This window comes from Rhizobacter fulvus, from assembly GCF_964020785.1.
In genome coordinates this window covers 3,773,511-3,885,475 of record NZ_OZ224516.1, presented here as the reverse complement: position 1 = coordinate 3,885,475, position 111,965 = coordinate 3,773,511, and the positions used below count along the sequence as shown (strand labels likewise).

The 111,965-nt window shown below is 67.6% G+C and carries 108 protein-coding genes and 2 tRNA genes (2 of these 110 cut by a window edge); 54 read left to right on the top strand and 56 right to left on the bottom strand.

Annotated features, from left to right (window positions below; translation table 11 throughout):
• Positions 1 to 1,197 carry the 3' portion of a DNA cytosine methyltransferase gene (locus ACWH49_RS18455; RefSeq protein WP_448172790.1) on the top strand. It extends 18 nt beyond the left edge of the window, so only the last 1,197 of its 1,215 coding nucleotides appear in the window; its start codon lies off the left edge, out of view; it ends in the stop codon at positions 1,195 to 1,197.
• Position 1,198: 1 nt separating this feature from the next.
• On the opposite strand, the gene ACWH49_RS18450 is transcribed toward ACWH49_RS18455, so the two are convergent.
• Together ACWH49_RS18450 and ACWH49_RS18445 are read right to left on the bottom strand one after the other, a co-directional pair.
• Positions 1,199 to 2,092, bottom strand: coding sequence for a hypothetical protein (locus ACWH49_RS18450; RefSeq protein WP_448172789.1), 894 nt, complete (start codon positions 2,090 to 2,092; stop codon positions 1,199 to 1,201).
• Positions 2,092 to 2,349 (bottom strand): ribbon-helix-helix domain-containing protein, encoded by a 258-nt coding sequence (locus tag ACWH49_RS18445; RefSeq protein ID WP_448172788.1) that lies wholly within the window; start codon positions 2,347 to 2,349, stop codon positions 2,092 to 2,094. The genes ACWH49_RS18450 and ACWH49_RS18445 overlap by 1 nt, the downstream gene beginning before the upstream one ends.
• Positions 2,350 to 2,354: 5 nt before the next feature.
• Here ACWH49_RS18445 and ACWH49_RS18440 point away from each other — a divergent pair, with 5 nt between their 5' ends.
• The 3 genes from ACWH49_RS18440 to ACWH49_RS18430 all read left to right on the top strand — a co-directional run bounded on the left by ACWH49_RS18440 (position 2,355) and on the right by ACWH49_RS18430 (position 4,921).
• Positions 2,355 to 2,807 (top strand): very short patch repair endonuclease, encoded by a 453-nt coding sequence (locus ACWH49_RS18440; protein WP_448172787.1) that lies wholly within the window; start codon positions 2,355 to 2,357, stop codon positions 2,805 to 2,807.
• A 408-nt stretch (positions 2,808 to 3,215) separates the two neighbouring features.
• Positions 3,216 to 4,301 carry a DUF262 domain-containing protein gene (locus ACWH49_RS18435; RefSeq protein WP_448172786.1) on the top strand — a complete coding sequence of 362 codons (1,086 nt, stop codon included), beginning with the start codon at positions 3,216 to 3,218 and terminating at the stop codon, positions 4,299 to 4,301.
• Positions 4,302 to 4,303: 2 nt separating this feature from the next.
• Positions 4,304 to 4,921 carry an MAE_28990/MAE_18760 family HEPN-like nuclease gene (locus ACWH49_RS18430; RefSeq protein ID WP_448172785.1) on the top strand — a complete coding sequence of 206 codons (618 nt, stop codon included), beginning with the start codon at positions 4,304 to 4,306 and terminating at the stop codon, positions 4,919 to 4,921.
• 176 nt (positions 4,922 to 5,097) lie between these two features.
• Here ACWH49_RS18430 and ACWH49_RS18425 read toward each other — a convergent pair whose 3' ends face one another.
• Together ACWH49_RS18425 and xsc are read right to left on the bottom strand one after the other, a co-directional pair.
• Positions 5,098 to 6,042: a bifunctional enoyl-CoA hydratase/phosphate acetyltransferase gene (locus tag ACWH49_RS18425; protein WP_448172784.1), complete on the bottom strand. Its 945-nt coding sequence runs from the start codon at positions 6,040 to 6,042 to the stop codon at positions 5,098 to 5,100.
• A gap of 5 nt (positions 6,043 to 6,047) precedes the next feature.
• Positions 6,048 to 7,856 (bottom strand): sulfoacetaldehyde acetyltransferase, encoded by a 1,809-nt coding sequence (xsc, locus tag ACWH49_RS18420; protein ID WP_448172783.1) that lies wholly within the window; start codon positions 7,854 to 7,856, stop codon positions 6,048 to 6,050.
• Between the two features lie 156 nt (positions 7,857 to 8,012).
• Between xsc and ACWH49_RS18415 the strand changes: the two genes are divergently transcribed.
• From ACWH49_RS18415 to ACWH49_RS18405, 3 genes are read left to right on the top strand one after another with little or no spacing between them, the layout of a single operon-like run.
• Positions 8,013 to 8,807, top strand: a complete 795-nt coding sequence (locus ACWH49_RS18415) for an IclR family transcriptional regulator (RefSeq protein ID WP_448172782.1) — start codon at positions 8,013 to 8,015, stop codon at positions 8,805 to 8,807.
• Between the two features lie 5 nt (positions 8,808 to 8,812).
• Positions 8,813 to 9,793 (top strand): AAA family ATPase, encoded by a 981-nt coding sequence (locus ACWH49_RS18410; RefSeq protein WP_448172781.1) that lies wholly within the window; start codon positions 8,813 to 8,815, stop codon positions 9,791 to 9,793.
• Positions 9,790 to 11,505, top strand: a complete 1,716-nt coding sequence (locus ACWH49_RS18405; RefSeq protein WP_448172780.1) for a cobaltochelatase CobT-related protein — start codon at positions 9,790 to 9,792, stop codon at positions 11,503 to 11,505. Before ACWH49_RS18410 ends, ACWH49_RS18405 begins: the two co-directional genes overlap by 4 nt.
• Before the next feature lie 31 nt (positions 11,506 to 11,536).
• Here the strand turns inward: ACWH49_RS18405 and ACWH49_RS18400 are convergent, their stop codons facing one another.
• Positions 11,537 to 12,577 (bottom strand): pirin family protein, encoded by a 1,041-nt coding sequence (locus ACWH49_RS18400; protein ID WP_448172779.1) that lies wholly within the window; start codon positions 12,575 to 12,577, stop codon positions 11,537 to 11,539.
• A gap of 107 nt (positions 12,578 to 12,684) precedes the next feature.
• Here ACWH49_RS18400 and ACWH49_RS18395 point away from each other — a divergent pair, with 107 nt between their 5' ends.
• The gene (locus tag ACWH49_RS18395) at positions 12,685 to 13,332 is read left to right on the top strand and encodes an RraA family protein (RefSeq protein WP_448172778.1); all 648 of its coding nucleotides are present in this window, start codon (positions 12,685 to 12,687) and stop codon (positions 13,330 to 13,332) included.
• A 41-nt stretch (positions 13,333 to 13,373) separates the two neighbouring features.
• On the opposite strand, the gene ACWH49_RS18390 is transcribed toward ACWH49_RS18395, so the two are convergent.
• Positions 13,374 to 13,829, bottom strand: a complete 456-nt coding sequence (locus ACWH49_RS18390; protein ID WP_448172777.1) for a GAF domain-containing protein — start codon at positions 13,827 to 13,829, stop codon at positions 13,374 to 13,376.
• Between the two features lie 162 nt (positions 13,830 to 13,991).
• On the opposite strand from ACWH49_RS18390, the gene ACWH49_RS18385 reads away from it, so the two are divergent.
• The 5 genes from ACWH49_RS18385 to ACWH49_RS18365 all read left to right on the top strand — a co-directional run bounded on the left by ACWH49_RS18385 (position 13,992) and on the right by ACWH49_RS18365 (position 19,400).
• Positions 13,992 to 14,792 (top strand): IclR family transcriptional regulator, encoded by an 801-nt coding sequence (locus tag ACWH49_RS18385; protein ID WP_448172776.1) that lies wholly within the window; start codon positions 13,992 to 13,994, stop codon positions 14,790 to 14,792.
• Positions 14,789 to 15,778 carry a tripartite tricarboxylate transporter substrate binding protein gene (locus tag ACWH49_RS18380; RefSeq protein WP_448172775.1) on the top strand — a complete coding sequence of 330 codons (990 nt, stop codon included), beginning with the start codon at positions 14,789 to 14,791 and terminating at the stop codon, positions 15,776 to 15,778. The genes ACWH49_RS18385 and ACWH49_RS18380 overlap by 4 nt, the downstream gene beginning before the upstream one ends.
• Before the next feature lie 10 nt (positions 15,779 to 15,788).
• Positions 15,789 to 17,207 carry an acylating sulfoacetaldehyde dehydrogenase gene (gene sauS, locus ACWH49_RS18375; RefSeq protein WP_448172774.1) on the top strand — a complete coding sequence of 473 codons (1,419 nt, stop codon included), beginning with the start codon at positions 15,789 to 15,791 and terminating at the stop codon, positions 17,205 to 17,207.
• Complete coding sequence (locus ACWH49_RS18370) at positions 17,204 to 18,706, top strand: AMP-binding protein (protein WP_448172773.1); 1,503 nt, start codon at positions 17,204 to 17,206, stop codon at positions 18,704 to 18,706. Before sauS ends, ACWH49_RS18370 begins: the two co-directional genes overlap by 4 nt.
• Before the next feature lie 121 nt (positions 18,707 to 18,827).
• The gene (locus ACWH49_RS18365) at positions 18,828 to 19,400 is read left to right on the top strand and encodes a hypothetical protein (RefSeq protein WP_448172772.1); all 573 of its coding nucleotides are present in this window, start codon (positions 18,828 to 18,830) and stop codon (positions 19,398 to 19,400) included.
• Between the two features lie 18 nt (positions 19,401 to 19,418).
• On the opposite strand, the gene ACWH49_RS18360 is transcribed toward ACWH49_RS18365, so the two are convergent.
• Both ACWH49_RS18360 and ACWH49_RS18355 read right to left on the bottom strand, forming a co-directional pair.
• On the bottom strand, positions 19,419 to 21,083 hold the full coding sequence (locus ACWH49_RS18360) for an acyl-CoA synthetase (protein WP_448172771.1): 1,665 nt from the start codon (positions 21,081 to 21,083) through the stop codon (positions 19,419 to 19,421).
• Positions 21,080 to 21,574 (bottom strand): N-acetyltransferase family protein, encoded by a 495-nt coding sequence (locus tag ACWH49_RS18355; protein WP_448172770.1) that lies wholly within the window; start codon positions 21,572 to 21,574, stop codon positions 21,080 to 21,082. The genes ACWH49_RS18360 and ACWH49_RS18355 overlap by 4 nt, the downstream gene beginning before the upstream one ends.
• A 70-nt stretch (positions 21,575 to 21,644) precedes the next feature.
• On the opposite strand from ACWH49_RS18355, the gene ACWH49_RS18350 reads away from it, so the two are divergent.
• The 6 genes from ACWH49_RS18350 to ACWH49_RS18325 all read left to right on the top strand — a co-directional run bounded on the left by ACWH49_RS18350 (position 21,645) and on the right by ACWH49_RS18325 (position 28,524).
• Positions 21,645 to 22,583, top strand: a complete 939-nt coding sequence (locus ACWH49_RS18350; RefSeq protein WP_448172769.1) for an alpha/beta fold hydrolase — start codon at positions 21,645 to 21,647, stop codon at positions 22,581 to 22,583.
• A gap of 72 nt (positions 22,584 to 22,655) precedes the next feature.
• A protein-coding gene (prfB, locus tag ACWH49_RS18345) for a peptide chain release factor 2 (RefSeq protein WP_448172768.1) occupies positions 22,656 to 23,760 on the top strand; the annotation gives its coding sequence in 2 pieces (ribosomal slippage) (positions 22,656 to 22,736 and positions 22,738 to 23,760; 1,104 coding nt in all).
• Entirely contained in the window at positions 23,757 to 24,446 is a 690-nt protein-coding gene (locus ACWH49_RS18340; protein ID WP_448172767.1) for an HAD family hydrolase, read from the top strand. Before prfB ends, ACWH49_RS18340 begins: the two co-directional genes overlap by 4 nt.
• Complete coding sequence (gene pepN, locus ACWH49_RS18335) at positions 24,439 to 27,126, top strand: aminopeptidase N (protein WP_448172766.1); 2,688 nt, start codon at positions 24,439 to 24,441, stop codon at positions 27,124 to 27,126. Before ACWH49_RS18340 ends, pepN begins: the two co-directional genes overlap by 8 nt.
• An 18-nt stretch (positions 27,127 to 27,144) precedes the next feature.
• A complete protein-coding gene (locus tag ACWH49_RS18330) occupies positions 27,145 to 28,416 on the top strand; it encodes a 6-phosphofructokinase (protein ID WP_448172765.1) in 1,272 nt (423 codons plus the stop codon).
• Between the two features lie 32 nt (positions 28,417 to 28,448).
• Positions 28,449 to 28,524: transfer RNA gene (locus ACWH49_RS18325), tRNA-Thr, on the top strand.
• Between the two features lie 217 nt (positions 28,525 to 28,741).
• On the opposite strand, the gene ACWH49_RS18320 is transcribed toward ACWH49_RS18325, so the two are convergent.
• Positions 28,742 to 29,347 carry a hypothetical protein gene (locus ACWH49_RS18320; RefSeq protein ID WP_448172764.1) on the bottom strand — a complete coding sequence of 202 codons (606 nt, stop codon included), beginning with the start codon at positions 29,345 to 29,347 and terminating at the stop codon, positions 28,742 to 28,744.
• A 1,225-nt stretch (positions 29,348 to 30,572) separates the two neighbouring features.
• Between ACWH49_RS18320 and ACWH49_RS18315 the strand changes: the two genes are divergently transcribed.
• The 7 genes from ACWH49_RS18315 to ACWH49_RS18285 all read left to right on the top strand — a co-directional run bounded on the left by ACWH49_RS18315 (position 30,573) and on the right by ACWH49_RS18285 (position 37,932).
• Positions 30,573 to 30,875 carry a helix-turn-helix transcriptional regulator gene (locus tag ACWH49_RS18315; RefSeq protein ID WP_448172763.1) on the top strand — a complete coding sequence of 101 codons (303 nt, stop codon included), beginning with the start codon at positions 30,573 to 30,575 and terminating at the stop codon, positions 30,873 to 30,875.
• Positions 30,872 to 31,501: a hypothetical protein gene (locus ACWH49_RS18310; RefSeq protein WP_448172762.1), complete on the top strand. Its 630-nt coding sequence runs from the start codon at positions 30,872 to 30,874 to the stop codon at positions 31,499 to 31,501. Before ACWH49_RS18315 ends, ACWH49_RS18310 begins: the two co-directional genes overlap by 4 nt.
• Positions 31,502 to 31,513: 12 nt before the next feature.
• Positions 31,514 to 31,891, top strand: a complete 378-nt coding sequence (locus tag ACWH49_RS18305) for a hypothetical protein (protein ID WP_448172761.1) — start codon at positions 31,514 to 31,516, stop codon at positions 31,889 to 31,891.
• Positions 31,892 to 31,979: 88 nt separating this feature from the next.
• Entirely contained in the window at positions 31,980 to 33,467 is a 1,488-nt protein-coding gene (locus tag ACWH49_RS18300) for an FG-GAP-like repeat-containing protein (protein WP_448172760.1), read from the top strand.
• A gap of 274 nt (positions 33,468 to 33,741) precedes the next feature.
• Entirely contained in the window at positions 33,742 to 34,674 is a 933-nt protein-coding gene (locus tag ACWH49_RS18295) for a hypothetical protein (RefSeq protein ID WP_448172759.1), read from the top strand.
• A gap of 1,855 nt (positions 34,675 to 36,529) precedes the next feature.
• Complete coding sequence (locus ACWH49_RS18290; RefSeq protein WP_448172758.1) at positions 36,530 to 37,162, top strand: PEP-CTERM sorting domain-containing protein; 633 nt, start codon at positions 36,530 to 36,532, stop codon at positions 37,160 to 37,162.
• Between the two features lie 206 nt (positions 37,163 to 37,368).
• Positions 37,369 to 37,932, top strand: coding sequence for a PEP-CTERM sorting domain-containing protein (locus tag ACWH49_RS18285; RefSeq protein ID WP_448172757.1), 564 nt, complete (start codon positions 37,369 to 37,371; stop codon positions 37,930 to 37,932).
• Between the two features lie 172 nt (positions 37,933 to 38,104).
• Here the strand turns inward: ACWH49_RS18285 and ACWH49_RS18280 are convergent, their stop codons facing one another.
• From ACWH49_RS18280 to ACWH49_RS18265, 4 genes are all read right to left on the bottom strand, one after another.
• The gene (locus ACWH49_RS18280; protein ID WP_448172756.1) at positions 38,105 to 38,242 is read right to left on the bottom strand and encodes a hypothetical protein; all 138 of its coding nucleotides are present in this window, start codon (positions 38,240 to 38,242) and stop codon (positions 38,105 to 38,107) included.
• Positions 38,243 to 39,942: 1,700 nt separating this feature from the next.
• Positions 39,943 to 40,329, bottom strand: a complete 387-nt coding sequence (locus ACWH49_RS18275; RefSeq protein WP_448172755.1) for a TIGR04438 family Trp-rich protein — start codon at positions 40,327 to 40,329, stop codon at positions 39,943 to 39,945.
• 224 nt (positions 40,330 to 40,553) lie between these two features.
• On the bottom strand, positions 40,554 to 40,760 hold the full coding sequence (locus ACWH49_RS18270) for a hypothetical protein (RefSeq protein ID WP_448172754.1): 207 nt from the start codon (positions 40,758 to 40,760) through the stop codon (positions 40,554 to 40,556).
• Positions 40,761 to 40,958: 198 nt separating this feature from the next.
• On the bottom strand, positions 40,959 to 41,141 hold the full coding sequence (locus ACWH49_RS18265; RefSeq protein WP_448172277.1) for a DUF3606 domain-containing protein: 183 nt from the start codon (positions 41,139 to 41,141) through the stop codon (positions 40,959 to 40,961).
• Between the two features lie 208 nt (positions 41,142 to 41,349).
• On the opposite strand from ACWH49_RS18265, the gene ACWH49_RS18260 reads away from it, so the two are divergent.
• Both ACWH49_RS18260 and ACWH49_RS18255 read left to right on the top strand, forming a co-directional pair.
• A complete protein-coding gene (locus ACWH49_RS18260; protein ID WP_448172753.1) occupies positions 41,350 to 41,550 on the top strand; it encodes a hypothetical protein in 201 nt (66 codons plus the stop codon).
• 130 nt (positions 41,551 to 41,680) lie between these two features.
• Positions 41,681 to 41,845, top strand: a complete 165-nt coding sequence (locus tag ACWH49_RS18255) for a hypothetical protein (protein ID WP_448172752.1) — start codon at positions 41,681 to 41,683, stop codon at positions 41,843 to 41,845.
• Between the two features lie 715 nt (positions 41,846 to 42,560).
• Here the strand turns inward: ACWH49_RS18255 and ACWH49_RS18250 are convergent.
• The 10 genes from ACWH49_RS18250 to ACWH49_RS18205 all read right to left on the bottom strand — a co-directional run bounded on the left by ACWH49_RS18250 (position 42,561) and on the right by ACWH49_RS18205 (position 49,867).
• A complete protein-coding gene (locus tag ACWH49_RS18250) occupies positions 42,561 to 42,908 on the bottom strand; it encodes a hypothetical protein (protein WP_448172751.1) in 348 nt (115 codons plus the stop codon).
• A gap of 71 nt (positions 42,909 to 42,979) precedes the next feature.
• Positions 42,980 to 43,225, bottom strand: a complete 246-nt coding sequence (locus ACWH49_RS18245; RefSeq protein WP_448172750.1) for a hypothetical protein — start codon at positions 43,223 to 43,225, stop codon at positions 42,980 to 42,982.
• 424 nt (positions 43,226 to 43,649) lie between these two features.
• The gene (locus ACWH49_RS18240) at positions 43,650 to 44,597 is read right to left on the bottom strand and encodes a DnaB-like helicase C-terminal domain-containing protein (RefSeq protein ID WP_448172749.1); all 948 of its coding nucleotides are present in this window, start codon (positions 44,595 to 44,597) and stop codon (positions 43,650 to 43,652) included.
• A 19-nt stretch (positions 44,598 to 44,616) separates the two neighbouring features.
• Positions 44,617 to 45,009 (bottom strand): hypothetical protein, encoded by a 393-nt coding sequence (locus ACWH49_RS18235; protein WP_448172748.1) that lies wholly within the window; start codon positions 45,007 to 45,009, stop codon positions 44,617 to 44,619.
• Positions 45,009 to 45,647 carry a hypothetical protein gene (locus ACWH49_RS18230; RefSeq protein ID WP_448172747.1) on the bottom strand — a complete coding sequence of 213 codons (639 nt, stop codon included), beginning with the start codon at positions 45,645 to 45,647 and terminating at the stop codon, positions 45,009 to 45,011. The genes ACWH49_RS18235 and ACWH49_RS18230 overlap by 1 nt, the downstream gene beginning before the upstream one ends.
• Entirely contained in the window at positions 45,648 to 45,914 is a 267-nt protein-coding gene (locus tag ACWH49_RS18225; protein WP_448172746.1) for a hypothetical protein, read from the bottom strand.
• 8 nt (positions 45,915 to 45,922) lie between these two features.
• Positions 45,923 to 46,207: a hypothetical protein gene (locus tag ACWH49_RS18220; protein WP_448172745.1), complete on the bottom strand. Its 285-nt coding sequence runs from the start codon at positions 46,205 to 46,207 to the stop codon at positions 45,923 to 45,925.
• Positions 46,208 to 46,322: 115 nt separating this feature from the next.
• The gene (locus tag ACWH49_RS18215; RefSeq protein ID WP_448172744.1) at positions 46,323 to 47,081 is read right to left on the bottom strand and encodes a hypothetical protein; all 759 of its coding nucleotides are present in this window, start codon (positions 47,079 to 47,081) and stop codon (positions 46,323 to 46,325) included.
• 80 nt (positions 47,082 to 47,161) lie between these two features.
• Positions 47,162 to 48,514 carry a tyrosine-type recombinase/integrase gene (locus ACWH49_RS18210; RefSeq protein ID WP_448172743.1) on the bottom strand — a complete coding sequence of 451 codons (1,353 nt, stop codon included), beginning with the start codon at positions 48,512 to 48,514 and terminating at the stop codon, positions 47,162 to 47,164.
• A 249-nt stretch (positions 48,515 to 48,763) separates the two neighbouring features.
• Positions 48,764 to 49,867 carry a GNAT family N-acetyltransferase gene (locus ACWH49_RS18205; RefSeq protein ID WP_448172742.1) on the bottom strand — a complete coding sequence of 368 codons (1,104 nt, stop codon included), beginning with the start codon at positions 49,865 to 49,867 and terminating at the stop codon, positions 48,764 to 48,766.
• A 254-nt stretch (positions 49,868 to 50,121) separates the two neighbouring features.
• On the opposite strand from ACWH49_RS18205, the gene ACWH49_RS18200 reads away from it, so the two are divergent.
• The gene (locus ACWH49_RS18200; protein ID WP_448172741.1) at positions 50,122 to 50,367 is read left to right on the top strand and encodes a hypothetical protein; all 246 of its coding nucleotides are present in this window, start codon (positions 50,122 to 50,124) and stop codon (positions 50,365 to 50,367) included.
• Between the two features lie 9 nt (positions 50,368 to 50,376).
• Here ACWH49_RS18200 and ACWH49_RS18195 read toward each other — a convergent pair whose 3' ends face one another.
• Positions 50,377 to 50,820, bottom strand: a complete 444-nt coding sequence (locus ACWH49_RS18195; RefSeq protein WP_448172740.1) for a hypothetical protein — start codon at positions 50,818 to 50,820, stop codon at positions 50,377 to 50,379.
• A gap of 245 nt (positions 50,821 to 51,065) precedes the next feature.
• Between ACWH49_RS18195 and ACWH49_RS18190 the strand changes: the two genes are divergently transcribed.
• From ACWH49_RS18190 to ACWH49_RS18155, 8 genes are all read left to right on the top strand, one after another.
• Positions 51,066 to 51,461: a hypothetical protein gene (locus ACWH49_RS18190; RefSeq protein WP_448172739.1), complete on the top strand. Its 396-nt coding sequence runs from the start codon at positions 51,066 to 51,068 to the stop codon at positions 51,459 to 51,461.
• A gap of 163 nt (positions 51,462 to 51,624) precedes the next feature.
• Positions 51,625 to 52,761, top strand: a complete 1,137-nt coding sequence (locus ACWH49_RS18185; protein WP_448172738.1) for a sensor histidine kinase — start codon at positions 51,625 to 51,627, stop codon at positions 52,759 to 52,761.
• A 14-nt stretch (positions 52,762 to 52,775) separates the two neighbouring features.
• The gene (locus tag ACWH49_RS18180) at positions 52,776 to 53,447 is read left to right on the top strand and encodes a response regulator transcription factor (RefSeq protein ID WP_448172737.1); all 672 of its coding nucleotides are present in this window, start codon (positions 52,776 to 52,778) and stop codon (positions 53,445 to 53,447) included.
• A gap of 166 nt (positions 53,448 to 53,613) precedes the next feature.
• Positions 53,614 to 54,717 carry an ABC transporter substrate-binding protein gene (locus ACWH49_RS18175; protein WP_371262082.1) on the top strand — a complete coding sequence of 368 codons (1,104 nt, stop codon included), beginning with the start codon at positions 53,614 to 53,616 and terminating at the stop codon, positions 54,715 to 54,717.
• A 15-nt stretch (positions 54,718 to 54,732) separates the two neighbouring features.
• The gene (locus ACWH49_RS18170) at positions 54,733 to 55,614 is read left to right on the top strand and encodes a branched-chain amino acid ABC transporter permease (protein ID WP_448172736.1); all 882 of its coding nucleotides are present in this window, start codon (positions 54,733 to 54,735) and stop codon (positions 55,612 to 55,614) included.
• Positions 55,615 to 55,699: 85 nt separating this feature from the next.
• Complete coding sequence (locus ACWH49_RS18165) at positions 55,700 to 56,560, top strand: branched-chain amino acid ABC transporter permease (protein WP_448172735.1); 861 nt, start codon at positions 55,700 to 55,702, stop codon at positions 56,558 to 56,560.
• On the top strand, positions 56,560 to 57,333 hold the full coding sequence (locus tag ACWH49_RS18160; RefSeq protein ID WP_448172734.1) for an ABC transporter ATP-binding protein: 774 nt from the start codon (positions 56,560 to 56,562) through the stop codon (positions 57,331 to 57,333). The genes ACWH49_RS18165 and ACWH49_RS18160 overlap by 1 nt, the downstream gene beginning before the upstream one ends.
• Positions 57,330 to 58,043, top strand: coding sequence for an ABC transporter ATP-binding protein (locus ACWH49_RS18155; protein WP_448172733.1), 714 nt, complete (start codon positions 57,330 to 57,332; stop codon positions 58,041 to 58,043). Before ACWH49_RS18160 ends, ACWH49_RS18155 begins: the two co-directional genes overlap by 4 nt.
• A 6-nt stretch (positions 58,044 to 58,049) precedes the next feature.
• Here the strand turns inward: ACWH49_RS18155 and ACWH49_RS18150 are convergent, their stop codons facing one another.
• From ACWH49_RS18150 to ACWH49_RS18135, 4 genes are read right to left on the bottom strand one after another with little or no spacing between them, the layout of a single operon-like run.
• Positions 58,050 to 59,654 carry a GMC family oxidoreductase gene (locus ACWH49_RS18150; RefSeq protein WP_448172732.1) on the bottom strand — a complete coding sequence of 535 codons (1,605 nt, stop codon included), beginning with the start codon at positions 59,652 to 59,654 and terminating at the stop codon, positions 58,050 to 58,052.
• A 4-nt stretch (positions 59,655 to 59,658) separates the two neighbouring features.
• A complete protein-coding gene (locus tag ACWH49_RS18145; RefSeq protein WP_448172731.1) occupies positions 59,659 to 60,657 on the bottom strand; it encodes an ABC transporter substrate-binding protein in 999 nt (332 codons plus the stop codon).
• A 26-nt stretch (positions 60,658 to 60,683) separates the two neighbouring features.
• The gene (locus ACWH49_RS18140; RefSeq protein WP_056462782.1) at positions 60,684 to 61,505 is read right to left on the bottom strand and encodes an ABC transporter ATP-binding protein; all 822 of its coding nucleotides are present in this window, start codon (positions 61,503 to 61,505) and stop codon (positions 60,684 to 60,686) included.
• Positions 61,502 to 62,269, bottom strand: coding sequence for an ABC transporter permease (locus ACWH49_RS18135; protein WP_448172730.1), 768 nt, complete (start codon positions 62,267 to 62,269; stop codon positions 61,502 to 61,504). Before ACWH49_RS18135 ends, ACWH49_RS18140 begins: the two co-directional genes overlap by 4 nt.
• A 127-nt stretch (positions 62,270 to 62,396) precedes the next feature.
• Between ACWH49_RS18135 and ACWH49_RS18130 the strand changes: the two genes are divergently transcribed.
• Positions 62,397 to 63,125: a GntR family transcriptional regulator gene (locus tag ACWH49_RS18130; RefSeq protein ID WP_448172729.1), complete on the top strand. Its 729-nt coding sequence runs from the start codon at positions 62,397 to 62,399 to the stop codon at positions 63,123 to 63,125.
• Entirely contained in the window at positions 63,122 to 64,270 is a 1,149-nt protein-coding gene (locus tag ACWH49_RS18125) for a mandelate racemase/muconate lactonizing enzyme family protein (RefSeq protein WP_448172728.1), read from the top strand. The genes ACWH49_RS18130 and ACWH49_RS18125 overlap by 4 nt, the downstream gene beginning before the upstream one ends.
• 27 nt (positions 64,271 to 64,297) lie before the next feature.
• Here the strand turns inward: ACWH49_RS18125 and ggt are convergent, their stop codons facing one another.
• Complete coding sequence (gene ggt / locus ACWH49_RS18120) at positions 64,298 to 66,268, bottom strand: gamma-glutamyltransferase (protein ID WP_448172727.1); 1,971 nt, start codon at positions 66,266 to 66,268, stop codon at positions 64,298 to 64,300.
• A gap of 149 nt (positions 66,269 to 66,417) precedes the next feature.
• Here ggt and ACWH49_RS18115 point away from each other — a divergent pair, with 149 nt between their 5' ends.
• Positions 66,418 to 68,742, top strand: a complete 2,325-nt coding sequence (locus ACWH49_RS18115) for an NADP-dependent malic enzyme (protein ID WP_448172726.1) — start codon at positions 66,418 to 66,420, stop codon at positions 68,740 to 68,742.
• Between the two features lie 21 nt (positions 68,743 to 68,763).
• On the opposite strand, the gene ACWH49_RS18110 is transcribed toward ACWH49_RS18115, so the two are convergent.
• The 10 genes from ACWH49_RS18110 to ACWH49_RS18065 all read right to left on the bottom strand — a co-directional run bounded on the left by ACWH49_RS18110 (position 68,764) and on the right by ACWH49_RS18065 (position 80,626).
• Positions 68,764 to 69,777 carry a PrsW family glutamic-type intramembrane protease gene (locus tag ACWH49_RS18110; RefSeq protein ID WP_448172725.1) on the bottom strand — a complete coding sequence of 338 codons (1,014 nt, stop codon included), beginning with the start codon at positions 69,775 to 69,777 and terminating at the stop codon, positions 68,764 to 68,766.
• A gap of 17 nt (positions 69,778 to 69,794) precedes the next feature.
• Positions 69,795 to 72,746, bottom strand: coding sequence for a hypothetical protein (locus tag ACWH49_RS18105; protein ID WP_448172724.1), 2,952 nt, complete (start codon positions 72,744 to 72,746; stop codon positions 69,795 to 69,797).
• Positions 72,747 to 72,851: 105 nt separating this feature from the next.
• Complete coding sequence (locus ACWH49_RS18100; protein ID WP_448172723.1) at positions 72,852 to 74,045, bottom strand: hypothetical protein; 1,194 nt, start codon at positions 74,043 to 74,045, stop codon at positions 72,852 to 72,854.
• Entirely contained in the window at positions 74,042 to 74,584 is a 543-nt protein-coding gene (locus tag ACWH49_RS18095) for an RNA polymerase sigma factor (RefSeq protein WP_448172722.1), read from the bottom strand. Before ACWH49_RS18095 ends, ACWH49_RS18100 begins: the two co-directional genes overlap by 4 nt.
• Before the next feature lie 48 nt (positions 74,585 to 74,632).
• Positions 74,633 to 74,926, bottom strand: coding sequence for an STAS domain-containing protein (locus tag ACWH49_RS18090; RefSeq protein WP_448172721.1), 294 nt, complete (start codon positions 74,924 to 74,926; stop codon positions 74,633 to 74,635).
• 20 nt (positions 74,927 to 74,946) lie between these two features.
• Positions 74,947 to 75,369: an ATP-binding protein gene (locus ACWH49_RS18085; RefSeq protein ID WP_448172720.1), complete on the bottom strand. Its 423-nt coding sequence runs from the start codon at positions 75,367 to 75,369 to the stop codon at positions 74,947 to 74,949.
• Positions 75,366 to 76,634 carry a PP2C family protein-serine/threonine phosphatase gene (locus ACWH49_RS18080; RefSeq protein WP_448172719.1) on the bottom strand — a complete coding sequence of 423 codons (1,269 nt, stop codon included), beginning with the start codon at positions 76,632 to 76,634 and terminating at the stop codon, positions 75,366 to 75,368. The genes ACWH49_RS18085 and ACWH49_RS18080 overlap by 4 nt, the downstream gene beginning before the upstream one ends.
• A 35-nt stretch (positions 76,635 to 76,669) precedes the next feature.
• The gene (gene pcaCD / locus ACWH49_RS18075; RefSeq protein ID WP_448172718.1) at positions 76,670 to 77,905 is read right to left on the bottom strand and encodes a bifunctional 4-carboxymuconolactone decarboxylase/3-oxoadipate enol-lactonase PcaCD; all 1,236 of its coding nucleotides are present in this window, start codon (positions 77,903 to 77,905) and stop codon (positions 76,670 to 76,672) included.
• A gap of 10 nt (positions 77,906 to 77,915) precedes the next feature.
• Entirely contained in the window at positions 77,916 to 79,316 is a 1,401-nt protein-coding gene (gene pcaB / locus ACWH49_RS18070; protein ID WP_448172717.1) for a 3-carboxy-cis,cis-muconate cycloisomerase, read from the bottom strand.
• Positions 79,313 to 80,626 carry a hemolysin family protein gene (locus ACWH49_RS18065; RefSeq protein ID WP_448172716.1) on the bottom strand — a complete coding sequence of 438 codons (1,314 nt, stop codon included), beginning with the start codon at positions 80,624 to 80,626 and terminating at the stop codon, positions 79,313 to 79,315. Before ACWH49_RS18065 ends, pcaB begins: the two co-directional genes overlap by 4 nt.
• A gap of 94 nt (positions 80,627 to 80,720) precedes the next feature.
• On the opposite strand from ACWH49_RS18065, the gene ACWH49_RS18060 reads away from it, so the two are divergent.
• Positions 80,721 to 81,524 carry a symmetrical bis(5'-nucleosyl)-tetraphosphatase gene (locus tag ACWH49_RS18060; RefSeq protein WP_448172715.1) on the top strand — a complete coding sequence of 268 codons (804 nt, stop codon included), beginning with the start codon at positions 80,721 to 80,723 and terminating at the stop codon, positions 81,522 to 81,524.
• 5 nt (positions 81,525 to 81,529) lie between these two features.
• Here ACWH49_RS18060 and ACWH49_RS18055 read toward each other — a convergent pair whose 3' ends face one another.
• The 5 genes from ACWH49_RS18055 to ACWH49_RS18035 all read right to left on the bottom strand — a co-directional run bounded on the left by ACWH49_RS18055 (position 81,530) and on the right by ACWH49_RS18035 (position 86,843).
• Complete coding sequence (locus tag ACWH49_RS18055) at positions 81,530 to 82,165, bottom strand: putative 2OG-Fe(II) oxygenase (RefSeq protein ID WP_448172714.1); 636 nt, start codon at positions 82,163 to 82,165, stop codon at positions 81,530 to 81,532.
• On the bottom strand, positions 82,162 to 83,112 hold the full coding sequence (locus ACWH49_RS18050; RefSeq protein ID WP_448172713.1) for a HupE/UreJ family protein: 951 nt from the start codon (positions 83,110 to 83,112) through the stop codon (positions 82,162 to 82,164). The genes ACWH49_RS18055 and ACWH49_RS18050 overlap by 4 nt, the downstream gene beginning before the upstream one ends.
• Positions 83,109 to 83,948 (bottom strand): peptidylprolyl isomerase, encoded by an 840-nt coding sequence (locus ACWH49_RS18045; protein WP_448172712.1) that lies wholly within the window; start codon positions 83,946 to 83,948, stop codon positions 83,109 to 83,111. The genes ACWH49_RS18050 and ACWH49_RS18045 overlap by 4 nt, the downstream gene beginning before the upstream one ends.
• 63 nt (positions 83,949 to 84,011) lie before the next feature.
• The gene (locus ACWH49_RS18040) at positions 84,012 to 86,261 is read right to left on the bottom strand and encodes a hypothetical protein (protein WP_448172711.1); all 2,250 of its coding nucleotides are present in this window, start codon (positions 86,259 to 86,261) and stop codon (positions 84,012 to 84,014) included.
• 78 nt (positions 86,262 to 86,339) lie between these two features.
• Positions 86,340 to 86,843 (bottom strand): copper chaperone PCu(A)C, encoded by a 504-nt coding sequence (locus ACWH49_RS18035; RefSeq protein WP_448172710.1) that lies wholly within the window; start codon positions 86,841 to 86,843, stop codon positions 86,340 to 86,342.
• Positions 86,844 to 87,003: 160 nt separating this feature from the next.
• Between ACWH49_RS18035 and ACWH49_RS18030 the strand changes: the two genes are divergently transcribed.
• From ACWH49_RS18030 to ACWH49_RS17985, 10 genes are all read left to right on the top strand, one after another.
• Positions 87,004 to 87,483, top strand: a complete 480-nt coding sequence (locus tag ACWH49_RS18030) for a hypothetical protein (protein WP_448172709.1) — start codon at positions 87,004 to 87,006, stop codon at positions 87,481 to 87,483.
• Between the two features lie 126 nt (positions 87,484 to 87,609).
• Entirely contained in the window at positions 87,610 to 89,751 is a 2,142-nt protein-coding gene (locus ACWH49_RS18025; RefSeq protein WP_448172708.1) for a TonB-dependent receptor, read from the top strand.
• Positions 89,752 to 89,795: 44 nt separating this feature from the next.
• Positions 89,796 to 89,885, top strand: a tRNA-Ser gene (locus ACWH49_RS18020).
• Positions 89,886 to 89,924: 39 nt separating this feature from the next.
• Positions 89,925 to 92,528, top strand: coding sequence for a 7TM diverse intracellular signaling domain-containing protein (locus ACWH49_RS18015; protein ID WP_448172707.1), 2,604 nt, complete (start codon positions 89,925 to 89,927; stop codon positions 92,526 to 92,528).
• Positions 92,529 to 92,638: 110 nt separating this feature from the next.
• Entirely contained in the window at positions 92,639 to 92,779 is a 141-nt protein-coding gene (locus ACWH49_RS18010; RefSeq protein ID WP_157615267.1) for a hypothetical protein, read from the top strand.
• 8 nt (positions 92,780 to 92,787) lie between these two features.
• A complete protein-coding gene (locus ACWH49_RS18005) occupies positions 92,788 to 93,033 on the top strand; it encodes a hypothetical protein (RefSeq protein ID WP_448172706.1) in 246 nt (81 codons plus the stop codon).
• Between the two features lie 128 nt (positions 93,034 to 93,161).
• Positions 93,162 to 93,419, top strand: a complete 258-nt coding sequence (locus ACWH49_RS18000) for a hypothetical protein (RefSeq protein ID WP_448172705.1) — start codon at positions 93,162 to 93,164, stop codon at positions 93,417 to 93,419.
• A complete protein-coding gene (locus tag ACWH49_RS17995; RefSeq protein ID WP_448172704.1) occupies positions 93,416 to 93,655 on the top strand; it encodes a hypothetical protein in 240 nt (79 codons plus the stop codon). Before ACWH49_RS18000 ends, ACWH49_RS17995 begins: the two co-directional genes overlap by 4 nt.
• A gap of 162 nt (positions 93,656 to 93,817) precedes the next feature.
• Positions 93,818 to 94,333: a hypothetical protein gene (locus ACWH49_RS17990; protein ID WP_448172703.1), complete on the top strand. Its 516-nt coding sequence runs from the start codon at positions 93,818 to 93,820 to the stop codon at positions 94,331 to 94,333.
• Between the two features lie 113 nt (positions 94,334 to 94,446).
• Positions 94,447 to 95,664 (top strand): CaiB/BaiF CoA transferase family protein, encoded by a 1,218-nt coding sequence (locus ACWH49_RS17985; RefSeq protein WP_448172702.1) that lies wholly within the window; start codon positions 94,447 to 94,449, stop codon positions 95,662 to 95,664.
• A gap of 19 nt (positions 95,665 to 95,683) precedes the next feature.
• Here the strand turns inward: ACWH49_RS17985 and ACWH49_RS17980 are convergent, their stop codons facing one another.
• Complete coding sequence (locus tag ACWH49_RS17980) at positions 95,684 to 96,610, bottom strand: J domain-containing protein (RefSeq protein ID WP_448172701.1); 927 nt, start codon at positions 96,608 to 96,610, stop codon at positions 95,684 to 95,686.
• Positions 96,611 to 96,711: 101 nt separating this feature from the next.
• Between ACWH49_RS17980 and ACWH49_RS17975 the strand changes: the two genes are divergently transcribed.
• A complete protein-coding gene (locus ACWH49_RS17975) occupies positions 96,712 to 96,993 on the top strand; it encodes a hypothetical protein (protein ID WP_056462691.1) in 282 nt (93 codons plus the stop codon).
• A gap of 30 nt (positions 96,994 to 97,023) precedes the next feature.
• Here ACWH49_RS17975 and ACWH49_RS17970 read toward each other — a convergent pair whose 3' ends face one another.
• Positions 97,024 to 97,416, bottom strand: coding sequence for a hypothetical protein (locus ACWH49_RS17970; RefSeq protein WP_448172700.1), 393 nt, complete (start codon positions 97,414 to 97,416; stop codon positions 97,024 to 97,026).
• A gap of 105 nt (positions 97,417 to 97,521) precedes the next feature.
• Positions 97,522 to 97,962 carry a type II 3-dehydroquinate dehydratase gene (gene aroQ, locus ACWH49_RS17965; RefSeq protein ID WP_448172699.1) on the bottom strand — a complete coding sequence of 147 codons (441 nt, stop codon included), beginning with the start codon at positions 97,960 to 97,962 and terminating at the stop codon, positions 97,522 to 97,524.
• 96 nt (positions 97,963 to 98,058) lie between these two features.
• Between aroQ and ACWH49_RS17960 the strand changes: the two genes are divergently transcribed.
• Positions 98,059 to 98,427: a hypothetical protein gene (locus tag ACWH49_RS17960; RefSeq protein ID WP_056462674.1), complete on the top strand. Its 369-nt coding sequence runs from the start codon at positions 98,059 to 98,061 to the stop codon at positions 98,425 to 98,427.
• Positions 98,428 to 98,431: 4 nt separating this feature from the next.
• Here the strand turns inward: ACWH49_RS17960 and ACWH49_RS17955 are convergent, their stop codons facing one another.
• From ACWH49_RS17955 to ACWH49_RS17945, 3 genes are read right to left on the bottom strand one after another with little or no spacing between them, the layout of a single operon-like run.
• Positions 98,432 to 100,060 carry a diguanylate cyclase gene (locus ACWH49_RS17955; RefSeq protein WP_448172698.1) on the bottom strand — a complete coding sequence of 543 codons (1,629 nt, stop codon included), beginning with the start codon at positions 100,058 to 100,060 and terminating at the stop codon, positions 98,432 to 98,434.
• 16 nt (positions 100,061 to 100,076) lie between these two features.
• Positions 100,077 to 102,335 (bottom strand): putative bifunctional diguanylate cyclase/phosphodiesterase, encoded by a 2,259-nt coding sequence (locus ACWH49_RS17950; protein WP_056462670.1) that lies wholly within the window; start codon positions 102,333 to 102,335, stop codon positions 100,077 to 100,079.
• Positions 102,332 to 102,763, bottom strand: coding sequence for an Hpt domain-containing protein (locus tag ACWH49_RS17945; protein WP_448172697.1), 432 nt, complete (start codon positions 102,761 to 102,763; stop codon positions 102,332 to 102,334). Before ACWH49_RS17945 ends, ACWH49_RS17950 begins: the two co-directional genes overlap by 4 nt.
• A gap of 452 nt (positions 102,764 to 103,215) precedes the next feature.
• Here ACWH49_RS17945 and ACWH49_RS17940 point away from each other — a divergent pair, with 452 nt between their 5' ends.
• Entirely contained in the window at positions 103,216 to 104,271 is a 1,056-nt protein-coding gene (locus ACWH49_RS17940) for a sensor histidine kinase (protein WP_448172696.1), read from the top strand.
• 9 nt (positions 104,272 to 104,280) lie between these two features.
• Here ACWH49_RS17940 and ACWH49_RS17935 read toward each other — a convergent pair whose 3' ends face one another.
• The 6 genes from ACWH49_RS17935 to flgJ form a co-directional block, all read right to left on the bottom strand.
• The gene (locus ACWH49_RS17935) at positions 104,281 to 104,877 is read right to left on the bottom strand and encodes an ANTAR domain-containing response regulator (protein ID WP_448172695.1); all 597 of its coding nucleotides are present in this window, start codon (positions 104,875 to 104,877) and stop codon (positions 104,281 to 104,283) included.
• Positions 104,878 to 105,007: 130 nt separating this feature from the next.
• Positions 105,008 to 106,831 carry a PAS domain-containing protein gene (locus tag ACWH49_RS17930; protein ID WP_448172694.1) on the bottom strand — a complete coding sequence of 608 codons (1,824 nt, stop codon included), beginning with the start codon at positions 106,829 to 106,831 and terminating at the stop codon, positions 105,008 to 105,010.
• A gap of 12 nt (positions 106,832 to 106,843) precedes the next feature.
• Positions 106,844 to 108,049: an EAL and HDOD domain-containing protein gene (locus tag ACWH49_RS17925; RefSeq protein WP_448172693.1), complete on the bottom strand. Its 1,206-nt coding sequence runs from the start codon at positions 108,047 to 108,049 to the stop codon at positions 106,844 to 106,846.
• 24 nt (positions 108,050 to 108,073) lie between these two features.
• Positions 108,074 to 109,270, bottom strand: coding sequence for a flagellar hook-associated protein FlgL (flgL, locus tag ACWH49_RS17920; protein WP_448172692.1), 1,197 nt, complete (start codon positions 109,268 to 109,270; stop codon positions 108,074 to 108,076).
• A 17-nt stretch (positions 109,271 to 109,287) separates the two neighbouring features.
• Positions 109,288 to 111,228 (bottom strand): flagellar hook-associated protein FlgK, encoded by a 1,941-nt coding sequence (gene flgK, locus ACWH49_RS17915; protein ID WP_448172691.1) that lies wholly within the window; start codon positions 111,226 to 111,228, stop codon positions 109,288 to 109,290.
• A 10-nt stretch (positions 111,229 to 111,238) separates the two neighbouring features.
• A protein-coding gene (gene flgJ, locus ACWH49_RS17910; RefSeq protein ID WP_448172690.1) for a flagellar assembly peptidoglycan hydrolase FlgJ crosses the window boundary here: on the bottom strand, positions 111,239 to 111,965 show its 3' portion. 161 nt of this gene lie beyond the right edge of the window; the window shows 727 of its 888 coding nt (coding positions 162-888); its start codon lies off the right edge, out of view; the stop codon is at positions 111,239 to 111,241.

The window sequence follows — 111,965 nt, the reverse complement described above, 5'->3', positions numbered from 1 at the left end:
TTCGCGGGAATCGGGGGCTTCGAGTTGGGCTTTCAAGAGTCCGGCCACAACACCGAACTGCTTTGCGACATCCTGCCAACGGCCCAGGCGGTACTGCGCCATCGCTTCCCGGGCACCGAGGTCATATCGGACATCGGCGACATCCAGGGGCTCTCAAACGACATCGAGGTCGTCACGGCCGGCTTTCCTTGTCAGGACCTGTCCCAAGCCGGTAGAACTCAAGGCCTCGACGGACACAGAAGCGGACTGATCGGCGAAGTCTTCAGACTGCTCGCCAAGCGCAAGCGCGCGCGACGGCCAGTTCCATGGGTCGTCGTGGAAAACGTTCCCTTCATGCTGCAGTTGAACGGTGGTGCGGCGATGAGGGCCATCATCGAAGAGTTCGAACGACTCAAATATCGTTGGGCATATCGAGTCGTTGACACGAACAGTTTCGGCTTGCCGCAGCGCCGCGAGCGTGTCTATCTAGTGGCCTCTACTGTCGGCGATCCAGCAGAGGTCTTGCTGGCAGACGACAGACCTCTAGCTCGACCAGCGACCGACCTCGTCAACCTTGCCCACGGCTTCTATTGGACCGAGGGCCTGGGAGGACTCGGATGGGCGGTAGACGCCGTCCCGACGTTAAAGAACGGGAGCACGATCGGCATCGCTAGTCCTCCCGCGATCCTCCTTCCGGACGGTCGCATCGTGAAGCCTGGCATACGCGCCGCCGAAGCGATGCAAGGTTTCGCTCCGGATTGGACAATCGCGGCCGAAAGCGTGGCCAAGGCGTCTCTGCGCTGGGCGCTTGTGGGCAACGCGGTTAGTGTTCCGGTCCCGCGTTGGATCGGCCGACGCATCGTGTCTCCCGGGACGTACGCGGTCGAATGCGATCGCGAGTTCCCTTCGTTCGGCAAGGCGCCCCGGGCCGCTCGATTCGATGGCACCAAGAGGCATGCCGTGAATGTCAGCCCGGACCCCTTGGGCCTTCGAGGTACATCCTTGCCCAGCCTCCTCGGTAACGACTTTACTTTGCTCTCGCAACGAGCGACCGCAGGGTTTCTGAGCAGAACGCGGCGCGCGAAGCTGCGCTTCGCACCCGGCTTTATTCAAGCTGTAGAGCGGCATCTCGAAGAGGTGACAAAGCTGGAGAGCGTCGGTGCAGCGCGAGTCACCGAACAAGCCTCCGGCCGCGTGACGGCGTTGCTCGCGGCTTGACTTAGATCCTCGCGAAACGAGTTCCGTACAGCTGGGACAGCCGCCGAACGAACCGTCCGTAGTCGAAATCGGAAGTAGGTTCGGGTGCGGGCGGAGAGTCGACCGGCAGTGTCATCGGACTCCCGTCATTACGACAGAAGACCACCAATGCGCCCACGGCGTCGAAGCCGTCGTCACCCACCTTTGATCGGAACTGCAGTTTGCTCAAACCTTCGAGGACAAGCGTCGCCACGTTAGGCTTGTGAATCGATACGCGCGGAGCCGTCGTTTCGAGCGGAAACTCGTTCTTGTCCGGAGAAACGAACGTGTCGGACGCGTTGATGAGAACGACACCCGCCGCGATGGCTTCGTTATTGTCGCCGTGGATCGTCTGATGCGAGCTGGTTAGCTCGTCGTGCAATCGAGGACGGGCCTTTTGATGCGCTGTCATGGCCGCCTTGGCTTCCGTCGCGACGAGGACCGACGACACACCCGATAGCGCGAGCGTTGGCAACGCGTCCAGCTCCAGCCGTTCTGCCGCGTTCAATTCAATTCCGTACACACCAGCGAGCTCGGCGAAATCTGAGGCCTTCTTGGCTCCGCCTTTCGAACCACCCGAGGACGCGATCGGGGCGGGTATGCAGACAACAAGATCAAGGTTCTTCTTTTTCTTATTTCTGAAGTCGTGCATCTCATGGTTGATGCCAAGCCCAATCCGCCCGATCCGAGCGTGTTCTCTGAGCAATGCGCAATGCCGCATAAAGTCGAAAACCAACGTCCAGCAGGCGATCTTCGAGTGCCGATCGCTGCGCGAGTGGTACTGCCAGGAATTGCCGTGCGCGAATTTGCTTGTGCCGGTCCCAAATGTCGGCTTGCTCAATGTCCGAACCAGAATCCCGGGCCCGAGCATTTCCACTACGCTTCGCCTTCCAGGAAGGTGTCGATTCCTTGCCGAACGACCTCACTTATCGTGACGCCACGAGTGGCCGCCAGGACCTTAAGCTTATGTCGTTGATCTTTGGAGATCAGCACGGAAATCCGCACCGTGTCGTCACTCTGCTCGTCGTAAACGGGCACATCAGATTTGGCGCGCTTGCGCAAAGCCGACTTCGCGGCCGATCCGGAAGGATTGCGTACATGCATATGTGCATACAGTTTAACCGTAGGATTCATCTCCGATGACAGACACGCTCGACCGCAAAGCCCGAAGCGAGCTGATGTCCCGGGTGCGGCAAAAGCACACCGAGCCTGAAATGGCTGTTCGCCGATCGCTGCACGCCGAGGGGTTGCGCTATGTCCTTCACCCCGCCGACCTACCCGGAAAACCGGATCTGCTCTTCCCCAAATACGGCGCGGCCGTGTTCGTGCACGGTTGCTTCTGGCACGGGCACGATTGCCGGGCGGGGCGGACCCCGTCGACCAACTCGGCATTCTGGCAGTTGAAGATCGATCGGAACCGTGAACGCGATGCTCGAAAGACCGGGGAGTTGGAAGCTCGCGGCTGGCGCGTGTTTACCGTCTGGGAGTGCGAAACGAAGCGATGTGATTTCGACCGACGCATGTCTCTGATTGCCTCGTCCATCAAGACCACGGTCGATCCGATACGGAAGGGCCCGAAACGCAGTCGTTGAGCAGTCCGCCTTGCGCCGGCTCAGTCACATAACCCAATGTCGACGAGCCCGATACGACAGGCGTGTCGCTACGGAGTTGCCCGCGGCGAACTCAGCGTGACCCCGACCTATGGCTTGCGGTCTACCGGCCTCGTCGGACGACGCAAAGAACACTCGTCGGTCGGTTCGGATTCGTCCGGAACGGAATGACACAGAACAGTTACGGGCCTGCAGAGACTGCACCGGCCCTGAGTCCCCCAAAAAACGGCGCTGCCCATGCGCGAGTGACCGCCGGAGGCCTTGGATGGCCCCTAACCTGCCAGATGTCGAGATTTCAGTCTCGTCCATTAGCATCACCCGTGAGACTCAACAACTACCGCCGGACTAAACAGTTCGCGGAGAATGTCTCCCATATGGAGGAAAAGAGATATGGCCATCAAGAAGACACTTCCGGCAACCGAGGAGCAAAAGGCAAACGCTGAAGCGCAGGTTCGCGAACAGAAGCAGCAAGTGGACTACCAGACCAAGGACTTCACGATCGAAGTCATGGTGCAGAAGTTCTTGGAAGGCGAGGAAGATGATGAGAACGAAATCTATATTCCTGCCTACCAGCGCGCGTTCGTCTGGTCCGATGAACGAAAGAGCAAATTTGTCGAGTCAGTGCTGCTTGAACTGCCGATCCCATATCTGTTCATTGCATCACTGCCTAAGAGCATTGAAGAGGACGAAGGTCGTGCGGAGGTCGTGGATGGCTCTCAGCGCCTGCGAACACTCGCCGCGTTCTTGAACAACGAACTGCGTCTGGAGGGCTTGCAGAGACTCCCTAAGCTCAACGGCTTCACTTTCTCTGATTTGGAGATGTCGCGCCAACGAAAGCTCAAGCGCCAAGGCATTCGTGTAATAGAACTGTCAGACAAGGCAAACGAACAGATCCGCAGGGACATTTTCGAACGCATCAACACTGGCAGCGACGAGCTTCGCGACATGGAGAAGCGGAAAGGAATTTATGAGGGTCCGTTCTATGACTTCATTCGGGAGTGCGCCGCCCAAGAAGAGTTCAAGCGCGTTTGTCCAATCTCTCACGTTAAGCAGCGCCGAGAAGAGGCTGAGGAGCTGGTCCTGCGCTACTTCACCTACTGCGAAAGATATCGTCTGTTTAAGCATGACGTTCAGAAGTTCCTCGACCAGTTCCTAAAAGAACATCAGAACCAGTTTCCCCGAGCGCAGATGCAGGCGGAGTTCGACCGCATGGTTAAGTTTGCCAAAGCGGCCCTTCCTTCCGGATTCCGCAAAGGGCCAAAATCTTCATCTGTCCCACGTGTCCGATTCGAGGCATTGGCGTGCGGCATAACGCTTGCGCTGCGCGAAGAGCCAGATCTTGAACCGGATCGAAAATATATTCGTGAGTGGCTCGAATCCCCCGAGTTCAGGGAGCATGTAGTTTCGGACGCGAGCAACTCGGGACCTCGCCTTCGTGGGCGCATTGAATTCGTGCGCGACAAACTGCTCGCTTAGCTATGGGCACCGCCGACACTGAGTTCAAGCGCCGCAATACGGAAATCGTTGAGTTCCTTGCGCACTTGCAGACTATTGAAATTCAAACCGGACTTCCGCCGTCGCTTCTGAATACGATGAAGGCGTCAGCAGTTTTGATGCTCTACAACCAAGTCGAATCAACGATGACGAACATTCTCCAAGAGGTGTTCGATCACTTTGAGGCGCACGCAGTTGATTTTGATGATCTCAACGACAAGATGAAGAGCGTCGTTTTGAGCTACGCCAAGAGTCACAAGCCATCCACGTTGGTAGGAGCGATGTCTAGCTTAACAAAGACCCTTGTTGTCGCCAGCTTCGACCGGACGACCTTGTTCTCGGGCAATGTCGACGCTCGGAGGATCCGGGATACGCTGGCGGACTATGGCGTGATTTTTGGGGCCAAGAAGTACTCGGGGGACGCTTTACTTCGCATAAAGGCTGAGCGCAACAACCTCGCCCATGGAAACGTGTCGTTTGCCGACAGTGGGAAGACGTTTAGCATGAAAGACATCCAAGACCTTCATGAAAAGACCAGTAAGGTTCTGGCTAACGCGCTAACCGACTTCTCTCTGTTCATATCGAATAGAAACTACGCGTAGACCCGGGGCGACAGCTCGTCGGGACGAGGATAGTTCGCCTCTTCGAGAATTTGAAGTTTGACCCAGTGCCGCTTCTGAAAGGTACCGGAATCGAGCCGGCAAGTCCGGATGGCGTAAATGGTGTTGCGCGGAACGTTATCTCCTCGCATACGGCCTAGCCAATTGCGACCAATCAATCAACGCCGCCCCGCCAACACCGCCAACGCCACCGACGCAATCCGCGACTGCAGCGAATCCGCCCGCGAGGTCAGCACCACCGGCACCGTCGCCCCCAGCACCAGCCCGGCGCAATCCCCGCCGCCGATGTAGTTGAAGCTCTTGTAGAGCATGTTGCCGGCGTTCAGGTCGGGCATCAGCAGCAGGTCGGCGTCGCCGGGCACCGGCGAGTCGATCTTCTTGATGCGCGCCGCCTCGGCCGAGATCGCGTTGTCGAAGCCGAACGGGCCGTCGACGATCGCGCCCGGCCAGGTGCCCTCCTGCCCCAGCTTGACAAGCGCCTGCGCATCGAGCGTGGCCGGGATCGCGGGGTTCACCGTCTCCACGGCCGCGACGATGCCGACCTTCGGGTGCGCGATGCCCAGCGTCTGCAGCAGGCCGATCGCGTTGGTCAGGATGTCGCGCTTGGCGGGCAGGTGCGGCGCGATGTTGACGACGCAGTCGGCCAGCGCCAGCAGCTTGGGGTAGCGCGGCAGGTCGAACAGGAAGACGTGGCTGATGCGCGTGTGGCCGCGCAGGCCGGTGCCCTTGTGAACGATCGCGGCCATCAGCTCGTCGGTGTGCAGCGAGCCCTTCATCAGCGCGTGCACCTCGCCGCTGCGCGCGAGCGCGGTGGCGCGCAGCGCGGCCTCGGCCGGCGCGTCGGGCGTCTCGATCAGCTCGAAGCGCCGCAGGTCGACCTGCGCCGCCTCGGCGGCCTGCGCGATGAGCGCGCGCGGGCCGATCAGCACCGGCGTCGCGATGCCGGCGTCGAGGACGCGCGCCGCCGCGTCGAGCGCCAGCGCATCGCCTGGCCAGACGATGCCGATGCGCGATGTCGCGCCGCCGGCCGCGGCCTGCGCACGCGCGCGGTCGACGAGCGCCGCGAGCCGTGCGTGCGTGAACACCAAGGCGGGCTCGCCCATCGCGCTTAGACGTAGTCCTTGTACTTCTCGAGGAAGCGCACCGGCTTGGCCAGCGCATCGCGGCGGAACGGGTCGCCCAGCTCGCGGGTGCACATGATCTCGATCACGGTGGTCTTGCCTTCCTTCATCTGCGCGTCGATGGCCTTCTTGAGCGCCGGGCCCACGTCCTCGAGCTTGTCGACGACCACGCCCTCGGCGCCCATCGCGATCGCGATGCCGGCGAAGCTGGTGTTGTCGAGCTCGCCCGCGACGAAGCGGCGGTTGTAGAAGTCGACCTGGTTCTTCTTCTCCGCGCCCCACTGGCGGTTGTGGAACACGATCGAGGTGACCGGGATGTTGTGGCGCACGCAGGTCATCAGCTCGCTCATGCTCATGCCCCAGGCGCCGTCACCGGCGTACGAGATCGCGGGCCGGTCCATCGCCGCGCACTTGGCGCCGATGATGGTGGGCAGTGCGTAGCCGCAGTTGCCGAAGCTCATCGGCGCGAAGAACGAGCGCGGCTCCTCGAAGCGCAGGTAGCTGTTGGCCACCGAGTTGATGTTGCCGATGTCGGTCGAGACCATCGCGCGCGGCGGCATCGCCTTCTCGAGCTCGCGCAGCACCTGGCGCGGGTGCAGCCAGTTACCCGGCTCCTTGGCCTGCTCCTCGATCATGTCCAGGCTGAACGCGTCGCGCTCGTGGGTCCACTCGTCGAGTTCCTTCTCCCACGCGGCCTTCTCGCTCTTGATCGTCTCGGCGCGGGCGGCCTTGGTGGCGTCGCAGGCCAGCGTCTTGCCTTCGAGGCGCGCGGTGATCGCCTTCGCGGCGGCCTTGGCGTCGCCGTGGATGCCGACGGTGATCTTCTTCACCAGCCCGAGGTTGGTGTGGTCGGCCTCGACCTGGATGATCTTCGCGTCCTTCGGCCAGTAGTCCATGCCGTGCTGCGGCAGCGTGCCGAACGGGCCCATGCGCGAGCCGAGCGCGATCACCACGTCGGCCTGCGCGATCAGCTTCATCGCGGCCTTGCTGCCCTGGTAGCCGAGCGGGCCCGCCCACAGCGGGTGGCTGGCCGGGAACGCGTCGTTGCGCAGGTAGCCGGTGACGACCGGCGCGCCCAGGCGCTCAGCCAGCGCCTTGCATTCGGCGACCGCATCGCCCATCACCACGCCGCCGCCCGCCAGCACGACCGGGAACTTGGCGTTCGCGAGCAGCTCGGCCGCGGCGTTCAGGCTGTTCTCGCCGCCGGCGCCACGCTCCACGCGCATCGGCTTCGGGATCTCGACCGTGATCTCGCCGTAGAAGTAGTCGCGCGGGATGTTCAGCTGCGTCGGGCCCATCTCGCTGATCGCGCGGTCGAAGCAGCGCGCGGTGTACTCGGCCATGCGCTTCGGGTTGTTGACGTGGCCCTGGTACTTGGTGAACTCCTGGAACATCGGCAGCTGGTTGGCCTCCTGGAAGCCGCCCAGGCCCATGCCCATCGTGCCGGTCTCGGGCGTGATGATCACGACCGGGCTGTGGGCCCAGTAGGCGGCCGCGATCGCGGTCACGCAGTTGCTGATGCCGGGGCCGTTCTGGCCGATCACGACACCGTGGCGGCCGCTGACGCGGGCGTAGCCGTCGGCCATGTGGCCGGCGCCCTGCTCGTGCACGACCGGGATCAGGCGGATGCCGGCCGGAGCGAAGATGTCCATCGCGTCCATGAACGCGGAGCCCATGATGCCGAACATGTCGGTCACGCCGTTGGCGACCATCGTCTCGACGAAGGCCTCGGACGGGGTCATCTTCTGCACGCCCTGGACGGCAGTGCGGGCGGCGGGGGTGGGTTGCTTGCTCATGGTTGTCTCCGGTCGGGGTCTGAACGATCCGGAACGCTCTGTTCCGGAAATTGAAACTGGAGCGGACTATAGATGCGGCGTTCCGGCGCGTCAACGAATTTTATAAATCGAGACGCTGTGTACTATTTTCCGGAACGTGACTATCATCCCGCCACAATGAATGCCGTCCACGCCCTGCGCCCCGAACCCGCCGAACTGGGCGGCGACACGCCGACGATGCGCCTGATCGCGCTGCTCGAGGTGATCGCCGCGAAGGACCAGCGCTACTCGCTTCAGGGGCTGGTCGAGGAGACCGGCCTGCCCAAGCCGACGCTGCACCGCATGCTGCAGCAGCTGGAATCCGCGGGCCTGCTGCAACGCGAGGGCGACGGCCGCCACTACGGCACCGGCACGCGGCTTCGGCGCCTGGCCGAGAACCTGCTGCTGAACGACACCCACCACGGCGCGCGCCACGTGGTGCTGCGGCACCTGGTGGAAGAAGTGGGCGAGAGCTGCAACATCACCGCGCTGTCGGGCAGCGAGGTGATCTACCTCGACCGGGTCGAGACCGCCGCGCCGCTGCGCTTCTACCTGCACCCCGGCTCGCGGGTGCCGGCGCACTGCTCGGCCAGCGGCAAGGTGCTGCTCGCGCAGATGACGGCCGCGCAGCGACAGCGCCTGCTCGCGCACGCGCCGCTCGAGAAGTACACCGCCAAGACGCTGACCGACCTCGGCAAGTTCGAGAAGGAGATCAAGCGCGTGCAGGCCGACGGCTACGCGCTCGACGACGAGGAGTTCCTGCCCGGCCTGCTGTGCCTGGCGGTGCTGGTGCCGTCGCCGGCCGGCCTGTCCAACCTGTGTGTGGCCGTGCAGGCGCCGATCATGCGGCTGACCGCCGCGAAGGCGAAGCAGCTGCTGCCGGCGTTGCAGCGTGCCGCGCTGGCGCTGAGCCGCATCGACAACAAGGTGTGAATGCGATGACTGACCTGTCCGTCCTGCGCCCTGACCGGCTCGTCTCCGCCCGCGAGGTGTTCGGCATCGACAGCGACCTGAAGGTGCCTGCGTTCGCCGAGCGCGACGAGCACGTGCCGGAGATCGACAGCGTCTACCGCTTCAACCCGGCGGTGACGCTGGCGATCCTCGCCGGCTTCACCAGGGACCGGCGCGTGATGGTGCAGGGGCTGCACGGCACGGGCAAGTCCACCCACATCGAGCAGGTGGCGGCGCGGCTGAACTGGCCGTGCGTGCGCGTGAACCTCGACGGCCACATCAGCCGCCTCGATCTGGTCGGCAAGGATGCTGTCGTGCTGCGCGACGGCCAGCAGGTCACCGAGTTCCAGGAAGGCATCGTGCCGTGGGCGCTGCAGCGGCCGGTCGCGCTGATCTTCGACGAGTACGACGCGGGCCGGCCCGACGTGATGTTCGTGATCCAGCGCATCCTGGAGCGCGACGGCCAGTTCACGCTGATGGACCAGAACAAGGTGCTGCGCCCGCACCCGTTCTTCCGCCTGTTCGCCACGGCCAACACCGTCGGCCTGGGCAACCTGAACGGGCTGTACCACGGCGCGCAGCGGCTGAACCATGCGCAGATCGACCGCTGGAACATCGTCGCGTCGCTGAACTACCTGCCGCGCGACGAGGAGGTCGCGATCGTGCAGGCGCGCGTGCCGTCGCTGGCGAACGAGGCCGGCACCGCGCTCGCGCGGCAGATGGTCGCGGTGGCCGACCTGACGCGCAAGGGCTTCGCGGCGGGCGACCTGTCGACGCTGATGTCGCCGCGCACCGTGATCACCTGGGCCGAAAACCTCGAGATCTTCGGCGACGCGGCGCTGGCGTTCCGGCTGTCGTTCGTCAACAAGTGCGATGAAGCCGAGCGACCGACGGTGGCCGAGTATTTCCAGCGCTGCTTCGATCGCGAACTCGACGAGTCGTACCAGCTCACCGGCGATCCGAAGTGAGTGAAGCCCAGCTCCGGGCGCGGCATCAGGAGCGCATCGAGGAACTCTGCGCCGCAGCGATACGCGCGCTCAGCGGCGAGCGCGATCTGCATTTCCGCGGTCGTCGGCTGCACCGCGGGCGGCGCGCGTTGCCGCTGTACGCGCCGCACCTGAACCCGTCGCTCGACACGGACGATTTCGCGTCGTTCCGCGGCGCCGCCGACGGCTTCGGGCTGCGGCTCGCTCACAGTGACGCCAAGCTGCACGCGCGGCTGTGCCCCGCCGATCCGGTCGAGCGCATGGTGTTCGAGCTGCTCGAGCAGTTCCGCTGCGAAGCGCAGGCCGATGACGCACTGCCCGGCGTGCGCCGCAACCTGCGGCACCGCTTCGAGGCCTGGTCGCTCGCGTTCCACCATGGCGGCGGGACCGACAGCGCGCGCGGCCTGCTGCTGTACACGGTCGCGCAGATGTGCCGCGCCCGCGTCACCGGCGAGCCGGTCGTCGAGGAGACCGAAGACCTGCTCGAAGCGACCCGCGCCGGCATCGGCCCGCTGATCGGCACGCCGCTCGCCGGGCTGAAGCGCGAGCGCGCGAACCAGGCCGCGTACGCCGTGCATGCGCTGGCGATCGCCCAGACGATCGCCGCGATGCTGCGCTCGGCCGATGAAGAATCGGCGCCCGACGACGAAGCGCTCGACGAGGACGCCTGGGCCGCGTTCGCGCTGCTGCTCGACAGCGGCGAGGAGATCGACGACGGCGTCGCGACCGCGGTGTCCGGCCGCAGCCTGGTGCTGGACGGCGCGGACGGCGGCTACCGCGTCTTCACGACCGCCTACGACCGCGAGGTCGCCGCCGCCACGCTGGTGCGCGCCGAGGTGCTGAAGGCGAACCGCGCGCAGCTCGACGAGCGCATCGCCGGCCTCGGCGTCAACGTGGCGCACCTCGCGCGCGATCTCAAGGCGCTGCTCGCGGTGCCCCAGCGCGACGGCTGGGACGGCGGCCAGGAGGAAGGCCACATCGACGGCCGGCGCCTCGCGCAGCTGGTCGCTTCACCCACCGAGCGCCGTCTGTTCCGCACCGAGAGCGAGGAGCCGAGGGCCGATTGCCTCGTGACGATCCTGATCGACTGCTCGGGCTCGATGAAGGAGCACATCGAATCGCTCGCGGTGCTGGTCGACGTGCTGGTGCGCGCGCTCGAGCAGGCCGGCGTCGCCAGCGAGGTGCTCGGCTTCACGACCAACGCCTGGAACGGCGGCCGCGCGAAGCGCGACTGGGTGCGCGCCGGCCGCCCCGCCCACCCGGGCCGGCTGAACGAGACCTGCCACCTGGTGATCAAGGACGCGGCGACGAGCTGGCGCCGCGCGCGTCTGGCGATGGGCGCGCTGCTGAAGGCCGACCTGTTCCGCGAAGGCATCGACGGCGAGGCCGTGACCTGGGCGCTGCGCCGCGCCGCGGCGCGCGACGAGCAGCGGCGGCTGCTGCTGGTCGTCTCCGACGGCTCGCCGATGGACAGCGCCACCAACCTCGCGAACGACGCCCACTACCTCGACCACCACCTGAAGGACGTGGTCGCGCTGCACGAGGCGCGCGACGCGGAGATCTACGGCGTCGGCGTCGGGCTCGACCTGAGCCCGTACTACAGCCGCAGCCACGTGCTCGACCTGTCGGGCTCGGTCGGCAGCGTGATCTTCCGCGAGCTGATCGCGATGATCGCGCGCGGGGCGCGGCGCTGATCCCCGCAGGCCGGTCCCCGACAACTGCGCGTCAGGCGTCCTGCGCGGGCCAGGTCTCGACCCGCCCGTCCGCATGCCGGGCGAAGCGCTCGCGTGTGGCGCCGTGGACGGGCGCGTCGTCGGGCCACGGCCAGCCGCCGAACCGGGTGCGCTGGTAGTCGGCGAAGGCCTGCTTCAGTTCCTGTTCGGTGTTCATCACGAACGGGCCGTACTGCGCCACCGGCTCGCCGATCGGCCGGCCTTGCAGCATCAGCAGTTCGCTCGTCGTCGGGCCGCTCACCAGTTCGACCTCGGCATCCGCGCGCAACTCGATCGCGGCGGCCGACTCGACCGCACGGCCGCCGAGGGTCATGCGCTCGCCCTTGAAGAAGTAGAGCTTGCGGCGCGTCCCCGCGCCGCGCGCGGCGGGCAGCGTCCAGCGCGCACCGGGCTGCATCTTGAGCGTCCAGATGGCCAGGTCCGCATCGGCCTGCGAGGCATACGAATCGGGCGGCGGCGCCAGCGGCGTCAGCGCCGCCGTCGCATCGGCATAGCGGCCGGCGATACAGCTGAGCTGCGTGCCGCCATCGGCGCCGACCGCGTGCGGAATCTGCTCCGACCAGAACATCGTGAAGTGCGGTGGCACGAACTTGCTGCGCGCCGGCAGGTTGAGCCAGATCTGGAACAGCTCGAGCGGATTGGCTGCCTCGCGATCGAGCAGCGGGAACATCTCGGCATGCACGATGCCGCGGCCGGCGGTGAGCCACTGCACATCGCCGCCGCCGAAGCGGGCCGCGGCACCCAGCGAGTCGGAATGATCGATCAGCCCCCGGCGCACGATCGTCACGGTCTCGAACCCGCGGTGCGGGTGCGACGGGAAGCCCGGCACCTGCAGGCCGTGGTACATGCGCCAGCCATCCTTGCCGGCGAAGTCCTGGCCGAGCTGCCGCCCGGCCAGCGAGGCGTCGGGGCCGAAGTGCGCGTTGCCGCGCGGGTAGGCATCGTCGTGGTACACACAGAAGAGGAACGGATCGAGCGTCTCCCACGGGAAGCCGAGGGGCGCGATCTGCAGAACGGGGTCGGGCGTCGTCATGCGCGCCATCTTCGCCGAAGCCGCAAGACCTCGCCGACGGGCCGGTCGGCACGGGCCCGTCGCACCGAGAATGTGACGCTGTTGCCCCATTCAAGAGAGGACATCCGATGACGAACCTTGCCGACCGCCTGCACGCCTGCCACAGCGCCGTGGTGCACGACGTGATGAAGGACCTGGGCCTGCCCCTGCGGGTGCTGCCGCGGACCATCGTCGGGCTGGAGCCGACGATGCGAGCCGCGGGCCCGGTGTTCACCATCCGGGGCCGGCCGGACCCGACGCTCGACAAGCACACCTCGCTGTACGAATGGGCCGGCTTGCTGTCGCGCGTGCCGTCCGGCCACGTCGTGGTGTGCCAGCCGCAGGACGACACGCGCGCGCTGTTCGGCGGGCTGTCCGCCGAAGCCCTGAAGCTCAAGGGCGTGCGCGGCTACATCGTCGACGGAGGCTGCCGCGACATCCAGGCGGTGATCGACCAGGGCTTCCCGGTCTTCGCCCGATTCGCCACGCCGATCGACATCGTCTGCGCGTGGCGTGCCGAGGCGTTCGAGCAGCCGGTGGCGATCGGCGGCCTGCAGGTCCTGCCGGACGACCACGTGCTGGCCGACCGCGACGGCGCCATTCTCATCGGCGCGGGCGAGGTGGAGGCGGTGGTGGCGGCGGCCGAACACAAGATGGCGACTGAGGGCGACATGGTGCGCGCCATCCGCGCCGGCGAGGACCCGCAGGCGGCCTACCTTCGGTACCGCGTGTTCTAGCGCCGACCCGACCCGATCGGCAGGACCGACCGTGCGTGCGGTCAGCCCGGGACCGCGAACCCGGGGGTGACGGCGGCGGCCTCGCGAAGCAGCTGGAATTCCGGATCGGTGAGCGGCTGGGCCGCGACATCGAAGTGGCACAGCGTGCCCCAGAGCTCGCCGTTCGCGACGATCGGCACGCCGTGGTAGCTGACCATCACGCCCTGGTACGGGTGGCCGTCCAGGCGCCGGTCGGCCGCGGAATCGCTGGTCTTGAAGTGCCCGTCGCGCAGCACGAACTGGCAGAAGCTGGTCTCGAACGGGACCTCGGCGAGGTAGGCCGGGCGCACCTCTCCGGCCTTGTCGTGCAACAGGATGTTCCTGAGCACGTCGCCCTCCAGGCGGTACACCGCGGAATAGCGGTGCGGCACGCCCGCGTTCAGGAACTCCAGGGCGCTGTCCGCGCCCGATGAGGCCAGGGCCGACTTGAAGGCGTCGATGCTGCGGGTCGCGGTCATGGCGCAGTGTACGTGGGTTGACTTGCTGGACACCTTTCCCTGGGGATCACTTTGCAGGGTCAGCCGCCTTGACGAGTCGGGCCGCAACACCTAAGCTGTTCCACATAAAGGCACACCGTCCCAATATTTGGAACACGGCCACACGATCAGGTCACCATCCTCTTGGACTCCACCCTCGCCAAAGGCCTCGCGGTACTCGACTGGCTCGCCCGCCAGCAACGCGACTGCCGCGCCACCGAAGTCGCGCAGGCGTTCGGCCTGGCGCGCAGCAATGCGCACCGCACGCTGCAGACGCTGGTCGAGTGCGGCTGGGCCACGCAGGACGACGCCACCAGCTCGTACCGCGCCGGCCTGCGCCTGTTCGAGCTCGGCGCGCTGGTCAGCCAGGCGACCGACATCACCGCGCTGGTTCGCCCGCAGCTGGCCGCGCTGGCACGCACGACCGGCGAGACCATCCACCTGGCCGCGCTCGACGGCACCGAGATCATCTACCTGGACAAGTTCGACAGCCCGCTGCCGGTGGCCGCGTACTCGCGCATCGGCGGGCGCGCGCCGGCGTACTGCGTCGCGTCGGGCAAGGCCCTCCTCGCCGCCGCCGAGCTCGACGCCGCGGGCCTGCGCGAGCGGCTCGGCAAGCTGGTGGCGCACACGCCGAACACGATCACCGACTTCAAGCGCCTCGACGCCGAGATGCAGCGCGTGCGCGCCGCCGGCGTCGCCGAGAACCGCGAGGAGTGGCGCCTCGGCGTCTGCGGCCTCGGCGCGGTGCTGCGCGACGCGCGGGGCGACGCGGTGGCCGCCGTCGGCATGAGCGTGCCGTCGATCCGTTTCGCGCGCGTCCAGGCGCGCCAGTTCGCTGCCGCGCTGCTCGGCTGCGCGGCCGAGGCGAGCGCGGCCCTGGGATATCGATCGAGAACCGCGCCGGCGCCCCTGCCGGCGCCCCACAAAAGGAGACCGGAATGAGCATTCTGAATCGCTGGGCCCATTCGGCCGTGATGGCCGCCCTGGTCGCCGCGGCCGCCTGCGTCGCGCCCGCCGTGCAGGCGCAGCAGCACTGGCCGGACAAGCCGATCCGCTTCGTCGTGCCCTACCCGCCCGGCGGCGGCACCGACGTGATCGCGCGCATCGTGCAGGAGCGCTTCCAGAACACGCTGGGCCAGCCGATCATCATCGAGAACCGCGGCGGTGCGGCCGGCTCGCTCGGCACCGACGTGGTCGCGAAGGCGCCGTCGGACGGCTACACCGTGCTGTTCACGCTGTCGTCGCACACGATCAACCCGTCGATCTACCCGAAGCTGCCGTTCAACACGGTGAAGGACTTCGAGCCGGTCGGCACGGTCGCGTCGCTGCCGCAGATCCTGGTCGCGAACAATCAGCTGCCGGTCAACAACGTCGCCGAACTGATCGCGCTGGCGAAGGCCAAGCCCGACAGCCTGTCGTTCGCGTCGGTTGGCAACGGCTCGCCCGGCCACCTCGCCGGCGAGCTGTTCAAGCTGCGCACCGGCACCAAGATGACCCACGTGCCCTACCGCGGCGGCGGCCCGGCCGTCACCGACGTGATGGGCGGCCAGGTGCCGCTGCTGTGGGTCTCGATCCCGGCCGCGGCGCAGTTCGTCAAGACCGGCAAGCTCAAGGCGCTGGCGGTGTCGACCGTCAAGCGCAGCGCGGCCTTCCCCGACGTGCCGACGATGCAGGAAGCCGGCGTCGCCGACTTCGAGGTCGACTCCTGGTACGCGATGTTCGTGCCGGCGAAGACGCCGAAGGCGATCATCGACAAGCTCAACGCGGCGCTGAACACCATCGTGCGCGAGCCGGACATCCGCGAGAAGCTGCTGGCCCAGGGCAGCGAGGGCGTGGGCGGCACGCCGCAGGCGCTCGGCAAGATCGTCGACGCCGAACTGGTCAAGTGGGCGAAACTGGCGAAGGACGCCAACATCCGGGCCGATTGAGTACAAGCACATGAACCGCGTTGAATCCGTCGTTTCCGACTCCCCCGTCGCCGCGCTCGTCGCGCGTGCCCGCGTCGCACAGCGCGTCTACGAGACCTGGTCGCAGGAGCAGGTGGACATGGCCGTCACCGCGGCCGGCTGGGCCATCATCGAACCCGGCCGCAACCGGGAACTCGCCGAGCTGGCCGTCGCCGACACCGGCATCGGCAACGTCGACGACAAGATCCGCAAGAACCACCGCAAGACCTTCGGCCTGCTGCGCGACCTGCAGCACGCGCGCTCGGTCGGCGTGATCGCCGAGGACGCGGCGCGCGGCATCGTCGAGATCGCGCGGCCGGTCGGCGTGGTGTGCGCGATCACGCCATCGACCAATCCGGGCGCGACGCCGGCGAACAAGATCCTCAACGCGCTGAAGGGCCGCAACGCGGTGATCGTCGCGCCCTCGCCGAAGGGCTGGAGCACGGCGGCGCGGCTGGTCGAGTTCATCCACGCGCAGCTGGATCGCGTCGGCGCGCCGCGCGACCTGGTGCAGCTGCTGCCGTCGCCGATCACCAAGCAGTCGACCGCCGAGCTGATGAAACTGTGCGACCTGGTCGTCGCGACCGGCTCGCAGGCCAACGTGCGCGCGGCGTATGCGAGCGGCACGCCGGCATTCGGCGTCGGCGCCGGCAACGTGGCGGGCATCGTCGACGAGACCGCGGATGTCGCGCTCGCGGCCGACCGCATCGTGCAATCCAAGACCTTCGACAACGCGACCAGCTGCTCGTCCGAGAACAGCCTGGTGTTGATCGACGCGGTGCGCGGCGCGACGATCGCCGCGCTCGAGGCGCGCGGCGCGGTGCTGCTCGACGCCGCGCAGAAGACCACGCTGCAGGCGCTGATGTGGCCGGAGGGCAAGCTCTCGCCGGCGGTGATCGGCCAGTCGGCCACCGAGATCGCGCGCAAGGCCGGCTGGGCCGACATCGCCGCGCGCCAGCCGCGCATCCTGATGGTCGAGGAAGACGGCATCGGCCACGACCATCCGTTCTCGGGCGAGAAGCTGAGCCCGGTGCTGGCGCTCTTCGGCGCGGCGGATTTCGACGCGGCGGCCCGCATCGTCGCGGAAATCTATGCGTTCGAGGGCGCCGGCCACTCGGTCGGCCTGCACAGCCGCGTGCCCGAACGCGCGCTGCAGCTCGGGCTGACGCTGCCGGTGTCGCGCGTGATCGTCGACCAGGCGCACTGCATCGCCACCGGCGGCAGCTTCGACAACGGGCTGCCGTTCTCGCTGTCGATGGGCTGCGGCACCTGGGGCCGCAACACCTTCTCCGACAACATGAACTACCGGCACTACCTGAACATCACGCGCATCTCGCGGCCGATCCCGGAACGAGTGCCGACCGAGCAGGACATCTTCGGCGCGTTCTTCGCGCGCCACGGCGCGCAGTGAGCGTCGACCACACCGTGCATGCGCTGATCGAGGCGCGTGCCGCGCTGGCGCCCGACGCGGTCTACGCACTGGGCCTGGCGAACGGCGCCACGCTGAGCTACGGCGAGCTCGCGCGCTCGTGCCGGCGCATCGGCGCGCTGTTGCAGGCGCACGGGCTGCGCGCGGGCGACACGGTCTCGCTGGTGATGCCGAACGGCCTGCAGACGCTGCGCGTGCTGCTCGGCGCGATGCATGCCGGGCTGACCGTGAACCCGGTCAACCTGCTGTCGCAGCCGGAGCAGATGCGCTACGTGCTCGGCCACTCGGATTGCAGGCTGGTCGTCGTGGCGCCCGAGTGGGCCGAACGGGTCCAGGCGCTGCTCGCCGGGCTCGACCGCGCGGTCGTGGTGATCGTTGCCGATCCCGACGGCGCGCAACTGCCCGGTGAAGCGGGCGAGGCGGCGCTGCCCGCCCCGGCACCCGACGCCATCGCGCTGCTGATGTACACGTCCGGCACGACCGGCGTGCCCAAGGGCGTGATGCTGACCCAGGCCAACCTGGCCGCGAACGCGCAGGCGATCAGCGCCGAGCACGGCCTGACCGCTGCGGACCGCGTGCTCGCGGTGCTGCCGCTGTACCACATCAACGCGTTCGCGGTGACGATGCTGGCGCCGCTCGCGCACGGCGGCAGCCTCGCGATGCCGCCGAAGTTCTCGGCCGCGCGCTTCTGGGAGCAGGCGGCCGGATGCACCTGGATCAACCTGGTGCCGACCATGATCTCGTACCTGCTCGAAGGCGAGACGCCGCCGCGCGCGCAGACCGAATCGATCCGCTTCTGCCGCAGCGCGTCGGCAGCGCTGCCGCCCGAGCACCACCGTGCGTTCGAGGCGAAGTTCGGCATCGGCATCATCGAGACGATGGGGCTGACCGAGACGGTCGCGCCGTCGTTCTCGAACCCGGTCGACCCGGCGCAGCGCAAGCTCGGCTCGGTCGGCCGCGCCTCGGGTTGCGAAGCCCGCATCGTCGACGCCGCGCTGCAGCCGGTGCCGGACGGCACGACCGGCGAGCTCGCGATCCGCGGCCCGAACGTGATGCGCGGCTACTACAAGAACGAGCCCGCGACCCACGCCAGCTTCACGCCCGATGGCTGGCTGCGCACCGGCGACCTCGGCCACCGCGATGCCGACGGCTTCTTCTTCGTCACCGGCCGCATCAAGGAGCTGATCATCAAGGGCGGCGAGAACATCGCGCCGCGCGAGATCGACGAAGCGTTGCTCGCGCACCCCGCCGTGCTCGACGCCGCCGCGGTCGGCATCCCCGATCCGCACTACGGGCAGGAGATCATGGCCTGCGTGGTGCTGCGTGAAGGCGCCGCCTGCAGCGAGGACGAGCTCCGTGCGTTCTGCCTCGAGCACCTGGGCCGCTACAAGACGCCGAAGCGGCTGCGCTTCGTCACCGAACTGCCGCGCGGGCCGTCGGGCAAGGTGCAGCGGCTGAAGCTGCTCGATTTGCCGGACTGACACTTCGCCGACAAGGCGCAGCGTCGCGCCGCGGGCTCCACACGCTATCGTCGGTGTCGACGGACTGGCCCGACGACATCTTGCACCCTACGACGGTAGCCGACCCCGAACGCAGCGGCTCGTGATCGGCGCCGTGCTGGTGCTGCACTTCGCGTTGCTGTGCGTGGTCGATCTGGCATCGAGAACCAGCGCGGCACGGTCCGGTGCTGTCCTCGTCGCTCCATCGCGGGTCACGCTGCGCCTGTTCGCCGAACGGCATGACACCGCGGTGGCGCCCGTCGTCGCCGCAGCGCCCGCGACGGCCCGGACGGCGGCGACATCGAGCGGTACGCCGACGTTGCCGCGCCGTCCTGCGATGCCGAGCGCGCCGACTGCGATCACCGAGCCGACCCTCGATGCCGCGTTGCACGCGGAGCTGCCCGCCAGCGCACCCGAGCCCACAGAGGGGCTGCTCGATACCGAGGCCAGCCGCCGGGCGATCCGCGCCAGTGCACGCCTGCCCTCGCTGAACCAACAGCTCGCGCGTGCGCGGGAGGAGCCCGATCGCCTCGGCGCGCAGCAGCGCCTGGTGAACGGCATGATGTCCGCCGGCAAGGGCGACTGCCTGAAGGGCGAATTCGCCGGCGCCGGCATGGGCTTGCTCAGCCTGCCGTTCCTCGGGCTCGCCGCGGTCAGCGGCAACTGCGCGAAGTGAATGGTCCCTGCACCGGCCTCAGCGCTGCGCCGCGGCCCGTGCCTCTTCCTGCAACCGCAGCAACCGCCGCTGTACCTTGCCGGTCGTCGTCATCGGCAGCGCGTCGATGAATTCGATCTCCTTCGGGTACTCGTAGGGCGCGAGTTGGCCGCGCACGTGGCGCTGCAGTTCCTCGATCAGCGCCGGCGTCCCCATGAAGCCAGAGGCGAGCACGACGAAAGCCTTGACGACCGCGCCGCGCTCGGCGTCGGGCTTGGGCACGACCGCGGCGTTCGCGACCGCGGCGTGCTTGACCAGGCAGTTCTCGATCTCGCTCGGGCCGATGCGGTAGCCGGCGGCCTTGAACACGTCGTCGCTGCGGCCGTGGTACCAGAGGAAGCCGTCGGCATCCATCACCGCCATGTCGCCGGTGCGGCACCAGCTGTCGGCCGGATCGCCGGTGAACTTGGCGCGTGTGGCGGCCTCGTTCTTCCAATAGCCGAGGAAGAAGATCGGATCGGGGTCGCCGTGGATGTCCAGGCGGTGCAGCGCCACATCGCCGGGCGTGCCGCGCGGGCACTCCTGGCCGGCGTCGTCGATCACCGCGACGCGGTGGCCAGGGTACGGCCGGCCCATGCTGCCCGGGCGCGCCGGCCACTTCGCGTGCGAGTTGCCGACGATGTAGTTCATCTCGGTCTGGCCGAACATCTCGTTGACCGGGACGCCGAGCGCGTCGCGGCACCACGCGAACACCGCGTCGCCGACGGCCTCGCCGGCGCTCATGATCGCGCGCAGCCGCAGGTCGTAGCGCTCGCGCGGCGCGGGCACCGCCTTCATCATCGCCTTCAGCGCGGTCGGGAACAGGAAGGTGTGGGTGACCCGATGACGTTCCATCAGGCCGAACGCAGTTTCGGGAGAGAAGCGGCCCTGGTAGCCGACGATCGTGCGGCCGAAGTACAGCGTCGGCAGCAGTCCGTCCATCAGGCCGCCGGTCCACGCCCAGTCGGCGGGGCTCCAGAACACGGCGTCGTCCTGCGGAAACCAGTTCTGGCTGGCGACGAAGCCGCTCAGGTTGCCGATCAGCGCCCGGTGGGGGATCAGCGCGCCCTTCGGCGGGCCGGTGGTGCCGCTGGTGTAGATCAGCACCGCGGCGTCGTCGCAGGCGGTCCTGACGGCCGCGAAGGTGGCGCGTTCCGGGTCGCACGCGGCGGTCCAGTCCAGGTCGCCCTGCCCCTGCGCACCGCCCACCGCGATCACGGTGCGCAACGCCGGGCATGCCGGCCGCGCCTCGCGCAGGTTGGCGATGCCGCTCTCGTCGACGAGCGCGATGCGCGCGTCGCTGTCGTTGAGCCGGTACTCCAGCGCCTCGGGGCCGAACAGCATCGACAGCGGCATCGCGACCGCGCCGAGCTGGTACAGGGCGATGTGCGCGACGGCCGTCTCGAAGCGCTGCGGCATCACGATCGCGACCCGGTCGCCGCGCGCGACGCCGAGGCGCTTCAACGCATTCGACAGCCGATTCGCTTCGCGTTGAAGCTGGCCGTAGGTGTGGTTCGCCTGCCGGCCATCCTCGTGCTCGTGGCGGATCGCGATCGCCTCGGGCGTGTCGCGCGCCCAGCGGGCACAGCAGACCTCGGCGATGTTGAAGGCGGCCGGGACGTGCCAGCGGAATTCGCGGTGCAGTTCGGCGTAGCGGTCGATCATGCGGTTTCGCCCATCGCCTGCAGCGCGTCGCCGGTGACGCGGCAGATGCGCCACTCGGGCATCACGGTCGCCCCCATGCCCTGGTAGAAGCGGATCGCGTTCTCGTTCCAGTCGAGCACGCTCCACTCGAAGCGGCCGTACTGGCGCTCCTTGGCGAGCCAGGCCAGACGCTTCAGCAGCGCGCGGCCGATGCCGGCGCCACGGTGCGCGGGCTTCACGTACAGGTCTTCCAGGTACAGCCCCGGCTGCGCCAGGAAGGTCGAGAAGTTGGTGAAGAACAGCGCGAACGCGACGACTTCGCCGCCCCGCTCCGCCACCAGCGCCTCGGCCGCGGGGCGCTCGCCGAACAGCTGCGGGCGCAGCTTCTCGGGCGTGACCTGCAGCAGGTGGGTCAGCTGCTCGAATTCGGCCAGGTCGCGGATCAGCTGCACGATGGCGCCGACGTCGCGAAGTTCGGCGTTGCGCAGGGTGAATGGCAGGGCTGGAGTCATCGGCGCATTCTCGCATCGGCTGTCGCCGCGCCGACAGCGCGCTTGCGCTGCGCCGCGTACAGTGCCGCGCATGACGACGACCGATCCCTACACCGTGCGGCGCCCCAGCCGTAGCCGCTTCATCACCGTGCGCGGCCTGCGCCACCACGTGCTCGAATGGGGCGACGACTCGATGGTCACGCCCGATCGCCCGCCGCTGCTGATGCAGCACGGCTGGATGGACGTGGCGGCGTCGTTCCAGTTCGTCGTCGACGCGCTGCCGACCGACCGCCACGTGCTCGCGTTCGACTGGCGCGGCTTCGGGCTCACGGACTCACCCACGACCGACACCTACTGGCTGCCCGACTACCTCGGCGACCTCGACGCGGCCCTCGATCTGCTGTTCTTCGACGCCGCGCTCTTTCCCCGATCCAACCCGATCGACCTGCTCGGCCACAGCATGGGCGGCAACGCGGTGATGCTCTACGCCGGGCTGCGCCCGCAGCGCATCCGCCGGCTGGTGAACCTGGAGGGCTTCGGCATGCCCGCGACCAAGCCGGCGCAGTCGCCGAAGCGGATCGTGCAGTGGCTCGACGAGCTGAAGCAGCCCGTCGCGCTGCGCGACTACGCGACGCTGGCCGAGGTGGCCGAGCGCCTGCGCAAGACCAACCCGCTGCTGCCGCCGCAGCGCGCCGCGTGGCTGGCCCAGCACTGGTCGCGTCAGCGGGCGGATGGTCGCTTCGAGATCCTCGGCGACCCGGCGCACAAGCGGGGCACGCCGACGCTGTACCAGCGCGACGAGGTGCTCGAGACCTGGAAGCTGATCGAGGCCCCGGTGCTGTGGGTCGAGGGCGACCAGACCGACATCTCGCGCTGGTGGGGCACGCGCTACACCAAGGCCGAGTTCCACGAGCGGCTTTCGGTCGTGAAGCAGGTCGAGCGCCACACCCTTTCGCCTGCCGGCCACATGCTGCATCACGACCAGCCGGAGGCGCTGGCGCAGCGGCTCGAGGCCTTCCTGGACGCCTGACGAGGGGCATCGGCGCGCAACGTAAAATCGCGCGCTTCGAGCCTTACAGGCTCCGCCTCACGAAAGCGATTCATGGACGTCGAACACATCAATGCCATCGGCAACACCCTGGCCGACCTGACGAAGCGCACGGTCGACCTCCGGGGGTATCTTTGACTACGATCGCAAAGCACTGCGACTGAACGAGGTCAACGCCGCGCTCGAGAACCCCAAGGTCTGGGACGATCCGAAGCGCGCCCAGGAGCTGGGCCGCGAGAAGCGCATGCTGGAGACGGTGGTCCAGACCATCGACCACCTGACCAGCAACCTGGCGGACAACACCGAGCTGTTCGAGATGTCCAAGGAGGAAGGCGACGACGCCGGCCTGCTGGCGATCCGCGACGACGCCGCCAAGCTCGAGGAAACCGTGGCGCAGCTCGAGTTCCGCCGGATGTTCAACAACCCGGCCGACCCCAGCAACTGCTTCATCGACATCCAGGCCGGCGCCGGCGGCACCGAGGCCTGCGACTGGGCCGGCATGCTGCTGCGCCAGTACCTGAAGTACGCCGAGCGCAAGGGCTTCAAGACGACGATGGAGGACGAGACGCCGGGTGACATCGCCGGCATCAAGAGCGCAACCATCAAGGTCGAGGGCGACTACGCATTCGGCCTGCTGCGCACCGAGACCGGCGTGCACCGTCTGGTCCGCAAGAGCCCGTTCGATTCGGCCGGCGGGCGCCACACCAGCTTCGCGAGCCTGTTCGTCTACCCGGAGGTGGACGACACGGTCGAGATCGAGATCAACCCGAGCGACGTGCGCACCGACACCTTCCGCGCCAGCGGCGCCGGCGGCCAGCACATCAACAAGACCGACTCGGCGGTGCGGCTCACGCACATCCCGACCGGCATTGTCGTGCAGTGCCAGGACGGCCGCAGCCAGCACAGCAACCGCGACGTCGCGTGGAAGCGGCTGCGTTCGCGCCTGTACGACTTCGAGATGCGCAAGCGCATGGAGGAGCAGCAGAAGCTCGAGGACACCAAGACCGATGTCGGCTGGGGCCACCAGATCCGCTCGTACGTGCTCGACCAGAGCCGGATCAAGGACCTGCGCACCAACGTCGAGATCAGCAACACGCAGAAGGTGCTGGACGGCGATCTCGATCCGTTCATCGAAGCGTCGCTGAAACAGGGCGTATGAAGGCGCTGCTGTTCGACCTCGACGGTACGCTGATCGACAGCATGCCGCACCACCAGAGCGCGTGGGACGCGTGGTACGCGCGGCGCGGGCTGGCGATGGACTCGTCGGAGTTCTTCGCGGCCACCGCGGGCCGCTCGAACGCCGAGATCCTGGCGGATCTCTTCCCGGCGCAATCGGTGGCAGAACACGTCGCCATGGCCGACGAAAAGGAAGCGCTGTACCGGGAGATCGCGGCGCAGTCGCTGGCGTTGATCGGCGGCGCGAAGGCCTTCGTCGAAGGCGCGCGCGCGCAAGGGCTGCGGCTCGCGGTGTGCACCGCGTCGACGGTGCCCAACATGGCGCTGGCATTCCGGCTGCACGGCATCGACGGCTGGGTCGAGCATGTCGTCAGCCCGGCCGACGGCTTGAGGGGCAAGCCGCACCCGGACATCTTTCTCGAGGCCGCGCGGCGGCTGGGCATGGACCCGCACGATTGCGTCGTGTTCGAGGACGCGCCGCTCGGTGTCGAGGCGGCGCGCCGCGCCGGCATGCAGGCGGTGGCGCTGACGACCACGCTCGCCGCCGAACACTTCGACGCGTTCGACAACCTGATCGCGATCGCCCCCGATTTCACGACCCTCGCGCTGGCGGACCTCACGAGGAACCACCGCCTGCGCCTGCACAACAAGGACAAGCAAGATGCGTGAAGGCACCGCCGCCCTGATCCACCGCGCCGACTACACGGCTCCTGCCTACTGGATCCGCAGCGTCGACCTGACGTTCGACCTCGACCCGGCCAAGACCATGGTGGTCAGCCGCATGCAGGTCGAGCGCAACCTGGACGTGCCCGCGCAGGCGCTGCGCCTGCACGGCGAGGAGCTGAACCTGACGCGGGTGTCGGTCAACGGCGCCTCGGTGTCGTTCCGCCACGAGGACGGCCTGCTGGTGATCGACGCGCTGCAGGACCTGCCCGCCGGGCCGTTCACGCTCGAGATCCGCAACACCTGCGCGCCGGCGAAGAACACCCAGCTGTCGGGCCTGTACACCTCGGGCGGCGGCTTCTTCACGCAGTGCGAGGCCGAGGGCTTCCGCCGCATCACCTACTTCCTCGACCGACCCGACGTGATGGCGGTCTACACCGTCACGCTGCGCGCCGCGAAGGCCGCGTACCCGGTGCTGCTGTCCAACGGCAACCTGCTCGAGGAAGGCGAGCTCGACGGCGGGCGCCATTTCGCGAAGTGGCACGACCCGTTCCCGAAGCCGAGCTACCTGTTCGCGCTGGTCGCGGCCGACCTGGTCGCGCGCCAGCAGCAGATCCGCACGCGCGCCGGCAAGGACCACCTGCTGCAGGTCTTCGTGCGCCGCGGGGACCTGGACAAGACCGAGCACGCGATGAACTCGCTGATCGCGTCGATCGTCTGGGACGAGGCGCGCTTCAAGCTGCCGCTCGACCTGGAGCGCTTCATGATCGTCGCGGTCGAGGACTACAACGCCGGCGCGATGGAGAACAAGGGCCTGAACCTGTTCAACACCAAGTACGTGCTGGCCTCGCCGGCCACCGCGACGGACGACAACTACGCCGACATCGAATCGGTCGTCGGCCACGAGTACTTCCACAACTGGACCGGCAACCGCATCACCTGCCGCGATTGGTTCCAGCTCAGCCTGAAGGAAGGCCTGACCGTCTTCCGCGATCAGGAATTCAGCATGGACATGGCCGGCAGCCCGAGCGCCCGCGCCGTCAAGCGGATCGAGGACGTGCGCAAGCTGCGCGACATACAGTTCCCGGAAGACGCCGGCCCGATGGCCCACCCCGTGCGTCCGAACAGCTATGTCGAGATCAACAACTTCTACACCCCGACGGTCTACGAAAAGGGTGCCGAGGTCGTGCGGATGATGTTCACGCTGGTCGGGCGCGAAGGCTTCGCCGCTGGCATGGCGCTGTACTTCGAGCGCTTCGACGGCCAGGCGGTGACCTGTGACGATTTCGCGCAGGCGATCGCCGACGCGAACCCGCAGTCGGCGCTGGCACGCACGCTGCCGCAGTTCAAGCGCTGGTATTCGCAAGCCGGCACCCCGCGCGTGACCGCGCGCGGCCGCTACGACGCGCCGACACGCACCTACACGCTCGGCATCGAACAGGTCGGCTCGGCCGCGGGCGAGTCGCCGAAGGAGCCTTACGTGATACCGCTCGCGATCGGCCTGATCGGCCGCGACGGCCGCGCACTGCCGCTCCGCCTCGAAGACGAGGCCGCCGACGCGGCAGCGCCGACCGAACGCGTGCTCGTGCTCGAGGAGGCGCGCCAGTTCTTCACGTTCGTCGATGTCGAAGTCGAGCCGGTGCCGTCGCTGCTGCGCGGCTTCTCGGCCCCGGTCACCCTGGTCGACGGGCTGAGCGACGCCGACCTGCTGGTGCTGCTGCAGCACGACGCCGATCCGTTCAACCGCTGGGAGGCGGGGCAGCGCCTGGCGCTCAGCCGGCTGCTGGCGGCCGCACGCAGCGACGCGCCGGTCGCGCTCGATGCACCGTTCATCGACGCGATGCGCGCCGTGCTGCGACACGCCACGCTCGACGCGGCATTCAAGGACCTGGTGCTGACGCTGCCGAGCGAGGGCTACCTCGCCGAGCAGTCGAGCCCGGTCGATCCGAAGCGCATCCATGCGGCGCGCATGGCGGTGACGCGGCAGCTCGCCGAAGCGCTGCGCGCCGACTGGGAATGGGCCTTCGAGACCCATCAGCCCGCCGGCACCTATTCGCCCGATCCGGTGTCCTCCGGGCAGCGCGCGCTGGCCAACCGGGCGCTGGCGATGCTGTGCCTCGACTCGGTCTCGAAGGGCGAGTCGGTCTGGCCGGGCCGTGCCTACCAGCGCTTCAAGGACGCGACCAACATGACCGACCGGCTCGGCGCCCTGCAGGCGCTGGTGCGCTCGCACGCCCAGCATGCCGAGCCGGCGCTGTACCGCTTCTACGAGATGTTCCACCGCGAGCCGCTGGTGCTCGACACCTGGTTCGCGATCCAGGCGAGCGCGCCCGAGGTCGACGGCAAGGTGTTCGCGCGCTTCAAGCAGTTGCTGAAGCACCCCGACTTCTCGATCCGCAACCCCAACCGTGCCCGCAGCCTGATCTCGACCTTCTGCGCCCACAACCCGGCGGCGTTCCACCGCCCCGATGCGGCCGGCTACGTGTTCTGGGCCGACCATGTGATGGAGCTCGACGGCATCAACCCGCAGCTCGCATCGCGTTTCGCGCGCGTGCTGGACCGCTGGAGCCAGCTCGCCGATCCCTACCGCGGTGCCGCGCGCGAGGCGATCGCGCGCGTCGCCGCCAAGCCCGACCTCTCAGCCAACGTGCGCGAGATCGTCACCAACGCGCTGGCAACGACCTGACCCGCAAGGAACCGACCCATGGCCACGACAATCCAGAAAAAGAAGAACGCGTTCTACGCCCAGTCGGGCGGCGTGACGGCGGTGATCAACGCGTCCGCCTGCGGCGTGATCGAGACCGCGCGCGCCCACAAGGACAAGATCGGCAAGGTCTACGCCGGGCGCAACGGCATCATCGGCGCGCTGACCGAGGACCTGATCGACACGACCAAGGAGTCGGCCAGCGCGATCGCGGCGCTGCGCCAGACGCCGTCGGGCGCGTTCGGTTCGTGCCGCTACAAGCTCAAGTCGCTCGACACGCACCGGCGCGAGTACGAGCGCCTGATCGAGGTCTTCAAGGCCCACGACATCGGCTACTTTTTCTACAACGGCGGCGGCGATTCGGCCGACACCTGCTTCAAGGTCAGCCAGCTCAGCGAGCAGATGGGCTACCCGCTGCAGGCGATCCACGTGCCGAAGACGATCGACAACGACCTGCCGATCACCGACTGCTGCCCGGGCTTCGGGTCCGTCGCGAAGTACGTCGCGGTGTCGACGCTCGAAGCCTCTTTCGACGTGCGCTCGATGGCCAAGACCTCGACCAAGGTGTTCGTCGTCGAGGTGATGGGCCGCCACGCCGGCTGGATCGCCGCGGCGGGCGGGCTGGTCGAGGACCAGGGCATCCCGGTCGTGATCCTGTTCCCCGAGATCGTGTTCGACGAGAAGAAATTTCTCGCCCGCGTCGACAAGCTGGTCAAGGAGCACGGCTTCTGCACCGTCGTCGTCTCCGAGGGCTGCCACCACGCCGACGGCACCTTCCTCGCCGAACAAGGCGCCCGCGACGCGTTCGGCCACGCGCAGCTGGGCGGCGCCGCCCCGGTGGTCGCGAACATGGTCAAGCGCGCGCTCGGCCACAAGTTCCACTGGGCCGTGGCCGACTACCTGCAGCGCGCCGCGCGCCACATCGCGTCGAAGACCGACGTGCAGCAGGCCTATCAACTCGGCCAGAAGGCGGTCGAGCTGGCGCTGAAGGGCCACAACGCGGTGATGCCGACGATCGACCGCATCAGCGACGTGCCGTACAAGTACAAGATCGGCGTCGCGCCGCTGGCGAAGGTGGCCAACGTCGAGAAGTTCATGCCGCGCGACTTCATAACGAAGGACGGCTTCGGCATCACCGACAAGTGCCGCCGCTACCTCGCGCCGCTGATCCAGGGCGAGGACTACCCGAAGTACCGAAACGGCCTGCCGGTGTATGTCTCGCTGAAGAACGTCGCCGTCGCGAAGAAACTCGGCGCGTTCGAACTGAAGTAGGCGCCGATTGATCGGCTAGAATGCTGGTTTTGGCCGGTGTAGCTCAGTTGGTAGAGCAGCGCATTCGTAATGCGAAGGTCGGGAGTTCGACTCTTCTCACCGGCACCAGGATCGGCGGGTGTTAGCAAGTTTGCGCTTGCTAACACCTTCTACTCTCTGGTCCGCCGTGTAGCCACGGTGTAGCCGGCGGTATCACGAAATGCACGATCCGCCAGTCGATGGGGGCTCGTACCCGCACAGCACCCTCGTTTTGGGGCGAAGGCTTGGCGCTGTTAATCCGGCGGAAGTTGCTTACGTCCGTCAGGCTTCAGGATATGCGTATGCGTCACTTCCACGCCCGCACAATCTCTCCATCCGGCATTGATACGACACGCCCCTCGGTGACGTTAAGGAAGTGAGTTCGTCTGACAGGCGTGAGACGTCCTTCCTGGCTTCGCTCGTAGCCCACAACTTGGTAAGTCCATTTTTCGGTCTTGATACCAGTCGCGGCCACACTCATGGGTTTGCCCCACCCGCACAGCATGACGTCACCAGCCGTCATGCCGATCACCACTCCTTCGCGGTTGATTTTGTTTCTCGCAAGGCAGGACTTGAAGTCGTCACGTTTTGACTGCGCTGCCACATACGCCATTCGAGCGTTGTCGTTGACGACTTCGAACGTGCATCCGCGCACTGCCGCGTCTACATCGCGCTGCTTAACGGTGTATTCGCGCTCAGCATCTCTCCATCGATTGCCAATCACCTCCTTGCATTCACTTTCCGACTCCCACGCATAGTCGGCCGCTCGTGGAAGATCGCGAAAGCGTGATTCCAGACTCTCATCTATCGGTGGACGCATTTCGACAGGCAACTTCACGTATGCATTCGCACTCGGTGAGCAGACCAATAGCAGGATGGTCAGCGAGCAAAGACTCTTCTCAATTAGATTCATATCTATCTCTTGTTAAGAACTACCCAATCGTACTTCGCCGTTGCGTCGTCGCGGATCGCAATGCGACGATGACGACCCGCCGCTCCGAAACTAAGCGTCGACCACCTCGCGGCGCGCCCGCGGTAACCGGGTCGAAAGTCAGGACTACGCAGCAAAACGACAGCAAGAAATTGCCGGCGCGCTGTTGACGCATGTTGACATCTGAGCCGCCGGCAAACGTCTCGTCATGCCCCTCTTGCCACGTTAATCCTTAGGCGGACCTCAGCAGCACGCCCTGCAGCCAAAGTGCCGATTCAGCATGGCACTCCACATATCGCGGGGGTTCGTAGCGAAGACCAATCGCGACTCGTCCTGTCCACCACACCGTGCGCCCTGTTCCGGACAGCAACACCGGGCCATGGTGCCCTTTTGGAATCTCGCCCCCGAGCTCGCCACACCGGAGAGAGTCGCTCGCACTTTTCACGAACACGTCGTTGGCAGCCACAGTCGTCATCATGATGGTTCCCCTGTACTGATGCGGAAATGTTCGCACCGCATCCGACGCTTGGCAGTGCCCCGTTTAGGGGGCCACACAACAATAGTCTCCCCCTGAACGGGTGCCCGCCCCCTTACACGCAGTACGAGAGTGATTGCAAGCGCACCCGGCAGCTCAAGGTTTCGCCCAAGGTTGCGGCGGGAACCAGCCTGGCCGGAGGTTAGCGGTGCGCAAGTTCGCGAGTTGGTTTGCACCGAAACAGCGGCCCATAAGGCGGTAACGCGCCCCTATTCGACTCCGCGAAATTGTTGACATAGGTGAACCTTTGAGAGGGCAATCGGCGGAAGAACCGGCGCGGTAATCGGCGGACGTGCGCCTCGTCGATTGCTCAGGAATGCTAATGCTGAGGTTCGGGCAAATCACGCTGTTACCGCCAGATCACGGGGGCGCGCTGAGCGCAAGTGCGGAGAGATGCTGATTGAGTCGGCCGAGATGCGGAAGACGCGCGGCAACTGCGCTGGCACCAACCAGCATGAGGAAAAGTCGCGGGGCTGTGGCTGAAAAATCAGCCGGTTCGGACGGCCATGCACTTCCGCCTGGGTGTCCTCAATTGTGAGGAGACCCCCGCCGAACGGACGGGGCTGCGGAAATTCCCGCACGCCCCGCCTCGTGTGGACGAGCCCCCTCTTCGTTGCTGCCTGACCAGCGCCCACAAAACAGGCCAATGCAGTCGTTCAGCATACCGACCGTATGGAACAACTCTCTGCCGCTTCAAACCGCCCCGAACCTGTCGACGAGGTCGCCCAGAGGCGCGCGCGCAAGCATCGGCGCAGCACCGAAGTCGTCGAATTGCAGGCGGTCGCGATCACCGACCCTGATGCGCTGCTCAGCCTGCACGTCGTTCGCGCGTTGACGGGTCTCTCTCCCACCAGCGTGTACGACAAGGTGCGCGCGAAGACTTTCCCTGCCCCGCGGCGCATCAGTTCGAACTGCTCCCGGTGGGTGTCCCGGGAGATCCGCGCCTGGCTCATTGAACAGGCGGCAGCAGCATGAGCCCAACAGCCGACGACACCGCAGTTACCGCGCCGCCCGCGATCGACTGGCAGAGCGTCGAGACCGCATATCGCACCACCGCCCGGTCGGTACGCGAGATTGCCGCCGCCCACGGCGTCAGCCACGTCGCGATTCTCAAGCGCGCGAAGCGAGACGCCTGGGAGCGCGCGCAAACACCTCAGGTTGCCAGCATGATTGCCACGGAAAGCGCCGTTGCGCCAGCCATCACCAGAGAAGCGGTGGCCACCCTGGTTACCGCCAAGAAGCGTCAGTCCGCAGCGGCTCCCGTCACTGCATCCCCTGCCCCCACCAAAGGAAGCAAAGCCAGGCTATTTAAGAGTCCCGATCCCGAAAATCTGATCTACCTCGCAAACACCGCGGGTCACACGTTCGTCGTGGGCGCCGAGTTCGCCGAAATCCCAGCGGCGTTTCATCGCAAGGCGATTCTTGCCGGCTGCGAGGTGAGTGGCACTCTGAGCCCGGAGAATCAAAAAGAAGCGCTGATGATGCGCGCCGACAAGGACGAAAGCGCAGCCGCTGAGGCGGTAAAGCGAAACAGCTTCGGGCGCGGCCGAGATTCGCTCGACAACGAGCACTCAGCCAACGGCGTCCATCTCGTCCGCTAGCGGGCCGGCTCCATGCAGACGCACCAGGCCTCCAACATCGAAGCGCGCATCCTCGAGGCGCGTCAGGGGCTGGTGCGCCCGCATCGGGCCATTCAGGCGGCAATAGCGAACCCGCCGCCGACGCCTGCCTGTTGGCGCAGCCGGGCCGATTGGCTCGACTGGTTGGCTTTGACCTACACGGCCGGTCTTCCGATCACGCGGCGCAAAGACACGGGCAAGTACCGCGGTGAGCGCGTGGTGACTCTGGTCGCCCTGCTGGATATCGATCACTGCATTTGCTGCACGTCGAAGTTCAAGGCCTCGATGCAGCAGCGCGGCCGATGCCAACCGAGTCCCGACGAACGAGAACGAGAGCTCAAGCAGAGCCGTGGTCTAGCGCAAGAATCGTAACCCCCTAACCCCCTCAGGTGTGGGATACGACAGGAACATTCCCGTGAGACATTCCGTTTGCAGTGTTGCATCACAACGGGAAACAAGAATGAAAAAACTTAAGGGTGTCGTGGCGCTGGCGTGTGCTTCCATGCTCGTCGCATGCGGTGGAGGCGGGAGCCCTGAGAGTACCAGCACCGCCAACGTCGCTCCTACGTCGAACGCTGGAAATTCGCAAAGCGTTCTGGCGGGAGCGCTTGTCACACTCGATGGAAGTTCGAGCACCGATGCAAATTCAGATCAGCTTACATACAGCTGGTTCTTTAAGTCGAAACCTGCGGGAAGCGTCGCAACGCTTTCGGGTTCAAATTCCGCTCATCCGACATTCACTGCAGATGTTCCCGGGGTGTACGTTACGACGCTGGTGGTCAACGACGGCATGGTTAACAGTCTGACGTCGACTGTCGCCGTCACGGTCGTCGGCGGCGGTTCTGGTTCCGGGTCAGGATCAGGTTCCAATTCTGCCGGTATACCAACTTTCGAGATTGCGATCATCGACACTGCGGCTCTCCGAGGAATTGGCGACTTCAATGGAGATAAGCGCCTTGACCTAATCGCCGAGGTTCCGGGCGCGACATCATTCGAGGAACCCAAAGCCTACGTCTATCGACAGGAACCTGATGGAACGTATTTTAAGATCCCCATCTCAACGCGCCTTCCATACGCCTTTGCCGCCGAAGCGGATTTCGACCTTGACGGACGCGATGACTTTCCTACTTTACCGCTGGGAGGGTCCTGTGCACTGTCCGTGATGTTCTTCTCGCCGGATCTCCAAACATTCACGACCACAGCTGGTTTGACACCTGGAACTTGCGCTGTGCCATCACTTCGCGCGCTGGACTTCAATAGGGACGGGAAGACTGATCTGGTGCCTCTTAGTTCTACCGCAACGACTGCCTCGTTGGGAACCGCGACTCGGACGTTCGTACCTTTACAGCTTCAGAAGCCATTTGCTCTTCAAGGCGATCTGCTCGCTGCCGCCGACATTGACGGTGATGGCACGGTTGACTTGCTCGCCGCAAATTCCGCTCATGCCTTCAACGAAGTTTCAATATCGATCGCATATGGCGCGGGCTCTGGCAACTATACAAACATCAAGAATTGGACATATCCAAATCTGACCCAGGGATATTCCTCGCCATCTGGGCCGGCTTTCGTCGCAGATTTTAACAAGGACGGTTTCAAGGACATTTTGTATTGTCCGAGCACCTCTGGATCTTGCATGCTCGTTCTGGGTGACGGCCCGCAATCGTTTGCTCCAATTGCTCAACTAGTTTCGTTGACCGGCGGAGAGATCGTGGTCGCCGATATTAACGGCGATGGCAACATGGATGTGATCGTCTCCACTACAGGCGCCGGAGTGCAGATCAGACTCGGGGACGGGAAAGGCATCTTCGCTGTTGCGCAGACGGTGCCCGGTTCAGTGGGCTCGTTTAGCTCACCATCAACCTTTAGGATCGCCGACATTAACGGAGATAAGAAGCCGGACTTGATTCTTACAACTGACGGTGTCTTGCGAGTTTTCAAGCAAAGATAGGGTGTACGAAGCCTTTTTTGATCCGAGTCCAGGCGTTGAGCGCTTGGAGCATCACTCGACGCCTGCGACGCACCGGCAGATGCGCAAGGCGCGCCATTCGATGGCCACAACTGGCCCTCGGACCTCCGGAGCGTTTGCAGTGCCAAGGGTGGTGTGCGCTATGGAGTCTGCCCGCGAACGGTGTCAGCCCATCGGACGCCGTAAAGGTCGCCGCGCTGCTTGCGGATTTATTGGGGCTGCGATTTTTTTGAAGCGACTACCGGAGGGCGGCTGAATGGGCTTGTTCGATGCCTTAAAGGGCGCAGTGCTCGACGCAAACGCGGCGGCTCAAAGCGGTAGGTTGACAAGCGACGTCGAGGCGACGCTAAAAATGATTGATGCCTTGCATGAACAAACGAAAACAGAAGCATTGATGCATTACATCGGCCTCCGCGCCGCAACGCTCGAGCGGTGGCATACATGGTCGCTGGAGGGGCGATTGAAGGCGGCCGAGACTATGAGGGTCGAGGCCAGGAAAAATAAGGACTTTGACGTTGGAATAGCGTGCGGCTATTTCCTCGCTTCCGCGTGGCTCGAATCATCGGCGCGGGCCACGCCTCAGGCTCAAGCGGTTCATCGCACATTGAGTGGAATCGCGGATTCACTGGAGCAGGCGCTTCACCCAGAACCGGCCACCCTGGCTCCGCTTATTGGGCCGGCCGCTTCTGAACCTGCGGCGCTTCCGAGGCCAACGGTTGCACGCGACCCCGACTTCGTTCGCAAGGTTCGCAATTACTCGGAGAGTATCGTAGGCTTCGCGCTGCGGTCCCGTAGTCGAGGTGAACTCGCCCCGACTCTCCCGTCTCTGATCGAGCAGTTGGTTCAGGACGACAAGCAGTTCGGGATCCAGTGGACTGGTGGCGCGTCGATGCGTCAACTTTGCTATGCGACCACCTATGGAGTCATCAAGTCCGTCGCAGGCGTTTCTCGCCTCGCTGACAACGATCGTCGTGTCAGGGCGATCGACTTCTTCGAATGGGAACTGAATCTCCCTGCCGAGGAAGCTCGAACTTTGGTTGACTCTTACGTGAGCCTCGAAAGGGATCACACGACTCAAATCGGCAGAGCAATCGAACACGCTCGATACTCAACTAACCGATCGATCGGGGGCGGAACCGATGCGCCGTTGTTCGAAGCCGCCAGCAGCACTTTTGGTGAACGGCGGTAACCCTCATGTACCGGCCGGGGAAGGTAAACGACGGGCACCGTTGAAGCCGATCGACCAAGATTGCCTCGCGGCGAGCGCAACGCCACCCCGATCCGAAGTGAGCGCAATCAACGCAGAGCCGCCGGTCGTCTTCGTCTCTGTCCCGCTGCAGCAGGATGTCTGCAAGGCGACCGGCAGTCGCGCCCTGGCCCATCCAGGTGATTCGTGCCTTCCGTCGTTGCAGCGTAGCCGCTTCAACGGGCGTCCACGGCGCCAGCCCAGCGGCGTCTTCCCACTCGACTGACTCAGTGCCATCCAAGTCGAGGTGCGGGTTGCGCTCCGCCCAGCCGTTGTCCTGCGGATCTTCGTTCGCCGCCGGGTCGGCTAATCTTGCTAATCCACTAATCGGAGGCTCGTTCAGGGCGGGCGACTCGATTAGCAGATTAGCCCGGTTTAGCAGGGGGCGCCGGCTCGATATCGTCTCGGCCTCGGATGCGAAGCCTGAAGGTCACAGCCGCACCTCCCATGCTTCTTGCGCGCTCTGCCTTCGAGCTCGAGCGAGCCCTCGGGCGGCTGCAATTTGTCCGCGCCTGCCTAGGGCGCGGATCGCGCTAGATAGGGTGAGAAATGAAGCGTCGACCGCTTTAATCGATCCAGTCTCCACCCGCCCAAGGGCACTAGTCACTGGTGACGAGAATAGCCACTGCCGATCTGCGGCGATCCCGCTCCGCTGCGACCTTCCACTTCTTACTATCAGCTCGTTCTCGACGATTCGCGGTAAATGAGGAAGGAGTCAGTCGCACCAAACTTCAAGCGCCCCCTGCTCCGGAATCTGGAACCCGATCGGACGCCGACAATCGCTGCAGCGAAATTGCCCGTTGACTCCAGCTGCGCCGAACGCGCGGACCGTCTGCATGCATTGTGCATAGGGGCAAGTATTCACAAACCATCCTTCGCCAAGAGGAGGTCTCTCACGAGGCTGCGGTGGGGAATCTTGCGGAGGCGACCGCCCGCAAGCCATCGATGTCGGGCCTATACGTAGTTGTCATGCCCACCTCCAAGGCGCATTGGCATTCAGATGTCGCACCGTGGCGTTCCCCATTCTTGGATTGGGACCGAGTGGAGCATCACGCTTGAGTGGGAGCGGATGGTCGCCGTGACATACGAATGCGGCGAAAACTCGAAACGAGTCTTGCTTAGGGCTGAACTATGAAGCTTGCGATTCAGCACTTTCAAGTCGGAAAAATCGGAAATCGGCCCCTGCGGACTTCAGGCGCGTGGCTTGCCGACTACTAGATACGCGCTGTTGGAATTCATCAAGCGTAGAGCGTATGACTGTATATTTGTACAGTATGGAGGTCATCGTAGTCCGAATGCGGGTAAAGGGGGAGAAGCTGAGCCGAGAGCGATCAAGGCTGCTGAGACAGTGCGTGGCACTCTCGGTGTCCGAGTCGTCTTGGTCACGGCAACGAGGTCGTCATCGTTGCGTGCTTGCTCATACCGAATACGGTCGAGCTTGTGCCCCGAAGCCGATTAACACGAAGCTGTCTCCGCTCATCTGCGTCAGCCTGACGTGATTGAGGACCGGTAGGAACTGAAGACAGGTGGCAGGAACGACTACAGAGCGTTCCATCAGTCGTAGTGGTGTCGACTTGCGACGGACTCGATTGCTGTCAACTATGTTGACGAGCCGCTGCGAAGCGCCATGGCCGACTTCTACGAAGAGCAGGCCGACGCTTAGTGGACCCCCTAACTCGGGGTCCGCGCTAGTCCTATCGCGAGATCGTGTGCGTAAGGCGCATACGATCAGGGCGTGTGGCGTCAATTCGGATGCACCACATGGCAGTCCACCAAAAAAGATCGCAGAAAGAACTTGATGTTTAAGTACACCGCGCTAGCTCTCGCCCTTCTTTCCGTCGCCGTGCCAGTTGCAGCGCAGAACCTTCCCGGCACCGTCTTTACTGTCACCACCGACAGCGATTACAACAACCCCTACAACCCCTACGGCTACATCAATCTCACTGACACACCGTCAGTCGGCAATTTCGGCTTCGGTGTCGAGTGGAGGGCGGGACGAGCTGAGTTTTCGCTCGAGGGCATTCAGTCCGTCGCTGATGCAAGTTTCAGCCTGACTCGTATGGGCGTTTCGGCAATAAACCGGGAACCGGCTGTCGACGCCGCGATGACCATTCGGACATATATCGGCAATGGCATTGCAGAGGTGCGCGACTACACCCCGACGATCACGGGATCGTTAGGCTCATTCGCGTTCGGTTCGCTGCCTTTCGGAACAGTAGGCAGTTTCGACGTCACGCAATTGGTCAACCAAGCGATCGCGCGTGGCGATAAAGCTTTCGGAATTGCGCTTGACCAAATGGCGTACAGCAACAACTTCGGAACGGTGGGATCGCTGACATTGCACGTCACGCCCGCCATCCCTGAGCCGAGCACCTATGCAATGCTTCTCGGCGGTTTGGCGCTCGTGGCCTTCGCTCGCAAGCGTCGCTAAAAACCTCGTCTGCTCGGGCCACCTTTGTTGGTGGTCTCAACCTTCGACTGATCCAAGCCCTGTGAGCTATGTCGTGACCCGCTGCGAAGCGGGCCGCACACATCAATAGTTTGCTGTTGGCAACACCGCGCGAAATACCCGCTTCAGGGGTTGCCGCTGGCTATAGGGTCGACAACGTCAGTGGCTTACCAAATGGAGTTGTACAAATGCGCAAGCTGTTAATCGGATTGATTTTGTGTGTGGCAAGTTTCGCCACGTCGGCGCAGCAGACCTATGCGCTTGGATTTTCGGGTTCGGGATCGTTTCTGCCGTCGGGGTTTGAGTGCTCACCGATCTGCACTCCTACGACATTTCCATGGACCGGCGCGGTCACGCTCACAACATCGAGCGCCGCCGACGGCGTGTACACGGACGCCGACCTTCCCAACTTCAACTTTCAGTCCTCGTTCGGTGGTTTCTCCTCCTTCAACACCGACGGGTTTGGTGCAGGCTCGTTCTATGGCCCGTCCAGTGTGACTGCCACCGTGGCCGACCACACTGTCACAGGAATCTCGGCGCGTTTTTGGACGTCGCCGTGGACCGTATTCACCCTGACCGGGTTGAATGTGCAGCTGCAAGATGGCCTCGACTTCGGTGGATATCCCGCACATCACGCAGGACTCGTCAACGCTACAGCGGTCCTCACGCCCGTACCGGAGCCATCGACGTGGGCTCTCATGATGTTGGGACTTGCTGGCGCAGTCGGAATTCGGCGCTACAAGCGGACTTGAGCCAATGGGGACTCAGTAAAGCTTCCGCCAGTTTGTGCCACCGAGAGTCGAATAGTTCGCGAAGAGACTCGCGGTGAACTCTGGGGCGCGCGGCATGCGGGAGCCTGCATACGCGCACGGCCTCTTAGTCCAAAGATCGACCCGATACTCGAATCCCTGTGCGACATCTCCTTCATGGGGTCAACGCGCCCGCTTCCGTGGGTGGCTCCTCGAGCAAGTAGATTTCTGCCGCCTCCTCAGGCGTCAGGTCGGGCGATTCCGGGAACGCGGCCTCGGCCAGCACCGAGCCCATCGCGTCGTCGCCGGCCACGCTCGGCTGCAGCTGGCGCAGCCGCTTCGCCGCAGCGGGGCACCCATTCGTCCTTTGGCATCTTCGACACGATAGTTCTCCTCCACAACTATCGTATTGGCCTCGCCGCTACTTCGCTGTCAGACGCTGCCGCAAGTCACATTCTCGGGCTGCGCTTCGGCATTCGGGGAATCCCCATGGCCGTGGGCAGGCGGAAGAATAGACTTTCTAGCCCGGTGAGCTGGAGGTAATCATGGACTCGTTCGTGGACCTGCGGTGGGTGGAGCGCGCGGCTGCGCGCTTGGTTGTATTAGACGAACTGTTGAGCTACGAAGACGCGTTATCGATGGCCAGAGCGCTGGCACTACAGCAGCGTTCAAGGTAGGCGATCCCGAAGTCGTCGTGGAGCAAGCGTTCGGAGCCGAAGGGCGGCTTCGACGCCCTGCAAAGCGCGCTCCGGCAGTAGACCCAGGGCGGGCAGAGCCCATGTCGTGGCCTTTGCAATCGCTTGGCAAGTAACGCGGGCGCGTTCGCTATGGATTGGAGCAAGCAGTTCGATTCACTGGTGACTCAACAGTCGCCGCACTTACCGCCGCCATCCTTGGTGCGGAACACGGTGAAAAGGCCCCAGTACCGCCTCACTCGAGAAAACGCCGCGGACTACGATCTGCTCGTGCTTCTTCCGAGATCGACTGCAGATCTCGCCGCTGCTATGAACGTTGAAGCCTCAGCGGTGCTCGAGCGCTTGAAGAAGCTCCGCTCCCAGGGTACGGTGCGCTTGGACCGGGTTGTATGGCGGGTATGCGGGAAGGCCAGTCCGTCGAAGTTTTAATCTGTGTGTCCTTACGAACAGAGCGCACGGCAGTCGAAGCGCAACATGGCCCGGCAAGCTGAGGAGACGAAACATAAGCAATCAATGCAATTCGACCTACTGTGGCATCCCCATCGCGACCCGCTGGGTGGAGTTGGACCCTGAGCTACCGGGTGGTCCAGCAAGGTTTACGGCCAGCTTCGTGACGGGCGTTGTCGGCGTCGCGTCGGGCTCCTGGACTGAACTGACACCGGGCCACGTATTCGTTTCGCCGAAGACAGCAGTCGCATACGCGCTTCATAAGGCTCGCAAGTTCGCTGCCAGCATGTGCAAGTCGAGGGCAGTCGCCACGTCGCAATGACGATCCGTGCCCTCGTGTAGCTCGCTGCCGATGAGTGAACCGCGTTCTTACACGCCAATCTCGCGACGGCCCTGCGGTGGGCTAGTGGCCGTGGTGCTTACTGCAGGCATGGAGTATCGGCACCAAGGCAAATACGCTCGCTAGACGAAAAAATCGTTCGACAACCCCAAATCGCTGAGACTATCGAAGGATGTCATCGATAGTTTTGCGCTGCAGCGCGGCGTCTTTGGCAACTCCGCGCAGGAGCAAAAGAGCCTCTTCTGGGGATAGAAGTGAAGCACCCTGATAGGTGGCGTGCGCTAGGCGGACCGCTAGCCCAACGTCGATTGCTCCCGTTGACAGCAAGAGCTCGGCGAAACGCCTGTACCAATCAGCTTCGGATTTTTCCACGGCACCCCATTGCAGTCACCTCCGCATTGTGCCCGCACATCTGAACACTTGACTGTCTGTGAGACGCCATCGGAGCTGACTACGGCGCACTTGTCGATAGGCGCACAGGGAACGGGTGCCCTAGATAGGAACCCGATCGATGTCAGTTTCTCCGAAGCTCTAGTCTTGCGATTTTTCGCCAGGTCTGGTGACTTCCGGCTGCTCACTGTTAAACCGGCTTCCTAACAACGAGTCGCGATTCTGCTTCCGAATCTTTGCGCGCCGCCCTTCCACGCGGTCTATCTCCCGCTGGCGAGCAGCAAGCGCTTTTTCGGCTTCCGGACTTTGCCCAGTTGCGGTCAAAGCATCGCGGCGCCGTTCTGCCTTACGTGCCTCCATTCGCTTCATCTCTCGGCGCTTATCGAGGCCGGTCGCATCCGAAAACTTCCACCACAAGACCGCAAGCGCCAGTGGAGCGATTGCAAGCCACCAAGGGCACTCAGCAAAGGGGCCAATCGCGGTAGCCTTTAGCGCGACCAGCACCAAGCCAATTAGGACGAGCAGCATCGTGTTCCTTCGTTTCCCAGATGATTGACTATCGGATTCGACGCGACGCTGCCCAATCGCGCGCCGACCTCTCAGGTGCCTGAGTGTTCCGGTACGGCCACAGGTTCAGCGCAGCCTTCATTGCGGACTTCTTCGGCATTGGCGGATGTGCGCGGAGGACGAGTTCTTTAACGAACTCAGTTACCCAAAGGTCCTTGTCCGCGCTCATGTATCGCGCACGCCCCTCATTGACCGTTCTGTGCCGGGGGGTCCTCAAGCAGATAGATTTCTACTGCCTCTTCGGGCGTCAGATCCTCTGCTTCGGGGTACGTCGCCTCGGCTAGGGCTAACTCCATCGCTTCGTTGCCAGACACCTCCGGCAGCAGTTCCCTCAGCTTCTTGGCGAAGCGCGGCACCCACTCGTCCTTCGGAATCTTCTGCATCGCGCTCACGCTGTGCGCCGCCCTGGCACCGGCTCGACGACCGCGTCTTCGCGCAATTCATGCGCGCGCTTCGCAGGTTTACGAGGCCCCAGCAACTGAAGCATCAGGCGCGCTTCGATCTGGTCGGCAAGGCACTGACCGCATACGCCTGGCGCCCATCCGGTTGCTTCTTGATAGTTAGTGCCGCAATCCGTGCAGGCAAGCATCTCAGCGCCCGCCCTTAAGGTATGCCTCAACCTTCTCGGCTCGATCGCCGACTGCGGCTACCGCTTCTTTCAATCGGTCGGGCGTGACTCCGAACTTCTTCGACCAGTCCCTCAGTTCGTAGTCTTGGTTGACGTTGATGCGCTTGCGATCTTGACCGCTAGCGTTTGTCTGGTCATCGGACATGGGAGGCTCCTATCGACGCGCAAGTGGCGCTGATCGGATATTCCGCCCCGGTCGCAGGCGGGCGCGACAGAGAAGCGCGCCTCACGCTGAAGGCGCCGTCCGACACACTGCGGACAACACGATCAATAACCAGGAAATTGATTGCGAAACTCAATCGCTCGTGGCACTGTGGTTATGTACAGTAGTCCGTCTACAACCGGAGACGACCATGGACCATCACCTAACTCCGCCCGAATGGATTGCGATTGCCGCCCACCGCCTGCACTACCGCTGGCGCTCGATCAACCCCGGACAGCTTGAGGACGTGGCCGTTGAACTGTGGAAGGACGAGCACCTGTCCGGCTTAGAACCGGCTCGCGCCGTTGATGCCTGGCTGACGCCGATCCTGCCCCCTCCCGCGCCCCGCTGAGTGCTATGAGGGTCGAAGTCATTCGGCTACGGCTGAAGGGCGAGAAGAAGCTGCCTCGGGAGGCCGTTAAGGCGGCTCAGTGCGTCATTGGCGAACTGACCGTCAGGTCGCGGCTCGGGCAGGCAAGGAGGTGGTTTTCATCGCCGTTCTGGCAGATGAGAAGCGCTTCGAGATGCTGCTACCGGCCTTGGATCACGTCCGCCTGACTCGGATGAGCGGCGACAGCTTCATTCTCTTTGGCATCGAAGAGGAAGGCCTGACGGAACGCGTCTTCAAGACGTTCCCTCAGGCCTAGTGGTGCCGGCCGGCACGCCCTGAGCAAGAGCCGGGACAGATCATCGGATATCTGCAGTTGGACCCCTCCGTCATGGCTGACCTGTACCCCGAACAGGCTGAGTCGTGAGCCGCGTCAGGTAGTCTTCCCGGGTCGTTTGTGCAGCGCGACCCCTTCAAGTCTTTGCTGCCCGGTCGTAGCATCGAACGGTCCTGTCACAAGAGACCAGTGCTGCTGCTTCTCAATCCTGGCCACGTTCAAATCTGCTCACGGGCTGCCGTCCAGGCCAAAGAGAATGGTCTGGCGCATAAGCGAGCGCGCTCCTTTTGGCGAATGGGTAGACCCCGAGGCGCCACCTCAGCCCGAGCGGCTATCCCAGACCGACTTGCCCGAGGTGACAACGAACGGTGGCTGGCTTGTCTCGTCGTTCGACCTCCTGAGCGGGTCAGACGTAGAGGAGGTCGAGACCACCGTGCAGGCGGAGCTATTCGATGAGATGTTCCCGTCGCCGGACAAAAAGAGGCCCAAGAGTTAGAGCGACCGCCCGGGCGACGAGAAGCGGACCATATCCGCACGCTGCAGGACCGGCGCAACCAGATGGCCCGGTCGATCGTGCCGGCCGACTAGAACGGCACCTCGGGCATGTTGGACTGCCCGAAGAAGACGCACGGCACCAGTTGAAGCACCAGAGCGATGAAGATGACCCAGTGGCCGAGGCGATTGAGCATGCGAACGTCTACTGCTCTTCCTTGTCAGCGGACTTCTTCCCGAGCCTTCCCGCACCGAAGCCACCTGCCGCGCCTAGACCGGCGCTGATGACCATCTGCAAAATCTCTTTGACGACCGCATCCTTGTTCATCGTCAGCCCCCAAATCGCGAAGGCCAGCAAAGCGACGAGGCCGATGCCAGCAAAGATGAGCTTGTCACGGCCCACCTTTCGGGCGTGCGTGCGAACTGCCTCGCGATCGCGCTCTTGAGCGCCGAGAATATCCGACGCGTGCTTGGACTGGTAGTCAAGCTCTTGCTTGCGGATGGACAGTTCCTGGGAGCGCAATCCAGCTTCTGTGGACTGCTGCGCGATCATCTGCCTGATCGTGTCTTCACTGAGCGCGGGGAGCTTGGCCCCGCCATTCTTCTGAGGCGGCTGAGGGCCGCTCACTTTTGCCCGTGTCTCGGCTTTGGCCCTGGGATTGCCCGATACAACGGACGCGAGTACACGACTTGAAAAGCGCCGAAACCTGGCTTACCCGCCGACGGGTGGATCACCGTCGACGACTTGATAATTTGCGGGTTCTCTTTCATCAGCTTGAGAAACGCCGAAGCGCTGAGGCGCTCGGTCTCAATCGGGAAGATGTCTACGACTGCGTCGGCGGATCGACTCGCGCTGCTAAAAACGGTCATGAGAATCGCCCTCCATGGCTGACTGTCGAGAACTGAACGGTGCATTTTGCACCATTTGGTGTAACCCCGTACCCCCGCAGATCGTGTGCTAGTGGGCGCTCCCGGTTCGAGCCAAATCCGTTGCGGCATAGGACGGGAAGACGCCTAGGCTTCGTTTACTTCAGGCTCACTTCCTCCGGCTGAAGTCAGCGTCGACCAGAATCGCAGTGGCAGATCGTCTGCATCGACAAACTCGCCAGAGAGCCGTTTGACGATACGCACCCGCTCTGCCGGCCAGACGACAACGGGCGCGCGATGGCCGTTCACGAGCCGAGCGAACGCGTGCTCCCAAAGTGCATGGTTCACAACCTCAGGGTAGGAGCCGCGGTCGTCAGCACTAGTGGGCGGGGAGACGATCGGGTAGTTAATCCGGTAGACGCTCATTTCAAGCCCCCGTCCTGTGCGGAAAGCCACCATAGAAATTCAGAGCAGCAGCGCCGGCAGCGCCGACAAATTGCTGTGAGTCCTTCTCGTACCAAAGCTGGAAGCGACCTTCCCACTCTCCGTTGCGCTGCTTATCGCAGATCAAGAGCGCGTCGGGATCCGACGGACTGACCATCTTCCCGGCCTGCTTGTCGCGCTCCTTTTTTTTGTTGCGCCACACCAGCAGCAGGTTGTCGACTTGATCGGTGATCGAGCCGGAGCCCTTCACGTCCATCTTGTCGGGCTGGGCTTCCTCGTTCGCCAACTTCTTGATGTGGTGCACGAGGTGGATGTGCATGCCGTAGTCGCGGGCGATGGCGGTGATTTCGTCCACGAACGCCTTCTGGCCGTCGTAGTCGTCCTCACCCTTCACGCACTTCATCAGGCTGTCAATGAAGAAATGGGTGATCTTGAGCTCCTTGGCGCAGTAGCGCAGCACGCCAATCAGCGTCTGCGTATCGACCGTGCCCTGCTGGTCATAGAGCCAGAGCTGCTTTGTCGTCCAGTCGCGGAACTGCTCGTATGTGTCTTTGAACGCGGCCATCACGGCAAGGTCCGCCAACTCGTGCGGCATGGGCGCCGCCTGGCTGCTGAACTGGCGGGACATGCGCTCGAGGGTCTTGCGCGGCTTCATCTCGAAGCTGGCAATGCACACCCTTTCGCCTTGAGTGCACAGGCTCAAAGCAGTCAAGCCCGTAAGCAAGCTCTTGCCGTGGCCGTTGACCCCACCCCACAAGGTGACCTCACCAGGTCGGAACTGGAACAACGCGTGCGATTTGTCCCACGGCAGGTAGGCCTTGGATTCGTGGCGCTCGGTCCCAAGGTCGTCGATCAGGTCTTGGATGTATTCGCCGGCCGGTCGGACCTTCTGCTGCGGCTCTGTCTCGCGCATGTATGCGCCGAAGTCCATGCTGTCTGAGCGGAGCGTTTTAGCCATGAGCCACCCCCGACGCAGTCGCGGCCGAGTACTCCAATACGCCATCGGTGTCGGTCGTCTCGATGGTATTGAAGGTTACCCACTCACCGGAGCCAACACGACGCAGCACCGCCGCGATGACACGCTGAGCGTTGGCCGCTATGCAGGCGTTGCGAACGGCGTGAACCCGGTGAATGTCACTCCCCTCGACGTAGCAGTACAGGCCCGCGACGCATCGCAGGTCCGGGCGCCTGTCGGCCGCGTCGAGTTGCAGCACTGCTTTGGTGTTGTCCATCTCGCGCCATTCGTCGGCGAGCCGCAGGTTGTTTGGCTCCGTTTCGATGAACACCCAATCCGGAACGTAGCCGGCTAGGCGCATCTCAATCAATCGGGTGTGGCCTTGCATCAGATGCTCCCAGCAAACGCGGATTCGACTTCGACCTCTGCCCCGTCCCACGCTTCCTTGCGGAGATAGACGATGGGTGCGGGCACGAACTGTCCGGCGTCCTTGGTCCAGTCGGCGGTTGATGCTTTGGCCCGGACATGAGCGACGATCAACTCCGCGCTCTTGGCATAGCCCTTTGCCTTCCAGAGGTCGCGGCACTTGCTCTTGCCTTCCTTGCGGTCGGTCCTGGGCCAGGCTTTCCAGAATTCCTCGAACAGGAAATCCGCCCGGGGGGCATGCTCTGTCTCTGTCTCTGTCTCTGTCTCTGGTACAGCAACTTGCTCGCAGACTGCTAGCGGGTTGCTAGCGTCGTGCACCACGTCGAAGAACTTCTTATCAATCAAGGGCTTAAGCGAATCGGACACTTCCTTAATCGTCATCCGAAGCCGGAAAGCCAGTTTTTCCGGATCTGCGTCGATAGCGCCGTCAACCGAGTCGCTTGCGAGCAGCCAAAGCATGGGCGCTAGCGCTCTGCTAGCAACCGGCAAGCGCTGGAAGTCGAAGTTATCGAGCAGTGCCTTGTGGAGCCGAATCCAGGGGGGATTGCGGTCTCTGTAGTGCTGAAAGTCCCGCCAGTTCCGAGGGGCGATCTGGTGCATTTACCGACCCCCTGCTGCTACGAAGCCTCGTCCGGCACGGTCAAGGTCGTCAAGACCATCGATCGCGGCGACGACCATCCGCATATCGCGCAGCTTGCGGACTAGCCCGCCAATGTGGAGCGCGTAGCCACCGTGCTCGTCGAGGTCGCGAAGGTCATAGCCGAGGCGCGCGAACCGCTGACGATGGAGGGCGAACTGGGCCTTGCGCTTGGCTGGTGAGTCGTTAACGGTGACCGCGAAGAGGTGGCTGCCGGCGAGTGCGTCCAAGATGTGCTTCACGCCTGCACCCCCAACACCTTGCGGATGCCTGCGACGGGCCAAGCGAGCCGGCCAGACACGCGTACCGGACGAAGACCTTCGGGATACGTTTCCGCCGATGCCCAGGCGCGAGCGGTCTGTTCCGCCCGGCTCAGGTGACGGCACATCACGGCGGTTGTGACGTGCGTGCGGGTCTCAAGGTGAAGAGGAACGAAGTCGACCGGAATCGCTTGGGTCGAAAAAGCCTGTGGGGCGGTCTCTCCGAGCCGAACCTCGGGGCTGTGGTGCGTCGCAGTCTGCATGGGGTACTTTCCAGAACCTCACCGAATGGCAAGGCATGGAGGCCCATTCTTTTCACGACGACTCGCTCGGAAACCCCTGCGGCGTCACACGGCGCCCGGCGGCGGCGCGCGGCGATCAGCGGCGTCGCTCGCGCGTCTCCGGGTGAAGTCGCTTGTGCAATGCGTCTCGCGTAAGGTATCTGTCTTCGCCACCCTTGCTGTACTTAACTCCACGGGGCGTTGCGGCCAGAAGTGGAGCGTGCTCCTCCTGCGCTAGCGCCTCTAGGCGGGCGAACACTTCGCTCGTATCCGCCGGCGATCGACACAGAGTCTGGGCGTACTCGATGGCCGGCGTGAGAACGTCGCGGCTCTTGCGACCCAGTAAGTGCTGCCGCGTCGTATTTGCTAGCGACGAAGGGGGCATGATCTGATGCGGCGGCGCGGAGCGCGCCGTCTCAGCGCCCCGACCTTCGGGTGGAGCGAAACCCTCCCTGACAAAGAAGACCATCGCATCCGACATCCCGGGAGGCGAGAGGTTAAGTTCCATATCGGTCGATCTGGCGCAGATGAAGGTCACATCGTCGCTCATGTCATCAAGCTCATCTGTATCCGTCCCCGGGACAAAATGCGACCGCACGATCACTCGCCGGAGTTCTTCTAGCCAAACGAAGCAGCTGGCTGGGAGAGCTCGTACCGCCTCTGAATTCCAGCGCTCTATGTCCTCCGCGGTCAGCCCAATCCCAGCCGCCGGCCGAATGCGCTCAATCGCTTCGAATGCTGAATCCCAGTCCCGGTGCAACATCGTGCCAACGTCGCCGCGCTCGTCCACATGCCACGCCACCAAGTTGCCGAGACCAGTGTCGCGCCGTTCGCCGGCGAAGGTCGCCGCAAGCATCGGGGCCGACACCTTCTAAGCGACGTAAGGGATCGCGCGAACGGGGATCGCCTCCCTCCCCTGGACCATCACCACCATCTTCATGACACCATCACCACGGCCGGTGGGATAACGAACGCAACTTCCGCCTTGGAGAGGATGAACGATTCGATCTGGGCCAAATATGGACGCAGAGCGTCCACTGACCTCGGGCGATATCCCTCTGCAATCGCACTTGGTTTGTGCCCCATCACTTGCGCAATCGCGCCAGCAGGCGCGCCGGCAGCCTCGCCCAAGAGGGAGAAGGTACGTCGCAGCCCGTGAATTGAGACATGTGGAATCTCCGCTCCTTCGAGCACCGACGAGTGAGGCGCGCGCGGTTCGGAAATACGCCCTGTCGCGCTCATGGCGCTGGAAAAGACGAATGGGTTCGCCTTTCCGTCACGGCCTATTGCCCTCGGGAGGGCTTGGAGCAATTGAGCCATGTACGGCGTAAGCGGGATTACTCGTGTCGCGTCGACCTTATCCGCGATCGTCAGGCGTTTCCACCGGAAGTCCACGTCGGCCCAGCGCAAGCCGGCCAGTTCTTCACGCCGTGCGCCTGTCAGTACAAGCGCTTGAAGGTACGCCGCTGCCGGCCTGTTCTTCAGCTTGAGCGTCCCCGCGAACCAGGCCTTCAACTGGTCAATCTCGATGGCGTCGCGACGCTTGTTAACCCCCGGCAGCACGTCCCCGAGCTCACTGGCCCGCGCTGCATCCCGCGTAACCAAGTCGCGAAGATCCTTCTTGGTCGCGCACCACCCCAGGAACCCGGAGAACATCGCTACCGCTCGAGCCGCTTGCACTGGCGCGCCCTGAGCCTCATGCGTGTACCAATCTCGAATCACATCCTGATCGATCGACGCCAGCGGCAGGGGCATAAGGCCGGCCAAGTGTCCTGGCTTGGTCAGCCCCGCGCCGCGCTTTTTCGGCTCGCCGCCCATTGACGCAGCCTTATTCAGATCGGCGACGTATCGCGGCTTCCACGCGCTGCGGCGTTTCGGCTTCCCTTCCGCCATGTACCGGGGCCACACGTCGGCGACGGTCAATTCACGGCTGACGGCTTCCGCTTCTTCGGCGGCTCGCGCAGCAGCACGCTCACGCATCAGGTCTCGTGGGTCGGTTCCCGTGTCCAGCACGACCCGAAGCCGGTTGGCTTCAACGCGCGCACCATCAATCGTCCACGAACGAACGTCTCCGATCGTTTGGCGGATCGTTTTGCGATTGAGCTTGGCCTCGAAGACGTAAGACTTGGCGCCCGCAGCGGTCACGCGAATGCGAAGACCCGGTGTCTTGCGGTCACGGAGGAACGCTTGACCCTTGTCTGGTGGGCACCTGAGCGCCTCAATAAGCCCGGCGCTCAGGTCGTGGCTAGCAGCCAAGTCGATCAGTTCGTCGGTCTTCCTGCGCGCCATCTGGCTCTCCGTGTAGCCACCATGTAGCCACTTTCCGGATATTTTGCTGAACCTCGATCAACACTGCGAAGGTTCAACCGCCCGGAGAGCGTTGATTTACATAGGGGTGACGCGAAGTCTATCAACGCAGCCGTATACGTACAAACACTATTTCTCGCGCATTCGTAATGCGAAGGTCGGGAGTTCGACTCTTCTCACCGGCACCAGAATCATCGAGGGTCAGCAGGCAGCAGCCCGCTGACCCTTTCGTCATTCTGGGGTTCCGCCCCGAGACCGCAGCACACGCCGTATCCGTTCGAGGTACCGCGCACCGCGGGCCGGCCGGAGCTGCAGGGACCGCTCGCCGGCGACGGCCGCACGGACCGCCCACGACGACCACGCCTGCAGACATTGCAGCCGCATCAACGTCGGCTGGCCGCTGAGCTTGTAGCGCTGCACCGAGCCGCCCCAATCCACGCACTCGATGGCCGGGTCGCCATGCGCTATCCGCAGGATCTCGGCATTGACCACGGTGCCCGGGCTGAACGCCAGCCATTCGGGCGCGGCCCGGTTGGTGTCGACCCAGAGAATGCCGGCCGTGAGCTCGCACAGGGCGAATGCGGCCAGCGCGCCGTCGATGCGCAACGTCAGCAGCCGCACGCGACCCGCGCGCGCGTGCGCACGCACGGTCGTGCCGAACAGCGCTGCCATGCCGCTGTCCTCCAGCGGCGAAGCGCCGAACTGCTGGAGACTGCGGCGGCGGTGAATGTCGATCATCTCGTCGATGGCGTGGTCGATCACGTCAGGGTCGACCGTCCACTTCAGGTCATACCGGTGACCGGAACGGACGATCCGGTTCAACGCCTTCGCGACCGCCGAGCGTGTGTTGCGCGTCAAGTAAGAAGTGATCGGATCGCCGGGTACGAAGCAGACGCGCGCCCGTGGCGCGGTGCGCCAGACCACGGCCAGGCGAAGATGCCGGACCAGCGCGGCCAACGTCGGGTCGCCGAACGGCAAATTGGCGACGTACAGCGACCAGGGCCGCCGCAGTTCGCCGAGCGCTTGGGCCAACGCCACAGCGAGGAGGTCCGCAGCGTCGGAGTCGATCGCCGGCAGGCCCTGGGCCGACCCTCGATAGCCGGCGGTTTCGAGACGTTCGATGCCGAGGCGGCGGCTGCGCGCGAACACGGCGCCCGCCACCGGTTCGCGCTGTCGCGTGATCAGCACACCCCATGGCTCGACCTGAAGGTGTTGGGCGAACCACGGCTCGATCGTCCCCGAGCGCGTCGCCGGCGGGGCGTCGACCCGTTCTAGCAGGATGTCGAGCGGCGCCCGCAGACGCGACAGGTCGGCACGCGTGGCGATCCAGTGCATGCCGCTGCACGAGTCATCAGGATCTGCACCTTCTCGTGACATGTCGCCCCTGCCGGTCGCCAGCAGAATATCCGAGCGAGACAGTCTCGGGCGCGAAGTACGTTTTGAAACGAATCGCTGGCGATCAACCCGCCGGCCCCCGCGCATCCGGGCCTTCGAGCGCCACGGGGTCTCAGCAATCTTTTCGACAATTGAAGTGCGATTTGTCCGCTTTTCGACCTTTTGCCGCCGCGCGGCGCGGCCATCATGCGGCCATGCGCACCATCCGCGTCTCTGACCCGTTTCCCCCTGGCAAGCCGCAACGCAAGCTCGAGTGGGGCACGAGCGCCTGGGCGGCGGATTCATGCCTGGTCGAGTGGTCGAAGCTGGAACGCGAGTGGCTCGGCCCGATGCCGACGCCGCGCCCGGCGCGCCGACGTTCAGGCTACGAGATCCCGCTCGCGTTCTGGCTGGCAGTGCTGGCGTTCGCGCTCGGACTGACCTGGATGATCGTCGGCTGACGCCGCGCGTCAGTCGTTGCCGCGGCCCTTGCCGTGCCCGTTGCCGCGGCCGTGCCCGCGGTCATCGTGCTTGTCGTGCTTGTCGTGCTTGTCCCAGCCCTTGTGGCGGCCACGATTCCAGCCCGAGTGCTCGTGCTCGTAGCGTTCCCGCACCCACTGGTCGCGAACGAAGTAGACCGGCTGGCCGCAGGCGTTGTAGCGCCCGCAATAGCGGCGCCAGTTCTGCTGGTGTGCAGGCGGCACGTACAGGTAGACCGGCGCGGCCTGGACGGCGACGCGGGGCGGCGCGATCAACACCGGTTGGGGCATGACGAGGGCGGGCCGGGGCACGTCCCCGATGTTGATGCGGCCGTAGACGCCCGGCTGGTTGATGCCGATCGATACGCCGACCTGGGCCGTGGCGGCGCCGACGGCGCCGCCGGTCAACAGCAGAACCGCAAGAATCTTCTTCATGACTTCTCCAATCGGATGGTGGTGTTCGAACAACGCAGCGGCCCCCTGTTGAGCCGACCGCGAGGGCACGTCTATTGCCCCGTGCGCACATCCTGACGGCATTTATGCACGGTAGCGCCTGCATTCGTGCGTAAGAGGACAACTCCTACACGCACCGGCGCCGCACACATCGCACCAGCAATCGATTTCGCCGTGTAATGGCAACAGACACGCGCAGTTTCCCGGCGTGCAGGGAGGTGGTTCTCGTGTCGGTGCTCGCAGGACTGTTCGACGACCTGAACAACATGAGCCTGGTGCAGCTGTTGCTGGCCTTCACGGCCTGCATGTCGGCCGCGTTGGCCCTGGGGAACCTGCTCACGCCGCGGGCGCGCTGGTTTGCAACTGCGGCAGCGCTGGCCAACACGGTGGCATTCGTCGCCATCAGCCCGTCCTGGCCAAATGCCGTGATGCTCACGGCGATCGCCGTCGGAGGGCTCGGCGTGTTCACGGCCACCGTCCTGGTATTGACTCGGCTGGTCGGCCTGGCGCCGCGCGACTTCGACGCCAACCTGCGGACCGATTCGGTCTGGCCAGCCGATGAACCAGCGGCCTCCTCGGCTTCGCGGGCACGGGCACGCGCCAACCGCATCGCGTCGACCTGAATCGCTTCACGACAAACAGGGCGTTGACAACTGTTGTCAAACTTCCTATGGTCCGTGAAGGGATACCAAAACTATCACGATAGAAGCAACGGCTCCGGTTGACGAGCAATGCGACCTCGCGTTGCGTGGACCGCCGGTCGGGGTCGGCCGCGAATCGCTCTCCATGAACTGTGTCGATGGCACTCGATCCGAGGGGCCGCCTTCTCCGGGCGCGCCGGAGTCGTGCGTCAACGGAACGCCCGCGGATCGGGACGAGAGCGAACGCCGCCTGCGCCTCGCGCTGCAGGCCTCGGGCCTGACGCTGTGGGACTGGGACGTCGTCAACGACCGAATTCCCTGGACGCCCGCGCTGTGCGCGCTGACCGGGCTGGAGGCCCAGCGCTTCGACGGCAGCCGCGCGGGCCTGCTCAAGCTGGCGCATCCCGATGATCGCCCGCGTCTGTCGGCAGCACTGGACCGTGCGCTCGCCGGCCCGCAGGAATTCGACATCGAGTACCGCATCGTGCGGCCCGACGGCGCCGTGCGGTGGGTGGCGGAGCACGGTCACGTACTGCGCGACGCGCACGGCCGGGCGCTGCGCATGATCGGCACCCTGGCCGACGTCACCCGGCGACGGCACACCGAAGACGCGCTGCGAGAAGTGCGGGTCAGCGCCGCCGAGGACGAGCGGCGCCGCATCGGCCACGAGTTGCACGACACGTTCGGACAGCAGTTGTCGCTGATGCTGCTGCAGCTGTCCACGCTGCGGCGTCAGATCGAGCAGCAACCGGCCGCGCACCCTCACCTCGCGCAGATCGACCGCCTCTACCGCACCGCGCACGAGCTCGACGAGGCGCTCGACCAGATCGAGTCGCAGCTGCGCCCACCGGCGCTGGGCGAACTCGGTCTCGAAGCGGCACTGGTCCACACGGCCCACGCCTGGACGGCCGACTCGGGCATCCCGATCGCGTTGCACGACGTCGGCCTGCAGGACCTGCGCCTGCCGCCGTTGATGGAGACAACGGTCTACCGGGTGGTCCAGGAGGCGCTGGCGAACGTGCGGCGCCATGCACGCGCCCAGCGCGTGGTGCTGAACATCGAGCGCGATGACGAGGAGTTGCGGGTGTCGATCGCCGACGACGGCCGCGGCTTCGAGCAGGCGGTGGCGGCGGCGGCGCCGGCGCGAACGCGCCACCTGGGGCTCGTCGGCATGCGGGAGCGCGCCGCGCTGGTGGCGGGTGCCCTCGAGATCCAGAGCGAACCCGGCCACGGGGTGACGGTCACCTTGCGCATCCCGCTGGATGGACCACCGGTTCATTGACAAGGGGAATGGACATGTCCTTGCTGACCATCCTGCTGGCCGACGACCACGCGATGCTCCGCCAGGGGCTCGCGGCGCTGATCGAAGCGGAACCCGACATGCATGTCATCGCCGAGGCCGCGGACGGGCGCGAGGCCATCGCGATGGCCCGCCTGCATTTGCCGAACGTCGCGGTGATCGATGTCTCGATGCCCGGGGTCGATGGCATCGAGGCGACGACCCAGATACGGCGCCAGTGCCCCATGGTGGGGGTGCTCGCGCTGACGCGCCATGCCGACCCGATCTACATGCGCCGGCTGCTGCGGGCCGGCGCCAGCGGCTACGTCCTCAAGCGTTCCGGCGCGGACGTGCTGATCGGCGCGGTGCGCGCCATCGCCGCGGGCGGCACCTACGTCGAGCCGGCACTGGCCGACGGCATCGTCGCGCCGGGCTTCGCACCAGCGGCCGGTACGCACCGCCCCGCGCCGCGGCGCCACGAACTCACCGAGCGCGAGGAACAGGTGTTGCGGCACATCGCCTGGGGCCGCAGCAACAAGGAGGTGGCGGCGCAGCTGGGCATCAGCATCAAGACGGTCGAGGGGTACAAGGCCGAGGCGCTCGCCAAGCTGGGCTTGCGCAGCCGCTCGGACATCCTTCGCCACGGCCTGTCGCGCGGCTGGATCTCGGACGACGCGAGCCCGCCCTGAGGCGCTGCCGGCGTCGGGGTGGCGCCGGGCGGATAAACTACGCGGTTGTTCGGCAGCCCCGCCGACTGCGCCCACGTTGCGCTTCACCTTCACCGGAGACCAGAGAATGACTCGTTCCGTCACCTTGCAGCGCCATGCGCTGATCGCGGCATTGGCCGCCGCCGGCATGGTCGCATCGGCATCCGCCGCCGACATCAAGATCGGTGCCGCGGAGGCGCTGTCGGGCCCGGCCGGCCAGTACGGCCAGTCGATCAAGAACGGCTTCCAGCTCGCCGTCGACGAGATCAACGCCGCGGGCGGCGTCAAGGGCGACAAGATCGCGCTGCAGTTCGAGGACGAGGCCGGCAAGAAAGAGCAGGCGATCGACGTCTTCAAGAAGCTGATCTTCCAGGACAAGGTGCTGATGGTGTTCGGCCCGACGCTGTCCAACTCGGCCCAGGCCGCCGACCCGATCGCGCAGGCCGCCAAGACCGTGGTGTTCGGCACCTCGAACACCGCCGACGGCATCACCTCGATCGGCGACTACGTGTTCCGCAATTCGGTGACCGAGGCCGATGTGCTGCCCGAGACGCTGCGCGTCGCGATCAAGCACGCCAAGATCAGCAAGGTCGCGGTGCTCTACGGCAACGACGACGTCTTCACCAAGAGCGGCTACGACGCCTTCAAGAAGGCCCTCGAGACGCTGAAGGTGCCGGTCACGACGACCGAGACCTTCGCCAAGGGGGACGTCGACTTCAAGGCCCAGCTCACCAAGATCAAGGCCAGCGGTGCCGATGCGATCGTGCTGTCGGCGCTGATCGCCGAAGGCGCACCGATCATGGTGCAGGCGCGCCAGCTCGGCATGAACATGCCGGTGATCGGCGGCAATGGCATGAACTCGGTCAAGATCTTCGACCTGGCCAAGGACAAGAGCGACAACCTCTGGGTCGGCAGCCCGTGGGCGCTGGGCAACCAGACGAAGGAAAACACGAAGTTCGTCGTCGCCTACACGCAGAAATACAAGTCGGCACCTGACCAGTTCGGCGCGCAGGCGTACGACGCGATGAACATCGTCGCCGCGGCCCTCGGCAAGATCAAGCTGTCCGGCAACCTCGAGGCGGATCGCAAGGCGCTGCGCGACGCGCTGCCGACCGTCACCCACACCGGCGCCACCGGCCCGTTCAAGTTCCGCCAGGCGATGGGCAAGGACGGTAAGCCGGCCGGCTACGACGCGCAGCAGGCGGCGATCGTGTCGGTCACGCAGGGCGGCAAGTACTCGATCGAGAAGTAAGAAGACGCCCCCGCGATGCTCGAACAGCAACTCGTCAACGCACTCTCGCTGGGGTGCGTGTACGCGCTGTTCGCGCTCGGGTTCACGCTGGTGTTCGGCGTGCTCGGCGTGATCAACCTGTCGCACGGCGCGATCTTCATGATCGGCGCCTACGCCGCGCTCGAGGTGGTCACGCGCCTGTCGTTCCCGCTGTGGGCCTCGCTGGTGGCCGCATTCTTCATCGCGGGCGGCTTCGGTCTGGCGATCGACGTCCTGGTGCTCAAGCCGCTGCGCAAGCGCAATGCGCCGCACCTGATCCCGATGATCGCGACGATCGGCCTGGCGATCTTCTTCAACAGCGCGTCGCAGGGCGTGTTCGGCGCCGAGAACCTGCGCTTCCCGAGCGACCTGGTGCCCGACCAGCAACTCCACTTCGCCGGCGTGCAGATCAGCGTGCTCGAGGTCGCGATCATCGTGCTGTCGTTCGCGTTGATGGCCGCGTTGCTGCTCGTGATGCGCAAGACGCAGCTGGGCCGCGCGCTGCGCGCGATCGCCGAGTCGCCTAAGGCCGCGATGCTGCTGGGCATCAACGTCGAAGGCCTGTTCTACCTGACCTCGTTCACCGCGGCCGCGCTCGGCGGCATCAGCGGCGTGCTGATCGCCCTGTACTCGAACGCGGTGTTCCCGCTGATGGGCCAGCCGATGCTGCACAAGGGCATCGCGGTCATCATCCTCGGCGGCATGGGCGACATCCGCGGCGCGCTGATCGGCGGGCTGTTCCTCGGCTTCGCGGAAGTGATGTCGGTCGCATACATCGGCTCGACGATGCGCGACGCGGTCGCCTTCGGGCTGCTGTTCATCGTGCTGCTGCTGCGCCCTCAAGGCATGTTCGGCAAAGTGCTCGAACGCAAGGCGTGATGAGCGCCCCCACGTCGCTTCGCTCCTGCCCCCCGAGGGGGCGCAGGCCTGCCCTCGGGGCGGCCCGGCGGGAGGCCTGAACCCGATGGCCTGGTTCGACAACTTCTGGCAGATCTACAGCAACCTGGTGCTCACGATCGGCATCAACGCGCTGCTGGCGCTGTCGATCTGGCTGACGCTGTCCTGCGGGCTGCTGGCGATGGCGAACGCCGCCTTCATGGGCATCGGCGCGTACACCGCGTCGATCCTGACGATGAACTACGGCGCGCCCTTCCCGCTCGCGCTGGCCGGCGGCATCGCGGCGCCGACCCTGGTCGCGCTGCTCATCGGCGGGCCGACGCTGCGGCTGTCGGGCGTCTACCTCGCGATGGCCACGCTCGGCTTCGGCGAGGTGGTGCGCGTGATGATCCTGAACGCCGAATCGCTGACCGGCGGCGCGCTCGGGCTGAACGGCATTCCGCAATCCACGCAGTGGTGGCATGTCGTCGTCGCGCTCGTCGTGACGCTGCTCGTGCTGTGGCGCCTCCGCCGCTCGCGCATTGGCCGCGCGTTCGAGGCGATCAAGGAAGACGCGGTCGCCGCGTCGCTGATGGGCATCGGCGTCAACGCCCACAAGATGCTCGCGTTCGCGCTCGGCGCCAGCATCGCCGGGCTGGCGGGCGCCTTGAACGCGCACCTGACCTTCTTCATCGGGCCGAGCGAATACGGCTTCGACCGCGGCGTCGACATCCTGACGATGGCGATCCTCGGTGGCACCGGCGGCCTGACCGGCCCGGTGCTGGGCGCGCTGATCATCACGCTGCTGCCCGAACTGCTGCGCGGCTTCAAGGACTTCCGCACGATGATCAACGGCGCGATCCTGGTGCTGATCGTGCTGTTCCTGCCCAAGGGCCTGTGGGACCCGCAGCGCGTGCGGCAATGGTTCGGCAAGCGGGGGGCACGCTGATGCTGAAGCTGACCGGCGTGTCCAAGCGCTTCGGCGGCCTGAGCGTGCTGCAGGACGTGTCGTTCGAGGTGGCGCAGGGCCAGGTCTTCGGCCTGATCGGCCCGAACGGCGCCGGCAAGACGACGGTGTTCAACCTGATCACCGGCCTGCTGGCGCCCAGCGGCGGCTCGATCGAGTTCCGCGGCGCGAGCCTGGTCGGAGTCAAGCCCCACCAGATCACGCGCCTGGGCCTGGGCCGCACGTTCCAGAACATCCGCATCTTCAAGGAGATGACGCTGATCGAGAACGTCGTCGTCGGCATGCACGCGCACCTCGACTACGGCGTGGCGAGCTGGCTGTTCTCGCTGCCGGCGTTCCGCGCCCGCGAGCAGCAGGCCTGCGAGCGGGCGCACGAGCTGCTCGGCTGGGTCGGCCTCGATGCCAAGGCCTTCGACACCGCGGACAACCTCTCGTACGGCGACCAGCGCAAGCTCGAGCTGGCGCGCGCCCTGGCCACGCAACCGAAGCTGCTGCTGCTCGACGAGCCGGTGGCCGGCATGAACAGCGGCGAGAAGGTCGCGTTGATGGAGGTGATCACCAAGATCGCGCAGCGCGGCTTCACCGTCTTCATGATCGAGCACGACATGCGTTTCGTGATGGGCCTGTGCGAGCGCATTGCGGTGCTGAACTTCGGCAAGATCATTGCCGAAGGCACGCCGGAGCAGATCAAGAACAACCCGGACGTGATCGAGGCCTACCTCGGGCGGGATGACGACTCGGAGGTCGCCGCGTGACCGCTCTCCTCGAAGTGCGAGACCTGCAGGTCGCCTACGGGCACATCGAGGCGGTGCAAGGCATCAGCTTCGATGTCCATGCCGGCGAGATACGCACGCTGGTCGGCGCCAACGGTGCGGGCAAGTCGACGACGTTGCTGGCACTGTCCGGCCTCGTCAAGCCGAAGGCCGGTTCGATCCGCTTCGAGGGCGAGGAACTGACCGCGCTGAAGACGCACCAGATCGTCGAACGCGGCCTCGTGCAGGTCGCGGAGGGACGCGCGATCCTGACGACGCTGACGGTGCGCGAGAACCTGGAACTGGGCGCCTACCGTCGCCAGGACCGCGCCGCGATCGCCAGCGACCTGGAGCGCGTGCTGACGCTGTTCCCGCGCCTGAAGGAGCGGCTCGACGGCCTCGCCGGCAACCTCTCCGGCGGCGAGCAGCAGATGCTCGCGATCGGCCGCGCGCTGCTCGCCAGGCCGCGCCTGCTGCTGCTCGACGAGCCCTCGATGGGCCTGGCGCCGATCATCGTGCAGGACATCTTCCGCACGCTGCGCGAGATCAACGCCGACGGGCTGACGATCTTCCTGGTGGAGCAGAACGTGAAGCAGGCACTGAAGATCGCGCAGCACGGCTACGTGCTGGAGAGCGGCAAGATCGTGCTCGACGGCAGCGGTCCGGCGCTGCTGAACGACCCGAAGGTGCTGGCCGCCTACATGGGCGGCTGATCCCGATCAACGGCCGGCGCGCACCAGCGCCGCGCCCTTCTCGGCGATCATCACCGTCGCGGCGTTCGTGTTGGTCGACACCATCGTCGGCATCACCGACGCGTCGATCACACGCAGCCGTTCGACGCCGCGCACCCGCAGCTGCGCATCGACCACGGACGCTGCGTCGCCCCCCATCCGGCAGGTGCCGACCGGGTGGAACACCGTGCCCCCCTTTTCGCGCGCGAAGGTTTCCAGCTCGGCGTCGCTGCGCAGCGCGGTGCCCGGCAGGTACTCCTCGCCGGTCACCAGGCCGCGGAAGGCCGGCTGCGCGTAGATCTCGCGCAGGATCTTCAGGCCCGACACCAGCACCTTGATGTCGGCCGGCGCGGTCAGGTAGTTGGAGACGATGCGCGGCGCGGCGAACGGGTCGGTCGAGCGGATCTCGACGCTGCCACGCGAATCGGGCCGGCACTGCGCGGCCGAGGCCGAGAACCCGGAGAACCGGTGCAGCGGGTCGCCCGGCTTGTCGACCGAGAGCGGCATCACGTTGAACAGCACGTCCGGCCGGCCGCCCTGCGCGTGCTCGCTGCAGACCAGCCCGCCGACCTGCCCCGCGCCGACGGTCAACGGTCCGCGCTGCTGCAACGCCCATTGCAGCCCCATCTTCGCCAGACCGAACGGGCTGCGGACCTGGTCGTTCAGCGACATGCGCTCGCGCAGCTTGACGATCACGCGCGCCTGGTAGTGGTCCTGGAGGTTGGCGCCGACCTCCGGCGCATCGACCTGCACCGGGATGTCCAGCGACTGCAGCAGCGCGGCCGGCCCGATGCCGGAGAGCTGCAGCAGCTGCGGCGACTGCAGCGCGCCGGCGGACAGGATCACCTCGGCATCGGCACGTGCGCTTGCGGCCTGCCCGTCGCGCAGCCACTCGACGCCGACCGCGACGCCCTGCTCGATCAGCACGCGAGAGACCTGCACGCCGGTCAGCACGGTCAGGTTCGAGCGCGCGCGCGCCGGTTGCAGGAACGCGGTGGCCGCATCGCAGCGCCAGTGGCCGCGCAACGTGAGCTGGTAGGCGCCGAGCCCGTCGTCATCGGCTCCGTTGAAGTCGGCGTTGCGCGGGTAGCCCGCCTGCACGCCGGCCTCGAGCCAGGCAGCGCAATACGGGTGGTCGTTGCGCAGGTCGGCCACGTCGAGCTCGCCGGCGTCGCCGTGGTATTCGTTCGCACCCTTCTCGTAGCGTTCGGAGCGCTTGAAGAACGGCAGCACCGCGCGGTAGTTCCAGCCCTCGGCGCCGCGCGCGGCCCAGTCGTCGAAATCCGCATGCTGGCCGCGGATGTAGAGCAACCCGTTGATCGCGCTCGAGCCGCCGAGCACGCGGCCGCGCGGCCAGCGGATCGTGCGGTGGCAGGTCGCCGCCTGCGGCTCGACCTCGAACTGGCGCGAGACCCGCGGGTCGTAGATCGAGCGGAAGTAGCCGACCGGCAGGCGCAGCCAGAACTGCCCGCCCTCGCCACCCGCCTCGAGCAGCAGCACGCGCACCGCAGGGTCCGCACTCAGGCGGTTCGCGAGCAGGCAGCCGGCCGAGCCCGCGCCGACGACGATGTAGTCGTACCCGCCGGCGTCCACCGAGCTACCCCTTGACCACGCCCAGGTACGGTTTCGTGTCGAAGTATTGCGCCGCCTTCTGCGCGTTCGGGATGTTCCCGGTTTGCACGAAGAAGTCGGTCACCTGCTGCAGCCAGCCGGTCACGGTGCCATCGGCGTACTTGGCGCGCCAATCGGCCGAGCTGTAGTAGCGCGACGCCTTGGACTGCTCGCGGAAGTCGGCCAGCGGCACCTGCGGGTACTGCTTCTGCACCACCTCGGTCGCGGCGTCGAAGTTGCCGACAATGCGGTCGTTCGCCTCGACCCAGGCGGCGATCAGCTTGTTGATCGTCGCGCCGTTCTTCTCGTAGAAGTCGTTGCGCGCGGCCCAGCCGCCGACGATCGCCGCCTGCGGGAAGAACGCCGACGCGTCGACCAGCTTCACGGCGCCGGGCAGCTTGTCCTTCACGGTCGAATCGAACGGCACCCACAGCGCCACCGCCGGCACCGCGCCCGAGATGAACGAAGTCACCGCCTCGGCCATGCGCTGGTTGACGATCTGCACGTCCTTGGCCGGGTCGAGCTTGGCCGAGCGCAGCGCGCGGTCGAGGAACACGTGCGCGGTGGTGCCGGTGGTCGTCGAGATCTGCTTGCCCTTCAGGTCGGCGAGCGTCTTGATGCCCGAGTCGCCACGCACCCACAGCTGCGCGGTCGCGTACTCGATGTTGTTGATCAGGAAGACCTTGCCCTGGCCGCGCGCCGGGAAGTTGGACACCACCGCGCCGGTCGACAGCACGTCGAGGCTGCCGCCGATCATGGCCTGGAACAGCTCGAGGCCGGTCGTGAACTGGATCAGTTCCAGCTCCAGGCCCTGCTTCGCGAACGCGCCCATCTGCTGGCCGAGCCAGATGTGGCTGTCGACCGCGGGCGTGTGCAGGTAGCCGACCTTCAGCTTGGTCGCGCCCTGCGCATACAGCGGCGCACCCAGGCCGGCCACGGTCGCGCCGGCTGCCGCCTGGATCAGGGTTCTGCGTTGGATCGTCATCGTCGTCTCCTTCGGTTGTTCGGGGGTCAATCGGACAGGCGCACGGCCTGCTTCGCCTGCGCCGCGTACTCTTCCATCACGAGCTCGCGGATCTGCGAGCGCAGCGCGGCGAAGCGCGGGTCTTCATGCACGGCTTCGGCGCGCGGGTAGCCGAACGGCACGTCGATCACGGTGCGGATGCGCGCCGGACGGGCGGTCACGACGACGATGCGCGAGGACAGGTAGATCGCCTCGTCGACCGAGTGCGTGATCAGCATCACCGTCTTGCCCTCGGCCTGCAGCACCTGCAGCAGCAGGTCCTGCATCGCCGTGCGGGTCTGCGCATCGAGTGCGCCGAACGGTTCGTCCATCAGCAGGAACTGCGGCTTGACCGCGTAGGCGCGTGCCAGCGCGAGGCGCTGGCGCATGCCGCCGGACAGGTGCTTCGGAAAGTGGTTCGCGAAGTCGCCCAGCCCCATCAGGCCCATGTATCGCTCGGCGGTGGCGGCGCGCTCGGCGGCCGGCACGCGGTTGGCCGCGAGCTTGAGTCCGAACTCGATGTTCTGGCGCACCGTGAGCCACGGGAACACGCCGTATTCCTGGAAGATCACGCCGCGGTCCGGGCCCGGGCCGGCGACCGGCTGGCCGTCGAGCAGCACGCGGCCCGAGGTCGGCTGCACGAACCCGCCGAGGATGTTCATCAGCGTCGTCTTGCCGCAGCCCGACGGGCCGATCACCGAGACGAACTCGCCCTGGCGGATGTCGCAGCTGACGCGGTCGAGCACGCGCATCGGGCCGTGCGCGGTCGGGAAGTCGACCGAGACGTCCTCGAAACGGATGCGCACCGGAGCGTCGGCCACGGCGCTCATGCGAGCCGGTCCTGCCAGGCCACCAGGCGCCGGCTCGCGACACGCAGCAGCAGGTCCATCGTCAGCGCGATGAACCCGATGCAGATGATGCCGACGTAGATGATGTCGAGCTGGAAGAACGACGACGCGTTCTGGATCAACGCACCCAGCCCCTGCTGCGCGGCGATCAGCTCCGACGCCACCAGCGTGGCCCAGGCGACGCCGAGCGCGACCCGGATCGCGGTCAGGATGTGCGGCACCGTCAGCGGGATGATCACCTTCGCGAAGATCTCGGCGTCGCTCGCGCCGAGCGTGCGCGCGACGCGGATGAAGATCGGGCTGATCTGCGCAATGCCTTCGTACATCACGATCACGCCGGCGAAGAACGACGCGTAGAACAGGATCACCGTCTTCGCGACCTCGCCGATGCCGAAGTAGACGATCACCAGCGGGATCAGCGCGATCGGCGGCAGCGCGCGGAAGAAGTTGATCACCGGATCGACGAAGCTGCGCAGGCCCTTGTACCAGCCGAGGCAGAACCCCACCGGCACCGCCAGCGCGACACCGAGCGCCACGCCGATCACGACCCGCCGGGTCGACATGAAGATGTCGATCGCGAGTCGGTCGCGCATCAGCTCCACGAACTTGGCCGCGACCTCGTGCGGCGCCGGTACCAGCGCCGGCGGCACCAGCCCGCTGGCGCGCACGCCGTACCAGGCCAGCACGATCAGCAGCCAGGGGGCGAACAGCAGCAGGAGACGCAGGAGTCGGGTCGAGGGGCGCATGGTGGTTCGGTGGCGACGCGCGGGCGTGCGGCGCTTGCCGGGGGGTATCGTCTAATCGTACTATCGACCATACGTTAGGACAAACGAAGATCTCCTCGAAAGCTTCCTCGGTTTCCCGTAGTTCACGATGAACGTCAGCTTCGCCACGAGCGGCCCGCCCCGCTACCGCCAGCTCGCCGACCTGCTGCGCCAGCGCATCGCGCGCGGCACCTGGCCGAGCGGACACCGCCTGCCCTCCCTCGACGAACTGGTCGGCGAATTCGGCGTCGCGCGCGTCACGGTGCGCCAGTGCATCGACGTGCTGGCGCGCGAGGGCCTGGTCTCGCCGCAGCAGGGCCGCGGCACCTTCGTCACCGGCCGGCCGAAGGACGAGCGCTGGTTCAATGTCTCCACCACGCTCGATGCGCTCGCCGAACTGACCCACGACACCGAGCCGCGGCTCGTCGCGATCGACGAATCGCCCCCCGCGCCGCCGCCGCTGCGCTCGGACGACGGCACGCCGGCGCCGAAGTACGTGTTCATGCGCCGCATCCATGCCCGCGCCGGCGAGCCCTACTGCGTGATCAACATCCACCTCGACCGGCGCATCTTCAAGCGCCAGGCCAGGCGCTTCCGCGCCGAGACGGTGATCCCGCTGCTGCTCGCGATGAAGGACGTGACGATCGCGCGGGCCCGCCAGGTGCTGACGATCGGCACCGCCGACCTCGAACTCGCCGGCATGCTCGGCATCGCGATGAACGCGCCGGTCGCCGAAGTCCGGCGCGTGTTCACCGACGCCGACGGCACCGTGATCTACCTCGCCGAGGTGACCTACCGGGCCGATGCGATCCACGTCGAGATGGACCTGAAACCATGACCGCGCTGCCGCGCCCGGCGCTGCGCATTGCGCGCGTCGAGCCGTTCGTGTTCCGCGCGCCGATCGCCACGCCGGTGCGCACCTCCTTCGGCACGATGCACGACCGGCCGGCGCTGTTCGTGCGCGTCACCGACGTGGACGGTGCGCACGGCTGGGGCGAGGTCTGGTGCAACTTCCCGGCCTGTGGCGCCGAACACCGCAAGAACCTGATCGATACCGTGCTGGCGCCGCTGCTGGTCGCGCTGCCGCACATCGACGGGCCCGAGGCGGCCTTCGAGCACCTGAGCGCGCGCAGCGCCGTGCTCGCGATCCAGTCGGGAGAGCCTGGCCCGCTGGCGCAGGCGATCGCCGGCATCGACCTCGCGCTGTGGGACCTGGCCGCGCGGCGTGCCGGGCAGCCGCTGTGGCGCTACCTGGGCGGCACCGGCGACCGCGTCGACGTCTACGCGAGCGGCATCAACCCCGATGGCGCACACGAAACCGCCGCCCGGATGCTGGCGAGCGGACACCGGGCGTTCAAGCTCAAGATCGGTTTCGGCACCGACCGAGATCGCGCGAACCTGCGCGCGCTGCGCGCGACGCTCGGCGATGGCCATCGCTTGATGGTCGACGCGAACCAGGCCTGGACGCTGGCCGAGGCGCTCGCGATGGCACCGCAGCTCGCGCCGTTCGCGCTCGGCTGGCTCGAGGAACCGCTGCGCGCCGACCGCCCGTGGACCGAGTGGCAGACGCTGCGCGACGCCTGCCCGGTGCCGTTGGCCGGTGGCGAGAACCTCGCCGGCGCAGCCCGGTTCGACGCCGCGCTCGCGGCCGAGGTGTTCGCCGTCGTGCAACCCGACGCCGCCAAGTGGGGCGGCATCTCCGGCTGCTGGCCGGTGATCGCCGCAGTGCAGCGCGCCGGTCGAACCTACTGCCCGCACTACCTGGGCGGCGGCATCGGACTGCTCGCGTCCGCGCACCTGCTGTCCGCCGTCGGCGGTGCGGGCATGCTGGAGATCGATGCCAACCCGAACCCGCTGCGCAGCACGTTGAGCGGGCCGCTGGCGTCGATCGACGATGGCCGCGCCCGCCTCGGCGAGGCGCCGGGCATCGGCCTCGTGCCCGATCTCGCGCAGCTGCGCGACGCCTGCCGCGCGGCCGCCTGACGACGGCGGCGCGGCCGGTTCATGCCGTCACGGCGTGAACGTGTCGCCGAGCACCAGCCCCTCGCGCCGCGGATCGGCACCGCCCTGCAGCGCGGGCGCGCCGCCCGACTGCACCCGCAGCACCGTGCCGATGCCGCTCGATTGCGCCGAGACCGAGACGGTGTGACCCATCGCGCGCAGCCCGGTCACCAGCGGATCGGCCGCGCCGCTGTTCGCGGCCGAGACGTTCGGGTGCTCGCCGCCGACGTTCGTGGTCGGGCTGTTCGCCGCGCCGAAGTCGATCATCGAGGTGGCCTGCTGCGCATCCAGCCCCCAGTCGAGCACGCCGACCAGTGTCTTGACGACGTACTGGATGATCGTGCTGCCGCCGGGCGAACCGGTGCCCATCACGAAGTCGCCCTTGCTGCCGTCGGCCGCGATGTTGAACACCAGAGTCGGCGCCATCGAGCTGCGCGGGCGCTTGCCGGCCTGCACGCGGTTGGCGATCAGCGCGCCGGTGCCATCGGTCGGGCTCGCCGAGAAGTCGGTCAGCTGGTTGTTCAGGATGAAGCCGCGGGTCATGTGGAACGACCCGAAGCCGCTCTCGACCGTGGTGGTCATCACCAGCGCAATGCCGTCCTTGTCGACGATCGTCATGTGGGTCGTGCCGCTTTCCGGCGTGCGGTCGACGCCCAGCGGCACCGGGCCGAGGTTGCCGGCCAGCGCGGTGCCCATGCTGGTCGAGAAGCTGATCAGGTCGGCCCGGCCGCGCAGGTAGGGCTTGTTCAGCAAGGTGTCCGCACTGCCGCCGGGCAGCGGTTGGAAGTCGGTGTCGGCGATGTACTTGTCGCGGTCGGCGTAGGCGAGCCGCTCCGATTCGCTCACCAGATGCACGCCCATCACCTGCGGTTTGCCGCCCTCGAGGTCGAGCGCGGTCGGCTTGTACAGGCCGAGGTTGAAGTTCTCGAGCACGCCCAGTGCAGAGGCGACCGTGATGCCGCCCGACGACGGCGGCGGCATGCCGCAGACCCAGTACGCGCGGTAGGTGGTGCAGATCGGCTCGCGCTTCTTGGCCTGGTAGGCGGCGAGATCGGCCAGCGTGAGCTTGCCCGGGGTGATCGCGCTGCCATCGGCGGCGCTGGTCGTGATCGCGGTCTTGTCGACGATGGCCTGCGCGATCGGGCCGGTGTAGAGCGCGTCGGCACCATTGTTCGCGATCGTGGTCAGCGTGTCGGCGTAGGCCGGGAGCTTCAAGATGGTGCCGAGCGGCTTGGCGGTCAGGTCGGCGTTCAGGTAGGTCGCGGTGGCGTCGGCGTCGCGCAGGAAGTTGGTGCGTGCGCCGGCGATCGCGTCGGCCATCCGGCCGCTGATCGCGAAGCCGTCGGTCGCGAGCTTGATGCCCGGCGCGAACAGGTCCTTCCACGGCAGCTTGCCGTGATCCTTGTGCGCCAGGTCGAGCATGCGCACGGCACCGGGCACACCGATCGAGCGGCCGCTGGCGCGCGCGCTCGGCTTCGGCGTCGTCTGATCCGTCGCGTCGTCGATCCAGCGCAGGTAGTTTTCCGTCGCGGTGGCCGGCGCGGTCTCGCGGCCATCGTAGGACTGCACGGTCTTGGCCTTGGCGTCGTAGTACAGCATGAAGGCGCCACCGCCCAGGCCGCTGGATTGCGGCTCGACCAGGCCCAGCACCATCTGCACCGCCACCGCTGCGTCGGCGGCCGTGCCGCCGCCCTTCAACACGTCGCAGCCGGCCTTGCTGGCCAGCGGGTTGGCGGTGACGACCATGTAGTTCTTCGCATGGACCGGCTTGTAGCCCGTGCGGTAGCCCGATGACGGCTCGGGCGCCGCCGGATCGCCGGGCAGGCCGGAGCCGACGACGACGCTGCCCGTCGTGTTGGTCACGGCGCAGACGGTGTCCACGGGATCGTCCCCGCCACCCCCGCAGCCGACGAGCACGAACGCCGCGCCTGCGGTGAGCAACAGGGTCGAGGCCTGCGGCACGAATCGTTTCATTTGCATGGTCCTTCTCCTTTGGATGTCGGGCCATTCTGGTCGCCCGCCGGTGGGCCGCGATTCGGGCTTTCCAGCGGTTGCCATGCCCGGGGCGATGGAGCACCATGGTCGTTGTCATCCCCCTTACCGTCCCATTTGCATTGCGGAGCGCCGCCTTGAAAAAGAACACCACCGAACTCTCGACCGCCGAGAGCGCCCTGCGCGACGCCGCACTCGAATACCACCGCACGCCCGTGCGAGGCAAGATCGCCGTGGTGCCGACCAAGCCGCTGAGCAACCAGCGCGACCTGTCGCTCGCGTACTCGCCCGGCGTCGCCTATGCCTGCCTCGCGATCGAGGCCGATCCGTCGCTGGCGGCCGAATACACCTCGCGCGGCAACCTGGTCGGCGTGGTCACCAACGGCACCGCGGTGCTCGGCCTGGGCGACATCGGCCCGCTGGCGGGCAAGCCGGTGATGGAGGGCAAGGGCTGCCTGTTCCAGAAGTTCGCCGGCATCGACGTGTTCGACATCGAGCTCGCCGAGCGCGACCCGGACAAGCTGGTCGAGATCATCGCCGCGCTGGAGCCGACACTGGGCGGCGTGAACCTCGAGGACATCAAGGCGCCCGAGTGCTTCTACATCGAGAAGAAGCTGCGCGAGCGCATGAAGATCCCGGTGTTCCACGACGACCAGCACGGCACCGCGATCATCTCCGCCGCGGCGCTGCTGAACGGGCTGGAACTGGTCAACAAGCAGATCGGCGAGGTCAAGGTCGCGGTGTCGGGCGCGGGTGCCGCAGCGATCGCCTGTCTCGATCTGATGGTCGAACTGGGCGTCTCGCGCGCCAACATCTTCGTCTGCGATTCCAAGGGCGTGGTCCACGACCGCCGCGAGGACAAGCTCGATGCGTCGAAGCAGCGCTATGTGCAGAAGACCGCTGCGCGCACGCTGGCCGACGTGATGGACGGCGCCGACGTGCTGCTCGGCTGCTCGGCCGCCGGGGCGGTCACGCAGGACATGGTCAAGAGCATGGCGCGCCAGCCGATCATCCTCGCGCTCGCCAACCCCGAGCCCGAAATCCGCCCCGAGCTCGCCAAGGCGGTGCGGCCCGATTGCATCATCGCGACCGGCCGCTCCGACTACCCGAACCAGGTCAACAACGTCCTGTGCTTCCCGTACATCTTCCGCGGCGCGCTCGACAGCGGCGCGACCTCGATCACCGAGGCGATGAAGGTCGCCTGCGTGCGCGAGATCGCCGACCTCGCGAAGGCCGAGATCAGCGCCGAGGTCGCCTCCGCCTACGCCGGCCGCGAGTTGCGCTTCGGCCCCGACTACCTGATCCCGACGCCGTTCGATTCGCGCCTGATCCTGCGCATCGCGCCAGCCGTGGCGAAGGCCGCCGAAGCCTCGGGCGTCGCGACCCGGCCGATCGCCGACATGGAGGCGTACCGCCAGTCGCTGACCCGCTTCGTCACCCACACCGGCATGTTCATGCGGCCGGTGTTCGGCGCCGCCAAGGCGTCGCCGAAGCGCATCGCGTATGCCGAAGGCGAGGACGAGCGCGTGCTGCGCGCGGTGCAGATCGCGCTCGACGAGAAGCTGGTCAAGCCGATCCTGATCGGCCGGCCGGCGGTGATCGCGGCGAGGGTCGAGCGCGCCGGGCTGCGGCTGCAGGCGGGGCGTGATTTCGAAGTCGTGAATCCGGAGGACGACGCCCGCTTCCGCCAGTACTGGGAGACCTACCACCGTCTGAACGCGCGCGACGGCGTCACGCCCGACATGGCGAAGGCCGCCGTGCGCCGCTCGAACACGACGATCGCCGCGCTGATGGTGCACCTGGGCGACGCCGACGGCATGCTGTGCGGGCTGGTGGGCCGCTACGAGAACCACCTCTCGCACATCGACGAGGTGATCGGCAAGCGCAAGAGCGCGCAGGTCTATGCCGCGCTGAACGCGCTGATGCTGCCGAAGCACACGCTGTTCATCACCGACGCGTATGTCAACGACGACCCGAGCGCCGAGCAGCTCGCCGACATCGCCGCGATGGCGGTCGAGGCGGTGCAGCATTTCGGCCTGCCGCCGCGGGTGGCGTTCCTCTCGCACTCGGCCTACGGCAGCAGCAAGCGGCCCTCGGCGCGCAAGATGCGCGCCGCCCGCGACCTGTTCGTCGCGCGCATGCCCGACGTGCCGGCCGACGGCGAGATGCACGGCGATCTCGCGCTCGACGAGACCATGCGCGAGGCGGCGATGCCCGATTCGACGCTGACCGGCAGCGCCAACGTGCTGGTGCTGCCGAACCTCGACGCCGCCAACATCCTCTACAACGTGCTGAAGATGACCGGCGGGCAAGGCGTGACGGTCGGGCCGATCCTGCTCGGCGTCGCCGCGCCCGCGCACATCCTGACGCCCGCCGCCACGGTGCGCCGTGTCGTCAACATGACGGCGCTCGCGGTCGCGCACGCCGGCGCGCTGGAGCAGCGGCGCCACGAGAACGGCTGAGCGCGGAGCCGCCCGCCGGCGTCAGTCGGCGAGCGAGTAGATCTGCGACAGCGCCTTGCGGCGCATGGGCAGCAGCGGGTGCAGCGCCAGCATGCCGGTGCGGCCGATGCTGGCCTCGAGGTAGTGCAATTCGTCGAACTTGGCGCGGGTCTCGTCGTCGAGCGTCGGCTCGAAGCCGTTCTCGCGCATCATCAGCACGCCCTTGGCGCGCAGCGCGAGTTCGGTGAACAGGCCCAGGTAGCAAAGCAGGTCCGCGACCACCGGGCCGCGGAAGTGGCTGCGCAGGTCGTGCAGGTAGCGACCCGCCGGCGAGGCGGCGAGTTCACCCGAGTGGATCAGCGCGAGGAGCTGCGTGTCGGCGTCGAAGCCGCGGCCCAGCCAGTCGCCCAGCGTGCGCTCGCCGCGGTGGAACGCGAACAGCAGCAGCGGCGGCACCACGACCAGCACGGCCAGCGTCGCAACCTTCGGCGCCTCGGTCAGGTGGTTGAACGCGGCGTGCAGCAGCACCGCCACCGCGAAGCCGGGCAGTGCCGCCAGCAGGCCGCGCCGCTCGTCGCGCTCGGTGACGGCGAGGCCTATCATCGCGACGATCGCAGTCGCGCCGCCGTGCATGATCGCGGTGCCGAAACCGCGCACCACCCAGGTCGACCAGACGGCGTCCTGCGCGTGCCACAGCACGTACAGGTTCTCGATCAGCGCAAAGCCGCAGCCGACCGCAAAGCCGAGGATGGCGGCATCGACCAGGAAGCCGATGCGGTGGCGCCGGATGAGCAGCACGACCACGACCGCTTTCAACGCCTCCTCGACGACCGGCGCGACGTAGCGGCTGTACGTGAATGGCTCGATCGCGATGCGGCCGAGCAACGCCTGGTTGACGAAGAACGCGAGCACCGCGGCCGCCACGCCACCGAGCAGCACGACGACGACGAGGCCCGGCCGCACGAGCTGGTAGCTGTCGAGCCAGAACAGCGTGGTCAGGAAGCACAGCACCGGCAGCAGGCACAGCAGCGCGGCGATCAACGACGTGGACAGCATGGACCGGTGCGCGCTCCCTACATGATCTTCAGCGAGACCATCCACTCGTGCCCGGTGCGGCCACCGCGCTCCGACCCCACCGCGACGCCGGCCGACAGGATCATCTCGTACCAGTGCAGCACGCTGAAACGCAGGTCGAGCTGCGTGCCGATGCTCGTGTAGCGCTTGCGCAGCGTCGCGCGGCCGGGGTCGGTCCAGAGCGCGCTGGCGAACACCGCCGGCCGCAACCAGGTGGCATGGAAGCCCGGCATGCCGGCCGACTCGAACACCAGCGGCGGCAGGTTCCACTCGACCATCTGGCGCACGAACGACAGGCCGGCGATCTCGTTGAGGCGGAAGCCGGGCATCGCGTCGTAGTCGCGGTAGCGCTTGACCTCGCCGTCGTCGATGCGGTTGTTGCCGAAGCCGCCGAAATAGAAGTTCGCGAGCGGGTTGCTGCGGTCGCCGCTGGCGGCGCCGAACGCGGTGCGCGACCAGACCGACGAGTGCCCCCACGGCAGCGCGTAGCCCGCGTCGACATTGCCGCGCAGCTGCGGCGTGGTGCGGCGCTGCGCGAGGCTGGCCGACAGCACGCCGGTCGCGCGCACGCCCTTCTCGTCGTCGACGCCGCCGAGCGAGCGCCGCACGTCGGTGAAGTACAGGCCCGCCGACGCGGTCGTCAGCCGCGTGAAGCCGCTCGAGACGTTCTGGTAATCCGGCAGCGTGTCGATCTTGTCGAAGTACGCGAGGTCGAGCTTCAGGTCGAGGCGGCGCGGCTCGTCGAAGACCAGCGGCTGGTCGTAGCCCAGCCTCACCGCCAGGCCCTTGCGGCTGCGCTTGGTCGGGCCGGAGAGGTCGTAGAAATCGGAGCGGTTCCACGACAGCGCGCCGCGCCAGCCGAGGTAGCGGGCGTCGATCTGCACGTGCGCGCGCTCGTCCTGCTTCAGCGCCGCATCCGGCGTGTAGGCGGCGGTGATGCCGACGTGCGCGAAGCCGAGCAGGTCGTCGATGTTGGCGTGGTAGCCGACGCCGACCGCGTCCTTGTAGCCCTGCAGCACCGGGTAGGCGCTCTGCAGTTGCAGCTGCTGCAGCGGCGCGTAGTGGCCGCGCCGCGTGACCAGCTTCTCGTCGTCGACCGTGCTCGGCGGCGGCACCTGCCAGCGCGTGACGACCGGGTGGCGCGCCGCCAGCTCGGCGCCGAGGAAGCGCACCGCGCTCACGTCCTCGAGCGGGCGCGGCGTGACCACGCTCGGCACGAAGCCCTGGCCGGTGAAGTTCAGCACCATCAGCCGGCCGTCGTCGGTCGGCACGGGGCGGAACAGGCCGGTCTCGGCATTCGTCACCGCGTCGGTCTTCCCGGTCGCGACCTCGTAGCGGAAGATGTTCGACGCCCCGGTGTAGTAGCTGCTGCCGTAGAGATAGCGGCCGTCGCGCGAGAACACGAAGCCCTCGGGCGCGGCCTGGCCGAAGCGGAATTCGCTGACCTGCTCGAGCCGGCCTTCGAGCAGTGGCGCGAGCGTCCAGACCCGCACGAACTGGTCGCCGTGGACCTCACTGACCGACGCCGAGACGCGCAACCCGTCGGGCGACACGTCGAGGTCGGTCGGCACCACGCCGTAGGGGAAGGTGTGGAGCTGGTTCCACTCGGTGTACGGGTACGGGATGCGCACGATCGTGGCCAGGCCGTTCTGATGGCGCACGCCGAGCAGCGAACGGTCGGCAGCGTTGAACACCAGCTCGCCGATGCGCGCGTCCTTCAGCAGCGGCGTGGTCTTGCCGGTCACGACATCGAGCGCGACGAGGTCGCGGTACGCGAGGTTGTCGGTCGTGAAGAACGCGGTGCGGTGCGCCGGGTCGTAGGCGAATGCGGTCACCGAGTAGAGCATCGCGCCCTTGATGTCGGCCAGGCGTCGCACCGCGCCGGTCTTCGTGTCGATCGCGCCGACGTGCTCGACCACCCCGGGGTAGCGGAACGCGCCGTATAGCGTGCCGCTCGCCTCGTCGAAGTAGGTGCGCGAGCTCGAGCCGACCGCCACCGGCACCAGCGCCCGCAGCGGCGTGATCGGCTGCTTGCGCACCTCGACGAGGTTGCGGCGCTGGAACTCGCGCTCGAACGCCACCCACTCGCGCCAGGCGGTGTCCAGCGGCATCCCGAACACCTGCTGGAACTGGTCGGCGTAGTGGCGCAGGCTGCCCTCGTCGCGGCGCAGCCACTCGACCACTTTCTCTGGCGTGTGCGCGTAGGCGAGCCAGGTGATGAAGCGCGTGCCGTACAGGTAGGCGTTGGCACCGACCTGGAAGTCGATCCGCACGCCGCGCGACTCGAGCCCGAGCGGGTCGTGGAACGGGGCGTCATCGCGCACCATCGCGCGGAACACCATCTCGTCGTAGCCGCCCTGCGCGCGGCCGAGGCCGCCGCCCATCCAGGTCTCCATGAACACGGCCGCGCCTTCGAGCAGCCAGCGCGGCACGTTGAAGCGCGGCACGGTGAGGTAGCTGTACAGCAGCGTTTCGGGGTGCTTGGGCTGCGGCGGCACCTTGCCGAGCAGCAGGCCGCGCCAGCGGCGGTCGGCGGCGGTGGCGATGTCGGTGGTCGCCAGGTGGACCAGCTCGTGGTTCATCAGCGAGTACATGCGTTCGCTGCTCGGGTTGGTCTCGAACGCGTTCGAGGCGGGCGAGACCTCGACCCGCAGCGTGTTGAACGGCATCGGCGTCGCGCCGGCGTTACCGTAGTCCGAGAAGTCCTTCAGCATCACCGTGACCGGCTGCGACGGCACCCAGCCGAAGCGCTCGCGCTGCCAGCGCAGCGAGTTGGTGAAGGTCTGGATCGTGTGCGGCAGCAGGTAGTCGAGCGTCGGGGTCTGGTAGATCAACCGCAGGTCGGGCGTCTCGACCATCCCGAGCCCGAGCGGGCTGTCGTCGGCGGCCGTGGCTGCGGCGGTGGCGCCGAACATCAGCGCGGCGAGAAGGACGATCGGGCCTGGGCGCAAACAACGACTCCTGGTGACGCCAGCCGCGAAGGATACCGATATTCGTTACCAAATGAAAACCGCCGGCGCGGGGCCGGCGGTTTCACCTCCCTGCGGATCGGTGGTTTATTGAGCGACGCGCTCCGCCACTGAGCGATCCATCCGCGCCCGTTCGAGCTGCGCCTTGCTCGCCTCGACCCGCTGCAGCATCAGCGCGGCCTCCGCCTTGCTGGGGACGCGCGACGCGTCGGTGCTCATCAGCACGCGACTCGCCTCGACATTGGCCAGGACTGCCTGCGCGACCGCCGGGGTGCTCATCGCCATGCGGCTGGCCTCGACGCTCTGCAGGATCTGGCGGCTCGCATCCATCTTCTCGGCCATCGCACGGGCCAGGTCGGTGCGCTGCGCGACGCTGAGGTTGACGCGGGCGTCGGCGCTCTGGGTGCGCTCGGCCGCGGCCGTCAGCGCCGCGACCATCGCGGCCTCGCGGACGGCGGCGGTCGCGGTCTTGTCGGCGGCCACGGCTTCCAGCGCGATCCGGCTCGCGGCGACGTTCTCGAGCATCATCTTCGCGAGTGCCTGGTTCTCGACCGTCGCCCGCGCCGCCTCGATGTTGCCGAGCATCGTACGACTGGCGTCCGGGCTGCGCGCCAGCACCTGCGCCAGCATGCGGAAGCTCGCGTCCTGCGACAGCGACTGCATCTGCGGGTCCTTGATGGCCTTGTCGAAGCCGTCGTTCTGCATCAGCTGCGCGATCGTCTGGTCGCCGAGCTTGACCGGCTCGCTCGTCGCCTGCGGCGCGCGGTAGCGCTCGGCCGGCGCGATCGTGCCGGTGACGTCCTGGCTCTTCGGCGGGTAGTCGAACGCGATCAGCGCGACGCCGATCGCCAGCACCGCCACCGCGCCACCTGCCCACAGCCTGCGTTGGGAGCCCGTACGTGCTTGTTCGCTCATGTTCTCTCTCTCCTGATGCGGACCCGGCCGGTCGTGCGGACGGATGGTTGCTCGAAGCCAGGACCTCGCGCTACGATGTTCTGGTGCCCTGTACCCAATTACGTCGTCACGGTCGAAAAGTTGGTTCGCTTCGCGCGATGTCGAAAAATGCGGTGCGGCGGCCGCGGTGATCGAGGCGACCAGCCCTTCCGGCGGCGACGCCTGCGGCACCCGGTCGAGCGCCACGAACAGGCGCTGCCACTGCGCGAACTCGGCGCGCGCGGCCGCGTCCGCCGCGAGCCGCTGCTCCAGTTCGCGCTGCTCCTCGGGCGAGGCGGCGCCTTCCAGCACGGCCTGGATGCGTTCGACGAACTCGTGATGGGTCATGACAGGTCACCCAGCAGGCCGCGCAGCCGGCGCCGCGCGTCGAACAGGCGGGACTTCACGGTCTTCTCGTTCAGGTCGAGGATCTCGGCGATCTGCTCGTAGCTGCAGTCGGAGAAGTGGCGCAGCGTCAGCACGACGCGGTCGTTGACCGACATGCTCATCACGCTGCGGCGGATGCGGGCGTTCATCTGCGCTTCGCTCAGAAGCGCCTCGGGGCCGTGCCCGTCGAGGTCGGGGAGGTCGATCTCGTCGTCGAGCGGCGCTTCGCGTCGGCCACGGCGCAGCAGGTCGAGCGACTCGTTGACGGCGATGCGGTAGAGCCAGCTGAACAGCTTGTACTGCGGGTCATATCCGTCTCCTCGTTCGACGATGCGCAGGAACACCGTCTGGGTCACGTCGCTCGCGTCCTCGGCCCGGCGCAGGATCGCCAGCGCCGCGTTGTAGATCGGCCGCTGGTAGCGCACCACCAGCGTGGTGAACGCCTCGCGGTCGCCGACGCGGAAGCGCGCCAGCAGAGCCCGGTCGTCGTCGTCTTCCACAAGTACGGGCGGCGGCGCTGAAAGTTGGTGCTCGGAGTGAAAAGTCGGCTACGGCGCCGCCTCGATCTCGATGATCTGGTCGAAGCCGGAGTACACGAGGATGTCGCGCACATGCCGGCTCACGCCGCGCAACCGCAGCCGGCCGGCGCTGGCCATCAGGCGCTTCTGGGTCTTGAGCAGCACGCCGAGTCCGGCGCTGGAGATGTAGTCGAGCCGGGTGCAATCCAGCACGACGGGCCCGCTCAGGCGATCGAGGAAGGCCTGCGCCGCGGGCGCCTGCGCGGCATCGAGCCGGCCGACGACCGCCACCGATCCATCCGCTTCCGAATCCAAGCTCAGCATCGTCCTGCTCCTGCCGTGTCTCAGGCCGTCCGCCGGTACGGCACGCGAAAACCGATGTGGCTCTCGCGGGTCGCTTCGCGGTAGTCGTAGGTCAAGTCGTCGACCAGGCGGCGCACCAGGTGGAGCCCGAGGCCGCCGGGTGTCCGCTGCGCCAGCGGCAGCGTGGTGTCGACCTCGGGCGCCGCCGTGATGTCGAAAGGCTCGACGTCGATGTCGACGAGGCGAACGGTCACCGCCGCCTCGCCGCACTCGATCGCGATCCCGACCGGATGGGCGCCGTCGCGACTGTACTTGATGATGTTGGTGAACAGTTCCTCGATCGCGAAATCGATCGTGCGGCGCTGGTCGGGCTCGATCTCGCGGCCCTGCAACGCGGCGGCGGTGAACGCGGCGATCTCGTCGAGTGCATCGACGCGGCGGGCGAAGGTGCGTGACGCGGTCATGCGGCCGGCAGGCGCTTGACCAGCACCATCGTCACGTCGTCCTCCTGCGGCGCGCCGCGCGCGAAGCCGCGCACGGCGTCGAGCAACCGTGCCGAGAGCGACGAGGTCGGCTCGCGGTGGTGCTCGCGCAGCACGGCCTCGACACGGTCCTCGCCGAACGCCTCGCCATCGGGCGCGAAAAACTCGAACACGCCGTCGCTCAGCAGCACCAGCATGTCGCCCGGCGCCAGCTCGATGACGGCGGCCGGACGCCGCACCGGCAGCACCATGGCGCCAAGCGGCAGGCCGGTCGGCCGATGCCGCACGCACGTGCCAGTGGTGGCCTGGAAATGCAGGATCGGCCCCTGCCCGCCGCTGAGGTAGCGCACCCGGTGGGCCGCCGGGTCGAGCAGGCCGACGAACGCGGTGATGAAACGGTCGTCGGGGAGCGTGGCCTCGAGCTGCTCGTTGACCTGGCCGAACGCGGTCTCCAGGTCGGCGCCGAGGCGGAAGGCCATGCGCAGCATCGCGTGCATGCGCGTGACCGACAGCGCCGGCGCGATGCCGTGGCCGGTGGCGTCGCCGATCACGACCAGCAGGCCCTGTCCGATCAGCGCCAGGTCGTAGGTGTCGCCGCCGGTCTGTGCGGCCGGCAGGAAGGTGCCGCACAGGTCGTAGCCGGGCACGACCGGCATGGCCGCGGGCAGCGTGCTCATCTGCACCGCACGGGCGAGTTCCAGCTCCTGGCGCATCTTCTCGCCCTCGAGCAGCGCCTCGGTCATGCGCACCCGGGCGAGCGCGACGGCGCACTGCGCGGCGAGCGCGTTCGCGAGCGTCTGGTCCGCGGCATCGAACACGCCGCCTTCCTTGTTCAGCACCTGCATCACGCCGACCAGCCCGCCGTCGTGGCCGATCAGCGGCTGGGTCAGGCTGCAGCGCGTGCGGAAGCCCGAACGGCGGTCGACGCCGGGATCGAAGCGCGGGTCGGCATAGCAATCGGGCACGTTGATCGCGACCCGGTCGCGCGCGCAGGCGCCGACCAGGCCGGTGCCGACCGGCACGCGCACGTGGCGGATGTCGTCGGCCACTTCGAGCACCAGCTCGTCGGTGGCGGCGTCGTGCAGCCAGACCGAGCTGCGTTCGGCATGCAGCACCTGGCGCGCCGCGGCGGTCACGGTCGCGAGCATCGTCAGCAGGTCGAACGGCGCGGCCAGCGCGCGGGTCACGTCGAGGATCGCCTCGACATCCTGAGGCGACAGGCCGGCGACGGTGCTCGGGGTGGTCATCGGCGGCGTCCTGGATGGCAGCGACGCGGCCGGGGTCAGACGGGCAGGCGCTTCAGGAAGCCATCGAGCGTCGCGGTGAACGCCGCCGGCTGCTCGGCCACGCTGAGGTGCGAGGCCTGGTCGAATACCACCAGTTCGGCGCCGGGGATGCGCTCGGCCATCGCCTGCGACATCGCGACCGGCGCGCCGACGTCGAGCGCGCCGGCGATGACCAGCGTCGGACAGCGCACCTCGCTCAGCTGCTCCAGCCAGTCGACCCGGCCCACCGCGTGGCAGGTGGCCACGTAACCGGCGGGATCACTGCGCAGCACCTTCGCGCGGGCCGCGTCCACCGCGTCGGGCCGGGAGGCGCGGAAGTCGGCACTGAAATAGCGCTCCATCACCGAGTCGACGATCGACGCCATGCCGCCCTGCTCGACCTTCTCGATGCGCTGGGCGAACACCGCGGCAGCCGCCGGCGGGTATTGCGACGTGGTGTTGGCAAGAACCAGCGCCTTGACCAGCTCGGGGTGGCGCACCGCCAGGCCCTGCCCGACCATGCCGCCCATCGACAGACCGACCCACACGATCGGGCCGCGACCCCATTCGCCGATCAGGCGCGCGGCGTCGCCGACCAGCTGGTCCATCGTGTAGGGCCCCGGCGGCACCGCCGAGCCGCCATGGCCGCGGTGGTCGTAGCGCAGCACCGGGTGCCCCTGCGCGGCGAGGTGCACGGCCAGGTCGTCCCACATGTGCAGGTCCAGGCCGAGCGCGTGGCTCAGCACGATCGGGGCACCGGCTGCATCGGCGGCACCTTGCACCGCCACCGCCAGCTGCGGCTGGCTGAACGTGTGGTGCACCGCGACCCGCGCGTTCGCGGAGAGCGGCGCCGGCGCGGGCAGCAGGCCCTCCTCGCGCAGGATGTCCATCGTGATCTTGAAGCCGGTGTTCGCCGCAGGAACGCCGCAGTAGATGGCGCCCTGCATCAGCGTTTCCTTGATCAGGCCGAGCGGCACGCCGCCGCGGATCGCGGCGCGGCAGTGCAGCTCGAACTCCTCCCAGCGCGCCAACCCCATCGTCATGCCGAGCACGAGCAGGCGGCGGGTCGGGTGATCGAGCCCCGGGCGGCCCCAGATGTCGTGCCACGCATAGCGCGTGATCAGGTGCTGGAACTCGGCGTTGAACTCGGTCGCGTTGTTCAACGACTTGTCGACCCAGGCGTCGCCGAGCACCGCGCGGCGGTTCTTCACGCCGCGGTCGAAATCGTCCTGGCGGTCGTCGGTGGGGTTCATCGTGGAGACCTCATGTCGGGATGTCGAAGGGGTGCGCATCGAGCGCCGCGACGGCGGCGCGCAGCGCGGACCATTGCGGGGCGGCCGCGGCGCTGGCCTGGCGCGCGGCGGCGTCGATGTCGAACGCCGCGCGCAGCGCCCCGGCGTCGATCGTCGACGCAAGTGCCGGGTCGGCCGCGACCGCCTGCTCCACCTGCGCGGCCAACGGGCGCCCCTTTGTCGTCGCGCGCGACAACGTGTCGAGCAGCGCCTGCGCACGCGCCTTGCCGAGCTGCGGCGCGAGCAGCATGGCGGCGGCCTCGGCGAACACCAGGCCGTTCAGCGCCTCGATGTTGCGGCGCATGCGCGCGCTGTCGACCTTGAGACCCGCCGCCGCCTCCGCCAGCGCGTCGAGCGCGCCGTGCGCCGAGAGGAACAGCCCGGGCCACTCGGCCAGCTCGGCCTGCCAGTCGCCGAGGCCGCGCTCGTGGGCCTGCGGCATCGCCGCCAGCAGCGCCGCGACGCGGTGCGGCGTGCGCAACGCGGCGGCCAGCGCGGTCATCGAGGCGACCGGATTGCGCTTGTGCGGCATCGCCGACGAGCCCCCACGGCCGTCGCCCGATGGCTCGGCCATCTCGGCGATCTCGCCCTGCGCGAGCAGCGCGATGTCGGTCGCGATCTTGCCGAGCGAGCCGCACAGCAGGCCGATCTCGCAGCCGAGCCCGACCCACTCGTCGCGCTGGGTGTGCCAGGCGCCCGGCGGCATGGCCAGGCCGAGCTCGCGCGCCATGCGCGCCGCGACGGCCGGCCCGACAGCGCCCATCACCGCCAGGGTGCCGACCGCCCCGCCGAGCTGCAACTGCAGCGCACGCGCCGCGACCTTGCGCAGGCGCTGCCGCGCACGCACCAGGGGCGCGACCCAGCCGACCAGCTTGAAGCCGACGCTGATGACCAGCGCCGGCTGCATCAGCGTGCGGCCGAGCATCGGCACATCGTCGTGAGCCTGCGCAAGCGCCAGCAGCGCGTGGATCAGCGCACCGAGCCGACCATCGATCATCGCGACGGCGCGGCGCGTTGCGAGCACCATCGCCGTGTCGATGACGTCCTGGCTGGTGCTGCCGCGGTGGACCCAGGTCGCGGCCGGTTCGTCGGCGGCGGCGACCGCGGCGGTGAGCGTCTTGACCAGTGGAATCGCGAGCGACCCCGCGCGTGTGCCGGCCACGACCAGCGCGTCCAGATCGAAGCGCTCGTGCCGGCACGCTGCGGCGATCGCCGACGCCGCGCCGGCCGGGATCACCCCCTCGGCGGCCTGCGCGCGCGCGAGCGCAGCCTCGAAGTCGAGCATGCCCTGCACGATCGCCGGGGTGTCGAAGACCGCGGCCATCGCGGCGGTCGACAGGAAGCGGTCGAACAGCCCGATGGACGCGCTCATTCGGACGATCCGTTGCCCGACGCATGGGCCGGCAGGCGGCTCGCGAGCACCTTGTCGACCCGCTTGCCGTCGAGGTCGACGACCTCGAAGCGCCATTCGTCCCACTCGACCGAGTCGGTGGTGTGCGGCAGGCGGCCCAGCAGCAGCATGATCATGCCGGCCAGCGTGTTGTAGCGGCCGCGGTCCTCCTCCGGCAGCTCCTTCAGCTCGAGCCGGTCCTTCAACTCGGGCACCGGGATCAGGCCGTCGAACAGCCAGCTGCCGTCCTCGCGCTGCACGGCCCAGGCGTCGTCGGCGGTGGGCGTGGCGAACTCGCCGGTGATCGCCTCCAGCACGTCGCGCACGGTGATCATGCCCTGCACCTCGCCGTACTCGTCGACGACGAACACCAGCTGCGCGCTCGACGCGCGGAAGTGCTCGAGCAGCTCCATGCCGGACAGCGTCTCGGGCACGAACACCGAGGGCTGCAGCCCGTCGGCCAGCGCCATGGCCTGGCCCTTCATCACCTGCTGCAGCAGCGTCTGCGCGGAGATCACGCCGAGCACGTCGTCGAGGCCGCCGCGGCACACCGGGTAGCGCGAGTGCTCCTCGTTGCCGATCAGGCCGAGCACCTCGTCGGTCGACGCGGCCACGTCGAGCCAGACGATCTCGGCGCGCGGGATCATCATCGAGCCGACCTGCCGGTCGTCGAGGCGGAACACGTTGCGCACCATCTGGTGCTCCTGCGCCTCGATGACGCCGGCGTCCAGGCCCTCCTCGAGGCTGGCGGCGATCTCCTCCTCGGTGACGCTGCGGCCCGGGCCGTCCTTGATGCCGAGCAGGCGCAGCGTGGTCTCGGTGCACACCGTCAGCAGCTTGACGAACGGCCGGCCGATCAGCGAGAGCCACTCCATCGGCCGCGAGACCAGGCGCGCGACCGACTCCGGGTGCGTCTGGCCGATCCGCTTGGGCACCAGCTCGCCGAAGATGATGGTGACGAAGGTGATGATCATCACCACCATCGCGGTGGCGCTGATCTCGGCCGCGCGCTCCTGGATCGCGAAGCGCTCGTGCAGCCAGTGCGCGAACGGCGCCGAGAACGCGGCGTCGCCGACGATGCCGTTCAGCACGCCGATCGACGTGATGCCGATCTGCACGACCGACAGGAACTTGGTGGGGTTCTCGTGCAGGTCCATCGCCGCCTGCGCGCCGGACTCGCCCGCCTCGATCATCACCTGCAGCCTGGCCTTGCGGCTCGCCGTCAGCGCCATCTCGGACATGGCGAACAGCGCATTCAGCACGATCAGGAAGAACAGAAGGGCAACGTCCATGCGGCGGGCGCGGCAATGAGGGAATGGCAGGGTAGCAGAATCCATACCGTCTCCACCCCGGGCCGCGCCCGAGCGGGCCGGCTAGCATCGAGCGATGGATTACCTGATCGGCGATGTGCAAGGCTGCTGCGACGCCCTCGACCGGCTCCTCGCGAAGATCGATTTCTCACCGTCGCGCGACCGGATTTACGTGCTCGGCGACCTCGTCAACCGCGGGCCTGCGTCGCTCGAGACGCTGCGGCGCCTGCGTAGCTTCGGCGACGCGGCCGTGTGCCTGCTGGGCAACCACGACCTGAACCTGCTCGCGGTCGCGCAGGGCGTGCGGCGGCCGCACCCGACCGACACGATTGCCGAGATCCTCGATGCGCCCGACCGCGACGCCTGGCTCGACTGGCTGCGGCAGCGCCGCATGGCGGTCAGCGCGCACGGTTGGCTGATGGTCCACGCCGGCGTCGTGCCGCAATGGGACGCGGCGCAGACGCTGGCGCTGGCCGGCGAGGTCGAGGCGCTGCTGCGCGGCGACGGGCTGCGCGACTTCCTGCCGCAGATGTACGGCGACCAGCCGGTGCGCTGGAGCGACACGCTGGCCGGCGTCGAGCGCCTGCGCTTCGTGATCAACGTGCTGACGCGCACGCGTTTCGTCGCGGCCGACGGCACGCTCGATCTCGTCACCAAGGACGGTGCCGACGGCGCCCCGCCGGGCTTCTACCCCTGGTTCGAGGCGCCGGGCCGGCGCACCAAGGGCACGCCGATCGCGTGCGGTCACTGGGCCTCGCTCGGTCTGATCGACCGGCCCGACCTGCTCGCGCTCGACACCGGCTGTGTCTGGGGCCGCCAGCTTTCGGCGGCACGCATCGACGGCGGGCGGCGCGAGATCGTGCAGGTCGAGTGCGGCTGAGCCCCTCAGCCGTTGAAGGTCACCGCGTAACCCCATGAATCGAGCCGCGTCGGGATCGCGTTGAACGACAGCGTGATCCGGCGCGCGCCGACGTTCGGCGGGACCGCGTGCATCAGGTAGCTCGGGAACAGCACCATGTCGCCCGGATCGGGCAACGGACTGACCCACTTGTCCGCGTTGTAGGCGCCAGGCGTCGTGCCGGCGTGGTCGTTGCGGAACACGAAGTCGGTGCCGCCGGGTGACTTCATGAACACGGTGCGCGACTCCGGATGCGTCGGCGTCAGGTAGACGACGCCGGAGACGAAACTGTTGGCGTGGTTGTGCATCGCCTGCCGGCCGCCGGTGTCGAGCACGTTGACCCACATCTCCTTCAAGCCCCAGCCGAGCGCCTCTCCGAACAGCAGCGCGCCGAACTCGGCGAGCTTCGGCGTGATCCGCGCGGCCGCCTCGACCAGCAGCGGGCTGTCGCCGGGCCGCAGCATCGCGGTGTGCGAGAGCTGCGCCGACGCGTTGTTGTCGCGCACCGCGGCCGCGCTGAAGTGCGCCACCAGCGCGTCGACCAGCGGGCGCGGCAGCACCGCACGCGAGCGCTGCAGCGGGATCGGAAACAGGCCGACGACCTCGTCCATCGGCGCGCTCACGCGAAGATCGCCGCGATCCGCAGCCACGACCAGTACGCGGCCAGCGTGCCGATGCCGTACAGCGCCGCGGTGCGCGCCAGCGCCAGCCGCGGAAGGCGCGCGCTGGCGCGCCAGAGCAGCCACGCCGCCGCGACCGTCATCAGCTGGCCGATCTCGACGCCGACGTTGAAGGTCAGCAGCGCCACCAGCAGGTGGTCGTCGGGCAGGCCGATCTCCTTCAGCGCGCCGGCGAAGCCCAGGCCGTGCACCAGCCCGAACAGGAACGCGACCAGCGCCGGCCAGCGCCGCGCGAGCGTCTCGCGCCGGTGCAGCGCCTCGCCGGCGACCAGCATGATCGACAACGCGATCGTCGCCTCGACCGGCGGCGGCCGCAGCACCAGCCAGCCGAGTGCGCTGCTGGCCAGCGTCAGGCTGTGGGCGGCCGTGAACGCGGTGATCGTCCACAGCAGGCGGCGGTTGAAGCCGACCAGGAACAGCAGGCCGATCACGAACAGCAGGTGGTCGACGCCGCTCAGGATGTGCTCGACGCCGAGTTGCACGTACGCCCAGGCGATCTGCGCGCTGTCGCGTGGATCGTTGGCGGCGCCGTAGAGCTGCACCTTGGGTTGCCCGGCGGTGATCGTGTAGACGTGCGACTGCCCGTCGAGCCAATAGACCTTGACCAATGCGGCGGAGTAGCGCTTGCCGACGCCGTCGATCGCCAGCGTGCCGGTCAGGCCGGCCGCGCCGCAGCGCAACATCGCTGCGTCGGCCTGGCAGCCCTCGGGCCAGACCGGCGTCAGGTCCTCGCTGGCGGCGCGCTTCTCGCTGGCCGTCCATTGCCAGAGGAACTCGCCGCGCGAGGTCTCGCGCAGCTGCATCTCGGCCATGCTCATCTCGTGGGCCCCGACGCCGCCGTGCAGCAGCACCGCCGCGAGCAGCATCAGGCTTTGCAGCAGACGGTTCATGCCGGTGCCTCATTCTTCACGCGGTACTGGCGCGCCAGCGCCTTGACGGCGGCGCTGCGCTGCGCGGACAGCGTCGCGTCGGTCCAGTCCTGCTGGACGACGCCGCGCAGCGTCTCGAACGCCGCGGGCCGCGCCGGCGTGATCGCATCCAGCCGCACGGCATGCCAGCCATCCTGGGCCTGCAGCGCGCGCCATTCGCCGGGCGTCGTGCCCTCGAGCGCCTGGGCGAACCCGGCGCCGTAGCTCTGCGCCAGATTGGCATGCGGCCGCCCCTTGAACACGCGCAGGCCGGCCTTCGCATCGCCCGGCAGCCCGGCGTTCAGCGCGTCGACGAACCCGCGCACCGCCGTCTCCGACGCCTCGCCCGCCAGCACGGCTTCCTGAAAATCGTAGCGGGCCGGATCGTCGTACTTCGCGCGGTGGCTCTCGAACCAGGCGCGCAGCACCCGGTCGTCGACCGGCGGCAGCTTGACGTTGGCATCGACCACGCTGAGCGCCTTGAAGATCACGCGCTCGCGGATCGCGGTGTCGCCCTTGTCGACCTGCAGTGCCAGGCCCTCGCGGTACAGCACCTCGTTGTCGAGCCACACCGCCCGCAGCGCGGCGAGTTCGGCGGCATCGGGCTCGCGGCCGCGGGCGGCCTTGAAGACCTGCTTCGCCTCGGCATCGACCTCGGCGCCGACGACGATCGTGCGCGGGTCGTCGGCGCGGCCGACGAGGACGTGGTCGAGCGCGAACAGCAGCGCGCCGAGCACGACGAAATGCAGCAGCGGCTCGCGCGACCAGGCCGGCAGGCGTACACGGCGGGTGGTGGAAATGGGCAGGACAGCGGACATCGGTTCCTCAAACGAAAAAGGCGCCGCGCGAGGCCGCGCGGCGCTGGTGGGTGAGTCGGCCCCCTACTTGACGCCAGCGACCGTCGTCGAACCCTCGACCTCGATGTAGATCGGGTTGCTGTAGAACCAGAGATCAGCCCAGGCCGCAACGTCGTACGCCACGTACTTCACGCCGCCGACCACCGGCAGGTGCGCGGGGCAACCGTCGATCGCGGTGCCGGTGTAGTTGGTGCCGGTCGCCGGGACATTGCTGCCGACCACCGTGCACGGGATGCGCAGCTTGGTGGTGTCGCTGGCGTTCGTGAACAGGTCGCTCAGCGGGTTGCCCGCCGCGTCGGTCTCGTGCGGCACCGCCGCCGGGAGGTTGCTGCCCCGCAGGCGGATGTACTGGGACGAAGTCACCGCCGGGATGCGGTAGCTCATCTTCAGGAACGTGCTGTTGTCATCGCCGGAATGCACGGCCGCCCACGGTGTGCTGCCGCTGCCGTTGAAGGTCTTGATCACGGTGGCGGTCGTGTTCTTCGCCGCAGCCGGCACGGCGGCCAGGCCGGTGGTCGAGCCGTCTTCCTTCAGCCAGGCGGTGTTGCGCGGCCACTCGCCGGCGTAGTCGGGCGAGCCCGGCGCCTTGTAGCCCCCGACCATCCCGCGGATCAGGTCGACATGGTCCAGCACCGGCTTGTTCAGCGGCTGGTTCACGCCGATCTGCGCGAGCGACGGGTCCGCGAAGGTGTACGGCGAGTTGTTGGTACCGGCCGGATCGCGCAGCACGATCGCGACGACGATCTCGGCACCGGGCTTGACGACCAGCTTCTCGCCCATCGTCGCGCAGCGCGGCGTGTCGATGTCGGTGTTCTTGGTCGCGGCGTTGACGGCGAGCGCTTCGGCCGACGCGTCGGGGCGGAAGCCGCCGCCACCCTTGTACGAAGCGCAGGCGACGAACGACAGGCGGTCGATCAGTTGGCCGCTGGCCGCGAAGCTGTTGCCGGTGCGCAGGCCGTCGACGATGGTCTGCGGGCGCAGCTTGTCGCCGGCGTTGCGCACCATCACGTGGTCGCGCTGGTATTCGCCCGGCAGGAAGTCCTGCGTCGAGCGCCGATCGTCGGGGCCGAAGCTGCCGCGGTTGTGCCAGTCGGAGCTCGCGAAGAACCAGAAGTTGCGCCCCTCGCCGAGCAGCGCGTCCCACACGCCGCCGACTTGCGCGCCGTAGATGCCGGTGCCGCCATAGGTCGTGCCGCCGACCGAGTCGACCAGCACGCCGCCGAAGTTGTTGCGCTTGACCTGGTACTCGCCGCGGTTCGACGACGCGCCGTGGCCCGGCTGGGTCTCGAAGCCGAACGCGACCTTCGGCGCCGCGTTGTTGAAGTTGCGCAGGTGCTCGATGTTGAAGCCGTTGTTGCCGTCCGGGTTGAACGGACCGGCGCGCTCCAGGTGCGCCGGCACGTAGTAGCTGCCGTTGGGGTGGTACTGCGCCATCCACTTCATCGCCTCGACGGTCTTCAGGTGACCGCGCGTGCCGGTGCCCGCGCCGCCGGCGGGAATGAGCTTCTGGGCGGTCGCGTTCCAGCTCGCGTCGGCGGCGCTGTTGCTGCCCGGGACGGCGCAGTTCCAGTTGTTCCCGATCGCCGAGCCGGTGACGTTGCCGCGGCTCTTGTCGGTGTCGCCGCGGTCGAAGCAGTAGGACCACTGCGCCAGCGCATTGGCATTGCCGAGGGCGGTGTAGCCGGCCGTGGTCGGCAGCGTCGCGCTGTCGATCGACGCCGGCATCTGGCCGGTGATCACCGACATCGAGCTGTGCTCGTGACCGGCCACGACCGACTCCAGGCCCATGAACAGCGGCTGGCTCTTGTAGGCCGAGAGGTACTCCATCAGCGGGTACTGGAACTCCTGGATCGACTGCCAGCGCCACATGTTGCCGGTGCCGCCGACACCGCTGCCGTCGCCCTTGATCGCGGCCGCGCCGATGCTGTTGGTCCAGGTGGTGGTCGGGCCCTGGCCCGCGACGGCCGGATAGGCCGGTGTCGACAACGTGGCGTCTTCGGCCAGCGTGCAGTTGCGGTTGCCGTTGCCGCCGTGGCCGGCTTGCACGAACCAGTCGAGGCCGTAGGTGCCTTCGCTCTTGTCGGTCGCCTTCTTGACCAGCTTCTGCATCGAGATCGCGCCGTCCGAGCAGGTGGTGTGGTTGTGGAAGTCGCCGGTCACGTACTGGCCGGGCGCCTTGCCGGCGGCGCTGGCCACCATCGGGGCGGTGGCGAGGCTGGCAAGCGCGGCCGCTGCGGCGAGCGCGATCTGGCTGTGGGTGAATGCAAATCTCATGCGAAGGTACTCCTGGGTGGTTCTTTGGTGTTCGAGATGCAGGGAGGGCCGGCGCAAGAGCGGAGCGCCGCGCCGGATTCAGCCCATGCTAGGCAGCGCTGATGACGCGCCCGTGACGGGATCGGGCAGGCGCTCGTAGTCCACGTCGATGTCGGCGTCGACCACGCCGCCGTGCCGGAACTCCAGCCGCAGCGGGTAGCTGCGACCCACTTCGAGCGGGTGCTTCAGACCCGTCAGCCGAATGAAGGTGCCGCCTTCGGTGAGCTCGGTCTCGGTGCCGGCCGGGATCACCACATCGATCCTGCGACCGCTGGCCGGGCCGCTCATCTCGGCGCCGCTCGCGACCGGCGTCTCGACGCGGATCAGGCGGTCGGCAAGCCGCACCTCGTCGAAACGCATGCAGAGCACGGCGAACGCATCACCTTCGGCGGTCGCGCGCGACCACGGGCGATACACGCGCAGGTGCGTGCTGAAGAATTCGCAGGCGCGTGCCGGCGGCAGCACGAGCGCAGCGCCGAGCGCACAGCCGGCGCGCAGGAGCGTGCGGCGTCCGAGCGGGGGAAGGACGAGGTTCGTTTTCATCCCGCCGACGCTATCGGGCACCCGTGAAACTTTCGTGACGCGACCGGCGACCGCGGGACACGGGGGTGTCACAACCCTGCGGCATGATCCGGTCCGGCATCCGACAGGCGCCGCCGCGCGTAGGAGTGTCCGTGTCGTCCACCCCCTCGCATCGCGCACCATGTCCTTCGCCCTGGATCCTCGCCAGCACCGCCGCGCCGCACGCCTGATTGTGTGGTGCCTGGCGTGCGCGCTCGCGTCCTGCGGGTTCTGGTCGGTGCGCGTGCAAGTGCTGGGCACGAACCACACGCACGTGCGGGCCGCCGCGGTCGACGAGGCGATGGCCGGCTGGCAGGATTTCCGCCGCGCCGCCCATCTCGCGGGCGTGAGCAGCACGCCCGCGCATGGCCACGCGCTGTACCAGCGCCATCACCACGGCGCCGCCGACACGAGCCTGGCCAGCCTCGACGCGCCCGGTAGCGCGGCCACCAGCGGCGACGCGCCCAATGCGCAAGGCGCGACGCTCCTCGGCCTGCCACCCATCGTGGCACCGTTCGCGGATCCCGCGCGCTCGGCCGACGCGGCGCGCTGGCGCGACATCGCGACCGGCGGCATCGACCGCCTCGAGGCCGGTCGACTGGAGCGGCCACCGCGCGCCTGAGCGGGCGCACGGCGCCCGCTCAGCACCGCCTGACCCGTGCGCGACGCCGTCGTCGCGCGGGCTGCCCCTCAGTTCAACGGCCGCCTCGCGCACTGACGTGCGCGCGGCCGTGTCGCAGGAATCGCCATGTCCACCGTCTCTCGCCGGCCCGTCCCCTCCGGACGCGCGCCCTCTGCTCTCACCCTGCTCGCCGCCGCAGCGCTGCTGGCGCTCGCCGGCGGCCGCGCAAACGCCGACGGCGCGGCGCCGGCCGAGACCGTCGCGCAGCTCGCGCCGACGACGGTGCTCGGCCACTACGACAACGCCCTCGGCACGTCCGACGCCGCCAGCCAGGGCAGCGTGACCGCGACACTGATCGCCGCGCGACCGACGCTGCGGCCGGCCGAGCTGCTCGAGTTCGTGCCGGGCGTGATCGTCACGCAGCACAGCGGCGACGGCAAGGCGAACCAGTACTTCCTGCGCGGCTTCAACCTCGACCACGGCACCGACTTCGCGACCTGGGTCGCGGGCATGCCGGTCAACATGCCCACGCATGCGCACGGTCACGGCTACAGCGACCTCAACTGGCTGCTGCCCGAACTCGTCAACCGCATCGCCTACAAGAAGGGCCCGTACTTCGCCGAAGAGGGCGATTTCTCGTCGGCTGGCGCCGCGCGCATCGGGCTCGTGGACCAGCTGCCGCAGGGCATCGCATCGCTCACGTTCGGCGAGCACGGGTACCGCCGCGGGCTGCTGGCCCACTCGACTTCGCTCGGGTCGGAGGGCCGCAACGGCGAACTGCTCTACGCGGTCGAAGCCGCGCACAACGACGGCCCCTGGGACAACCCCGAGAAGTTCCATCGCGCCAACGCCGTGCTGCGCTACAGCCGCGCCGAAGGCGGCACGCGGCAGGCCCTCACCGCGATGGGCTACACGGCCGGCTGGAACGCGACCGACCAGGTTCCACAGCGCGCCGTGGATGCCGGCCTGGTGGGCCGGTTCGGCACCATCGATCCGACCGACGGCGGATCGACCTCGCGCGCCAGCCTGTCATACGAGCTGGAGCGCACGCTCGGGGACGGGCAGTTCAAGTTCAATGCGTACGCGATCCAGTCGCGTCTCGACCTGTACTCGAACTTCACGTTCTTCCAGGAGAACCCGTTGCGCGGCGACCAGTTCGAGCAGGCGGAGCAGCGACACGTCGCCGGCCTCGCGACCAGCCGCCGCTGGAACACGACGCTCGCCGGCCGCGACAGCACCAACACGGTCGGGCTGCAGCTGCGCCACGACCGCCTCGCGCCCGTCGGCCTGTACAGCACCGTGGCTCGCGAGCGCACCGCGACGACGCAGGAGAGCAGCGTGCGCCAGACCAGCCTCGGCCTCTACGCCGAGAACGCGACCGCGTGGACGCCGTGGCTGCGCAGCGTGGCCGGCGTGCGCGCCGATCGGTTCGACTTCGACGTGCACAGCTCGATCGCCGCCAACAGCGGCAAGCGCAGCGCGAGCATCGCCTCGCCCAAGCTCTCGCTGATCCTCGGGCCGTGGGCCCGGACCGAGTTCTTCGTCAACGCGGGCCACGGCTTCCACAGCAACGACGCGCGCGGCACCGTCGCGACCGTCGCGGCGAAGGATCCGGCCGGGCCGGCGATCGCCCCGGTCGATCCGCTGGTGCGGTCGAAGGGCGCGGAGCTCGGGCTGCGCACCGAGTTCGTCCCGGGCCTGCAGAGCTCGCTGTCGCTCTGGGCGCTGACGCTCGATTCCGAGCTGCTGTTCGTCGGCGATGCGGGCGAGACCGAACCGAGCCGCGCGAGCCGGCGCTACGGCGTGGAATGGAACAACCACTACGTCGCGAACAAGTGGCTGCTGCTCGATGCCGATCTCGCGGTGTCCCGCGCCCGCTTCACCGAGCCCGATCGCGCCGACCCGGCGCTCGGCAGGTACGTTCCGGGATCGATCCAGACGGTCGCGTCGTTCGGCGCGACGATCACCGACCTCGGCCCGTGGTTCGGCCAGTTCCAGCTGCGCTACTTCGGCCCGCGCGCGCTCGACGAGAACAACACCCAGCGCTCCCGCGCCACCACGCTCGCCTACCTGCGCGCCGGCTACCGGGTCGGCAGGAACGTCAAGCTGACCCTCGACGTCTTCAACCTGTTCGATCGCCGGGGCAGCGACATCGACTACTACTACGCGTCGCGCCTGCAAGGCGAGCCGGCGCAAGGCGTCGAAGACATCCACTTCCACCCGGTCGAGCCGCGCAGCGTGCGGGTCTCGCTGATCGCTAACTTCTGACGTCTAGCGGGCGCTCGATACAATCGAGCCTCGCCGGTTTTCCGGGAAGCGTGGCCGAGCGGTTTAAGGCTGCAGTCTTGAAAACTGCCGTGGGGGCAACTCCACCGTGAGTTCGAATCTCACCGCTTCCGCCAGCCATCCTCCGGCGCCGCGGGGCACCCGACAACTGTCGGATGGTCCGGAACTCGCCCCGCCCCGATAGTGCCGCCCATGGGCCATGGCACCGTCGGCAACTGGGGCAACGTTTGGCAATACGGCTGGCCCGGATTCGCCGGGGCTTCGGGACCGTTCTTCTCTGGCTTGTCGCCCTGACAGGCTGGGCGGCCAGCGTCCAGGCGCAGGTCGCGCCGGCGGCACGCGCCGGCCCTCTGCGTTATCACGTCGACACGACCGGCCGACTCGATCTGCCGGCCGCCTTGGCCACCCCCCCCGCGTCGCAGTGGCAATCGATGTCCCCCAACGGCTCGCTGGGCTACCGGTCCGAGGTGATCTGGTTTCACACACAGTGGTCGATGCCGGTCGCGCCGGCCGGCCAGCGGTGGGTGCTGGTGATCGCCAACCCCGTGCTCGACGATGCGCAGGTCTGGGTGCAGGGGCTGGGACCGCAGGACGAGCCGGGGCCCTGGCACCACTGGGCGGTGGGCGACAAGCTGCCGTTCGACCAACGACCGCTGACGGCCCAGCACTTCGCGCTGCCCATCGCCAACCCGCCGGACGGCGCGCCCGCGTTCCGGACGCTGCGCGTCTACATCCGGGTTTCGACGACGAGTTCGATGCAGGTGCCGATGCGCCTGCTCGGCGTCGCGGACTTCGAGCAGAGCGAGCGCACGCGCGGCCTGCTGTTCGGCGCGTACGGCGGCCTGATGACCGGCCTGTTCATCTACAACCTGGTGATCTGGGCCGTGGTGCGCGAGCGGCAATACGGCTGGTACGTGGGCTGGATCCTCTGCTTCGCATTGTTCGTGCTGAGCCTGGACGGCTTCACCTTCCAGTACCTGTGGCCGCAGGCGACGCAGTGGAACGACCGCGTCCTCGTGCTGCTGCTCGGCACCGGCGTCGTGATGGGCAACTGCTTCATCAACGATTTCCTGCGCGTCGGCAGCGAGGCGCCGCCGCTGGCGCTCACGGCACCGCGCGAAGCCATGTGGCTGCTGCCGGCCGTGCTGGTCGCCACGTACCTGCCGTACAGCATCGGCATTCGCGCCGTCATCGCGCTGTCGCTGTCGCTCGTCGCGCGCGCGCAGATCATGATCGGCATCGCCGTCTTCCGCGGCAGCCGGCCGGCGCGCATCCTGATGGTGGCGTTCCTGTCGGTGTCGCTCGGTGGCGCGGTGCTCGCGACCCAACGCTTCGGACTCACCGACTACACCGCGCTGACGCAGCACTGGACCATGGTCGGCTCGGCGATCGAGGTCATCCTGCTGTCGCTGGCACTCGGCGAACGTCTGATCCATGCGCGCCAGCTGGCGGCGTCCGCGGTCAAGCTGGCCACGTTGAACGAGAGCCTGTCCGAGAGCAATGCCGCACTGACGACCTCGCGCCAGCTGGCCGAAGAGCGCCTGGCGGCACTGGTGTGCCTGCAGGACCGGCTGCGCCTGGACACTGAAGCGCGCGACCGCGAACGGCTGCGCTTCCTGGCCAGCGCGGTGCACGATCTGAAGCAGCCGCTGCAGGCCATCGGTGCGCTGCTGCTGCCGCTGGAGCATGCCGTGGCGCGGCACGACCAGACCCACGCGATGCAGATGCTGGGGCTCACGCGGCAAGCCACGCAGGGCATGTCCAACCAGCTGACCGCACTGCTGGACCTGTCGAGACTCGAATCGGGCATGGAGCCGACCAAGCTGCAGCCGCTGGTGCTGGCGGCGCTCGTCGATGACCTGTACCCGCAGTTCGAACCGCTTGCCCGCCGCCTGGGGGTCCGGGTCACGGTCGACATCCCGCCCGACCTGACCGTGCAATCCGATCCGCAGTTGCTGGCCCGCGTGATCAGCAACCTCGTGACGAACGGCATCAAGTACTGCGACACACGACGCGCGCCGCATTGTCGGGTCGCCTTGCGGGCCGAAGCCGGCGCCAGCGGGCCGACGCTGACCATCGCGGACAACGGCCTGGGCATTCCGGACGGCCAGTCGGCCAGCGGCGCGATCTACCGGCCGTTCTTCCAGGGTCACAACCACCTTCCCGAAGACATCAAGGGCGTGGGACTGGGCTTGTCGATCGTGACCGCAGCGATGCGGCTGCTGCCGCAACATCACCTTCGCCTGTCCAGCGCGCCGGACGAAGGCACCACGTTCACGCTGGTGCTGCCGGCGGCCGCAACATCCCCCGCGCCACCGATCAGACACGACGGGCAGGCGCCGGCGATCGCGCAGCAGCTGGCCGGCTGCTATGTGCTCGTGGTCGAAGACGACTACCTGGTGCGCGAATCTCTGGTCCACATGCTCCACGCGTTCCAGATCCTGACCGACGCCTACGCGTCGGCGGATGCATTGGAAGCGGACATCGACACCATCGAGCGCACCCCGGACGCGGTGCTCTGCGACTACCGGCTTCCGGGCGGACGCACAGCGCACGACGTCGCCGCGCTGGTCCTGAGCCGATTCGACCGCGTGCCTTTCCTGATGGTGTCGGCCGAGCGTCTGGAAGCAGCGGACTTCACCGGCATCGGCATCGTCGCGATCTGCGCCAAACCGATCGATGCGGGCGCCCTGATCGAAGCGCTGGCTGATTTGACGCGGCAATGTCTTACACAACCGACCTTGAAGGGGCAGGCTTGATTTGGTAGATTTTTCCCAAGATGGAAACTGTCGACCGAAGCCAACTGGTGTGGTGCGCCACCTTCGCGGCGCTTTATGCGTTCGAGACCCAAAACGATCGCCGTGCAGCGATGAAAGTCGCGCGGGCGGCCTACCCGAACGCCGGCGCGTCCACGCCTGCCGATGCCGTGCGCACGATGCTGCGCGGCACCCTGACCTGGCCGGCCAAGCGCGAGGATCAGCGCGAACGCTGGTCGACCTGGGGCGACTGACGGCGATGATGAAGCGCATCGAACTGTGGCTCTGGACCATCCGCGACGACCTCACCGGCAAGGTGCGGGTCACGCGTCACCGCATGACGGCGGACGACGCCGCATCCATCCACCCCGGCGCCGTGCGGGTGCCGGGCAGCCTGGAGTACCGCGATGTCGAGCAGTCGAAGGATGCCGAGTTGAGCGTCTCGATCGACGCCTGGATGCGTGGCGCACCCGCGCTGCCGGAGGCCGGCAGCACGGCCCGCGACTGACGGCGTCCGCATCCGTCGGGTCGCCCCCGGCATCTGTCCCCTGCACCTGCGGGGTCGCTCTGAGCCGTTCTCCTACAGCCTGATACGTGACAAACCGCTAAGGTCACGCCCAAGGAGTCGAGACGATCATGGGCACGGTGGGCGACAGGAACGAGTGGATGGCGGAGTTCGCGATGATGATCTCGCAGGAGGCAGGCGTCACGCTGCGCGACGCCACCGGCATGGCCCCGAGGTTCTTCGCCGAGCTGCGGAATTTCGAGCCGTCGGAAGCCGCCGCGATCGTCGTGTCGACCGGCCTGATCCGGCGCGAGGACCGCGGTCTGCGAAGCGTGCCGCCGCCACCGGCGTCGGCCGAGCGTCGTGGGCAGGCGCGGGCCGGCCCATGAGTGTCGGCCCGCCGCGCGACGAGTGGATCGATCGGTTCGCGACGCTGCTGGTGCAGCAGGCGCCAGTGACCACGCTGCAGGCGCAGGCCATCGCGCCGCGCATCTACCAGAGCCTGTTCGTGCTGCCGCCGGAAGTGGCGGCCAAGCTGGTCGTTCAGATCCGCATGCTGCGCAAGCCCGACCTCGAGGGCGGATGCGCATCGGAGCGGATTCGCGGGGATCGGCGCCGCACCTGAGCGCACCCGCCGCCGACCCCAGCTCGCACCGGCCGTGTTCTAAGACACACCTGTTTCACCGCTTGTCCGACAGGCGGCGCGCCGCCGCGCTGACAAGCGCGCGACGACCCGCGCCGTAGATTGGTTTCGGGCAGATTCCGCCCTCCATTCAAGGAGACAAGCATGGACAAGACCATCGACACCCAGGCCAATCGCGATCCGTTGACAGGCGCGCCGGGCTCGCATCCCGTGGGGACCGGCGTGGGCGCTGCCGTCGGCGGCGCCGCGGCAGGCGCGGCGACCGGCACGGTTGCCGGACCGGTCGGCACGATCATCGGGGCGGCCGTTGGCGCCATCGTCGGCGGCCTCGCCGGCAAGGGCGTGGCCGAGAAGATCGACCCGACGGTCGAGGACGATTACTGGCGCGAGAACTACACCGGCCGCCCGTACGTGCAGGCCGGTGACTCCTACGACGATTACGGCCCCGCTTACGGCTACGGCGTGTCGTCTTACCAGCGTCTGGCCGGCTCGACGTTCGAGGAGGCCGAGCCCGACCTCGCGCGCGGCTGGAACGACGCGCGCGGCCCGTCGACGCTCGAGTGGGATCGCGCGCGCGGCGCGGCCCGCGACGCGTGGACCCGCGTCAGCGACTCGATCGAGCGCGCCATTCCGGGCGACTCCGACCGCGACGGCAAGTAGTCTGCCGAGCCCCGCTGCACGTGTCCCGTGCAGCCCCTCGCCGCGCCGCGGTTCCCGCGTGGCGGGGTGTTCGGCGATGATCACGGCCCCGCCATCGCCGACGAGGTGTCGCCGTGTCCGCCATCCCTTCCCTGCCCCTGCCGCCGAACGCACTGCAGGGCCTGCGCGTCATCGAGATGGGCCAGCTCATCGCCGGACCGTTCGCGGCGAAGACGCTCGGCGATTTCGGCGCCGATGTCGTCAAGATCGAAGCACCCGACGGCGGCGATCCGCTGCGCCAGTGGCGACTGACGCAGGACGGCACCTCGGTCTGGTGGCAGGTGTCGTCGCGCAACAAGCGTTCGATCGCGCTGGACCTGCGGTCTGCCGAGGGCCAGGACATCGCGCGGCGCCTGGTCGCCGAAGCCGATGTGCTGGTCGAGAACTTCCGACCCGGCACGCTCGAGGGCTGGGGCATGGGCTGGGACGCGCTCTCCGCGCTCAACCCCGGGCTGGTGATGCTGCGCATCTCCGGCTACGGCCAGACCGGACCGTACCGCGACCTGCCCGGCTTCGGCGCGATCGGCGAGGCGATGGGCGGCCTGCGCTACCTGACCGGCGAGCCGGGCCGCGTGCCGGTGCGGGTCGGCGTGTCGATCGGCGACACGCTCGCCGCGTTGCACGGCACGATCGGCGTCCTTGCGGCGCTGTACCACCGCCGCGTCCACGGCGGCGCGGGCCAGGTGATCGACGTGGCCCTGCACGAGGCGGTGTTCAACGTGATGGAAAGCCTGGTGCCGGAGTACAGCGCGTTCGGCGCCGTGCGCGAGCCGGCGGGCAGCGCGCTGCCGGGCATCGCGCCCTCGAACGCGTACCGCTGCAGCGACGGGCATGTGCTCGTCGCCGGCAACGGCGACAGCATCTTCCGCCGCCTGATGGAGGCGATCGGCCGCCCCGACCTCGGCACCGCACCGGACCTGGCGCACAACCCGGGGCGGGTGGCGCGCGTGGCGGAGATCGACGCGGCGATCGAGCAGTGGACGCGCAGCCGCACCGTGGACGACGCGCTCGAGGTGCTCGCCCGTGCCCGCGTGCCCGCGGGCAAGGTCTACACCGCGAAGGACATCTGCGAGGACCCGCACTACCGCGCCCGGGACATGATCGTCACCCAGCGCACCCGCGATGGCCGTGACCTCGAGGTGCCCGGCGTGGTGCCCAAGTTGTCCGCCACGCCAGGCACCTTGCGCAGCGCTGCACCGCATCTCGGCGAGGACACCGACCGCGTGCTGGCGGAGATCGGCCTGTCGGCCGCGCAGATCGCTCAATTGCGTAGCCGCGGCATCGTCGCCTGAGCGAGCGGCGCGCTCGCCGTCAGAAGTCCGCTTCGCCGAGCGCGTAGGTCTGCATCGCGCCCTCGCCGGGCTGGTAGAGCCGGACGTGTGGCGTGCTGTGCTGGGTGCCCCGGTCGCTGCGCACCTCTTCGAGGATCAGTGCCGGCGAGCGCAGCAGGGCGCCGTTGGCGAGGTTGCGATAGCGCACGTCGTACGTGCCGGTCGTCAGGTGCAGGAGCGTGAAGCGGGTGCGCGCCAGCACGAGGAACGTGCGCACCGGCTGCGCGGTGACGCCGTCGAGCGAGAAAAGCTTGACGAACATGTCGGTGTCGTTGTTCGCGTTGTCGACCGTGATCTCGGACAGGCCGCCATCGTTGAGCAACTCGTACCCCGCGACGTAGCCGGACCCCGCCGGCCAGGGCTGGCCGTTCGGCGCGGTCGTCGGGCGCACGAATCCGGCGTTGCGCGCCGCCGCGTCGCGGGGCGTTGCCGCCAGATGCTGGCCGATCGTCGGCTCGAACAGGCCGCGCACGCCGCTGCCCAGCAGCAGCAGCGCCAGGGTCGCGGCGAGCGCGTACTGCCAGCGGTGGCCGAGGGCGTGGCCGCGCAGCCGATGCGCCTGGCGCGCGAGGCGCCGCGGCCAGTCGCGCCGCGGTGCGGCCGGGGCCGGCGGCGCCGCGGGACCGGCGGTCGTCGGCGAGTGCAGCGTGTGCGGGCTGCGCAGCGGACGCGCGCGCGGCGACTCCGCCTGCGCGATCCACGCGTCGTGCTCGCGGCGCCGGGCCGGGTCCGACAGCACCTCGTAGGCGACGTTGATCACCGACATCACGCGCTGCGCGTCCGCGACCCCGGCATTGCGGTCGGGGTGGTGCTTGCGGGTCAGCGCGCGGTATGCCGCGCGGATCTCGTCGGGCGAGGCATCGCGGGCGACCTTGAGGTTGTCGTAGTGGTTGTGAACCTTGGGCATGGGACAGGACCGGCCGAAGGCTGGACACCCGCGATCATGCCAAGTTTGCCCGGCCTGTTCGCAGCGGACCGGCCCCGGGGCCGATCGGCGAGAATGCGCCGATGATCGTTCGCATCGAAATCCACCGCGAAGGTGACGACTACGAATACCGCGTCCTTGCCGACGGCGACGTGCTGTTCGATGACGCCGGCTTCAGCTCGGTCGTGCATGCGCTGGTCGGCGCGGTCGAAGGGTTGCCGCCGGACGTGAGGGCGGTGGAGGTCGCATGCGGCGGCGTGGTCTCCGGCACCTACCCGCTCACGGTGCTCGCCAGCAGCGCCGCGCAGGTGGCTCAGCACGCGGTCAACACCACCGCCGCGGTCTACGAAGCGCTGCAGAACTAGCTCGCGCGGCCGGCGCGCCGCCGAGCCGGGTCAGCGTCGGACCCAGCCGCCGCCGCGCAGGTGCCAGTGGCCGCCTTGCTGAACCCAGGCATGCGGTCGCCAGCCATAGCCGGCGCGGGGATGCTCCCAGCGGCCCGGCACCCAGGCATGCCGGCCGCCGCGCCAGCCCCAGTAGCCGCCGATCCAGATCGCTCCCGCGAACGGGATCGCCGGCACGACTTCGACATACGGCGCCGGCGGCGCCACGTCGACGACGACCTCGTCGCCGTCCGACGGCACCGGCTGGCCGTAGCCGGTCTGCGGCTGCGGGTAGGCCGGGGCGGGTTGGGCGTACACGACGCGCCGCGCCGGGTAAGGCGCCACGACGCAGGCGGTCAGCAACGAGGCGGCGAGCGGGAGGATCAGCAGTCTCGGGTTCAGCATGGTGAATCTCCGTGGGAGGATGGCGGCCGCACGCGTCGGCCCATCCCTCCTAACTGCCGAGTGCCGGCCCGGGCTGACGCCGGCGCGCCGCCTTTACAGAAATTTTCAGGCGCCGAAGCGATCGATCGCGGCTTCGACCGCCATCGCATAGCCGCGCACGCCGAACCCGATGACGATGCCCGCGGCCAGTTCAGACAGGTACGAATGATGGCGGAACGACTCGCGGCGGTGCACGTTGGACACGTGCACCTCGAAGAACGGCAGCGCCACGCCAGCGAGCGCATCGCGCAGCGCGACACTGGTGTGGGTCAGGCCGCCCGGGTTGATGACGATCGCGCGCGTGCCGTCGAGCCGGGCCGCGTGGATGCGGTCGATCAGCACGCCCTCGTGGTTGCTCTGCAGGCACGCGACGGTCGCACCGCGCGCCGACGCGACGGCCGTGACCATCGCCTCCACGTCTGCCAGCGTCTCGCGCCCGTAGACCTCCGGTTCGCGCGTGCCCAGCAGGTTGAGGTTCGGTCCGTTGAGCAGCAGGATCTGGGTCATCTCGGGTCTCGCGGTTTCTGGAGCCGGCATTGTCGCAAAGCGCGATCTCCGGGCGCCCTGTAACATCGTGCTATCACATCAGGGGGTGAACGCGGCATGCTGAAGTACATCGCGACCATGGGCGGGGTGGGCCTGGCGGTGGCGTTCGTGGTCGTCTTCTTCATCGGCCGCACGGAGTCGAAGCACCTGACCGAAGTCGCGCCCCGCGTCGGCATGAGCTACGAGGATCTGATGGCGATGGGCCCGCGCGTGGCGGCGTCCAGCGGCGTGACGCTCGGGAGTTCCCGACATGTGGTGTACCTGCTCGCCTGCAGCGGCCTGTCCGGCAAGAACGTGCTGGAAGCGCAGGCTTCCGAGGCCGCCCGACTGGCCCGCAAGGACCGCCTGAGCGACCGCGAGGCCGTGGTCGCCGTGCTCGCCCAGGCGCGCGCCGGCGTCAGCGCCTCGGAACTGAAAGGCTGCTGAGGCCTCAGCCGACGCAGGTGCGGTTCTTGCCGCTGCGCTTGGCCTCGTACAGGCCCTGGTCGGCGCGCTCGAGCGCGTCCTCGATGCGTTCACCCGCGCGGTAGGCGGTCACACCGGCCGAGAAGGTCACGAAGACCTGTTTCTGCTCGTGCATGAACAAGCCGCCCGTGAGGGACCGCTGCAGGCGCGTCAGGATCTGCTGCGCTTCATCGAGCGGCGTGTCGGGCAGCAGCACGACGAACTCCTCGCCACCGTAGCGGGCCACGTGGTCGGTCGGCCGCAGCGTCTTGCTGACGACGGCCGCCAGCGACTTGAGCGCCTCGTCGCCCGCGCCGTGGCCGAGCTCGTCGTTGAGCCGCTTGAAGTTGTCGATGTCGAGCAGCCCGACCGCCAGCGGCGTGGCCGATCGCTCCAGGCGCGCGCGCTCGGCATCGAATGCCTGCATGAGCCCGCGTCGATTCGCGATCTGGGTCAGCTGGTCGGTCGAGACCTCGTTCGACAGGCGCTGCATCTCGGATTCGAGCTCGTTGACGCGTTGCGTCAGCCCCTGCGCCTTGCCGTGCTCGGCCTGAAGGCGCGCCTGCGTCTGCTGCACCAGCGCCTGCACGGTCCGGCTCTCCTCGACCATCTCGCGCACGACGCCGGTCAGGCTTTCGAGCGTGTCGGCCTTCCCGATCACGTCGGCATAGCGGCCGACGCTGTCGTGGAAATGGCCGGTCTGCGAGCCGAGCTCGTCGAGCTCGCTGAGCATGCGGTTGATCAGGCCCTTCAGCGAATCGCGGGCCCGCTCGCGCTCCTCGCGCAGTTGGCCTTGCCGCGCGCGCGTGTCGCGCAGCAGTTCGCTGACCGCGCGAATCCCGCGGGCCGACAAGCCCTCGTCGATCTTGACCTGCATCGCCTCGCACTGGCCCTGCGCCCAGCTGTCGTTCTCGGCCAGGTCCGTGAGGCTGGCAGTCAGCTCGCCGCACAGCGCGCCGAGCTGATCGACCAGGTGGTGCCGGTGCTGCAGCACCGGCACCGCGCGTCGACACAGCGCCTCCAGGTCGTCGATAAAGTCGGGCGTCGCGCCGACCTGATCGATGCGCTCGGTGATTGCGGCCAGCGCCGCGGCGATCTCGTGCGGGGCCTCGTCCTGGGGCGGCAGCGCGAACTGCACGGTCCCACCGAGCGCCTGCAGCGCGCGGCCCCAGGGCGGCATCGTCACACCGGGCTCGAGTGGCGCGGGGGCCGTGGGCAGCGGCTCGAAGAGCGTCTCCTGCGGTTCGGCACCGGCCTCGACGGGAGCGGGTTCGGAATCCCAGCTCGCGAACAGCTGCGTCAGGCGCTGCTGCAGTCGGCGGGCATCGCTGCGGCTGCCGTCCAGCACGCGTTGCAGGCTGTCCTTCTTGCGCGCGGCCGTCCAGCCCTTGCTGCCGCGTTCGATGCCGCGCACCGCGCGCTCGATCAGGGTCGCGATGACCGCGCCTTCGGCCACCGGCACCGGCGGTTCGCCGGCCTCCTGGCGCCAGGCGCGGGCGTAGTTCTCGGGCGTCGGCTCGAGCTTGTCCAGGGCCAGTCGCCGCAGTGCGGCCTTGGCCAATTGGGCATTGTCGGGAGCGGCGCCGGAGAGCGCAGCGGGTCGTGTCGCTTCCATGGCGAAACCGGCCCGGTCAGACCGCGGGCTTGATGCGCGGATCGCGGCCCTCGGCGAAGCGCAACACCTCGGCAATCTCCGCGTCGCCGGCCTTGCCGATCCAGGGCGCCTTGCGCGGCAGGATGGTCTGCTGCAGCCAGGTCTCGATGTCCTCCGGCGGCTGCGGGCGACTGAACAGGAAGCCCTGCATCACGCCGCAGCCGAGGCGATGCAGCACCTCCATCTGGCGCAGGTTCTCGACGCCTTCCGCGATCACGCGCAGGCCGAGCGAGCGCGCGAGCGCGATGATCGCGGTGACGACGGCCGAGCTCTGCGGCGTCATGCCCAGGTCGCGGACGAAGCTGCGGTCGATCTTCAGTTCGCTGATCGGCAGCGTGGTCAGGTAGGCGAGGGACGAGTAACCGGTGCCGAAATCGTCGATCGAGATCTCGACGCCGATCTCGTTGAGCCGGTGCAGCGACGGGATCACGTTCTGCAGGTCCTTCATCAGGCCCGTCTCGGTAATCTCCAGCTCGATCGCGTGGTGCGGCACGCCGTAGGTCGTGACCGCGTTGTGGATGTACTCGACCAGGTCGGTGCGCTCGAACATGCGGTTCGGCAGGTTGACCGCGATCGAGTCGGCGAAGCCGAAGCTGTCCTGCCAGACGCGCGCCTGGCGCGCTGCCTCGCGGATCGCCCATTCGCTGAGCGGCACGATCAGGCCGGTCTCCTCGGCCATCGGGATGAAATCGCCCGGCGGCACGAGCACGCCGTTGCGCCGCCAGCGCATCAGCGCCTCGGCGCCGACCATCTTGGCGCCGCGCACGTCGACCTTGGGCTGGTAGTGCAGCACCAGTTCGTCGCGTTCGATCGCCTTGTGCAGTGCGCTTTCGAGCTCGAGCTTCTCGCGACCCTGACCGGCCAGCGCCGGGCGGTACAGCGACGCCGAATTGCGCCCGGCCGACTTGACCGAGTACATCGCGACGTCCGAATTGCGCATCAGGTCCGCGACCGACAGGCCGTCGCGCGGGTACAGCGCGATGCCGACGCTGGCGGTCACGAAGCACTCCTGCCCACCGACGAAGATCGGCTCGCGCATCAGGTCGAGGATGCGCGAAGCGACGCGCTCGGCATCGCGCTCGTCCGCGACCTCGGGCAGCAGCGCGACGAACTCATCGCCGCCCAGGCGCCCCACCGCCTCGAGCGAACGGTGCGAGCGCGAGCCGAGCGATTCGATCGAACTCTCGGTGACCTGGTCGGAGTGGCGCACGCACGAGCGCAGGCGCCGTGCCACCTCCATCAGCAGTTCGTCGCCGGCGCCGTGGCCGAGCGTGTCGTTGATGATCTTGAAGCGGTCCAGGTCGATCAGCAGCAGCGCCACCTGGTGATTCAAGCGGCGGCCGTGTTCGAGCGCGCGCTCGGCGCGCCAGATCAGCTGGCGCCGATTCGGCAGGCCGGTCAGCACGTCGAAGTTCGCGAGGTGGCGGATCTTGTCTTCGGCGAGGCGCCGGTCGGTCACGTCCTGCACGATGCCGGAGTAGCCGATCAGGTTGCCGTGCTCGTTGAATTCGGGCTCGGCCTCGACGTGAACGATGCGCTGGCGGCCGTCGTGCAGCGTGGCCGGGATGTCGGTGGCGAGCACGGTGCTGTGCTTCATGACCTCGTGCAGCACCTGCATCAGGCCGCGTCGGTCGTCGTCCGACAGCATGCGCAGCAGCGGGCGGAACGCCAGGTTGTCGTTCGGCCCCAGGCCGAACACCCGCAGGCCCTCGACCGAGAACACCGGACCGCCATGGTCGCGCCGCCAGTCGAAGCTGCCCATGCGCGCCAAGTCCTGCGCGCGCGCCAGACGCGACTTGCTGCGCTCGAGTTCGACCCGGGTTCGCGAGGCGCGCAACAGGTAGCGCAGGCGCCCGGCGAGCAGGCTCCATTGCGTGGATTTGACGAAGAAGTCGGTGGCGCCGGCCTCGTAGGCTCGGGTGATCGAGGCGTCGTCGTCGAGGCCGGTCAGCATCAGCACCGGCAGCGACTCGAAGCCGGGCAGCACGCGCAGTTCGCGGCAGGTCTCGAACCCGTCGAGGCCGGGCATCAGCGCGTCGAGCACGACGACGTCGGGCAGCCACTGGGCCAGGATCGTGATCGCCTGCTCGCCGCTGCTGGCTTCGGTGATCGCGAAACCGCGTTCGCGCAGCGCGATCGACGTGAGCAGCAGGTTGACCTCGTCGTCGTCGACCAGCAGCACCTTCGGCTGCTCGGGCAGGTCGTCGTCGGCGGCGCCGATCGGGCGCGAATTCACCCGCGGTCTCCCAGGCGCACCGAAATGGCACGGACGGTGTCGTCGAGCGCGACATCGAGCGCATCGAGCTTGGCGTGGAGTTCGGCGGCCGGATCGAGACGGATGGCGGTCTCGATCTCCGCGCACAGTTGCGACAGGCGCATGGCGCCGATGCTCGCCGATGACGACTTGAGCGTGTGCGTGACGAGCCGGATCGCGGACCGGTTGTCGGCGGCCCGGCCTTCGGACAGCTGCGGCCGCAGGCGCGTCACCGACGTCTGGAAGGCTTGCAGCACGCGCTCGAGCAGGCGATTGACGCCACTGGGGTCGAGTTCGGCCAGCCGCGCGAGCGCCGCCGGGTCCAGGACCGACGCCGGCGCTCCGCCACTGCCGGCAGCGCTGCTGTCGGGCGCGAGCGCCTGAAACGGCCGGTTCAGCATGGCGAGCATCTGCCCTTGACGCAACGTGTTGAAAGGATGGTCATCGAAATCCGGTTCGCGACACCGCCGGGAACATCGTTCCCCATCTTCTTGAGGTCGAACGGTACCAGTTCGAATTGTCCACTACGGAGACAAGTACGGCCATCCAGCATGCCAGACGCGGGGACCACGTGCCTGCGCGGGCGTCCCGGGATGCCGGTGACACGTGTTCGCGCCCCCGCAGTGTCTGCAATGGCCAACACTTTCGGAGCCGTGGGATGGGAGGGAAGGCGCGGCGTCATGGTCGGGCAGCGGGGCAGGCAGAGCGCGTCGACGTCATCGGGCAGGGGGCCGCAGGGGCGCAGGCTCGCGGCAGGTGCGAGGTGTTCCACGATTTCGGCCGCTGGCCGCCGAACTTGACCCGCACTGTTCCGTCTCGTTGCAGTCGGGGGTGGCAAAGCGGCCTCCGTACAATGTTTCGCATGACTCGTCCCCCCACCGACGGAGCCGCCGATCGGGTCTGGCTCTGGCGCAGCGGCGCCGACCACCGGCTGAGTTCGGTGCAGCTGTTGCAGGGTGCGCCGTCGGCCGGGTCCGACCCGGGCACGCTGCCCGCCGCGTTGTGGGAGCGCTGCGCCACCGATGACCCGGAAGCGCTGCGTGCTCGCCTGGATGCGGCGCAGCCGATCGAGGCGCTGCCGGTCCGCTTCGCAGGCCTGGCTGCCGAAGGTCGCGCCGGGCTGCTGGACGGGCGGGCCCTGCGGGATGCCGACGGGCGTTTCGCGGGCTACCACGGCACGTTCCGCGAGGACACCGGGGCTGCCGGTCCCGGGCCAGCCCCGAAGCCGCCGTCGGCGCCGGACAGCGACTTCTTCACCCACGCGATCTCGCACGACCTGCGCGCGCCGATCCGCGTCATCGAAGGGTTCACGAAGATCATCAAGGAAGACTACGGACCGCTGCTCGACCGCGTCGGCAACGATCACCTCGAACGCGTCCTGGGCGCGGCGACGCGCCTGAGCGGCATGATCGACGCGCTGCTCGCGCTGTCGAAGCTGTCGTCGCAGCCGCTCACGCCGCAATCGGTGAATCTCTCGCAGCTGGCCGGCTGCGTGGCCGACGACCTGCGTCGCTCCGCGCCGACGCGCGAGGTGGAGATCGCGATCGAGCCCGGCCTGCAGGCCCTGGGCGACCCGGCGATGCTGCGCACACTGCTCGACAGCCTGCTCGGCAACGCCTGGAAGTACACCGCCAAGACGCCCCAGGGCCGCATCGACTTTGGCCGACATGCGCACCTGCCGGACACCTTCACGGTTCAGGACAACGGCGCCGGCTTCGACATGCGTTTCGCCGACCGGCTGTTCGGCGTGTTTCAGCGCCTGCACAGCGCGAGCGACTATCCGGGCGCCGGCGTCGGACTGGCGGCGGCGCGCCGCATCGTCGGTCGCCACGGCGGCACCGTGTGGGCCGAGGGCGAGGTCAACCGCGGTGCGCGGTTCCACTTCTCGCTGCCCCGGGGCGGCACCGCCCCGGTCTGACGGCGCGGATCAGGCCGCGACGGGCAACGCGAGCATCTCGACCGCGCGCACCAGGCGCCGGGCGTGTTCGTCCAGCGACAGCCGCTCGGCCGCCGCCATGTGGCGGAGCTGTTCGAGCGCGGTTTCGCGGGCCAGCGAATGGCGGTGCATCAGCACGCCGACCGCCATCAGCACCTCGGGCGAGCGGACCGCGTCGGAAGCCGGCGCCACAGGCGTGGCCTGGCGCGCCGACCGCAACTGCGCCAGCGCCTGCGCCACGGCAGGCAGGATCTGGCGGATGTCCAGCGGCTTGGTCAGGCAGGCGATGGCGCCCAGCGCGGCCGCCTGCGCGGTGGTGTGGGCATCGCAGAACGCCGACAGGAACATGAACGGCACGCGGCTGGTCTGCCGCAGGCAGGCGGCGACATCGAACCCGCTCATGCCCTGCATGCGGATGTCCAGCAGCGCCAGATCGGGTCGATGCTCGCGTGCGAGCAGGATCGCGTCGTCGCCGTTGTCGGCGTCGATGACCCGGTAGCCTGCCTGGGACAACCCGTGCGCCAGGGTGGCCAGGACCAACCGGTCGTCGTCGACGACCAGGATCGTGTCGGAATCGTCATTTGTCATGTGCGAGTCGATTTTCGGCGATGCCACGAACGAGGCGCAGCGTGACGTTTCTGCAAGCGATGCGTAGGTGCCGAAACGCCGTGCGGTTCATCACGACAGGTCGCCACCGCGCGGGTGAATTTGCAATCGTTTACGGATGGTCAGTGGAAACGATGCAGGGCGGGCGAAGTACGAGCATCGCGACGACCCGCTCGGCCCGCTGCTCCAGCGTCAGGTGGGCACTGCGGCGCGGCAGCAGCGCACGAACCAGCCCGAGCCCGGAAACGCCACCCGGCACGCGCGCCAGGCTGAAGCCGGGCGCGAGGGTGGCCGGATTCGAGATCACCACCTGCAGGACGTCGTCGCTGGCCGTCAACGCGCAGGCCAGTTCGGCGCCGGCGGACGGCGTGCAGTGCTTGATCGCGTTCGTCAGCAGCTCGTTCAGCGTCAGCGCGATCGGGATCGCCTCGGCCTCGGGCAGCGCCCAATGCGCCAGCGTCGCGCCGCCGACCTCGACGCGGATCGAACGCCCGAACGTGCGCTGCACCGACGCGGCGATCGCCTCGACCACCTGCGTCAACTGCAGCGGCCCGCCCTGCCCCACCTGCAGCCCGTAGACCTGCGCGATCGCGTGCACCTGGCTGACGACCTCGGCGATCGGCTCGGCGACCTCGGGCTTGCGTTGCGCAATTTGTTCGAGGAGGCCGGCCACCCCTTGCAGGTTGTTCTTGATGCGGTGATGGACCTCGCGCACGAGCATCTCGCGCTGCTCGATCGCCGCCGCAAGGCGGGCTTCCTGCGCCGCACGTTGCTCGGTCACGTCGGTCGCCACGGTCAGCAGCTGGTCCGGCGGCGCACCGAGGTGGCTGGCGAGCGGCAGGTAGCGCGTGTCCCAGATGCGGACCGCGCCGTCGCGCTCGACGCGGTATTCCCTCGTCGTCACCTCCGACGCGGCGAGCGCGTGCTGCATGTCGGCCCGCTGCTGCGCCGCGACTTCGGGGGCATGGGTTTCCTCCGGCGTGCAGCCGATCAGCCCGCCGGGTGCGTCGTGCGCGTTCGCGGCCGCGACGGCATTGACCTGCAATACCCGCAGGCTCTGCGCGTCGCGCAGCGCGATCGCGAGCGGCGCCGCCTCGATGATGCGCTGCAGTTGCGCCTGGGCCTGCGACATGCGTGCCTCGGCGTCGCGCCGCCGTTCGATGTCGAGCAGTGCGTAGGTCAACTGGCGATCGCCGGCATCGCGTGCGGTCGAGACGACGTTGCCGACGACCCAGAACTGGCGGCCGTCGCGCGCCTGGAGCCGGCATTCGAAGGTCTCGGTCTCGCCTTCGACCAGCCCGCCCCAGGCGTCGGTACGCCGCAGCGGGTGGTCGGGTTCCGCGGTCGCGACCGTCGAGATCGGCAGGTTCACGAACGTCGCCAGGTCGCCGCCGAACATCCGCCGAGCCGAGCGGTTCATCCACTCGATGCCCTGCGCGCCGACGGTGACGATGCCGACCAGTGCCGAATCCAGGATCGCGCGCGTGCGCTCGGCCTGCCGCGCGACGGCGTGCTCGGCCCGATGCCGCGCATCGACATTGACGAACGACGCGATCGTTTCACCGCCGGGTTCGCCGGCGACGACCGCGCGCTGGCTCGCCTGCACCCACAGCACACGGCCCTCGCGGCAGTGCAGCGGCCGTTCGCCGCGCCAACCGCCATCGGCCTCCGGAGCGGCCTGGGCGAACAGGTCGGCCAGGCGCACGCCGGCCAGTTCGTCCGCGCGGCAGCCGACCAGATCCGCCAGCGCGGCGTTGGCCCGCTGGATTCGATCGTCGCGAACAAAGGCGATGCCGACGCCGGGCAGGTCGAACATCAGCTCGCAATCGCGCGCGAGGCGGGCGAACGCCCGCTCGCGCTCGCGCCGAGCGGCTGGCCCCAGATCGCGAAGCCGCCGCCACGCCGCGGCGCCGAACCACGGCCGGTCCGATGCCATGCTCAGGCCAGGTTATTCCAGCTCGCTGGCGGACATCAACGCGCGCAACTCGGCGCGGTTGATCTCGCTGACGCTCATCATCAGGCGGTCGGCCGCCTCGCGGAAGTCGAACAGCGCCTCGTTCTCGATCGCCTGCACGAGCTCCACGTAGGGCTGGTACGGCCCCTCACCATCGGCCAGCGCCTGGCGCACCCGCTCGGGCACCGGGATCGATTCGAGCAGTTTCGAGAACGGCTGCTGGAACATCCGGTCGAGCAGCGAGAACACGCCACAGATGAACATCTCGTTGCGCATCTCCTCGTCGCCGCTGCCGCGCACCAGCTCTTCCATCAACAGCCCGCGGCGCACCGCCGCGAACATCACCGGCTTCAGGTTCACGTCCTTGCTGGCGGTGGCCAGCAGCAGCGCGAGCCAGCGCTTCAGGCGCTGGTAGCCGAGCATCATGATCGCGTGGCGGAACGAGCTGATCTCGACGCGCAGGCCGAACGCCGGCGAATTGATGTAGCGCAGCAACTTGAATGCCAGCGCAGGATCGCGCTTGAGCGTGGTCTCGAGCTTCTCGATCGGCTCTTCCTTGTCGACCTGGCGAATCAGCTCGGCGATGGTCTGCATGCCGGGCGCTGCCACGGCCTGCCCGCTGCGGGCGGCGGTCGTCGTGACGGCATCGTCGATCGGCCAGCCGAGCACGGCCTCGGCGCCGCGCGCGAACGCGCCTTCCATGTCGGCCACCGTGCGCACGCCCGACTGCACGTGCGCGATGCTGCGGGTCACGCCGGTCGGCGCATGCGGATCGTTCACGCGCCGGTCGTCGGCGATGTCGATGATCGAATACTTGAAGCACGGCAGCACCGCGCGCGGCAGCTCCTTCAGCGGGCGGCCCTTCAGCAGCAGCGTGCTGCCGTTCTTGTGCAGCGCGACCAGCGCGTCGACATTGGCCTCGTCCGCGGCCATGAACGCGGGCACCTCGACCATCAGGTTGGCCGTCGGCTGAGCGAGCAGCAGTTCCTGCAGCAGGCTCTCGCTGACGAGATTGAGCGACACGCGCGCGCCGCTCGCCGGCCAGACATTGCCGACCTCGTGCAGCAGCTGCCCGACATCCAGCACCGCATCGGGCCGCAAGGGGAACACGGTCAGGCGGGTGGCGGTGACGGCGCGCTGGCGGTCGATGAACGGTGAATAGCCGAGGGCGACCTGCCCCAGGATCGTGATGTCGCTCATGCCACCGGCTCGCGAAGATTCATGTCACGTGTTGAGATAGTTGAACAGCGACAGCCGCTGCACCATCGAATAGGCCTTCAGGGCCGCATCGTAGCCGGTCTGCTGGTTCGAGAAGTCGGAGATCGCCTGCGTCATGTCCAGGTCCTCGGCGTGGGCGCGTTCGGTCTGGCTCGACAGCTTCAGCGCCGACAGGCGCTCGGTCACCGCGTCGACGCGGTTCATCGTCGCGCCGACCTGGCTGCGGCCCGCCGCGACCTGGCCCATCACCGCATCGATGTTCGCCAGGTTCTCGACGTTCGATTGGGCGATCTGCGTGCCCGTGCGGCCGGGCGTCTTCAGCTCGGCGATGGCCTTGTCGAGCGCGTCGAACACGCTGAGGTTCGAGCTCGACGGCGCAAGCTGGAATGCATCGCCGTCGGCCGGCTGGCCGGTGACCTTGGTCGACATGCCCTCGACCTGGATTGCCTGGCCGCTGCTGTAGGCGACATTGGTCTGTGACGTCGGCAGGCCGTCCTTCAGGACCGAGTAGGTGGTGCTGGCGCCGCTCACGCTGAACTGCAGGCTGTAGGTGGAACCGGTCAGCGCCGACGGATCGATCACGTTGCCGGAGTCGATCCATGCGCTGCCGGTGCTGGTGACGGCGCTGGCAACGAACACGCCGTTGCCGTTGCGCGCCTGCATCCAGGTCGATTCGCCGTCGATGGTCAGCGGCAGCGCATCGCTGCTCGCGGCCTGCGTCTGGCCCGACGCGCCCTGGAACTGCACGCCGCCGGGCAGGTCGGTGAACGGCGCCTGGATCGCGCCCTGGCCACCGAACAGGTGGATGCCGGCGCTGTCGGTGCGGTTCGCCACCGCGAGCAGCTGCGCCCGCAGGTCGGCGAGCTGGTTCGCGACGCCGAGCCGCTCCTTGTCGCTGAAGGTCGGATTGCCGGCCGAAACCAGCGCCTCGCGCGCGGTCTGCAGCAGGTCGCCGGCGTCGCCGAGCGCACCTTCGGTTAGGCGCATCGCGTTGTCGCTCGCATCCACGGCCCGCTGGCTGGCGACGCTGCGCCGCTCCGACGCCAGTGCGCGCTCCGCGCGCGCCGCGGCGGCCGGGTCGTCGCTGGCGCGGTTGACGCGCTTGCCGGTCGTCATCTGTTCCTGCGTCTCGGCCAGCCGGGACTGGCGGTCCATCAACGAGTCGAGCGACGTGTTGTAGCTGTTGGTGGTGCTGATGCGCATGGGGGTGTCCGTCTCGTTCAGCGGGCTGCCGTCTGCAGGATGGTGTCGAAGATCGACTGTGCGACCTGGAGGATCTTGGCGGCGGCCTGGTAGCTCTGCTGGTACTGGATCAGCTTGGCGGCTTCCTCGTCGAGGTTGACGCCGGCCTTGTTGGCCCGTGCCGACTCGGCCTCGCTTGCGGTCGCGCTCGAGATCGAGGCCGCCGTCTTGCCGCCCTGCACGCGCACGCCGATGTTGGCCAGTGCGCTCGCGTACGCGTCGGTGATCGACTGCGCCGGCGCACTCGTGCCGGCGCCGCCGGCCGACGCGACGATGCCCTGGTCGGCCAGGCGCGCGAACGCGAGTGCATTGCCGTTGTTCGAGCCGACCGACACGGTCGGCACGACGCCGAGGGTGTCGCCGCTCTTCGGCACGCCGTTCAGGTTCAGCGCGAAGCCGTTCAGCGTGATCGGGCTGCCGGCCGTCCAGGTGCCGGTGCCGGAAGAGCCGTCGCTCATCGTCCACGCGTAGTCCCCGGTGGCGGAGGTGAACGTGATCGCGGTGCTCAGCGTGCCGTCGTAAGCGGGATCGACCGCGCTGAGCGACGCGATCGTCGCGGTGCCGGCGTTGTTGATGCCGGTGCTGCCGGTGAACGGCGCCGCAGCCGCCAGGCCCTTGGTGCTGCCCAGCACGCTTTGCATGCTCTGCGCGGCGTTGCCCACCGGCTGCAGCAGGAAGCGGTCGCCGTTCGCGGCGGTGCCACCGGTGAGCTGCAAGGTGATGCCGTCGAGTTGCACGCCGGCCGTCAGTTGCGCCGGCGTGTAGGGGCTGCCGGCCACCGCGGTGTTGTCGCTCAGGCGCGTCAGCGAGTAATTGGTACCGTCGAATGCGAGTTCGTAGTCGCTCGCCTGCACCTGGGACGAATCGTCGATCGTGATGCCGAGCACGGCCGTGCCGGTGTTCGCGCGCGCATCGAGCACGCGCGGCGCGCCGACCGCGAAGATCGGGGCGCCGGCGCCAGAAGGCTGGCCCAGGTCGAGGCCGAGCGCCTGCTGGCCGTTGATCGCGCCGCTGAGGCCGGCGGCCATCTGGCCCAGCAGGTTGTTGGCAGCCGTCAGGTCCTCGTTCTGGAACCTCAGCAGGCCGGAGAGCGATCCGCCCGCCAGGCTGTCCGGCGGGATGATCCGGTCGAAGCCGCCCTCGGCCATCGTGAGCATCACCTTGGCCGGGTCGAAGGTGTCGGGCACCGCCTTGACCGTGTTCGCCTTGGCGCCCAGCACGAGGTTCTGCCCGCCACCGATGAACAGCCCCACGCTGCCGTCGTCGGCCTGGATGGTGGTGACGTTGATCGTGCCCGCGATCTGGCTGACGAGCCGGTCGCGCTCGTCCAGCAGCTGGTTCGGCGGCTGCCCGGCGCCCTGCAGCGCGGCAATCTGCTCGTTGAGCTTGGCGACCTGCTGCGCCATCGTGTTCAGGCCCGCGACCGAGGTCTTCACGTCCTGCGTGACGCCGGCCTGCAGCGCGCCGAGCTGGTCGGCCGCCGCGCGGAAGCGCGAAGCCAGATCCTGCGCCTGGCTCAGCACGACCTGGCGCGCCGACGAATCGGCCGGGTTGTTGGACAGGTCGACGAACGAGTTCAGGAACTCGCCGGCGGCGTAGCCGACGCCCGTGGTGCCGATCGGAAAGACGTTCTCGAGCTGCGTGAGCTTGTCCACCCGCGCCGCGTCGGCCGCGGCCACCGAGCCGGTGCCGACGGCCTGGTTGGTCAGGTACTTGTCGTACGAACGCGAAACGGTCGTCACGTCGACACCGCGGCCGAAGAAGCCCGAACCGGTGAACTGCCCCGGCGCATCGGCCAGCACCGTGGTCTGGCGCGAGTAGCCGGCCGTGTTCGCGTTGGCGATGTTGTTGCCGACGGTCTGCAGCGCGGCGTAGCTCGCGAACATCGCGGTCTTGCCGATCGACATCAGGACGCTCATCGCAGGCCTTTCATGCCAGCGTCTGCGGCGCGCGCAGCGTGGCCTGCTGCAAGCGCAGCGTGGTGTTGATGACGCGGGTCAGCTTGGCGGCGTAGGCCGGGTCGGTCGCGTAGCCGGCCTTCTGCAGCCCCTGCGCGAAACCCTGCGCGTTGTTGCCGGCGGCGACGACCTGCGCATAGCGCGGGTTGTCCTTCATCAGTTGCGCGTAGTCGCGGAAGGATTCGTCGTAGCTCGCGTAGGCGCGGAACTTCGCCACCACCTTGCGCGGCTGGCCGTCGATCACCTCGGTCGTGACGACCCGCGTGACCTGGCCCTTCCAGTTCGCGCCGGCCTTGATGCCGAACAGGTTGTGCGAGTTGCTGCCGTCGGCATTGCGGATCTCGTGCTTGCCCCAGCCCGACTCGTGCGCCGCCTGCGCGACCATGAAGGTCGCGGGGATGCCGGTCTGCGCCTGCGCGCCGGCGGCCGATTGCTGGTGCATCCGCAGGAATTCTTCCTGGCTCGGATTGATCTTTGCCGCGCCACCCATCGGCGCGCCGGCCGCGCTCGCCGCGGGGATCGCCGCCTGCACGGCGGACGCGACGCCGTTCATCTGGCGCTCGAGCTGGCGTGCGATCACGTCGGCCAGACCGCCGGGCGCGCCGCTCATCTTGTTGGCGAACTGGGTGTCCAGCATCTCGGTGCCCATCTGCGTGCCCGAGTTCTCGAGCAGCCCGGTGCCCAGCGACGACTCGCGC

Coding starts and splice junctions, on each gene's coding strand:
- ACWH49_RS17970 (WP_448172700.1), bottom strand. CDS start 97,416: ATGCTGAACCCGAGACTGCTGATCCTCCCGCTCGCCGCCTCGTTGCTG.
- ACWH49_RS18360 (WP_448172771.1), bottom strand. CDS start 21,083: ATGATCGACCGCTACGCCGAACTGCACCGCGAATTCCGCTGGCACGTC.
- ACWH49_RS17940 (WP_448172696.1), top strand. CDS start 103,216: ATGACTCGTCCCCCCACCGACGGAGCCGCCGATCGGGTCTGGCTCTGG.
- ACWH49_RS18040 (WP_448172711.1), bottom strand. CDS start 86,261: ATGAGATTTGCATTCACCCACAGCCAGATCGCGCTCGCCGCAGCGGCC.
- ACWH49_RS18330 (WP_448172765.1), top strand. CDS start 27,145: ATGGCCACGACAATCCAGAAAAAGAAGAACGCGTTCTACGCCCAGTCG.
- sauS (WP_448172774.1), top strand. CDS start 15,789: ATGAACCGCGTTGAATCCGTCGTTTCCGACTCCCCCGTCGCCGCGCTC.
- ACWH49_RS18030 (WP_448172709.1), top strand. CDS start 87,004: ATGTCCTTCGCCCTGGATCCTCGCCAGCACCGCCGCGCCGCACGCCTG.
- ACWH49_RS18065 (WP_448172716.1), bottom strand. CDS start 80,626: ATGGACGTTGCCCTTCTGTTCTTCCTGATCGTGCTGAATGCGCTGTTC.
- ACWH49_RS18080 (WP_448172719.1), bottom strand. CDS start 76,634: ATGACCACCCCGAGCACCGTCGCCGGCCTGTCGCCTCAGGATGTCGAG.
- ACWH49_RS18355 (WP_448172770.1), bottom strand. CDS start 21,574: ATGACTCCAGCCCTGCCATTCACCCTGCGCAACGCCGAACTTCGCGAC.
- ACWH49_RS18090 (WP_448172721.1), bottom strand. CDS start 74,926: ATGCTGAGCTTGGATTCGGAAGCGGATGGATCGGTGGCGGTCGTCGGC.
- ACWH49_RS18445 (WP_448172788.1), bottom strand. CDS start 2,349: ATGAATCCTACGGTTAAACTGTATGCACATATGCATGTACGCAATCCT.
- ACWH49_RS18400 (WP_448172779.1), bottom strand. CDS start 12,577: ATGACGACGCCCGACCCCGTTCTGCAGATCGCGCCCCTCGGCTTCCCG.
- ACWH49_RS17990 (WP_448172703.1), top strand. CDS start 93,818: ATGGACAAGACCATCGACACCCAGGCCAATCGCGATCCGTTGACAGGC.
- ACWH49_RS18295 (WP_448172759.1), top strand. CDS start 33,742: ATGGGCTTGTTCGATGCCTTAAAGGGCGCAGTGCTCGACGCAAACGCG.
- ACWH49_RS18320 (WP_448172764.1), bottom strand. CDS start 29,347: ATGAATCTAATTGAGAAGAGTCTTTGCTCGCTGACCATCCTGCTATTG.
- ACWH49_RS18175 (WP_371262082.1), top strand. CDS start 53,614: ATGGTCGCATCGGCATCCGCCGCCGACATCAAGATCGGTGCCGCGGAG.
- ACWH49_RS18290 (WP_448172758.1), top strand. CDS start 36,530: ATGTTTAAGTACACCGCGCTAGCTCTCGCCCTTCTTTCCGTCGCCGTG.
- ACWH49_RS17995 (WP_448172704.1), top strand. CDS start 93,416: ATGAGTGTCGGCCCGCCGCGCGACGAGTGGATCGATCGGTTCGCGACG.
- ACWH49_RS18200 (WP_448172741.1), top strand. CDS start 50,122: ATGCGCACCATCCGCGTCTCTGACCCGTTTCCCCCTGGCAAGCCGCAA.
- ACWH49_RS18435 (WP_448172786.1), top strand. CDS start 3,216: ATGGCCATCAAGAAGACACTTCCGGCAACCGAGGAGCAAAAGGCAAAC.
- ggt (WP_448172727.1), bottom strand. CDS start 66,268: ATGCAAATGAAACGATTCGTGCCGCAGGCCTCGACCCTGTTGCTCACC.
- ACWH49_RS18060 (WP_448172715.1), top strand. CDS start 80,721: ATGGATTACCTGATCGGCGATGTGCAAGGCTGCTGCGACGCCCTCGAC.
- ACWH49_RS18265 (WP_448172277.1), bottom strand. CDS start 41,141: ATGTCCGATGACCAGACAAACGCTAGCGGTCAAGATCGCAAGCGCATC.
- ACWH49_RS18285 (WP_448172757.1), top strand. CDS start 37,369: ATGCGCAAGCTGTTAATCGGATTGATTTTGTGTGTGGCAAGTTTCGCC.
- ACWH49_RS18000 (WP_448172705.1), top strand. CDS start 93,162: ATGGGCACGGTGGGCGACAGGAACGAGTGGATGGCGGAGTTCGCGATG.
- ACWH49_RS18390 (WP_448172777.1), bottom strand. CDS start 13,829: ATGACCGCGACCCGCAGCATCGACGCCTTCAAGTCGGCCCTGGCCTCA.
- ACWH49_RS18210 (WP_448172743.1), bottom strand. CDS start 48,514: ATGGCGCGCAGGAAGACCGACGAACTGATCGACTTGGCTGCTAGCCAC.
- ACWH49_RS18240 (WP_448172749.1), bottom strand. CDS start 44,597: ATGGACTTCGGCGCATACATGCGCGAGACAGAGCCGCAGCAGAAGGTC.
- ACWH49_RS18035 (WP_448172710.1), bottom strand. CDS start 86,843: ATGAAAACGAACCTCGTCCTTCCCCCGCTCGGACGCCGCACGCTCCTG.
- ACWH49_RS18380 (WP_448172775.1), top strand. CDS start 14,789: ATGAGCATTCTGAATCGCTGGGCCCATTCGGCCGTGATGGCCGCCCTG.
- ACWH49_RS17945 (WP_448172697.1), bottom strand. CDS start 102,763: ATGCTCGCCATGCTGAACCGGCCGTTTCAGGCGCTCGCGCCCGACAGC.
- ACWH49_RS18050 (WP_448172713.1), bottom strand. CDS start 83,112: ATGAACCGTCTGCTGCAAAGCCTGATGCTGCTCGCGGCGGTGCTGCTG.
- ACWH49_RS18300 (WP_448172760.1), top strand. CDS start 31,980: ATGAAAAAACTTAAGGGTGTCGTGGCGCTGGCGTGTGCTTCCATGCTC.
- ACWH49_RS18350 (WP_448172769.1), top strand. CDS start 21,645: ATGACGACGACCGATCCCTACACCGTGCGGCGCCCCAGCCGTAGCCGC.
- ACWH49_RS18135 (WP_448172730.1), bottom strand. CDS start 62,269: ATGCGCCCCTCGACCCGACTCCTGCGTCTCCTGCTGCTGTTCGCCCCC.
- ACWH49_RS17925 (WP_448172693.1), bottom strand. CDS start 108,049: ATGAGCGACATCACGATCCTGGGGCAGGTCGCCCTCGGCTATTCACCG.
- xsc (WP_448172783.1), bottom strand. CDS start 7,856: ATGAGCAAGCAACCCACCCCCGCCGCCCGCACTGCCGTCCAGGGCGTG.
- ACWH49_RS18220 (WP_448172745.1), bottom strand. CDS start 46,207: ATGCAGACTGCGACGCACCACAGCCCCGAGGTTCGGCTCGGAGAGACC.
- ACWH49_RS17960 (WP_056462674.1), top strand. CDS start 98,059: ATGCTGAAGTACATCGCGACCATGGGCGGGGTGGGCCTGGCGGTGGCG.
- ACWH49_RS18305 (WP_448172761.1), top strand. CDS start 31,514: ATGCAGACGCACCAGGCCTCCAACATCGAAGCGCGCATCCTCGAGGCG.
- ACWH49_RS18195 (WP_448172740.1), bottom strand. CDS start 50,820: ATGAAGAAGATTCTTGCGGTTCTGCTGTTGACCGGCGGCGCCGTCGGC.
- ACWH49_RS18125 (WP_448172728.1), top strand. CDS start 63,122: ATGACCGCGCTGCCGCGCCCGGCGCTGCGCATTGCGCGCGTCGAGCCG.
- ACWH49_RS18235 (WP_448172748.1), bottom strand. CDS start 45,009: ATGCAAGGCCACACCCGATTGATTGAGATGCGCCTAGCCGGCTACGTT.
- ACWH49_RS18025 (WP_448172708.1), top strand. CDS start 87,610: ATGTCCACCGTCTCTCGCCGGCCCGTCCCCTCCGGACGCGCGCCCTCT.
- ACWH49_RS18045 (WP_448172712.1), bottom strand. CDS start 83,948: ATGTCCGCTGTCCTGCCCATTTCCACCACCCGCCGTGTACGCCTGCCG.
- ACWH49_RS18215 (WP_448172744.1), bottom strand. CDS start 47,081: ATGCTTGCGGCGACCTTCGCCGGCGAACGGCGCGACACTGGTCTCGGC.
- ACWH49_RS18180 (WP_448172737.1), top strand. CDS start 52,776: ATGTCCTTGCTGACCATCCTGCTGGCCGACGACCACGCGATGCTCCGC.
- ACWH49_RS18170 (WP_448172736.1), top strand. CDS start 54,733: ATGCTCGAACAGCAACTCGTCAACGCACTCTCGCTGGGGTGCGTGTAC.
- ACWH49_RS18100 (WP_448172723.1), bottom strand. CDS start 74,045: ATGACCCATCACGAGTTCGTCGAACGCATCCAGGCCGTGCTGGAAGGC.
- ACWH49_RS18015 (WP_448172707.1), top strand. CDS start 89,925: ATGGTCCGGAACTCGCCCCGCCCCGATAGTGCCGCCCATGGGCCATGG.
- ACWH49_RS18410 (WP_448172781.1), top strand. CDS start 8,813: ATGACTGACCTGTCCGTCCTGCGCCCTGACCGGCTCGTCTCCGCCCGC.
- ACWH49_RS18245 (WP_448172750.1), bottom strand. CDS start 43,225: ATGACCGTTTTTAGCAGCGCGAGTCGATCCGCCGACGCAGTCGTAGAC.
- ACWH49_RS18085 (WP_448172720.1), bottom strand. CDS start 75,369: ATGACCGCGTCACGCACCTTCGCCCGCCGCGTCGATGCACTCGACGAG.
- pepN (WP_448172766.1), top strand. CDS start 24,439: ATGCGTGAAGGCACCGCCGCCCTGATCCACCGCGCCGACTACACGGCT.
- ACWH49_RS18415 (WP_448172782.1), top strand. CDS start 8,013: ATGAATGCCGTCCACGCCCTGCGCCCCGAACCCGCCGAACTGGGCGGC.
- ACWH49_RS17955 (WP_448172698.1), bottom strand. CDS start 100,060: ATGGAAGCGACACGACCCGCTGCGCTCTCCGGCGCCGCTCCCGACAAT.
- ACWH49_RS18340 (WP_448172767.1), top strand. CDS start 23,757: ATGAAGGCGCTGCTGTTCGACCTCGACGGTACGCTGATCGACAGCATG.
- flgK (WP_448172691.1), bottom strand. CDS start 111,228: ATGAGCGTCCTGATGTCGATCGGCAAGACCGCGATGTTCGCGAGCTAC.
- pcaCD (WP_448172718.1), bottom strand. CDS start 77,905: ATGAACCCCACCGACGACCGCCAGGACGATTTCGACCGCGGCGTGAAG.
- ACWH49_RS18230 (WP_448172747.1), bottom strand. CDS start 45,647: ATGCACCAGATCGCCCCTCGGAACTGGCGGGACTTTCAGCACTACAGA.
- ACWH49_RS18430 (WP_448172785.1), top strand. CDS start 4,304: ATGGGCACCGCCGACACTGAGTTCAAGCGCCGCAATACGGAAATCGTT.
- ACWH49_RS18250 (WP_448172751.1), bottom strand. CDS start 42,908: ATGATCGCGCAGCAGTCCACAGAAGCTGGATTGCGCTCCCAGGAACTG.
- ACWH49_RS18005 (WP_448172706.1), top strand. CDS start 92,788: ATGAAGCGCATCGAACTGTGGCTCTGGACCATCCGCGACGACCTCACC.
- ACWH49_RS18260 (WP_448172753.1), top strand. CDS start 41,350: ATGGACCATCACCTAACTCCGCCCGAATGGATTGCGATTGCCGCCCAC.
- ACWH49_RS18425 (WP_448172784.1), bottom strand. CDS start 6,042: ATGGGCGAGCCCGCCTTGGTGTTCACGCACGCACGGCTCGCGGCGCTC.
- ACWH49_RS18165 (WP_448172735.1), top strand. CDS start 55,700: ATGGCCTGGTTCGACAACTTCTGGCAGATCTACAGCAACCTGGTGCTC.
- ACWH49_RS17980 (WP_448172701.1), bottom strand. CDS start 96,610: ATGCCCAAGGTTCACAACCACTACGACAACCTCAAGGTCGCCCGCGAT.
- ACWH49_RS18110 (WP_448172725.1), bottom strand. CDS start 69,777: ATGCTGTCCACGTCGTTGATCGCCGCGCTGCTGTGCCTGCTGCCGGTG.
- pcaB (WP_448172717.1), bottom strand. CDS start 79,316: ATGAGCGCGTCCATCGGGCTGTTCGACCGCTTCCTGTCGACCGCCGCG.
- ACWH49_RS17935 (WP_448172695.1), bottom strand. CDS start 104,877: ATGACAAATGACGATTCCGACACGATCCTGGTCGTCGACGACGACCGG.
- ACWH49_RS18145 (WP_448172731.1), bottom strand. CDS start 60,657: ATGACGATCCAACGCAGAACCCTGATCCAGGCGGCAGCCGGCGCGACC.
- flgL (WP_448172692.1), bottom strand. CDS start 109,270: ATGCGCATCAGCACCACCAACAGCTACAACACGTCGCTCGACTCGTTG.
- ACWH49_RS18440 (WP_448172787.1), top strand. CDS start 2,355: ATGACAGACACGCTCGACCGCAAAGCCCGAAGCGAGCTGATGTCCCGG.
- ACWH49_RS18275 (WP_448172755.1), bottom strand. CDS start 40,329: ATGCTGCTCGTCCTAATTGGCTTGGTGCTGGTCGCGCTAAAGGCTACC.
- ACWH49_RS18395 (WP_448172778.1), top strand. CDS start 12,685: ATGACGAACCTTGCCGACCGCCTGCACGCCTGCCACAGCGCCGTGGTG.
- ACWH49_RS18130 (WP_448172729.1), top strand. CDS start 62,397: ATGAACGTCAGCTTCGCCACGAGCGGCCCGCCCCGCTACCGCCAGCTC.
- ACWH49_RS18010 (WP_157615267.1), top strand. CDS start 92,639: ATGAAAGTCGCGCGGGCGGCCTACCCGAACGCCGGCGCGTCCACGCCT.
- aroQ (WP_448172699.1), bottom strand. CDS start 97,962: ATGACCCAGATCCTGCTGCTCAACGGACCGAACCTCAACCTGCTGGGC.
- ACWH49_RS18140 (WP_056462782.1), bottom strand. CDS start 61,505: ATGAGCGCCGTGGCCGACGCTCCGGTGCGCATCCGTTTCGAGGACGTC.
- ACWH49_RS18160 (WP_448172734.1), top strand. CDS start 56,560: ATGCTGAAGCTGACCGGCGTGTCCAAGCGCTTCGGCGGCCTGAGCGTG.
- ACWH49_RS18185 (WP_448172738.1), top strand. CDS start 51,625: ATGAACTGTGTCGATGGCACTCGATCCGAGGGGCCGCCTTCTCCGGGC.
- ACWH49_RS18315 (WP_448172763.1), top strand. CDS start 30,573: ATGGAACAACTCTCTGCCGCTTCAAACCGCCCCGAACCTGTCGACGAG.
- ACWH49_RS18310 (WP_448172762.1), top strand. CDS start 30,872: ATGAGCCCAACAGCCGACGACACCGCAGTTACCGCGCCGCCCGCGATC.
- ACWH49_RS18205 (WP_448172742.1), bottom strand. CDS start 49,867: ATGCACTGGATCGCCACGCGTGCCGACCTGTCGCGTCTGCGGGCGCCG.
- ACWH49_RS17975 (WP_056462691.1), top strand. CDS start 96,712: ATGATCGTTCGCATCGAAATCCACCGCGAAGGTGACGACTACGAATAC.
- ACWH49_RS17930 (WP_448172694.1), bottom strand. CDS start 106,831: ATGGCATCGGACCGGCCGTGGTTCGGCGCCGCGGCGTGGCGGCGGCTT.